At 60.9% G+C, this 110,421-nt stretch carries 114 protein-coding genes and 1 pseudogene (2 of these 115 only partly in view); 68 read left to right on the top strand and 47 right to left on the bottom strand.

Annotation, left to right across the window (positions count from 1 at the left end; all coding sequences use genetic code 11):
* The 6 genes in view from G3N59_RS01085 to G3N59_RS01060 are tightly spaced (each overlapping or abutting the next) and all read left to right on the top strand, a layout consistent with a single transcriptional unit that may run on beyond the window.
* Positions 1–1,258, top strand: partial view of a ParB/RepB/Spo0J family partition protein gene (locus tag G3N59_RS01085; protein ID WP_205980624.1) — the 3' portion only. 506 nt of this gene lie to the left of the window's left edge; 1,258 of the gene's 1,764 nt are visible here — the last part of the coding sequence; its start codon lies beyond the left edge, outside the window; its stop codon occupies positions 1,256–1,258.
* Positions 1,255–1,464: a hypothetical protein gene (locus G3N59_RS01080; protein WP_205980623.1), complete on the top strand. Its 210-nt coding sequence runs from the start codon at positions 1,255–1,257 to the stop codon at positions 1,462–1,464. The genes G3N59_RS01085 and G3N59_RS01080 overlap by 4 nt, the downstream gene beginning before the upstream one ends.
* The gene (locus G3N59_RS01075) at positions 1,461–1,871 is read left to right on the top strand and encodes a hypothetical protein (RefSeq protein ID WP_205980622.1); all 411 of its coding nucleotides are present in this window, start codon (positions 1,461–1,463) and stop codon (positions 1,869–1,871) included. The genes G3N59_RS01080 and G3N59_RS01075 overlap by 4 nt, the downstream gene beginning before the upstream one ends.
* Positions 1,868–2,137 carry a hypothetical protein gene (locus tag G3N59_RS01070; protein ID WP_205980621.1) on the top strand — a complete coding sequence of 90 codons (270 nt, stop codon included), beginning with the start codon at positions 1,868–1,870 and terminating at the stop codon, positions 2,135–2,137. Before G3N59_RS01075 ends, G3N59_RS01070 begins: the two co-directional genes overlap by 4 nt.
* Positions 2,134–3,189: a phage Gp37/Gp68 family protein gene (locus G3N59_RS01065; protein ID WP_205980620.1), complete on the top strand. Its 1,056-nt coding sequence runs from the start codon at positions 2,134–2,136 to the stop codon at positions 3,187–3,189. Before G3N59_RS01070 ends, G3N59_RS01065 begins: the two co-directional genes overlap by 4 nt.
* A complete protein-coding gene (locus G3N59_RS01060; protein ID WP_241023109.1) occupies positions 3,176–3,451 on the top strand; it encodes a hypothetical protein in 276 nt (91 codons plus the stop codon). Before G3N59_RS01065 ends, G3N59_RS01060 begins: the two co-directional genes overlap by 14 nt.
* 18 nt (positions 3,452–3,469) lie before the next feature.
* Here G3N59_RS01060 and G3N59_RS01055 read toward each other — a convergent pair whose 3' ends face one another.
* Positions 3,470–3,763 carry a hypothetical protein gene (locus tag G3N59_RS01055; RefSeq protein ID WP_205980619.1) on the bottom strand — a complete coding sequence of 98 codons (294 nt, stop codon included), beginning with the start codon at positions 3,761–3,763 and terminating at the stop codon, positions 3,470–3,472.
* Positions 3,764–3,819: 56 nt separating this feature from the next.
* On the opposite strand from G3N59_RS01055, the gene G3N59_RS01050 reads away from it, so the two are divergent.
* The 10 genes from G3N59_RS01050 (at position 3,820) to gabP (ending at position 11,540) form a co-directional block, all read left to right on the top strand.
* Positions 3,820–5,124, top strand: a complete 1,305-nt coding sequence (locus G3N59_RS01050) for a hypothetical protein (protein ID WP_205980618.1) — start codon at positions 3,820–3,822, stop codon at positions 5,122–5,124.
* Entirely contained in the window at positions 5,121–5,672 is a 552-nt protein-coding gene (locus G3N59_RS01045) for a hypothetical protein (protein WP_205980617.1), read from the top strand. Before G3N59_RS01050 ends, G3N59_RS01045 begins: the two co-directional genes overlap by 4 nt.
* Entirely contained in the window at positions 5,665–5,913 is a 249-nt protein-coding gene (locus G3N59_RS01040) for a hypothetical protein (RefSeq protein ID WP_205980616.1), read from the top strand. The genes G3N59_RS01045 and G3N59_RS01040 overlap by 8 nt, the downstream gene beginning before the upstream one ends.
* Positions 5,910–6,185, top strand: a complete 276-nt coding sequence (locus tag G3N59_RS01035; protein ID WP_205980615.1) for a hypothetical protein — start codon at positions 5,910–5,912, stop codon at positions 6,183–6,185. Before G3N59_RS01040 ends, G3N59_RS01035 begins: the two co-directional genes overlap by 4 nt.
* A complete protein-coding gene (locus G3N59_RS01030; protein WP_205980614.1) occupies positions 6,182–6,529 on the top strand; it encodes a DUF4031 domain-containing protein in 348 nt (115 codons plus the stop codon). The genes G3N59_RS01035 and G3N59_RS01030 overlap by 4 nt, the downstream gene beginning before the upstream one ends.
* Positions 6,530–6,569: 40 nt before the next feature.
* Positions 6,570–6,779, top strand: a complete 210-nt coding sequence (locus G3N59_RS01025; RefSeq protein WP_205980613.1) for an excisionase — start codon at positions 6,570–6,572, stop codon at positions 6,777–6,779.
* A complete protein-coding gene (locus tag G3N59_RS01020) occupies positions 6,769–7,887 on the top strand; it encodes a tyrosine-type recombinase/integrase (protein ID WP_205980612.1) in 1,119 nt (372 codons plus the stop codon). The genes G3N59_RS01025 and G3N59_RS01020 overlap by 11 nt, the downstream gene beginning before the upstream one ends.
* A gap of 223 nt (positions 7,888–8,110) precedes the next feature.
* Complete coding sequence (locus G3N59_RS01015; RefSeq protein WP_205980611.1) at positions 8,111–8,596, top strand: cupin domain-containing protein; 486 nt, start codon at positions 8,111–8,113, stop codon at positions 8,594–8,596.
* Positions 8,580–9,998 carry an FAD-binding oxidoreductase gene (locus G3N59_RS01010; protein ID WP_205980610.1) on the top strand — a complete coding sequence of 473 codons (1,419 nt, stop codon included), beginning with the start codon at positions 8,580–8,582 and terminating at the stop codon, positions 9,996–9,998. The genes G3N59_RS01015 and G3N59_RS01010 overlap by 17 nt, the downstream gene beginning before the upstream one ends.
* 123 nt (positions 9,999–10,121) lie before the next feature.
* Positions 10,122–11,540, top strand: coding sequence for a GABA permease (gene gabP / locus G3N59_RS01005; protein WP_205980609.1), 1,419 nt, complete (start codon positions 10,122–10,124; stop codon positions 11,538–11,540).
* Here gabP and G3N59_RS01000 read toward each other — a convergent pair.
* On the bottom strand, positions 11,510–12,421 hold the full coding sequence (locus G3N59_RS01000) for a LysR family transcriptional regulator (RefSeq protein WP_205980608.1): 912 nt from the start codon (positions 12,419–12,421) through the stop codon (positions 11,510–11,512). The genes gabP and G3N59_RS01000 overlap by 31 nt on opposite strands.
* A gap of 117 nt (positions 12,422–12,538) precedes the next feature.
* Positions 12,539–13,516: a LysR substrate-binding domain-containing protein gene (locus tag G3N59_RS00995; protein ID WP_205980607.1), complete on the bottom strand. Its 978-nt coding sequence runs from the start codon at positions 13,514–13,516 to the stop codon at positions 12,539–12,541.
* 165 nt (positions 13,517–13,681) lie between these two features.
* Between G3N59_RS00995 and G3N59_RS00990 the strand changes: the two genes are divergently transcribed.
* Positions 13,682–14,776 (top strand): porin, encoded by a 1,095-nt coding sequence (locus G3N59_RS00990; RefSeq protein ID WP_205980606.1) that lies wholly within the window; start codon positions 13,682–13,684, stop codon positions 14,774–14,776.
* 173 nt (positions 14,777–14,949) lie between these two features.
* Entirely contained in the window at positions 14,950–15,831 is an 882-nt protein-coding gene (locus G3N59_RS00985) for an MBL fold metallo-hydrolase (protein ID WP_205980605.1), read from the top strand.
* Positions 15,832–16,012: 181 nt separating this feature from the next.
* Here the strand turns inward: G3N59_RS00985 and G3N59_RS36860 are convergent, their stop codons facing one another.
* The gene (locus G3N59_RS36860; protein ID WP_241023107.1) at positions 16,013–16,213 is read right to left on the bottom strand and encodes a hypothetical protein; all 201 of its coding nucleotides are present in this window, start codon (positions 16,211–16,213) and stop codon (positions 16,013–16,015) included.
* Here G3N59_RS36860 and G3N59_RS00980 point away from each other — a divergent pair.
* Together G3N59_RS00980 and G3N59_RS00975 are read left to right on the top strand one after the other, a co-directional pair.
* Positions 16,212–18,161, top strand: coding sequence for a TonB-dependent siderophore receptor (locus G3N59_RS00980; protein WP_241023106.1), 1,950 nt, complete (start codon positions 16,212–16,214; stop codon positions 18,159–18,161). The genes G3N59_RS36860 and G3N59_RS00980 overlap by 2 nt on opposite strands.
* Before the next feature lie 157 nt (positions 18,162–18,318).
* On the top strand, positions 18,319–19,293 hold the full coding sequence (locus G3N59_RS00975; RefSeq protein ID WP_205980603.1) for a PDR/VanB family oxidoreductase: 975 nt from the start codon (positions 18,319–18,321) through the stop codon (positions 19,291–19,293).
* Here G3N59_RS00975 and G3N59_RS00970 read toward each other — a convergent pair.
* On the bottom strand, positions 19,238–20,254 hold the full coding sequence (locus tag G3N59_RS00970) for a LysR family transcriptional regulator (protein ID WP_205980602.1): 1,017 nt from the start codon (positions 20,252–20,254) through the stop codon (positions 19,238–19,240). The genes G3N59_RS00975 and G3N59_RS00970 overlap by 56 nt on opposite strands.
* Before the next feature lie 131 nt (positions 20,255–20,385).
* On the opposite strand from G3N59_RS00970, the gene G3N59_RS00965 reads away from it, so the two are divergent.
* Genes G3N59_RS00965 through G3N59_RS00955 form a run of 3 tightly spaced genes read left to right on the top strand, consistent with a single transcriptional unit; the run spans position 20,386 to position 22,600 of the window.
* Complete coding sequence (locus G3N59_RS00965; protein WP_205980601.1) at positions 20,386–21,663, top strand: aromatic ring-hydroxylating dioxygenase subunit alpha; 1,278 nt, start codon at positions 20,386–20,388, stop codon at positions 21,661–21,663.
* A complete protein-coding gene (locus tag G3N59_RS00960; RefSeq protein WP_205980600.1) occupies positions 21,660–22,160 on the top strand; it encodes an aromatic-ring-hydroxylating dioxygenase subunit beta in 501 nt (166 codons plus the stop codon). Before G3N59_RS00965 ends, G3N59_RS00960 begins: the two co-directional genes overlap by 4 nt.
* A 53-nt stretch (positions 22,161–22,213) precedes the next feature.
* Positions 22,214–22,600 (top strand): tautomerase family protein, encoded by a 387-nt coding sequence (locus G3N59_RS00955; RefSeq protein WP_205980599.1) that lies wholly within the window; start codon positions 22,214–22,216, stop codon positions 22,598–22,600.
* Here G3N59_RS00955 and G3N59_RS00950 read toward each other — a convergent pair.
* Complete coding sequence (locus G3N59_RS00950; protein ID WP_205980598.1) at positions 22,597–24,066, bottom strand: PAS domain-containing sensor histidine kinase; 1,470 nt, start codon at positions 24,064–24,066, stop codon at positions 22,597–22,599. The two genes, G3N59_RS00955 and G3N59_RS00950, sit on opposite strands and share 4 nt — an antisense overlap.
* A 326-nt stretch (positions 24,067–24,392) precedes the next feature.
* Here G3N59_RS00950 and G3N59_RS00945 point away from each other — a divergent pair, with 326 nt between their 5' ends.
* Genes G3N59_RS00945 through G3N59_RS00925 form a run of 5 tightly spaced genes read left to right on the top strand, consistent with a single transcriptional unit; the run spans position 24,393 to position 28,401 of the window.
* A complete protein-coding gene (locus G3N59_RS00945; RefSeq protein ID WP_241023138.1) occupies positions 24,393–25,508 on the top strand; it encodes an acyl-CoA dehydrogenase family protein in 1,116 nt (371 codons plus the stop codon).
* 54 nt (positions 25,509–25,562) lie between these two features.
* Positions 25,563–25,934 carry a hypothetical protein gene (locus G3N59_RS00940; protein ID WP_205980596.1) on the top strand — a complete coding sequence of 124 codons (372 nt, stop codon included), beginning with the start codon at positions 25,563–25,565 and terminating at the stop codon, positions 25,932–25,934.
* Positions 25,935–25,943: 9 nt separating this feature from the next.
* Positions 25,944–26,483 (top strand): nuclear transport factor 2 family protein, encoded by a 540-nt coding sequence (locus G3N59_RS00935; protein WP_205980595.1) that lies wholly within the window; start codon positions 25,944–25,946, stop codon positions 26,481–26,483.
* Positions 26,480–27,613, top strand: coding sequence for an amidase (locus tag G3N59_RS00930; RefSeq protein WP_205980594.1), 1,134 nt, complete (start codon positions 26,480–26,482; stop codon positions 27,611–27,613). The genes G3N59_RS00935 and G3N59_RS00930 overlap by 4 nt, the downstream gene beginning before the upstream one ends.
* A gap of 44 nt (positions 27,614–27,657) precedes the next feature.
* The gene (locus tag G3N59_RS00925; protein ID WP_205980593.1) at positions 27,658–28,401 is read left to right on the top strand and encodes an SDR family oxidoreductase; all 744 of its coding nucleotides are present in this window, start codon (positions 27,658–27,660) and stop codon (positions 28,399–28,401) included.
* Positions 28,402–28,453: 52 nt separating this feature from the next.
* Here G3N59_RS00925 and G3N59_RS00920 read toward each other — a convergent pair whose 3' ends face one another.
* Entirely contained in the window at positions 28,454–29,089 is a 636-nt protein-coding gene (locus tag G3N59_RS00920; protein ID WP_205980592.1) for a response regulator, read from the bottom strand.
* A gap of 274 nt (positions 29,090–29,363) precedes the next feature.
* Between G3N59_RS00920 and hpaC the strand changes: the two genes are divergently transcribed.
* Entirely contained in the window at positions 29,364–29,897 is a 534-nt protein-coding gene (gene hpaC / locus G3N59_RS00915) for a 4-hydroxyphenylacetate 3-monooxygenase, reductase component (protein ID WP_205980591.1), read from the top strand.
* Positions 29,898–29,951: 54 nt separating this feature from the next.
* Here hpaC and G3N59_RS00910 read toward each other — a convergent pair whose 3' ends face one another.
* Positions 29,952–30,959: a 3-hydroxybutyryl-CoA dehydrogenase gene (locus tag G3N59_RS00910; protein ID WP_205980590.1), complete on the bottom strand. Its 1,008-nt coding sequence runs from the start codon at positions 30,957–30,959 to the stop codon at positions 29,952–29,954.
* Positions 30,956–32,068 carry an NAD/NADP octopine/nopaline dehydrogenase family protein gene (locus G3N59_RS00905; protein WP_205980589.1) on the bottom strand — a complete coding sequence of 371 codons (1,113 nt, stop codon included), beginning with the start codon at positions 32,066–32,068 and terminating at the stop codon, positions 30,956–30,958. Before G3N59_RS00905 ends, G3N59_RS00910 begins: the two co-directional genes overlap by 4 nt.
* 239 nt (positions 32,069–32,307) lie before the next feature.
* On the opposite strand from G3N59_RS00905, the gene G3N59_RS00900 reads away from it, so the two are divergent.
* Together G3N59_RS00900 and G3N59_RS00895 are read left to right on the top strand one after the other, a co-directional pair.
* Positions 32,308–33,288 (top strand): AraC family transcriptional regulator, encoded by a 981-nt coding sequence (locus G3N59_RS00900; protein WP_205980588.1) that lies wholly within the window; start codon positions 32,308–32,310, stop codon positions 33,286–33,288.
* A complete protein-coding gene (locus tag G3N59_RS00895) occupies positions 33,285–34,325 on the top strand; it encodes a LysR family transcriptional regulator (RefSeq protein WP_205980587.1) in 1,041 nt (346 codons plus the stop codon). Before G3N59_RS00900 ends, G3N59_RS00895 begins: the two co-directional genes overlap by 4 nt.
* On the opposite strand, the gene G3N59_RS00890 is transcribed toward G3N59_RS00895, so the two are convergent.
* Positions 34,322–35,434: a porin gene (locus G3N59_RS00890; protein WP_205980586.1), complete on the bottom strand. Its 1,113-nt coding sequence runs from the start codon at positions 35,432–35,434 to the stop codon at positions 34,322–34,324. The genes G3N59_RS00895 and G3N59_RS00890 overlap by 4 nt on opposite strands.
* Before the next feature lie 352 nt (positions 35,435–35,786).
* Between G3N59_RS00890 and G3N59_RS00885 the strand changes: the two genes are divergently transcribed.
* Entirely contained in the window at positions 35,787–37,187 is a 1,401-nt protein-coding gene (locus tag G3N59_RS00885; RefSeq protein WP_205980585.1) for an MFS transporter, read from the top strand.
* Between the two features lie 91 nt (positions 37,188–37,278).
* Here the strand turns inward: G3N59_RS00885 and catA are convergent, their stop codons facing one another.
* Both catA and G3N59_RS00875 read right to left on the bottom strand, forming a co-directional pair.
* Positions 37,279–38,214, bottom strand: coding sequence for a catechol 1,2-dioxygenase (gene catA / locus G3N59_RS00880; protein ID WP_205980584.1), 936 nt, complete (start codon positions 38,212–38,214; stop codon positions 37,279–37,281).
* 202 nt (positions 38,215–38,416) lie between these two features.
* A complete protein-coding gene (locus tag G3N59_RS00875) occupies positions 38,417–38,995 on the bottom strand; it encodes a TetR/AcrR family transcriptional regulator (protein WP_205980583.1) in 579 nt (192 codons plus the stop codon).
* Positions 38,996–39,334: 339 nt separating this feature from the next.
* Here G3N59_RS00875 and G3N59_RS00870 point away from each other — a divergent pair, with 339 nt between their 5' ends.
* From G3N59_RS00870 to G3N59_RS00860, 3 genes are all read left to right on the top strand, one after another.
* Positions 39,335–41,320 (top strand): tyrosine-protein phosphatase, encoded by a 1,986-nt coding sequence (locus G3N59_RS00870; RefSeq protein ID WP_205980582.1) that lies wholly within the window; start codon positions 39,335–39,337, stop codon positions 41,318–41,320.
* Between the two features lie 106 nt (positions 41,321–41,426).
* Entirely contained in the window at positions 41,427–42,107 is a 681-nt protein-coding gene (locus tag G3N59_RS00865) for a VIT1/CCC1 transporter family protein (protein ID WP_205980581.1), read from the top strand.
* Positions 42,108–42,217: 110 nt separating this feature from the next.
* Positions 42,218–42,601, top strand: coding sequence for a hypothetical protein (locus tag G3N59_RS00860; RefSeq protein ID WP_205980580.1), 384 nt, complete (start codon positions 42,218–42,220; stop codon positions 42,599–42,601).
* Between the two features lie 42 nt (positions 42,602–42,643).
* Here the strand turns inward: G3N59_RS00860 and G3N59_RS00855 are convergent, their stop codons facing one another.
* From G3N59_RS00855 to G3N59_RS00840, 4 genes are all read right to left on the bottom strand, one after another.
* Entirely contained in the window at positions 42,644–43,360 is a 717-nt protein-coding gene (locus G3N59_RS00855) for a class I SAM-dependent methyltransferase (RefSeq protein ID WP_205980579.1), read from the bottom strand.
* Positions 43,361–43,431: 71 nt separating this feature from the next.
* Positions 43,432–43,728, bottom strand: a complete 297-nt coding sequence (locus G3N59_RS00850; RefSeq protein ID WP_205980578.1) for a 4Fe-4S dicluster domain-containing protein — start codon at positions 43,726–43,728, stop codon at positions 43,432–43,434.
* Entirely contained in the window at positions 43,725–44,042 is a 318-nt protein-coding gene (locus G3N59_RS00845; RefSeq protein WP_205980577.1) for a hypothetical protein, read from the bottom strand. Before G3N59_RS00845 ends, G3N59_RS00850 begins: the two co-directional genes overlap by 4 nt.
* Positions 44,043–44,054: 12 nt before the next feature.
* Complete coding sequence (locus tag G3N59_RS00840; protein ID WP_205980576.1) at positions 44,055–44,642, bottom strand: sigma-70 family RNA polymerase sigma factor; 588 nt, start codon at positions 44,640–44,642, stop codon at positions 44,055–44,057.
* Positions 44,643–44,871: 229 nt separating this feature from the next.
* Between G3N59_RS00840 and G3N59_RS00835 the strand changes: the two genes are divergently transcribed.
* Entirely contained in the window at positions 44,872–45,636 is a 765-nt protein-coding gene (locus tag G3N59_RS00835; protein ID WP_205980575.1) for an SDR family oxidoreductase, read from the top strand.
* 46 nt (positions 45,637–45,682) lie between these two features.
* On the opposite strand, the gene flhC is transcribed toward G3N59_RS00835, so the two are convergent.
* Both flhC and flhD read right to left on the bottom strand, forming a co-directional pair.
* Entirely contained in the window at positions 45,683–46,303 is a 621-nt protein-coding gene (gene flhC, locus G3N59_RS00830) for a flagellar transcriptional regulator FlhC (RefSeq protein WP_205981055.1), read from the bottom strand.
* A 25-nt stretch (positions 46,304–46,328) separates the two neighbouring features.
* On the bottom strand, positions 46,329–46,652 hold the full coding sequence (flhD, locus tag G3N59_RS00825) for a flagellar transcriptional regulator FlhD (protein WP_205980574.1): 324 nt from the start codon (positions 46,650–46,652) through the stop codon (positions 46,329–46,331).
* An 827-nt stretch (positions 46,653–47,479) separates the two neighbouring features.
* On the opposite strand from flhD, the gene G3N59_RS00820 reads away from it, so the two are divergent.
* Complete coding sequence (locus tag G3N59_RS00820) at positions 47,480–47,845, top strand: fucose-binding lectin II (protein WP_205980573.1); 366 nt, start codon at positions 47,480–47,482, stop codon at positions 47,843–47,845.
* A gap of 82 nt (positions 47,846–47,927) precedes the next feature.
* Here G3N59_RS00820 and G3N59_RS00815 read toward each other — a convergent pair whose 3' ends face one another.
* From G3N59_RS00815 to G3N59_RS00795, 5 genes are all read right to left on the bottom strand, one after another.
* Positions 47,928–49,376, bottom strand: a complete 1,449-nt coding sequence (locus G3N59_RS00815; RefSeq protein ID WP_205980572.1) for a DHA2 family efflux MFS transporter permease subunit — start codon at positions 49,374–49,376, stop codon at positions 47,928–47,930.
* 116 nt (positions 49,377–49,492) lie between these two features.
* Positions 49,493–49,771 (bottom strand): hypothetical protein, encoded by a 279-nt coding sequence (locus G3N59_RS00810; protein WP_321959727.1) that lies wholly within the window; start codon positions 49,769–49,771, stop codon positions 49,493–49,495.
* 58 nt (positions 49,772–49,829) lie between these two features.
* Positions 49,830–50,585 carry an ABC transporter ATP-binding protein gene (locus G3N59_RS00805; RefSeq protein ID WP_205980571.1) on the bottom strand — a complete coding sequence of 252 codons (756 nt, stop codon included), beginning with the start codon at positions 50,583–50,585 and terminating at the stop codon, positions 49,830–49,832.
* A complete protein-coding gene (locus tag G3N59_RS00800; RefSeq protein WP_205980570.1) occupies positions 50,582–51,439 on the bottom strand; it encodes an ABC transporter permease in 858 nt (285 codons plus the stop codon). The genes G3N59_RS00805 and G3N59_RS00800 overlap by 4 nt, the downstream gene beginning before the upstream one ends.
* 18 nt (positions 51,440–51,457) lie before the next feature.
* The gene (locus G3N59_RS00795) at positions 51,458–52,492 is read right to left on the bottom strand and encodes an aliphatic sulfonate ABC transporter substrate-binding protein (protein ID WP_205980569.1); all 1,035 of its coding nucleotides are present in this window, start codon (positions 52,490–52,492) and stop codon (positions 51,458–51,460) included.
* Positions 52,493–52,809: 317 nt separating this feature from the next.
* Between G3N59_RS00795 and G3N59_RS00790 the strand changes: the two genes are divergently transcribed.
* The 3 genes from G3N59_RS00790 to G3N59_RS00780 all read left to right on the top strand — a co-directional run bounded on the left by G3N59_RS00790 (position 52,810) and on the right by G3N59_RS00780 (position 57,005).
* Entirely contained in the window at positions 52,810–54,054 is a 1,245-nt protein-coding gene (locus G3N59_RS00790) for an acyl-CoA dehydrogenase family protein (RefSeq protein ID WP_205980568.1), read from the top strand.
* A 5-nt stretch (positions 54,055–54,059) separates the two neighbouring features.
* Entirely contained in the window at positions 54,060–55,472 is a 1,413-nt protein-coding gene (locus tag G3N59_RS00785) for an LLM class flavin-dependent oxidoreductase (protein WP_205980567.1), read from the top strand.
* 66 nt (positions 55,473–55,538) lie between these two features.
* Entirely contained in the window at positions 55,539–57,005 is a 1,467-nt protein-coding gene (locus G3N59_RS00780; protein ID WP_205980566.1) for an APC family permease, read from the top strand.
* A 4-nt stretch (positions 57,006–57,009) separates the two neighbouring features.
* Here G3N59_RS00780 and G3N59_RS00775 read toward each other — a convergent pair whose 3' ends face one another.
* Positions 57,010–58,008, bottom strand: a complete 999-nt coding sequence (locus G3N59_RS00775) for a fatty acid desaturase (RefSeq protein WP_205980565.1) — start codon at positions 58,006–58,008, stop codon at positions 57,010–57,012.
* Positions 58,009–58,055: 47 nt separating this feature from the next.
* On the opposite strand from G3N59_RS00775, the gene G3N59_RS00770 reads away from it, so the two are divergent.
* Positions 58,056–58,880 (top strand): PhnD/SsuA/transferrin family substrate-binding protein, encoded by an 825-nt coding sequence (locus tag G3N59_RS00770; protein WP_205980564.1) that lies wholly within the window; start codon positions 58,056–58,058, stop codon positions 58,878–58,880.
* A gap of 223 nt (positions 58,881–59,103) precedes the next feature.
* The gene (locus G3N59_RS00765) at positions 59,104–60,123 is read left to right on the top strand and encodes a sulfate ABC transporter substrate-binding protein (protein WP_205980563.1); all 1,020 of its coding nucleotides are present in this window, start codon (positions 59,104–59,106) and stop codon (positions 60,121–60,123) included.
* Positions 60,124–60,209: 86 nt separating this feature from the next.
* On the opposite strand, the gene G3N59_RS00760 is transcribed toward G3N59_RS00765, so the two are convergent.
* The gene (locus G3N59_RS00760; protein WP_205980562.1) at positions 60,210–61,439 is read right to left on the bottom strand and encodes an SfnB family sulfur acquisition oxidoreductase; all 1,230 of its coding nucleotides are present in this window, start codon (positions 61,437–61,439) and stop codon (positions 60,210–60,212) included.
* Positions 61,440–61,554: 115 nt separating this feature from the next.
* On the opposite strand from G3N59_RS00760, the gene G3N59_RS00755 reads away from it, so the two are divergent.
* The 3 genes from G3N59_RS00755 to G3N59_RS00745 all read left to right on the top strand — a co-directional run bounded on the left by G3N59_RS00755 (position 61,555) and on the right by G3N59_RS00745 (position 65,241).
* A complete protein-coding gene (locus G3N59_RS00755) occupies positions 61,555–62,985 on the top strand; it encodes a DHA2 family efflux MFS transporter permease subunit (RefSeq protein ID WP_346777833.1) in 1,431 nt (476 codons plus the stop codon).
* 266 nt (positions 62,986–63,251) lie between these two features.
* A complete protein-coding gene (locus tag G3N59_RS00750) occupies positions 63,252–63,947 on the top strand; it encodes a response regulator transcription factor (RefSeq protein WP_205980561.1) in 696 nt (231 codons plus the stop codon).
* Positions 63,937–65,241, top strand: coding sequence for a HAMP domain-containing sensor histidine kinase (locus G3N59_RS00745; protein WP_205980560.1), 1,305 nt, complete (start codon positions 63,937–63,939; stop codon positions 65,239–65,241). The genes G3N59_RS00750 and G3N59_RS00745 overlap by 11 nt, the downstream gene beginning before the upstream one ends.
* Before the next feature lie 18 nt (positions 65,242–65,259).
* On the opposite strand, the gene G3N59_RS00740 is transcribed toward G3N59_RS00745, so the two are convergent.
* Complete coding sequence (locus G3N59_RS00740; RefSeq protein ID WP_205980559.1) at positions 65,260–65,940, bottom strand: Fe2+-dependent dioxygenase; 681 nt, start codon at positions 65,938–65,940, stop codon at positions 65,260–65,262.
* Between the two features lie 44 nt (positions 65,941–65,984).
* Positions 65,985–68,441 carry a TonB-dependent siderophore receptor gene (locus G3N59_RS00735; RefSeq protein WP_205980558.1) on the bottom strand — a complete coding sequence of 819 codons (2,457 nt, stop codon included), beginning with the start codon at positions 68,439–68,441 and terminating at the stop codon, positions 65,985–65,987.
* Between the two features lie 193 nt (positions 68,442–68,634).
* Between G3N59_RS00735 and G3N59_RS00730 the strand changes: the two genes are divergently transcribed.
* Both G3N59_RS00730 and G3N59_RS00725 read left to right on the top strand, forming a co-directional pair.
* Positions 68,635–69,876, top strand: coding sequence for a cystathionine gamma-synthase family protein (locus tag G3N59_RS00730; protein ID WP_205980557.1), 1,242 nt, complete (start codon positions 68,635–68,637; stop codon positions 69,874–69,876).
* A gap of 243 nt (positions 69,877–70,119) precedes the next feature.
* Positions 70,120–70,554 (top strand): VOC family protein, encoded by a 435-nt coding sequence (locus tag G3N59_RS00725; protein ID WP_241023104.1) that lies wholly within the window; start codon positions 70,120–70,122, stop codon positions 70,552–70,554.
* A gap of 31 nt (positions 70,555–70,585) precedes the next feature.
* Here G3N59_RS00725 and G3N59_RS00720 read toward each other — a convergent pair whose 3' ends face one another.
* Positions 70,586–71,110: a helix-turn-helix domain-containing protein gene (locus tag G3N59_RS00720; RefSeq protein ID WP_346777832.1), complete on the bottom strand. Its 525-nt coding sequence runs from the start codon at positions 71,108–71,110 to the stop codon at positions 70,586–70,588.
* Between the two features lie 176 nt (positions 71,111–71,286).
* Here G3N59_RS00720 and G3N59_RS00715 point away from each other — a divergent pair, with 176 nt between their 5' ends.
* A complete protein-coding gene (locus G3N59_RS00715; protein WP_205980556.1) occupies positions 71,287–72,270 on the top strand; it encodes a sulfonate ABC transporter substrate-binding protein in 984 nt (327 codons plus the stop codon).
* Between the two features lie 66 nt (positions 72,271–72,336).
* On the opposite strand, the gene G3N59_RS00710 is transcribed toward G3N59_RS00715, so the two are convergent.
* Positions 72,337–73,131 (bottom strand): hypothetical protein, encoded by a 795-nt coding sequence (locus tag G3N59_RS00710; protein WP_205980555.1) that lies wholly within the window; start codon positions 73,129–73,131, stop codon positions 72,337–72,339.
* A gap of 29 nt (positions 73,132–73,160) precedes the next feature.
* The gene (locus tag G3N59_RS00705) at positions 73,161–74,198 is read right to left on the bottom strand and encodes a LacI family DNA-binding transcriptional regulator (RefSeq protein ID WP_205980554.1); all 1,038 of its coding nucleotides are present in this window, start codon (positions 74,196–74,198) and stop codon (positions 73,161–73,163) included.
* A gap of 192 nt (positions 74,199–74,390) precedes the next feature.
* Between G3N59_RS00705 and G3N59_RS00700 the strand changes: the two genes are divergently transcribed.
* The 8 genes from G3N59_RS00700 to G3N59_RS00665 all read left to right on the top strand — a co-directional run bounded on the left by G3N59_RS00700 (position 74,391) and on the right by G3N59_RS00665 (position 80,300).
* Positions 74,391–75,461: a sugar ABC transporter substrate-binding protein gene (locus G3N59_RS00700; RefSeq protein WP_205980553.1), complete on the top strand. Its 1,071-nt coding sequence runs from the start codon at positions 74,391–74,393 to the stop codon at positions 75,459–75,461.
* Positions 75,462–75,488: 27 nt separating this feature from the next.
* On the top strand, positions 75,489–76,487 hold the full coding sequence (locus tag G3N59_RS00695) for a fatty acid desaturase (RefSeq protein ID WP_205980552.1): 999 nt from the start codon (positions 75,489–75,491) through the stop codon (positions 76,485–76,487).
* 63 nt (positions 76,488–76,550) lie between these two features.
* Positions 76,551–76,874 carry a Rieske 2Fe-2S domain-containing protein gene (locus tag G3N59_RS00690; protein WP_205980551.1) on the top strand — a complete coding sequence of 108 codons (324 nt, stop codon included), beginning with the start codon at positions 76,551–76,553 and terminating at the stop codon, positions 76,872–76,874.
* Between the two features lie 215 nt (positions 76,875–77,089).
* Positions 77,090–77,551, top strand: coding sequence for a hypothetical protein (locus G3N59_RS00685; protein ID WP_205980550.1), 462 nt, complete (start codon positions 77,090–77,092; stop codon positions 77,549–77,551).
* A 147-nt stretch (positions 77,552–77,698) separates the two neighbouring features.
* On the top strand, positions 77,699–78,787 hold the full coding sequence (locus tag G3N59_RS00680; protein WP_205980549.1) for a catalase family peroxidase: 1,089 nt from the start codon (positions 77,699–77,701) through the stop codon (positions 78,785–78,787).
* Positions 78,784–79,311 carry a cytochrome b gene (locus G3N59_RS00675; RefSeq protein WP_205980548.1) on the top strand — a complete coding sequence of 176 codons (528 nt, stop codon included), beginning with the start codon at positions 78,784–78,786 and terminating at the stop codon, positions 79,309–79,311. Before G3N59_RS00680 ends, G3N59_RS00675 begins: the two co-directional genes overlap by 4 nt.
* 245 nt (positions 79,312–79,556) lie before the next feature.
* A complete protein-coding gene (locus G3N59_RS00670; RefSeq protein WP_205980547.1) occupies positions 79,557–79,886 on the top strand; it encodes a superinfection immunity protein in 330 nt (109 codons plus the stop codon).
* A 114-nt stretch (positions 79,887–80,000) separates the two neighbouring features.
* A complete protein-coding gene (locus tag G3N59_RS00665; protein WP_205980546.1) occupies positions 80,001–80,300 on the top strand; it encodes a hypothetical protein in 300 nt (99 codons plus the stop codon).
* 29 nt (positions 80,301–80,329) lie between these two features.
* On the opposite strand, the gene G3N59_RS00660 is transcribed toward G3N59_RS00665, so the two are convergent.
* On the bottom strand, positions 80,330–81,631 hold the full coding sequence (locus tag G3N59_RS00660; RefSeq protein WP_205980545.1) for an aspartate aminotransferase family protein: 1,302 nt from the start codon (positions 81,629–81,631) through the stop codon (positions 80,330–80,332).
* A gap of 126 nt (positions 81,632–81,757) precedes the next feature.
* Between G3N59_RS00660 and G3N59_RS00655 the strand changes: the two genes are divergently transcribed.
* The 3 genes from G3N59_RS00655 to G3N59_RS00645 all read left to right on the top strand — a co-directional run bounded on the left by G3N59_RS00655 (position 81,758) and on the right by G3N59_RS00645 (position 84,701).
* Positions 81,758–82,615: a LysR family transcriptional regulator gene (locus tag G3N59_RS00655; RefSeq protein ID WP_205980544.1), complete on the top strand. Its 858-nt coding sequence runs from the start codon at positions 81,758–81,760 to the stop codon at positions 82,613–82,615.
* A gap of 78 nt (positions 82,616–82,693) precedes the next feature.
* On the top strand, positions 82,694–83,509 hold the full coding sequence (locus G3N59_RS00650) for an AraC family transcriptional regulator (RefSeq protein WP_205980543.1): 816 nt from the start codon (positions 82,694–82,696) through the stop codon (positions 83,507–83,509).
* Between the two features lie 130 nt (positions 83,510–83,639).
* Entirely contained in the window at positions 83,640–84,701 is a 1,062-nt protein-coding gene (locus G3N59_RS00645) for a low specificity L-threonine aldolase (protein ID WP_205980542.1), read from the top strand.
* Between the two features lie 10 nt (positions 84,702–84,711).
* Here G3N59_RS00645 and G3N59_RS00640 read toward each other — a convergent pair whose 3' ends face one another.
* The 6 genes from G3N59_RS00640 to gcvA all read right to left on the bottom strand — a co-directional run bounded on the left by G3N59_RS00640 (position 84,712) and on the right by gcvA (position 90,730).
* Complete coding sequence (locus G3N59_RS00640) at positions 84,712–85,956, bottom strand: acyl-CoA dehydrogenase family protein (RefSeq protein ID WP_205980541.1); 1,245 nt, start codon at positions 85,954–85,956, stop codon at positions 84,712–84,714.
* 78 nt (positions 85,957–86,034) lie between these two features.
* Complete coding sequence (locus G3N59_RS00635; RefSeq protein ID WP_205980540.1) at positions 86,035–86,796, bottom strand: SDR family oxidoreductase; 762 nt, start codon at positions 86,794–86,796, stop codon at positions 86,035–86,037.
* A gap of 49 nt (positions 86,797–86,845) precedes the next feature.
* Positions 86,846–87,862, bottom strand: coding sequence for a phosphotransferase (locus G3N59_RS00630; protein ID WP_205980539.1), 1,017 nt, complete (start codon positions 87,860–87,862; stop codon positions 86,846–86,848).
* Between the two features lie 57 nt (positions 87,863–87,919).
* Positions 87,920–88,594: a histidine phosphatase family protein gene (locus G3N59_RS00625; RefSeq protein ID WP_205980538.1), complete on the bottom strand. Its 675-nt coding sequence runs from the start codon at positions 88,592–88,594 to the stop codon at positions 87,920–87,922.
* 136 nt (positions 88,595–88,730) lie between these two features.
* Positions 88,731–89,642 (bottom strand): LysR family transcriptional regulator, encoded by a 912-nt coding sequence (locus G3N59_RS00620; RefSeq protein WP_205980537.1) that lies wholly within the window; start codon positions 89,640–89,642, stop codon positions 88,731–88,733.
* A 116-nt stretch (positions 89,643–89,758) separates the two neighbouring features.
* Positions 89,759–90,730 carry a transcriptional regulator GcvA gene (gene gcvA / locus G3N59_RS00615; RefSeq protein WP_205980536.1) on the bottom strand — a complete coding sequence of 324 codons (972 nt, stop codon included), beginning with the start codon at positions 90,728–90,730 and terminating at the stop codon, positions 89,759–89,761.
* Positions 90,731–90,862: 132 nt separating this feature from the next.
* Here gcvA and G3N59_RS00610 point away from each other — a divergent pair, with 132 nt between their 5' ends.
* The 7 genes and pseudogenes from G3N59_RS00610 to G3N59_RS00580 all read left to right on the top strand — a co-directional run bounded on the left by G3N59_RS00610 (position 90,863) and on the right by G3N59_RS00580 (position 97,221).
* Positions 90,863–91,642: an SDR family NAD(P)-dependent oxidoreductase gene (locus G3N59_RS00610; protein ID WP_205980535.1), complete on the top strand. Its 780-nt coding sequence runs from the start codon at positions 90,863–90,865 to the stop codon at positions 91,640–91,642.
* A gap of 65 nt (positions 91,643–91,707) precedes the next feature.
* The gene (locus tag G3N59_RS00605; protein ID WP_205980534.1) at positions 91,708–92,052 is read left to right on the top strand and encodes a carboxymuconolactone decarboxylase family protein; all 345 of its coding nucleotides are present in this window, start codon (positions 91,708–91,710) and stop codon (positions 92,050–92,052) included.
* Between the two features lie 6 nt (positions 92,053–92,058).
* Positions 92,059–92,745: a cupin domain-containing protein gene (locus G3N59_RS00600; protein WP_205980533.1), complete on the top strand. Its 687-nt coding sequence runs from the start codon at positions 92,059–92,061 to the stop codon at positions 92,743–92,745.
* Positions 92,742–93,845 (top strand): FAD-dependent oxidoreductase, encoded by a 1,104-nt coding sequence (locus G3N59_RS00595; RefSeq protein WP_205980532.1) that lies wholly within the window; start codon positions 92,742–92,744, stop codon positions 93,843–93,845. Before G3N59_RS00600 ends, G3N59_RS00595 begins: the two co-directional genes overlap by 4 nt.
* Positions 93,842–94,324 (top strand): annotated as a pseudogene (locus tag G3N59_RS00590) (alcohol dehydrogenase catalytic domain-containing protein); the annotation flags it as partial. The gene G3N59_RS00595 and the pseudogene G3N59_RS00590, both read left to right, overlap by 4 nt.
* A gap of 219 nt (positions 94,325–94,543) precedes the next feature.
* Entirely contained in the window at positions 94,544–96,124 is a 1,581-nt protein-coding gene (locus G3N59_RS00585; RefSeq protein WP_205980530.1) for an AAA family ATPase, read from the top strand.
* Positions 96,125–96,171: 47 nt separating this feature from the next.
* The gene (locus G3N59_RS00580) at positions 96,172–97,221 is read left to right on the top strand and encodes a hypothetical protein (RefSeq protein ID WP_205980529.1); all 1,050 of its coding nucleotides are present in this window, start codon (positions 96,172–96,174) and stop codon (positions 97,219–97,221) included.
* 577 nt (positions 97,222–97,798) lie between these two features.
* On the opposite strand, the gene G3N59_RS00575 is transcribed toward G3N59_RS00580, so the two are convergent.
* Positions 97,799–98,089 (bottom strand): muconolactone Delta-isomerase family protein, encoded by a 291-nt coding sequence (locus G3N59_RS00575; RefSeq protein WP_205980528.1) that lies wholly within the window; start codon positions 98,087–98,089, stop codon positions 97,799–97,801.
* Positions 98,090–98,199: 110 nt separating this feature from the next.
* Between G3N59_RS00575 and G3N59_RS00570 the strand changes: the two genes are divergently transcribed.
* On the top strand, positions 98,200–99,165 hold the full coding sequence (locus tag G3N59_RS00570; RefSeq protein ID WP_205980527.1) for a helix-turn-helix domain-containing protein: 966 nt from the start codon (positions 98,200–98,202) through the stop codon (positions 99,163–99,165).
* Positions 99,166–99,185: 20 nt separating this feature from the next.
* Here the strand turns inward: G3N59_RS00570 and G3N59_RS00565 are convergent, their stop codons facing one another.
* The 5 genes from G3N59_RS00565 to G3N59_RS00545 all read right to left on the bottom strand — a co-directional run bounded on the left by G3N59_RS00565 (position 99,186) and on the right by G3N59_RS00545 (position 104,732).
* The gene (locus tag G3N59_RS00565) at positions 99,186–100,427 is read right to left on the bottom strand and encodes an alpha-hydroxy acid oxidase (RefSeq protein WP_205980526.1); all 1,242 of its coding nucleotides are present in this window, start codon (positions 100,425–100,427) and stop codon (positions 99,186–99,188) included.
* A 12-nt stretch (positions 100,428–100,439) separates the two neighbouring features.
* A complete protein-coding gene (locus G3N59_RS00560; RefSeq protein WP_205980525.1) occupies positions 100,440–101,363 on the bottom strand; it encodes an SMP-30/gluconolactonase/LRE family protein in 924 nt (307 codons plus the stop codon).
* A 72-nt stretch (positions 101,364–101,435) separates the two neighbouring features.
* Complete coding sequence (locus G3N59_RS00555; RefSeq protein WP_205980524.1) at positions 101,436–102,932, bottom strand: MFS transporter; 1,497 nt, start codon at positions 102,930–102,932, stop codon at positions 101,436–101,438.
* A 49-nt stretch (positions 102,933–102,981) separates the two neighbouring features.
* A complete protein-coding gene (locus G3N59_RS00550; RefSeq protein WP_205980523.1) occupies positions 102,982–103,683 on the bottom strand; it encodes an RraA family protein in 702 nt (233 codons plus the stop codon).
* Positions 103,680–104,732 (bottom strand): hydroxyacid dehydrogenase, encoded by a 1,053-nt coding sequence (locus tag G3N59_RS00545; RefSeq protein ID WP_205980522.1) that lies wholly within the window; start codon positions 104,730–104,732, stop codon positions 103,680–103,682. The genes G3N59_RS00550 and G3N59_RS00545 overlap by 4 nt, the downstream gene beginning before the upstream one ends.
* A 72-nt stretch (positions 104,733–104,804) precedes the next feature.
* On the opposite strand from G3N59_RS00545, the gene G3N59_RS00540 reads away from it, so the two are divergent.
* Positions 104,805–105,713: a LysR substrate-binding domain-containing protein gene (locus G3N59_RS00540; protein ID WP_205980521.1), complete on the top strand. Its 909-nt coding sequence runs from the start codon at positions 104,805–104,807 to the stop codon at positions 105,711–105,713.
* Between the two features lie 78 nt (positions 105,714–105,791).
* Here the strand turns inward: G3N59_RS00540 and G3N59_RS00535 are convergent, their stop codons facing one another.
* The 4 genes in view from G3N59_RS00535 to G3N59_RS00520 are tightly spaced (at most 37 nt apart) and all read right to left on the bottom strand, a layout consistent with a single transcriptional unit that may run on beyond the window.
* A complete protein-coding gene (locus tag G3N59_RS00535) occupies positions 105,792–107,516 on the bottom strand; it encodes a DUF2235 domain-containing protein (RefSeq protein ID WP_205980520.1) in 1,725 nt (574 codons plus the stop codon).
* Between the two features lie 25 nt (positions 107,517–107,541).
* Complete coding sequence (locus tag G3N59_RS00530) at positions 107,542–108,228, bottom strand: DUF3304 domain-containing protein (RefSeq protein ID WP_205980519.1); 687 nt, start codon at positions 108,226–108,228, stop codon at positions 107,542–107,544.
* Between the two features lie 37 nt (positions 108,229–108,265).
* A complete protein-coding gene (locus G3N59_RS00525; protein ID WP_205980518.1) occupies positions 108,266–109,192 on the bottom strand; it encodes a DUF4123 domain-containing protein in 927 nt (308 codons plus the stop codon).
* A gap of 13 nt (positions 109,193–109,205) precedes the next feature.
* Positions 109,206–110,421, bottom strand: partial view of a type VI secretion system Vgr family protein gene (locus G3N59_RS00520; RefSeq protein ID WP_205980517.1) — the 3' end only. It continues 1,292 nt past the right edge of the window; 1,216 of the gene's 2,508 nt are visible here — the last part of the coding sequence; the start codon falls outside the window, past its right edge; it ends in the stop codon at positions 109,206–109,208.

The raw sequence follows: 110,421 nt of genomic DNA, 5'->3' as shown, positions 1-110,421 counted from the left end.
GCTCGCACGCATGCCGATCGAGTTGCAGAAAAAGGCAGCGGAGGAAATTACGCAGCTCGACTGGAACGATGAGGTCATGTCGGCGCGGGAGGCCTCGCAGCATATTCAGGAAACGTACATGCTCCGGCTCGACCGGGCGCCATTCCAGACCTCCGATGAGGCGTTGGTGAAGGGCATCGGCGCGTGTGGTCCATGTCCGAAGCGCACCGGCAATCAAGAGGATCTCTTCGGCGATGTCGAGAGCAAAGACGTCTGCACCGATCCATCCTGCTACGCAAAGAAACGTGAGGCCGCAGCTGCCCAAAAACGTGCTGAAGCTGCTGCCACAGGACGTCAGGTGATTACCGGGAAGGAAGCGAAGCAGATTCAGCCGAATGAATATGGAGGCCTACAAGCTGGTTATGTGGACCTCGATGCGCGTTGCTATGACGACGCGAAACAGCGCACGTTTCGCCAGATCCTTGGCGCCAAAGGCGTGAAAACCGCAGCGCTGTTGGAAAGCCCCCACGACGGAAAGCTGCTCGATGTCATGCCGAAGGCTGATCTGAAAAAAGCACTCGCCGACAAGGGCATTCAGGCGCCCAGCGCCGGCACAGCAGATCCCGCGCAGTCGGCCGAATTGGCGAAGAAAAAAGCGGCCGACGCATACCGCGGCTCACTGTTCCATCAGATCCGCGAGAAGCATGTCGAAACCGGCCTTGACGACTTCGATCTCAAGATCGTCGCCGTTACGTTCTATCGACGCCTCTGGAATGAAAACCAGAAGCGCATCAGCAAGCTCTACGACTGGGGCAATACCGCGATCAGCGAGGCCGATTTCGCCAAGAAAGTCGACGAGTTCGAAAAAAGCGATCCGGTTGCGCTCGCGCGGCTGGTGATGGACATCGCGCTAATCGATGAGTCGGTTTCGCAGACCTTTAGCGGGGCGAAGCCCGAGCTGCTCGAAGCAACGGCGCGCGTGCGCGGCATCGATCCGGGCGCAGTGCGCAAACAGGTCGAATCGGACATGAAGCCGAAGCCCAAGGAAAAACCGGTACCGGCCACGAAGGCGCCCGCGCCGACCACGAAGCCGACGGCCAAGGCCGCGCCTGCGAAGACTCCAGCGGCGAAGAAAACACCGGCGGTGAAGAAGACCGCCGCGAAGCCGCGCGCGGCAGTCAGCACGCCCAAAGAGCAGGTCGACAAGGCGAAGCCAACATTCAAGCGTGACGCCAAATCGAATGAGCCGCTGCCGTTCCCAAAGACGGGGCGCCCATGAACGATGACCTGATCCGGCTCGCACGCGAAGCCGGGCTATCCGTCCAGCTCGACGCCGTGATCGGCTCGCAGCAGTACTCGAGTATCAGCGGCTCGTTCGACGCGCTCAAGCGCTTTGGGGATGCCTATTTCGAAGTCCGCGCACGCGAGATCCACGACGTATCTGCCTCGCGCGAAGCGGTTCAAGCAAACGGAGCAACAACATGAATCTACAAGGTAACCAAGCTCCCATAGACGGTAACCAGGGCACGACGCTCGACGTCAGCCCCACAGAGGTGGTTTGCAAAGTCGCCGGCATCACTATCTTCGGGGCCGCCGATGACGTGCGCGCGGCGTGTGCCGCGCTCGAAGCGCGCGCGTTGCCGACCTACCCCGATGAGTTGACGCCCGATCTACGGGAAGTACTTGGCTGGATGTGCTTCCAGTGCGCACACATAGCTAGGGCAATGCGTGCGGCCGGCGTCGAAATCGAGCACCGAGCCGAGGATGAGCAGGCTCACGTCATTCATTGGATGGTGAAGCTCGTTCTTCGGCACGGTGCGAACTGGCGAGCCGAGGGAGCGAAGCATATCGAAGCTTGGAAGCAGTCCGTTGAAGCGAAGGGGGCAGCGTGAACATCACCAGTGAAGCGAGATCTTTCCACCTTTGCCTCGACGTGCGCGGTGCGCTGACGAATTGGAGCTTGAAGGACTTCCGCGGCATGTTTAAGGACGACGATGGCCGAACGATGACGCCGCATGAAGCCAAGGCCGCGCTTCTCGAAGAGTTGTCGCAGGGCCACAACTTTATCCCGATGGGTGGCAAGTGCGACAACTTCGACCACAAGGAGCACGGCTGCATGGGCCACCCAGTCCCGAAGCGGAACGGTGAAACCGCATGAGCGAGAACAGCAAAATCGAATGGACGGATCATACGTTCAATCCGTGGGAGGGTTGTCAAAAGGTCGGACCAGGCTGCGATCACTGCTACGCCGAGGCACGCAATGCGCGCTTCAGCGGTGGCGCGGCGATCAACTGGGGACCAGGTGCGCCGCGCCGACGCACGTCGCACGCGAACTGGCGCAAGCCACTTCAGTGGAATGCAAAGCCCTTCTTCGAGTGCCCGGAATGCCATTGGCGTGGTCATGACGCTGCGAGCGTCAATGGTCTACCGACATGCCCAAATGTGCGATGCGCTTGTCTCAACCTTAGACGCACGCGACCGCGCGTTTTCTGCGCATCGCTCGCCGACGTATTCGATATCGATGTCGATCCGGCATGGCGCCGCGACCTGTTCGACCTTATCGAGCTAACGCCAAACCTCATTTGGCTCTTACTCACGAAGCGTATCGGCAACGCCTTCCGCGAGATCTCGCGCGCACGATCGCACGATTGGCTGATGGGGCGCGACAACGTATGGCTCGGCGCCACAGTCGTCAACCAGGTCGAAGCAGAACGCGACATTCCGAAGCTGCTTCAGGTCCCTGCTCAGGTGCGCTTCCTGAGCATGGAGCCTTTGCTAGGTCCCGTGCAGTTAGACCGCCTGCAGGTTTCCGATGAGGTCGAGCTGGACGTGCTAAGCGGGCAAACCGGATCGACAGCACAGCATGTGGTCTTCAAGCCAAAGACGGGCGACCGCATCGACTGGGTAATTGTCGGCGGCGAGAGCGGTGTCGACGCGCGCCCGATGAGCGCCCGATGGGTGCGCGGGCTGCGCAACCAATGTGAAAACGCGGGCGTGCCACTTCTTTTCAAACAATGGGGCGAGTGGTTACCAGGCGACACGGATGGCGAGAGCTACGCAGTTGCCGATGATGGCTCCGGCCGCGAATTTGGAGGTTCGATCCGTACGAGCCGCATCGGAGATCAAACGCAATTTCGTGTCGGCAAAAAGGTGGCCGGGCGTCTTCTTGACGGCCGCACATACGACGAATTTCCCAATGGGAGCCTATGAAATGGCCACAAGAGCGAAAACTACCCGGCAACGTGATGTCGCGTGCATCCGAATCGGATTCAACAGCTATTTGCTAGATGCAGACAAAGCTATGCAGGTGCTCAAACTCATGCGTGAGTCAGTCGAATGCGAGCGCGACTACGCGAATCGTAAGGTGCGCTATGTCGCTGGACAATCGCCGGACCTTGAGCTTTCCATGATTCAGCCCTCCGAAGTTGCGATGCCGCAAAACTCGCTTGCTCTCGAAGATCAACGCTGGTGAACAGCACGTGTCAGGCGTCTATCGACCATGGAATCGATCTGAGGCGGCGCGCACCTCTTCGGTAACTGGTCGACCGCATGCCTCGGCAACAGAAAGCGGATCGTGAAGGTACTCGAAGCCTTCAGCGACATCGTCACGAATGGTCTGCAAGTACTCTCGGTCCTCGTCGTGAATAGAGGGCAGCCCTTGAGCTTTACGAATGGCGTCGAAGGACTCAAATGCAGCGCTAGATTCCGCGCCTTTGAGCGCGACCTCCAGTGCTAACTCATGGCCAACGAGCGCAGCGATGTTTTTGTCATAGAACTTGTTCATACAAATTCTATCGGCAAAGCATCCCGAAACTTTAATCATTGAATGCGAGCGCAACGATGGATATGACTATCAAAAACGCCCCACAGCGCATTTACCTTGTTCTCGGCGACGGACTGCCCAGTGAGGCTATCGAGTTTTCGAGCCTCCATGAAGTGACTTGGTGCGCCGACAAGCAGAGCGCCGGTGACATCGAATACGTTCTGGCTCCCTCCGATGCGGTGAAAGCGCCGGAAGCTTGGGCGGTCGAATGGCCGAGCGGCCCGCAGGAAACGTGGCACAGCGTCTACATCAACGAGCGCGACGCACTAGATTGGGCGTCCAAACACGAGAACGCGAAAGTCACACCGCTCTACGCCGCTCCCGTCGCATCCGCTGCGGTAGCGTCGACAACGCCTATGGAGTTGCTGGGCGTCGAGGATGCGCTGAAGAATGAGTATGGCTTTTGGCGCACCTGCTCGGGCTGCCATGAGACAGAGGATGGCCATCCTGTCGGCCATTACCCGTTCAGCGCAATCTTGAAATGCGATTTGGGCTCAGGGTGCCGCGAATGCGGCGGCATCGGTGCGGTTTGGGATGACACCGACTATGAAGCGATGGCTGCCGCCGGCGACGCTGACGAAATTGCGCGCGAGCAGGCCGAAGAGGCGAAAACGCCAGTGGCATGGGTTCGCTATCGAAGCGATGGCGGCTTTGAAGGCCCGATCATGGACACCGACTCGCGTATGTGCGACACGCGCCGAAACTTTTGGACGCCGCTGTACGCCGCTACCGTCGCTCTGGGCGCTCCTGATGGATTGGCGCGCGTATTGGTCGAACGCTCGTACGACATGCGCGCGAAGGCAATAATCGCGTTCAACACTGCCGAGCAATCCGGCAAGGATCGCGACGATGCTCTAGATGCGGCGTGGCACGCGATGCTCAACGCCTCACCTACCGTGGGCGCAGATGTGGGAGCGCCGATCAACCTGGAAGGCCTGCGCAAAAAGTTGCTGACTCCGCGCAAGATTTTGCGCGACGACCAAGGCTTCCTGACGCACCCGGATTATCCGATTTGCGACGAAGGCACGCGCGCCGACACATTCCTTGAGGCGTTTGGCATCGAGACACGCTTTCGTGCGATGGAGAACGACCTCCCGGACCTGCATGAGCGCTGGTGCGACGGAGGCTTGGACAACTGCTCCGAATGGACGCCCACGGCACCCGAGGGCGATGGCTGGCTCCTGCTCGAAATCTACGACACGGAGGATGGCCCTTACGCACTGTTCGGACGTGACAAATACGAAGCCGAGAACGCTTTGAAGCGCCAGCGCATGCGAGACGATATCCAGCGACGCCAAGCCAGTGAGGGAGACGCGCAATGAGCAACGAAAACAAGCAGCCCGACGAGCGCGCGGCGTTCGTCAGATCCGTTCAGATGCTTGCGTTCCTGTGTCGCACTGAGCCGAAACGCCTTGACGATGAGACGTTGAAGGCGCTGGGCGAAGTTGAGGACCAACTGGTTGCGCTCGGACTGTCAGTGCGAAACGCGGACGGCGAGCTCAGCACCAGTGAAGGCCGTGCCATTTCCGTCCGCGCGGCAGAACCGCAAGCAGTGGCGCCATTAGGGTCGCCAGCGGAAGGCCACTGGGGCGAACCTGAAGTGCCCTCGGACGGACATTGGCTTGGGTCTGACGTCGATGATGGGCACGAGATCGAACAGGCAGAGGAGATGGTTCGTTTCTGCCCTGAGTGCGGAAGCCTCGGATTCGCGCCCGCGCCGCACCTTGATTGCTGCCCCGACGGCTCACACGCTCGGATGGTGCCGAAGCGCTTCGCCGAGATCTGCCGCGATACGTTCAAGATGGCGATTCATGGCGCGCCCACCGAGCTCATGAGCGACGCAGCGCGCGAAGGAGACGGCAATGTATAAGTGTGCATGCTGCGGCTCCGCGATGCCAAACATCCTAGCGGCTCCGACCGAATGGGAATGGTTCACTGGCTATTTACCGGAGAGAGTGGTGTTTTGCCCAGCGCACATTGGAACTCGGCTGCGCAATATCCTGAGAAAAATGGCGCTTGATCCCGAGACGCGCGCGAAATACCTGCATATCGGAGAAGCGCTAGACGCCGCCCGCAAAGCCGAGATCGAGCGCAGCGGAGGTGAAGCGTGACGAAACTTGGCTGCTCTTTCGAAGGCCCATCATTTGGCGCCAACTACCCGGATGGTACGTGCATTGATGGATACCTCTGGGATCTCGATAGCTGCGACGAGCCAGGCGGCCCGTTGCATTCCGGCGGCGACGTCCCTTGCCCGCACTGCAATACGCGCGAGTACGTCGTCGATTACCTCGACAAGCGCCCCACCGGAAACTCCCGCCAGCGCCGCGCCGCGATTCGCATGGTTATTGAACGCGTAAAGCGCCGATCAGGTGATTGGGCATGACCGTCTACGTCGACGATATGCGCGCGCCCTACGGCCGCATGGTGATGTGCCACATGATCGCGGACTCCGACGAGGAGCTTCATGCGATGGCCCATGCGATCGGCGTCGCGCGACGCTGGCACCAAAAGCCCGGCACCGCGCGCAGCCACTACGACATCGCACTAAGCAAGCGTGCGATCGCCGTGCGGCTCGGCGCCGTTGAGATCACGTGGCGCCAGACTGGCGCCATGACTGCGCGCAGACGCGTAGTTGGGCAGCTCGGTACGCCGGCGGAGGCGATCGTATGGCAACGCGAATTCGTAGCGGCGCGGCGCGCCATCGAGAAATCAGAAGCTTCGCAGTGAAACGAGGAAATGCCCGTGCTGGGCGATGGAGGTGAACATCATGAATGCGCAACTTGTCCCCGTCCGTCAATGGGCACTCGACGTTTTTGGCGAGCATGTCCCCCACCCCAATACGCTGCTCAACTGGATCAGGAACGGCAAGATCAATCCCGTTCCCAAGAAGATCGGACGTGCGTACTTCTGCCGTCCGGACGCCGTATACGTAGACCCGCGCGCAGAGCGCATTGAGAGGCTTGTGAATGGCCGCTAGAAGAAGAATCGCTGCCAGACGCAACTGGCCCGATAACCTCTATAAAAACACGAAGGGGTATTACTGGTTTCGCAATCCGGGCAACGGAAAGACCATCGGTCTCGGATATGATTTTCGCGAAGCCAGCTCCCAGGCGCGCACGGCTAACGCCGAGCTCGAACGCCGCAAGGGCCACGTCGACATTCTTCAAAAACTGGACATCGGCGTCGTATCGCTCGCGTCGTGGTGCGATACGTACTTTGAGACCAAGAAGGACGGTAACCGCAATACAGTGAACGCGCTGAAATCGCATATCAAGGCGATCAAGGAAGATCCTTTCTCGGCCCAGCCCATCGCGTCCATTACTCCCATGGAAGTGTCGACCTTCATCGACAAGACGGCGAAGGACCGCGGCGTGCCAACCGCGAAGCTGATTCGCGGAAAGCTGCTCGACATCTTCCGCAAAGCGATCGCGAAGGGGCTCGTGAAGCTTGGAGAGAACCCCGTCGAGCCGATCGAAAAGCCTGTGCATGAAGTCGCCCGCCAGCGCCTGACGCTAGATGATTTTTTGAAGATCCGATCGCTCGCAGAGAAGCAGCCTGAATATCGTTGGTTCGTAAACGCGATGAACCTTGCGCTCATCACCGGCCAGCGGCGCGAGGAAATCGCGAGCATGCGGTTCGAACAGATCAAGGACGGCTATCTCTGGGTCGAGCAGCAGAAGACCGGCGCGAAGCTCATGATTCCGCTAACGATCCATATGAAGGCGCTGGAGATGACGATTGATGACGTCATCAAGGCGTGCCGGGATAGCGTGGTGAGCCGCAGCCCAATTCACTACCTGAAGCGCAGCGCGAAACGCAAGCCTGGAGACGCGGTTTCGATGGCATCGCTGTCTTACGCCTTCAAGAAATTTCGCGATGAACTTGATCCCCAGATTCCCCTCGAAGAAGGCAAGACGCCGTCGACTTTTCACGAGATCCGCTCGCTGTCCGCGCGCCTTTATACGAAGCAGTATGACGAGCCGTTTTCTCAGGCGATTCTCGGTCACAAGTCGGCTTCGTCGACGGCACTTTATCGCGATTCGCGCGGACGCGAGTGGTCAGAAGTGAAGATCCACGCTGCCTGAAAATTTTGAATTGTTATTGGATCGCTATTGGATCAGCTACGTCAGATAAGGCTTTGCGGGGAATCCGATGTAACCACCGATTACAACCCTTCCCACTTATCAGAAAGATTAAATCCGTCGCGATTTCCCTAACCGGGACTTCCCTTAAGCTTCGATTTTTCTGACGTCTATAACGGTTAGATTACGTCAACAAGAATTAACGTAAGCTTAAGCACGTCGATATTTGATCGATGCGGCCGCTCCTTATAGTGAATCGACCTTTCACGACATCAGGCGTTCACAAGGAGACACCATGCCGGTCGCATTCATCACGCCCCTCAATCCCCTGCCCGGCCACGCGCCGCAAGTCAGCCCGACCGTGCCCGCAGCGCTGATCAGCGGCAACGGCGATACGCGTAGCTGGCCCGCATTTCACTCGGTCGACGGCGTGGTCAGCAGCGGTGTTTGGGAGTCGGAAGCATTTTGTAAGCGAAAGGCGCATCCCGACAGCATGGAGTTCTGCTTCATCCTCGAAGGCGCCGTCGCGCTCACCGACCAGCACGGCAACACCGCGTCGTTCGGACCCGGCGAGGCCTTTATCGTCGAGCCCGGTTTCGACGGCACCTGGGAATCGCTCACGCGCGTGCGCAAATACTTCGTGATCGCGAAATGCGCCGCAGCCGCCGTGCCTGCAGACCAGCCGAGGGCGCGCGATGAGCAAGTATGCTGACGCGAGTTTCTGGCTCGACACGCTGGACGAATCGGTGGAATCGCTTGAACCGCGCGCGAGCCTCGCGGGCGATATCGATGCCGATGTCGCCATCGTCGGCGCGGGCTATACGGGACTCTGGACCGCCTACTACCTGAAGCAGCACGCACCGGACCTGCGCGTCGTGATCGTCGAGGCAGAAACGGCGGGCTTCGGCGCTTCGGGGCGTAACGGCGGCTGGGTCGCGGGCTACATCTCGGGGCTCGAAAAATACGTCGCGCCCTTGCCGATGGCGCAGCGCCGAGCCTGCTGCAAGCTGCTGTTCGAGAACGTCGATGCGATTGCCGCTGCGCTCGCGCGCGAACAGATCGACGCCGATTTCCATAAGGGCGGCGTGGTCTACGCGGCGGCGCGTTTTCCCGAACAGGAAAAGCGCCAGCGCGCCGTGCTCGCGCAACTCTACGCGGCCGGCCATACCGAAGACGATTGCTACTGGCTGAGCAAGCGCGAACTCGATCGCACGGTGCAGTTGCGCGATGGTTTCGGCGGCGTATTCAAGCGCCATTGCGCGACCATCAATCCGGCGCGGATGGTGCGCGGTCTCGCGCGCGCCGTCGAACGGCTGGGCGTGCCGATCTTCGAGCAAAGCCGCGCGACGGCGATTCGCGCCGGCATCGTCGAAACAGCGCAGGGCCGCGTCAAGGCGCCCATCGTGATCCCCGCGCTGGAAGGCTATGCGTCGAGCGTGCCGGGCTTCGGCCGCTACGTGATTCCGGTGCAAAGCCTGATCGTCGCGACAGAACCCCTGAGCGACGCGCTCTGGGACGAAATCGGTCTGCACACGCGCCCCGCCTTCTGCGACGGCAGCAAGATGGTCAGCTATGGCCAGCGCACGCGCGACGGCCGCATGATCTTCGGCGCACGCGGCGGATATCGTTTCGGGAGTCGGCCACGCAGTACGTTTCGACTGGCCGATCCAGAATTCCGTCTGCGCGAAGCACTGCTCTACGATCTTTTCCCGATGCTCAAAGGCGTGCGCATCACGCACGGCTGGGGCGGCTCGCTCGGCATGGCGCGCGCCTTCGCGCCGCACGTAGTCTTCGACAAAGCGAGCGGTATCGGCATGGCCGGCGGTTATGGCGGCCAGGGCGTCGGGCCTTCGCATCTGTTCGCACGCACGCTGGCCGACCTCGTGCTGGGCCGCGAAACCGAACGCACCGCCATGCCCTGGGTATTCGCCGGCCAGGCGCCCAGCCGCGTGCTGCGCTCATGGGAACCGGAGCCGATCCGCTGGCTCACCTCGCGCGCCATCATGTCCACCTTCGAGTGGGAAGAGAATCTCTGCCGCATTGGCGCGGCAACGCAGTGGAAAAAAGCCTTTGCGATGAAGCTGAGCGATTCGATGTCGCTGCTCATGCGCTAACGCAGCTTATTGAAGATCGTCGTTGTTGCCTTATCCGCCCTAACCGGCATTCACCAAATCGTCAGTAGAACGATTGAATACGCAACGCACTACGCGATCAATCCATTTCATGGAGGAGCACACATGTCGATATCTCCCACGGCCGGCGCCCAGCCGCCGGCATCTCATTCGTCACTCACGCCCGGCTTCAAACAGCGGCACGTCACCATGATCTCGGTGGCCGGGGTGATCGGCGCGGGCCTTTTTGTGGCGTCGGGCCGTGCGATTGCAGCAGCCGGACCCGCCGCGATCATCGCCTATATTCTCGCGGGCCTGCTGGTCGTGCTCGTGATGCGCATGCTCGGCGAAATGGCCGTCGCCTCGCCCGACACGGGTTCGTTCTCCACCTACGCGGATCGCGCCATCGGTCACTGGGCGGGCTTCACGATCGGCTGGCTCTACTGGTGGTTCTGGGTGCTGGTCGTGCCGCTCGAAGCGATTGCGGCCGCAACCATCCTCAACACCTGGCTGCCCGCCGTGCATGTCTGGGTATTTGCGCTCGGCATCACGGCGCTGCTCACCGTCACGAATCTCTTTAGCGTGGGCAAGTACGGCGAATTCGAATTCTGGTTCGCCATGTTGAAGGTCGTGTCGATCGTGCTGTTTATCGGCTTTGGCGTAGCGGCGATACTCGGGCTGATCCCCGCCGCGCCCGTCAGCGGGGTTTCGCGGCTCGTGGAAGCACACGGCGGCTTCGCGCCGAACGGTGCTGGCGCAGTGGTCGGCGCATTGCTCACGACGATGTTCAGCTTTATCGGCGCGGAAGTCGTGACGATTGCCGCTTCCGAATCGAAAGACCCCGCACGGCAGATCTCTAAAGCGACGCGCTCGGTCATCTGGCGCATCTGCCTGTTTTATGTGGGTTCCGTTTTCGTGGTGATTTCGGTAGTGCCGTGGAACGATCCGCTGTTGCCGCTGCATGGCTCGTATCAGCGCACGCTCGAACTGATGCATGTCCCGCATGCGAAAGCCATTGTCGACGTGGTCGTGCTGGCCGCGGTGGCAAGTTGCCTGAATTCGGCGATCTATATTTCCTCGCGCATGTTGTTTTCGCTGAGCAAACGCGGCGACGCGCCGCAGCGTTTTCATCGCACATCGGGCGAAGGCGTGCCGCGCGCGGCGGTGATCGGCAGCACCATCATCGGCTTGCTGGTCACCGCGTCGAACTTCTTCGCGCCCAGCGAAGTCTTTACCTTCCTGCTTTCGGGATCGGGCGCGATCGCGCTGCTGGTTTATCTGGTGATCGCCGTATCGCAACTGCGCATGCGCGGCGTGCTCGCGAAAGACGGCGTGCGTATCGAATGCCGCATGTGGCTTTATCCGTACCTCACATGGGTGGTGATTCTGCTGATCGCCGCCGTGCTGGTCACGATGGTCGTACTGCCCGCGCATCGCTACGAAGTGGGATCGACGGCGGTACTGGCCGGCGCCATTGCGCTGCTGGGGATCATGCGCGCGCGCCGCGTGACGCCTCAGACGGCTTTGCGCAGTGCGGCCAGATAAGTCGCGAGAATCTGGTCGTCGGTACTGGTGGCGCGGCTCACGGCCACGTACTGGCTCACGAAGGTGAACTCACTGGGGAGCACACGGCGCATCATGCCCGTGCTCACCCATTGCTGCGCGTAATGCGTGGGCAGCAAGCCGATAAAGCAACCCGTGAGCAGCAAAAAAGCCACGCCCTCGCGATCGCTCACGGTAGCCGATGCCTGCTTGCTGCGGTAGATCGCCTGAATCCGTTCGGGCTGTGCGTAAGCGGGCACCGCGAAGTCGTGGCTCAGCACCGTAGCGGCATCGAGTTGTGCATCGGGAATCGAAAAAAGCGGATGCTCCGCGCCGCAATACAGGCCCGATTCTTCATCGTAAATGGGCTCGTAATTGAGGCCCGGCGTAGTGCGCCATTGCGGAATCATGCCGATGTCGAGTTCGGAAGTGAGCACGGCCTTTTCGATCTCGGTAGGCGGCATCATGCGGATATTGATCAACACGCCAGGCGCCGCCGTCTTGAGCGTGCGTAGCGAACCGACAATCTTCATGCGCTGCATGCTCACGAGATTATCGGTAATGCCAATGCGGATTTCGCCTTTCAGTTGCGTGTGAATGGCATTGATCTGCGTGCGAAAGGTATCGATGGAACCGAACAGCACCAGCATCTTTTCGTAGACCTGAGCGCCGGCATCGGTCACCGAAAATCCCGAACGTCCCCGGCGGCACAGACTGAAACCGAGCCGCGTTTCCAGATCGGCAATGGCGGTGCTGATTGCGGAGCGCGAGATGTTGAGTTCGACTTCAGCAGCGGTAAAGCCGCCTGATTCCACTACGACCTTGAATATACGCAGCAGCCGCAGATCGAAATCCGAAATCTGCCCTTCGAGATGTATCTTCACAACCGGCACGTCTGGCGCCCTCCTCAGGCAGATGCTTTTCAGTGAGGCTGCTGGGATTTTAGCGTCAGGTCTGAAAATCAGGCATAAAAACCTGAAATAAACACCCTGCTGCTGCAATCACCCATACCCGCTCACCCCCGCCACTTCAAAATCGATCTGCTTCATTGCCTCGATCACCGCGCCAACCGAGAACCCCGCCGGTTTGCAAAATGCCGCGCACACCGCTTCGGGAATCGTCGTGATCCGCAACGGCAAACGATGCACTTTCTCGCCGCGGCGATCGGCAAGCCGCCAGTTCTTGAACGACGTGATATAGAGGCACGGCAGCCGCTGCGCGATCAGCGCACTGGTTTCCTTCGAGAGCGTTTCGAGCATCACGCGCGGCGGCGCCACGCCTGCCTCCGCGAACTCCCGGTTGAGCGCATTACGAAACGCCGTGCCCGATGGCGGCGCGATCCATGGAAATTCCGCGGCATCCTGCCAGGTGACCGTCTTGCGCCGCATGAGCGGATGCTTCGGCCCGCAAACCACACTGATTTCATCGCGATACAGCGGCACGACTTCAAGCCCCGATGAAAGCACGGTGGCATTCTGGTGACACACGAGCACGTCCAGCTCCCGCCGCTCCACCTGTGTCAGCAAGCTCGTAAACGAGCCTTCCTGAACATTCAGACGAATCGAATGCCCATTCTCCACCAGCCTGCCAAGCGTGCCCGGCACGATCAGTTGCGCCATATTCGGCAGACAGCCCAGCGAAACCGGCCGACCAGTGCCCGTGCGCAATGCCTCCAGCGTCGGGCCAACGTTCTGCATTTCCGCCAGCACACGGCCGACGAATTCAAGCAGCGCCTCGCCATAGGCGGTTGGCGCAACGCGGCGCGTGGTCCGCTCGAATAGCGCGATGCCCAGCGCGCTTTCCAGCTCGCGCAGCCACTTCGACAACGCAGGTTGCGAAAGCGCTACGGCTTCCGACGTTCTGGCGAAGCTGCGCGTTTTATCCAGAATCCGCAGCGTTTCCAGATCGCGCAGGCGCAGCTTGCGCAAGGCCTGTTCGACGATCGCACCAGTAATCGCGCCGCTCGCGTGGACAAGCATCTCACCCTGTTCGAGGGGGTCTCTTGAAGTGGCTCGCATGGGAAAACACACTCATATGCTGTAGTTATCAATCAAGCTTAACCTTTCATCAATCGATACACAATCCTCCAGCATAGTACGCAGGCCGGCAAGCCGCGCAACAACACAATAAATACTGGAGACACCATGCCCTCGAAATTTGCGTGCGCCAGCGGCGCATTGCTTTGCGCTGGACTTTTACAAGCGGAGGTGGCGCAGGCGCAATCGAGTGTCACGCTATTTGGCATCGTCGATGTCGGGCTGACCTATAACAGCAACGGAGGCGGACATCGATCCTGGAGCGAATCGAATAACACCGGCATTCCGAGTCAATTCGGTTTGCTCGGCAAGGAGAATCTGGGCGGCGGAACCAGCGCCATTTTCAAGCTCGCCACCATCTTCAAACCCACCAACGGCGCGATCAACACAACTGGTTCGATGTTCAGCCAGGAAGCGTGGGTTGGGCTTTCCGACACCACGTATGGCACCGTCAAACTGGGGCGAATCCGCCAGTTCGCGACGAGCCTCGCGCCCTATGTCGCCGCTCACGGTTCGATCTTCGGTTTCCATCCCGGCAACTTCGACCAGATCGTTCAGTCCTTTTTCAATAACGCGATTTCGTATGAAAGTCCCACCTATCGCGGCCTGGATTTCGGCGCGATGTACAGCTTCGGTTCGACCGCAGCGCCTGTGACCAATACCGGTCGCGCTTATGGTTTCAGAATCGGCTATCGCAATGGCGGCTTTCAGGCGCAGAGCACGCTCAGCAATATCAATGGCATCACGATCAACCCGGCATCGATCGGCCTGCCTTATGCGTTCGGAAAGCCCGCTTCCGCCACGATCACCAACGGCATTGCACTCGATAATCTGCTCACCACGGCTTCGAACGTCAGCTATCAGATCGGCAAGGCAACGGTCTACGCCATTTACGCGTACACGAATATGCGCGCGTATCACCAGACCGAGCGACTGCAAACGGGCGAAGTGGACGTGACGTATCAAATCACGCCCGCGCTGCTGGCTGGCGCGGGCTATGACTATTCAGTCGGAATGGGCGGACGCTGGCATATCTATAACGCCGGTCTTCATTATTCGCTCTCGGCGAGAACCACATTGAACCTCGAAACGGCCATCGAAAACGTCACCGGTCAAGGTCAGCACGCGGCGCTGCTGTTCTTGCAGCCCTCATCGAATTCACACCAGATTACCGTCACCGCGAGCATCGTCCATTCGTTTTAACGATGTCTCGCACGCGCATCCTTTAGTTTTTCTTCTCCGAGTCAATCGTGAAATCATTCCGCTCCACTCCCAGGCGCATTGCACGCGCGAGTCTTTTTCTTTATCTGCTTGCCGGCATTGCGCCAATCTCCAGTCACGCCAGCGCAGCTCAAACTCAAACCGATACCGGCCCAATGACGTGGACGACACTCGGCACGGCCGCAGGCCCGTCGCTGTATGCAGAGCGCTCGCAGCCCGCGAATCTGTTGAGCGTCGATAAGCGTCATTGGCTGGTCGATTGCGGCGATGGCGCGCTCGAACGGCTCGCCGCCTTGCACCTGCGTGCCGCGGATGTCGATACGCTGTTCGTGACGCATCTGCACATGGATCATATCGGCGGCCTGCAGGCGCTGATTGGCCTGCGCTGGATGCAGAACGCGCAAAAGCCGCTGACCATTTACGGGCCGCCCGGCACCGACGCGGTCGTGCAAGGCTTATTGCAGTCGATGAAACCGGTGGCGCGCATCGAATTAGGACATTCGCATCAACGCTCGCCCGACGATCTGGTGCGTGTGATCACGATCGAAGGCGGCAGCGATCTGAATGTCGATGGCGTGCGCGTGCGCGCCGCGCAAAATTCGCATTTCGACGATGCGCCAGGCCATCACGCCGATAACGGCACGCAGTCGCTCGCGTATCGCTTCGACTACAACGGCGCCTCGATTGGCGTCACCGGCGATACCGGCCCGAGCGACGCCGTCGCGCAACTCGAACATGGCGCGGATCTGCTGGTGAGCGAGGTGATCGACGTGGACGGCGTAGTGGCCGACCTGGCCCGCGCCATGCCCAACATGAAAGGCCCGATGAAGGACGCGCTGATCGCCCATCTGCGCACCCAGCACCTTACGCCCGAAGCGGCCGGGCAACTGGCCAGCGCGGCGGGCGTGCACCGTCTGGTCTTCACGCACCTAGGCATCGTCGGACCTACCGACGCCAGCGCGGCCAGGCTCGTCAGCGAAGCGCACACGACCTTCGCCGGCGATATCTACGTCGCGCACGATCTCGACCAGTTCTGAGCAACGCCTGCCCCGCGCCTGCCGTGCCAGCGGCCGCAGGCGCGGCCTCCGCAGCGGAAAGCAAGCCGCCAGAAACGATTTGCGCCGATACAACACGCATTGCCGGTAGGGATTAACCCGTAGTACGATGCGCGACTCAATTAATAATGATTCGCATTACGCTTGGGGTTTCTTTGATGCGCTACCGCCCGATCCACGCCGCACTCCTACTCGCCTTCGCGGCGGCGCCCACGCTGGTTTTCGCGCAAGCCGCCGCTGCCGATGCAGCCAGCACCACGGCCGCCAGCGCCGCCAGCACGGCAACAACCAGCACGGACAGCGCCACCGAATTGCCCACCGTGAAGATCTCCGCCAGCAGCGCCCCCGCTGCGGCCTTCGACATGCCCAAGGCTGCGCAGGTCACGAAATCGTCGGTGCCGCTGAGCGAAACGCCGCAATCGATCAGCGTCGTCACGCGCGACCTGCTGGACGCGCAGCAGGTCCAGACGCTCAACGACGCGCTGCACGATGTACCCGGCGTGATCTCCGGCACCTATGGCCGGCGTGGCTGGGACGACTTCATCATTCGCGGCCAGACCGCGTCGGATTCGATCTATCTGGATGGTCTGCGCGCAGCCATCAACAACCGTTTCGCCGAAGAAACCTTCGGCCTGCAGCAGATCGAAGTGCTCAAAGGACCGGCCACGCTGCTTTCCGGCCTCGTGCTGCCCGGCGGCATGGTCAACATGGTCAGCAAGCGCCCGGTGGACTACACCTTCGCCGATGTCGATGCCACCGTCGGCAGTCACGGCTACTACCAGGGCAGCGTCGATATGGGCACGCCGCTCTCGGAAAACGGCAAGGCCGCGTTTCGCATCAACGCGCTCGCGATGAATTCCAACGATCAGACCAATTATGTCTGGTCGCGCAATCGCTATATCGCGCCGTCGCTCTCGCTCGATCTCGGTCCGCGCACGGAATTCACCATTCTCACGAGCTACCAGGAACGCAATTACATCCGCCAGCAAGGCCTGCCGTGGTCCGGCACGCTGCTCGCGAACAAGAACGGCAGCCTGTCGCGCGACACCTTCACCGGCGAGCCCGATCAACAGCCTTATTCGGGCCATGAAGCGCGCGTGGGTTATAGCTTCGCGCATCATTTCGATTCGGGCTGGACCGTGAACCAGAACTTCCGCTGGCAGCAATTCTCGCTGGGCGGCCAGCTTGTCGCCAATGGCAAGGTCGCCTCGAACGGTTATACGCTCAGCCGTACCGCCACCGATTCGCAATGGTCTGGCGACACCATCTCGCTCGACAATAACGCGCAGAAGACTTTCGATACCGCGCTCGGCCGCCACGAATTGACCTTCGGCATGGACTATATGCGCGGGCGCGAGGACGCGAATTCGACCACCTGCTCGGTGGGTTCGATCAATATGTACGACCCGGTCTACACCGGCACGATCACCTGCCCGTCCACGCCAAAAACGCATACGTATACGACGATTCGCGATCTCGGCTTCTATGCGCGCGACCAGATTGCGCTGGGCCAGCGCTGGCGCGTGCTCGCGGGCGTGCGATACGACAGTGCGTCGAGCGACGTGCTCAACGAACTCACCGGCACACGCAGCGGCAATCCGTCGAACGCCACCACCGGATCGGTTGCTTTGATGTACGAACTGTTTCCGGGCGTGCGTCCCTATGTGAGCTACGCGACTTCGTTCTATCCGAACAGCGGCGCGGACGTGAGCGGTACGGCATTCGATCCCGAAACCGGCAAGCAATGGGAAGCCGGCGTGAAATTCGACATCGAAAAAGGCCGCACGAGCGTGACCGTCGCAGCCTTCGATCTGCGCCGCCGCAACGTGCTGGAAGACGATCCGAACAACGACGGCTACAGCATTGCCGTGGGCGAAGAACATTCGCGCGGCTTCGAATTCAGCTTCAACACGGCGCCGACGAACCATCTGAGCATCACGGGCGGCTATGCCTATACCTCCGCCGTGATCGCCGACGATGGCGGCCAGACGCCTTCGACCGACGGCACGCGCATCAATAACGTGCCGCGCCACAGTTTCAATGTCTTCGCGCGCTACAAGCTGCCGGGCGAACTGTATCGCTGGGAAATCAACGGCGGCGTGCGCGGCCAGAGCAATCTCTATGCGTATGGCTACACGATTCCGGGCTTTGTCGTCAGCGATGTGGGCGTGGGTTATACCGCGCCGCGCTGGCACGCCGCGCTGCGTTTGAGCAATATTTTCAACAAGCATTACTACACGGGCGGCTTGAGCAACGCAGTAGCGCTGGGCGACGATCGCTCGTTGATGCTCACGCTGGGCTATCGCTATTGAGCGCGAGCAGCACGCGGACACTGCATAAGATATCAATCCGGCAAATGGATAATGCAAATTTTCATCAATTTGCCGGATTGATCAAGGGTCGATATCCTGCGGCGACACACTGCCCTCGTGGCATCCCCAGGAAATATCGCCTCCCAATGGTGTCCCCATGCAAGCCCATACGTTCAAAGTTCGCGTCGAAAATATCCGTGACGAAGCGCACGGCATTCGCTCGTTTCGCATCGCCCGCATGGACGGCCAGCCGTTCGGAAACTACGAACCTGGTGCGCACATCGACGTGACCGCGCCGTCCGGGATTACGCGTCAATATTCGCTGTGCAGCGATCCGGCAGTTGGCGATTTTCAGCTTTTCGCCGTCAAACGCGAGCCCGAATCGCGTGGCGGATCACGCTCGCTGCATGACGATGTGCGCGTAGGCTGCGAACTGCTGGTGGGTCAGCCGCGCAATCTCTTTCGCCTCGTGGGCGAAGCCCGTGCGCATGTGCTGATTGGCGCGGGCATCGGCATTACGCCTTTGCTTTCGATGGCCTACCGACTGGCCGCAAGCGGCGAGCCTTTCGTGCTGCACTATTTCGCGCGCAGCGAAGCACATGCGGCCTTCCTGCCCGTGCTTTCGCAGGAGCCGTTTGCATCGCATGTGCGCTTTCACTTTGGCATTGGCAGCGACGATCTGGACGCAACGCTGCACACCTGTCTCGCCGATATTCAAAGCGGCACGCACGTCTACACGTGCGGCCCCGCGCCGTTCATGGATGCCGTGATCAAGGCTGGCGAAGCCACGCCCGCCGTCGCCGAAGTGCATCTGGAGCGCTTCGGCGCCGATCCCGCCGCCGCTACCGATACCGGCGCGACGCTCGATGAATTCGAAGTCCGGATCGCCAGCAGCGGCCAGGTCGTGCGCGTGGGCAAAGACAGCACCATTGTCGACGCGCTCGCCGCGATCGGCATCGAAATCGATACGTCGTGCGGCGAAGGCGTGTGCGGCACCTGCATGGTCGATGTGGTCGAAGGCGATCCCGACCATCGCGACCATTGTCTGAGCAAGGCCGAACGCGCGAGCAACAAGGTTATTTGCTGCTGCGTTTCGCGCTCGCGCTCGCCTTTGCTAGTGCTGGACGTTTGACGGCAGTCTTTCTGGCGGCGCGCGGCGCAGCAGCCGCGCCCGCCGTGCCAGCAAAGCGCTGCATGATATTGACCAGCAGATCGCGCATCCACGCGATCCCTTCGTCCTCGTGAAAATGCTCGTGCCAGTGCATCGTCACCGCAGCAGATGGAATCTGCACTGGCAGTTCGAAAATCTCAAACCCGCCGCCACGCGCGAGTAGATCGGCGAGACGTCGCGGCAAAGTCGCGATCAGATCCGTTACGGCCAGCACGCCCGGTAACGCGACGAAGTGCGGGACTTCCAGGCCGATATTTCGCGCGACGCCCTTGGTGCGCAGCGCGTCGTCAATCGCGTGATGACTATGCTCGACCGAGCGGATCAGCACGTGCTCGCCTTCAACGAATTCCGCCAACGTGATCTTGTGGCGCCGGGCCATTTCCGGCCGCCGCCGACGCACGCACACATAGCCCTCTTCGAACAGCACCTGATGGCGCGTACGCGACGTCAGTTCCGGCAAATTGCCGATCGCGAAATCGAGCTTGCGCGAACGTAAAGCCTCTTCGATCTGCCCGACCGGCTGCGGCTCGATGCAGATCTTGACGCGCGGCGCGAGACGTTTCACTTCCTCGCAGATCGACGGCAAATAAGCCATTTCCCCCGCATCGGACAAAGACAGCCGGAAAGCGCGCGTGCTCACCTTCGGGTCAAATCGCTCTGCATACCTAAGCGCTTCGCGAACCGAATCGAGCGCCCTTTCGACGATTACCGCCAGTTCCTGTGAGATAGGCGTGGGCTGCATGCCGTGACGCGTTCGCACGAAGAGCGGATCGTCGAACAAGGCGCGCAGGCGCGCGAGCGAATAACTCATGGCGGGCTGCGAAAGCGCCAGGCGTTCGCCCGCTTTGGTCAGGCTCTGTTCTTCGACGATTGCGAGGAAAACACGCAGCAGGTTGAGGTCGACACCATCGAGCGTCTGCATAAGATATCCATCTGGTTTATGTGCGCCTTAATTTTAGATCAATTTGACGCATGAGAGCCACCGGACGACACTGCCTATACGCACTGGCCAAGCAGCCAGCGATTCATTCTCACCCCACCGTACCTCACATCATGAGCGAAACCTGGCAAAGCATCGACACGAGTGCGCTGCGCGGCCTTGCAGAAGCCGACCGCATTTCGCCGTCTCTCTATCACGATTCCAGCTTGTTCGAAGCGGAACTCGATCGCATCTTCTACAAGACGTGGATCTGGGTCGCGCACGAAAGCGAACTGCCGAATCCCGGCGACTTCCGCACCACGACTATCGGCCGCCAGCCGGTGATCGTCGTGCGCGACAAGACCGGCACCATCAACGTGCTGCAAAACCGCTGCCGCCATCGCGGCGCGACGGTCTGCGAAGAACATAAGGGCAACGCCAAGGGCTTCACCTGCCCGTACCATAGCTGGTCGTATGCGCTCGACGGCACGCTGCGCGCGCTGCCCTATGGCGACGGTTACGAAGGCGTGTGCGAGAAAGGCGATCTGCCGCTGGAAAAGCTGCGCGTAGGCGTTTATCAAGGGCTGATCTTCGCCAGCTTCAATGCCGATATCGAACCGCTCGAAGACTTCCTCGGCGGCGCGAAGCCGTGGATCGATCTGTTCATGAAGCAAGGCGCGGGTTATCCGGTCAAGGCCAATGGCGAACACAAGTTCCGCTTTAAAGGCAACTGGAAGATCCAGCTTGAAAACACCACCGATCTCTATCACTTCCCGGTCGTGCACAAGTCCTGGCTCAAATCGATCGACGAAGAAACCACTGCGGTCATCACGAGCTTCATGACCAGCGATCAGGCGTTCTGCCGCTCGCTCGGCAATGGTCATAGCCTTGCCGTGCTCGTGCCCGAACTGGTCGATCTCGATCAGGACGACGGCGCGCCGCTGCCCGAGCGTTTCGACTCACTCGCGGCGCAGCTTTCTGAAAAGCACACACCCGAAGAAGTGCGCCGCATCGTGCGCTCGCTCATGGGCGTGGGCTTCAATCTCAACCTGTTCCCGAATCTCGCGCTGTCCATGGCGTTCTTCCGCGTGTTACGGCCGATTTCCGCCGATGAAACGGAAATCCGTCACGTGGCGCTGGGCATGGATGGCGGCCCCGAAGAAGCCAATCGCGTGCGTCTGCGCATTCACGAACACTTCCAGGGTCCGTTCGGTTTCGGCAGCCCCGACGACGCAGAAGCCTGGGAGCGCGTGCAACGCGGCGCGCATGCGGGCCCGAACACGCCGATCCTCGTCAATCGCGGCCTGAATCGCGAAACCACCGCGCCGAATGGCGAAAAAACCGCCCACGCCACCGACGAGACCGGCATGCGCGAAGCTTATGCGCAGTGGCGCAAGATGATGGAGGCATGATGGACGATCGCAACAAGTTGATGTCGCAAGATACGTTTTCGCGCGCGGTGCGCCTGATCTGGCGCGAAGCCGAAATGCTCGATCGCCGCGAATATCACGAGTGGCTGCAGTTGTGGGACACCGAAGGCTTCTATGTCGTGCCGATCGATCCCACGACCACGGATTTCGCCGCCACGCTCAACTACGCCTACGACGACCACGACATGCGCGAGAAACGCGTGGAGCGCATGACGTCGGGCTACTCGGCTTCCGCATCGGATGCGGCGCGCACCGTGCGGACGGTCTCGCGCTTTACGCTGGCGAGCGACGAAGCGAATGTGGTCGAAGTGCAATCGGCGCAGATCATCGTGGCCTACAAGCGCTCGGTGCCGACGATTTTCGCCGCCGACCTCACGCATCGCATCCGCTTCGATGGCGATGAACCGCGTCTTCTGCAGAAGGTTATCCGGCTGATCGATTCGACCGACGCGCTGAACGCAATCGGCTTCCTTCTTTAAACCGCAAATGGCCCCGATATGTCTGCGGGGCCTTCTCACTGGCTGTCCATTTTATGCCCACGCTCGAAGTCTATATGCCTGCGGGCCATGCCGAGGCGCGCAAAGCCACGCTTATCGACACGCTTACGTACGCTACCGTGAATGCAATTGGCGCGCCGGCGGAATCAGTCCGTATTCTGCTCAGTGAGTTGCCCGCCAGCGATTACGGCATCGGCGGTCGCGCAGCCTCTGAAGACACGCCGCCCTCTCTGCCCGTTATCGTCGCCATACTGATCGCGGGTCGCACCGATGAACAGAAACGCGCACTCATTCAAGCGCTGTGCGAAACGAGCGCGCGTATTCTCGATACGCCTGTCGACGCCACGCGCGTGATGATCAAGGACATTCCGAATACGGATTTCGGCATTGGCGGCCAAACCGCAAAGTCGCTCGGGCGTTAGCTTGCGGCTGCCTCGTCGAGCGGCAACCAGAAGCGGCACTCGAGTCCGCCGCTTTGCACGGGGAAGGCGCGAATCACGCCGCCATGCCGCGTGATGATGCTTTTGCAAAGCGAAAGACCAATGCCATTGCCGGTTTCCTTCGCCGATGAAAATCCATCGAACAGGCGTTCGTGGCCTTCCGAAATACCCGGACCGTTATCGCGCACGAAAACCAGCGCCTGACCGTCATTCAGGCACGCGCCGATAGTCAATTGCTTTTGCGCGCATTCTGCCGAAGCCAGCGCATCAATGGCATTGAACGCCAGATTGAGTATCACCTGGCCGATCAGGACACGCTCGCATTCGATCATCAGCGGATCGTCGGATAGTTCGACATGAACAGAGACATTGGCCTCGCGCGCGCGCAACTGCACGAACCAGGCGGCTTCGGAAAGAATAGTCCTTAAATCCGTAATGGCAATGTTGGGATCGCGCCGCGCCACGTACTCACGCACGCTTTTGATAATCGTGGCGGCGTGCTCTGCCTGACGATCCGCGGCACGCAAACCCCAGACAATCGATTCGCCTGGCGCCGCCTGCGCAAGCCGTTGAATCGCGCCTTCCACAAAGTTTCTGATTGCCGCGACCGGTTGACTCAATTCATGCGCGATCGCCATCGCCATTTCGCCCATCGCGTTGTAACGCCCCGCGTATTCGAGCATGCGTGCTTCGGTGCGGCGCGCCTCTTCGGTTCGCACCACATCGGTGATGTCGCGAAAGTGAATCAGCACGCCACGCAAATCTTCTTCGAGATCGATACGCCGGCAGGTAATGCGCAACCAGCGCTCGCCATCGGCGCATTGGTAGCGGCCTGGGCTCGACGGTCCGTCTGCGGGCGCATTATCGAGTTGATTCAGCAGGCGCGCACTCTCTTCCGCGGCGGTGTAATCGACGATCGAACCTGCCGCATCGTTCAGCGACAAACCCAGCAAACGCCGGCCCGATTCGCTGATGTACTGGATTTCAGCGGCCTCGTTGAGCAGCGCAACGCCTTCGCCGAGGTCCTGCATGAATTCACGCAGGCGCGCCTCGTGCGCGCGCAATCTGCGCTTAATCGATTCTTCCGCGCTGATATCGCGGAACTGCACCATGACAACCGTGCGCGCCTCCAGCTTCACCGTGGTCGCAATCGCTTCGGAAAGCATGTCGTGCCCGGTCCTCGAGCGATAACACCACTCGTAGACCTGCGGGCCTTGCGTGGCCGACCGGTTCATTGCCGCAATAGCGAGTTCGCGATCGTATTTCGGTTCCGGCCGCGTCATGTCAACGGCCTTTAAAGGAATCAGTTCGTCCACGCTAAAGCCGAGTGCTTCGCATGCCGCGCGGTTTGCCCAGACGATGGCCTTGCTTTGTGCGTCGTGCAGCAGCACGCAAAGCGTCAATGCATCGAGCAAACGGTGGAAATCGGCTTCTGCCAGGGACGTCATATGCAAGGTTCTCTCGAATGGGTCTGATCGCGCCATTGAAAAGATAGCACCGGCCGCGCGACTCCGGTACCTGAAGATTTCTTTAGATGGCCACTGGATTTCCCCAGTTTTTCGAGTCTGCGCCCCAATTGCTGGTCAATTTTGTCGTTCCTAGACTGATCTACAAATCGGAACACATCGTCAACAACACGCCGCCCCCATTCAGGAGAAGCTTCATGCCCGCTACCGCGACCGCCATTTCGCCGCAGACCGGCCACATTCCGTCCGCTACGTCCGCTTCGTCCGCGCCTTCCGTTCTGCAAGACGCCACCAGCGAAGAGGCGGTCATGGATGCGCTCGTCGAAGTCATCGTGGCGCGTCGCGAGGAATTCGAACGGCTTTCCCACGTGCCCCGCGATGTCATCGACATGTTCAAGCAGGCCGGCATTTATCGCGCCTCCACGCCGAAGCGCTTCGGCGGCGATGCCCGCCCGCCTGCCGAATTTCTGCGCATGATCGAGCGCATTGCAACCGCGGATGGCTCGGCTGCGTGGGTCGCGAGTTTCGGTTCGGCAAATATCTATCTCGCCGCGCTGCCGCTGGAAACGCAGGCCAAAATCTACGCCACGGGCCCGGATCAGGCCTTTGGCGCAGGGCTGTTTCCGGTTCAGAAGGTTCAGGCTGCGCCGGGCGGCGGCTGGCGTGTGGAAGGCACGTGGAAGTTCGCAAGCGGCTGCAAGGGCGCGGACTGGCTGGGCGTGGGGATCGATACCGGCGCGGGCGACGGCGGTGCACCAGGTAAGCCGCGCACCGCTGTATTTCGTGCATCGGATATCGAAATCGTCGAGAACTGGAGCGTGGTGGGCATGCAGGGCACCGGCAGCCACGACCTGCGCCTGAAGGGCAAGGTGGTGTCCGACGACTGGACCTTTGTGCGCGGCGGCCCGTCTACCGTCGATGAACCACTTTATCGCTACCCCACCGTTGCCTACGCGGCACAGGTGCTCGCCGTGGTGAATCTTGGCATCGCGCGGGCCGCGCTCGACGTGGCGAACCAGATGTCGGGCGGCCGTCGCACGACCACAGGCGCGCCCCAACTCGCGGACCGCGCCTACTACCGCATCGAACTGGCGAAAGCCGAAGCGCAATTGCGCTCCGCTCGCGCCTTCTTCTACGAGGCAACCGAAAGCGTGTGGGCGTCGATTGCCGCCGGCAATAGCGCCACGCCCGATCAGGTCAGCCTGTTGCGCCTGGCAGCCACGCAGGTCGCACGCGAAGGCGCCGACGTGGTCATGCGCGCCTACCGTCTGGGCGGCACGATGGCGATCTACCGCTCGCATCCGCTGCAACGCCTCTTGCGCGACGCGATCGTCGTCACGCAGCATGCATTTCTCGCCGAAGGCAATTACGACGGCGCGGGCGCCGTATTCGTGGGCGTGCCGCCGATTCCCGGCTATCTGTAACGCGCGCTTTACTGGCCGCACTCATTCATTCGACTTTTAAAAGGCATTCATTCGATGACTCAAGCAAACACACTCCCTCTGCGCGTTCTCTTTTGCTGCGGCGTGACGCAGAACTTTTTCGATCTGCCGCGCGAACAGATTGGCACCGTATGGCAGGCATACGGCAAGATGCTTTCGGCCATCGACGCAATGGAAGGCGTGCAGGTGCTCGGCATCATGGACGACGACCGCCTCACCGTCGGTCAATCCGATGGCGCGCCGTGGACCTTTTACATCATGGCTGACGTGGTGGATTTCGACACCGTCACGGCCGTGTGCAATCTCTATCGCACGACGCCGGTTGGCGAATACAACCTCTGGCGCTACGGCAAGATCGAAGCGCGCGTGGGACGCCAGCTGGTCGTGCCGCCCGCAGCAAATGCGTGAGTTCGAGCGATGACCGATTCCGATGCCCGTATCGCAGCACTCGAAACACGGCTCGCTAATCTGGAAGCAGAACGCGCCGTGCGCGAAACGTTCACGCGCTATATGGCGCTGTGCGACGTGCCGGCCACCGTGCTGGACGGCGAATCGCTGGGCGCGCTCTTCACCGAAAACGCCGTCTGGGAAGGCATCGGCACGCATTACGCACAGACCTTCGGCCGTTCGGTGGGACGCGCGCAAATCGTCGCCCTGCTTTCGCGTTATTTGCCGCCCACGCCGCATTTCACGACCAATGTGCATTTCGTCACATCGGAAACGATTCACGTGAATGGCAAACAGGCAACAGGACGCTGGATCATGCTGCAAGCCTCCGGTTACGTGGATAGCCGTGCGGAATTGATCGGCGCGCGTCTTGTGGTTGACTTTACGCCTGCGGAAAACAGCCACGACTGGCTGATCAGCCACTTCCGCACCGAGCGCATGTTCGACGCGCCGTGGACAGTGACACCGCGCGCGGCCTTGCCATCGACAGATCAGGAACTTTCAGCATGAGTGCTTTGCTCGAATCATTTTCGCTCGGCGGCAACGGGGCAGACAGCCCGACGATCGTCATCAAGGATTCAATCGATATCAAGGGCTATCGCACCACGGCCGCAAGCCGTGCGCTCGCCGATGTCGCGCCTGCACCGTCGCATGCTTTGGTGGTCCAGAACCTGCTCGATCACGGCTGGAGAATCGTCGGCAAAGCCAATATGCACGAACTTGCGTTCGGCATGACTGGCATTAACGACTACACGGGCACGCCATTGAATCCGCAAGACGCCTCGCGCATTCCCGGCGGTTCGTCCAGCGGATCAGCGGCCGCCGTGGGTGCGGGTATTGCCGATGCCGCGATCGGCACCGATACGGGCGGCTCCATACGCGGGCCGGCAGCGTGTTGCGGCGTGATTGGCTTCAAGCCTACGTTTGGGCGTGTTTCTCGCAGCGGCGCAGCACCGGCCATCAGCACGCTCGATTGCGTTGGCCCTTTTGCGCGCGATATGCGCACGATTACGCTGGCGATGTCCGCTATTGGCGATCGCTTCGATCGCACTATCGCTGAAGGCAGTGCGGCTTCGGCACGCGTCGGCATTGTGCAAGCCGAAGCGCGCAAAGAGATATCGGACGCGGTCGACCTGGCAGTCCGCCAAGCCGACTTTACATCCGCGTTGCTCGAACTGCCCGGTCTTGCTCAGGCATTCGCAGCAGGCCTTGCCATTATCAATCGCGAAACTTATTCGGCATTCGGGCAACTTGTCGAAACAGGCCAGCTTCAAGCCGATCTCGAAGCACGTCTGCGCGCCGCGGCCAACACCACGGACGAAGATGTCGCGAATGCCGAACGCGTGCGAAAGCACTTTAACGACGATGTCGATCGCGCACTCGCGCAATTCGACGTCCTCGTTATGCCCACGCTACCCGACTTTCCCATCACGCTCGAACAGGCCCGCAACGGCACCTCGGTCATTGCGATGTCGTCGCTGATCCGGCCATTCAATCTGAGCGGACATCCCGCGCTCAGCCTGCCGGTTCCCGTGCACGGAACGGCGTTGAAGGCCGGGCTTCAGATTGTTGGCCGTCATGGCGCCGATGAACTCGTGTGCGCGGTAGCGTCGCGAATCGAAGCAGCACTGAATACGTAATCGTTGCACGCGCAACCACGCTCAATTTTTTGGAGTCTATTCGCATGACATCAAGAGTCGCTGTCATAACCGGCGCAGCGCGCGGACTGGGCGCCACGCTCGCCGCGAAATTCCATGCAGCTGGATATCGTGTTGCATTGGCCGATCTCGCGCTTGACGCCGCACACGACGTGGCGGTTTCGCTCAGCCCCGATGGCACGACGGCGTGTGCAATTGCGCTAGACGTCACCTCGAAAGCCGATTTCGAAGCCGCTTTGAGAGCCGTTGTAGCACGCTGGGGCCAGGTGGATGCGCTGATCAATAACGCCGGGGCATCCAAAGTCGTCCCGGTGATGGAAATCACCGGCGAGCAATTCGATCAGGCCATCAACGTCAATCTGAAAAGCGTGCTGTTTGGCTGCCAGGTATTTGGCCAGTATTTTGCCGATCGCGGTGAAGGACGCATCGTCAATATCGCTTCTCTTGCTGGACAGAATGGTGGCTCGGCTACTGGCGCCCATTACGCGGCGGCCAAAGGCGGCACGCTCACGTTGACGAAGGTGTTCGCGCGCGATCTGGCCGCCAAAGGCGTGACGGTCAATGCCATTTCGCCGGGCCCGCTCGATTTGCCGATCGTTCACGAAAGCGTGCCTGCGGACAAACTCGACAAGGTGATCGCAGGTATTCCGGTTGGGCGTCTGGGCAGCGCCGGATATATCGCCGATGCCGCAATACTGCTGGCCTCGGGCGAAGCCTGGTTCGCGAACGGCGCATGCTGGGACGTCAACGGCGGCCTCTATATGCGCTAATGCAGCGTCTTGCCAGCCGTTGCTGCGGCTGGCAAGCTGGCATGACTGGCATTCAGTTCTTCTCTGCGCCTTCGTCCGGGTTCCAGACCGCCACGACATCGCGCACCAGCATCGCAATCGATTCCGCACCAAGCTTTTCCTTGATACTGGCGCGATGCACATCGACCGTCTTCACGCTGATCGACAGATCGGCTGCAATACGTTTGCTGCCCTTGCCGTCGACCACGCCATGCAGCACTTCCTTTTCGCGGGCCGTCAATGATTCGATTCTCTTGCGCAGTTCTCTGCGCTTGAGTTCGACCGCGTGACGCTCGCCCGCCATCTTGAGCGCGCGCTGCACCTTGTCCAGCATCTGCTGCGAGTTATAGGGCTTTTCGACGAAATCGATCGCGCCGTTTTGCATCGCGCGCACCGACATGGGAATGTCGCCGTGACCGCTGACGAATATCACCGGCAGTGTCGCGCCCCGCTTGTTCAATTCCGCCTGAACATCGAAACCGCTACGCTCCGGCATGCGTACATCCAGAATCAGGCACGCGGCCTTGTTCACGTCGAATGCCGCCAGAAATTCGGTCGCGCTGCCAAAGCCTTCCGATTTGATACCCACCGAATCGAGCAGCCACGCCAGCGACGTACGCATGCCGCTATCATCGTCGACCACATAAACAAGCTGAGCAGGGCCCGTCATCTGCTCTCTCCAGAAAAGTGACTGCGGTTTGAAACGCGTGGCAAAAGGTGCGCCGCAATGAGCAATAGCGCCTTGCGCACTATCCTAGCCGGTCGAAATTATGGCGGGAAGTAGGAATAGCGCTTAGGTAAAGCCGCTCGTGCGCGCCGCGCCGCTCTAAAGAAATCTTTAGAACAGTGCGGACAAGCGCTTACTCAGGCACCATTCGCGCCGATACTTTTCAAAATTCCCGTGCCCTAATCTAGACGTATCGCCTACTCACGGAACCGACGTCATGACCCATGCCCAGCACACCACGCCCGCCGCAGCCGACGACGCGCGCGCCCATTTTCGTCAGGCCATGGCGCATCTGCCTGCGGCCGTGAATATCATCACGACCGATGGGCCGTTCGGCCGCTGCGGCATTACCGCCAGCGCCGTCTGCTCCGTGACCGATACGCCGCCCACGGTGCTGGTTTGCCTCAATCGCTCCAGCGCCATGCACGCGGCGTTCGAGGGCAACCGGCGCGTCTGCATCAACGTGTTGCCGGGCGAACACGAAGACCTCGCAAAGCATTTCGCGGGTATGACAAAGTTGCCGATGGAAGAGCGCTTCGCGCTGCCTGGCTGGGACGACGGAGAATCCGCCGTGCCGGTTCTGCGCGATGCGCTTGCAAGCATCGAAGGCCGTATCGTGGAGCTCAAGGAAGTCGGTTCGCATTCGGTGATGTTTGTCGAAGCCACGCATATTCGCGTGCGCAACGACGGCGACGGGCTGGTCTACTTCAGCCGCAATTTTCATCGGATTGCGCGTCCCGCGCTTGCGTGAAAGTCCATAGAAAAGCGCCCTTTCGGGCGCTTTGACAGGATGAGAATACGCTCGTCAGGCGGGTTGTCTCAACGCACCATCGAATGCTGGCGCGAGCCCCAGATGATCGAGCAAGGCGCCAAACGACTGCACTCGCTGACGCACATAGGCCGGCACATCGACATCGGCGTAATCGTAGAAGCCTTTTCGCGTACGCAGGCCATCGCGACCCTGTTCCATATTCTCGACGACAGCCTGCGCGGGCTCGAAGCGTGGCGCAATTTCACGCGCGAGATAGTGCGAGGCATAAAACAGAATATCGCAGCCGCCCCAGTCGATAAATTCAAGCAAGCCGAGTACGGCGAAACGCAAGCCGAAGCCAGTACGTATTGCCGTATCGATATCTTCGGCACTGGCCACGCCTTCTTCGACCATGCGCGCGGCTTCATTCATCGCGAGTGCCTGAATACGCGGCACGATATAGCCCGCCGACGGCGCGCAGACAATCGGCCGCTTGCCGATACGTGCGAGCAGATCGGTTGTCAGCGCAACGGCATCGGCGTCGGTAGTCTCGCTGCGGCTCACTTCAACGAGCGGAATCAGATGCGCGGGATTGAGCCAATGCGCGTTGATGATGCGCCCCGGCCGCGTGCTGAATGCCTGCAATTGCGTGACAAGAAAGGTCGAAGTCGTCGAAGCGATAACGGCCTGTACATCGACCGCCTCTTCCATCCATCGCAATGCCTGAGCCTTCACATCCAGCACTTCCGGCACGGCCTCGAATATCAGTTTCGCTTCGCGCAAGGCCGCCGCGCCCGATGCACGGTCCACGAAACCGATGCGCCCGAGCACGCACGCCGCCTGCTCCGCTGTCATACGGCCGAACGCCACGAGCGATTGCAATTGATCGCCAATCGATGTGCGCGCCTTGTCGACGAACGCTTCATGCTCGCCATCGGCTCGCGCCTTGAAATCGATGAGCGTGGCCTGCAGACCCGCAAACGCAACAGCCAATGCAATGCCTTGCCCCATGCGCCCCGCGCCCACGACATGCACGCAGTCGATATGCTGCGCCGCGTTCATGCGCGCACTCCGCTGTCGAGCAAGTTGCGCAATTGCGCCGGCGAATACTGCGCGAGATCGAACGCTTCGAGCGAACGACCCTGCGCATAGAGATCGCGCCCGCTCACCGCGCTCGCCAGTGCGAGCAGTCCCTGGGCAACAGGCGTCGGCACGCCTGCATAGCGCCCGCACGAAACGATGAACGAGAGGCCGAGGCGCGTGTCCTCCAGCATGTAACGATGCGTCTGCAAATCGATCTTTTCGCGCCAGTCGCCGCTATCGGTGAGCTTGCCGTGCGCGCCGCGGCCATACATCCAATCGTCGCCTTCGCTCGCGTAATGATCGGCCAGCGGGAAATGCGGCGCGCCGTATCCCAGTGCCTCGCGCACGGCCATACGTTCGGCGTCGAGCGCATTGGTCACCCGGCGAATAGACGGTTGCGTGCCCTCGTTATGAATATCCCAGCTTTCGAAATGTTCGAGCGGACCGGCGTTCATCAGAATCAGCGGCGGATGAATTACGGGGCCGGCATTCATCAATGCGGCAGACAAGGCATCTTCAATACGCTCGACCGAAGGATAGGCCGTTTCGAGGATTTCAAAGGCCCAATTCGCTGCATTGGCGGGGAAAATGCCCGTAGGCAGACGCGTGGCGTAAGCGCTGATCACCACCCGATTCGCACCATGCGTGCGCACGAGATACGGCAGCGTGCCGGTTTCGGCGATCGCCACGCGGCGCTGATTACCGGCTGCGGCGAGTGCATCGGCGAACACCATGCTGCCAAATGTGCCGGGAGGCAAATAGACGACCTGGCCATCTCTCAGCAATGGCGCGAGTTGCAGGGCAAGCGGTTCGTGCGTCGTAGCCGGCAGCGGAATCACAATGAGTTGCGCGCCTTCCAGTGCCTGCGCCAGATCGTCGATCACGCAAATCGCACCAGGCGTGCGCTGCGCCGCAAGCGGTACGCGCCGGGTTCCGCGCCAATCCTGCACCTCCAGTTCGCCAAGTGCCCGCAGTTTTTTTGCGGCGTCCTGATCGCGCCGCCACCAGGCCACTTCATGCCCTTTTTCAAGCATATCGATTGCCGCAGCATGGCATCCATGACCACCACCCAGAACGCAGACCTTCATTCCAGCTTCTCCTCAATTGCGCGTTACGCGCCTGTGTTACGTGAATCAGGCACGCGATCCCCATCGATAAACCATCGAATGCGTTTGCGTGCGCTCTGCAATGAAGTTACGCGCGGCGCCCTGCCGTGTCGCTTCAATTCGCGCAAGTTCTGTGAGAATCCGGCAAGCCCTGGTTGCGAACACTTTTTTTCTCGCCGATCATGGAACCCGCCCGCACGATGAATCGACGAGACCGGCTTATGACTCCCGCCCTATCCCGCACGCCCAGCAATCTGCTTCATGCCACCCACGCAAGCGCCGATGTCGAACGCACCGTCGCGCGGCTGCTCGGTCCCCACAGCATGCAGACGCGCGGGCGCGAGCCGATGAACGCCGAACTCTATGACGTCGCACTCGCGCACGGCGGTCTCGCCGAACTCAGCTATGGACGCGCGACGCGTATCGATTTCGCGGGCAATGCCGGGCAGTTTCTGTTTCGCCTCACGCTTGCGGGCGCGTGTGAATTGAGTTCGGGCCGCGAGCATGCAGCGGTCACGCGCGGCGCGATCAGCGTCTCTTCTCCCGCGCGTGCAAGCCGTATCGAAACGAGTCATGATTGCCGCAGCTTATTGCTGCGTATCGAGCGCGAGGCGCTCGAACGCAAGCTGGCCGAACTGCTGCAAGCCACGCCGCGCACGCCGCTGCGCTTTGCCATGAGTGTGGACGCCACGCATCGCGGCGCGGCAATCGTGCGCGACACGCTGGGCCATCTGCATCGAATGCACAGTCAGTGCGAGGGCGCGAGCGCTGCCACGCTATTCGGCAAGGATCTCACGCAGTGGCTGATGACGATGCTGCTCACACAGCTTCCGCACTCGTACAGCGACGCGATGACGCGCAGCGATACGCGTACGCCGCTGCCTGCCCATGTGCGCCGCGCACGCGATCATATCGATGCGCATCTGGATACGCCGCTCACGCTTGCCGTTCTCGCGCGCGTGGCGGGCGTCTCGCCGCGTACGCTGCAGAACGGCTTCGCGCAGTTCCTGGACATGTCACCGGCGGCCTATGTGCGCGAGCGGCGTCTTGAAGCGGTACACGCACGACTCACGCACGATCCGCAGGCGAACATCGCGCAGACCATGCTCGCTTGCGGCGTGCAAAGCTTCGGGCATTTCACGAAAGCCTATGTGCGCCGTTTCGGCCACGCGCCTTCGTCCACACGCGGGCGGATCGCATGAGTCATCCACTCAACGACACTACGCTGACAAACGGAAGCTCGCCCGCGCATCCCGCCGCGCTACGCGTGCAGGATCTCGACCTCAACCTGCTCAAGACGTTTCGCGCCGTCTATCAGGAGAAGCATGTGGGGCGTGCTGCGTTGAGCCTTGGCGTGACCCAGCCTTCGGTCAGTTACGGACTCGGGCGGCTGCGTCTGATGTTTCGCGACGCGCTGTTCGTGCGTACGGGCCTGGGCGTGGAGCCCACGCCGCGCGCGCGGCGTCTCGCGGCTTCAGTCGACAAGGCGCTCGCGATTCTTCAGGACGTGCTCGACGATGGCGCGAGCTTCACGCCCGAAACGACCCAGCGCGTGTTTCGCCTGCATATGAACGATTTCGCAGCAAGCGCCTGTCTGCCGACCTTATTGGGCGCATTGGACGCCCGCGCGCCGGGCGCTGTCGTGGAAACGCTGCACCTGGACGAGCAGCAACTCAATATCGCGTTGGAAGCGGGAAAGATCGATTTCGCCATCGGCCACTTCAATCAGGCATCCGAACATTTTCAACGTACGGAATTGCTGAGCGAGCGCTGTGTGCTGATTCTTTCCGAAGGCGCCCACCGAAGGCTCGGTCTCGGCGATGATTTCATCCTGGATGCAGGTGCGCCAGCCAGCTTGCGCCTGGTGGCGGTAATGTCGCATCCGCAATCCATGACTCTGCTCGAACGGCATGAATTGATGCCGCGCGTGCGCGCTTCGCTGCCCGATTTTCTCGTGCTGCCATCGCTACTGCAAGGCGCCGATTACGCGGCCATCGTGCCACGTACTATCGCATTGAGTTTCGCCGCGCAGCACGCCTGCGCGATCCACGAAATCGCCGACGCGCAGAGCTGGAGTGTCAACGCCTACTGGCACCGGCGCTTCGATGTCGATCCCGGACATCGCTGGCTGCGCGCGTTGCTGGTGGAGTTATTCGGCATCGGCGAACGCGAGCCGTTCGATGCGTGGCTCGCGTCGCCGTGCGTGGAGACCGGCGACGCCAGCGACCTCGACGACTAGAACGATACGAGCATGCCCGCCACCAGCGAACTCGCGGTGGCGCCCGCCTTCGCCACGGCTACGCCACCGCCACCCGCGCCGTTGATCGTGAACGAGGCGTGGCTGCCGTTGCGCACCATCGCCGCGCCGGTATACAGCACCGTGCGTTTCGAGAGCGGGTAATCGAGACGCAACGCATAGGAATCGGCATTGCCGTCGCTGTCACTGGTCTTGCGATAGTGGCCATAGCTCGCCAGCAGTTTGGCGCGCCCAAGCGGCACGGTAGCGTCGATTTCATAGACATCGTGATGCGGATAGGCACTCAGCGAATCGACCGCCGTTTGCACATCCGGCCCGCCACGGTGACGCAGATACAAGCCCGCCAGTTTGGCCCAGCCGAAGTCATACGATGCGCCTGCCACGAAATAATTGCCCTGCGCTGTAGGGCTTTCGCTAGTCAACGAAGCGGCCGTTACCGGGCTGAACTTCTGCTCCATCCATGCAACATCGAGCGAGAGCGGGCCGCGCGCATAGTTGATTCCCGCGCCATAGCTATCGCCAAGCGTCGCTGGCTGGCCGCTCGCACCATTCGCGCCACGCGCCGCAATGGCGCGCAACATGAAGCCGTTCCATGGCGCGGAAGTCAGGCGCATTGCGTTATGCACGCGCAGATACGCAGGCCCGACAAAGTTATTGGTCGCATTGCCCCATTCCAGACCCGCGCCATAACCAGGCAGAGCGTAAGTCACCAGTACGGTGTGCAGGATCGTATAGAGTTCGCCAAACTGCACGCCGCCGTATGGGCTCGTCAAACCCACCCACGCTTCGCGCCCGAACATCGCACCATTGTTCGAAAACGCGCCGTTCGCCGAACTAAAGCCATTCTCGAGTTTGAAGATCGCCGCGTAACCGCCACCCAGATCTTCGATCCCCTTCATGCCCCATTCGGTCGCGAACAGATTGCCTGTTCCCATTCGCATCACGTGATTAGGGCCAAAATTCGTATATTCGAGCGAGGTATCGATACGCCCATAAAGGGTCACGCTCGATTGCGCAAAAGCCAGGGCAGGAAAAAGAAGCGCAGCGCTGCACGCGGCGCGGGAGATGCGTTTGAGCGAGTGAGGTTTCATCTGTGTCTTTATCTAATGACCCGAATTCAGCATGGTTGTGTGGCCTTGCATTGATCTGCATTGCGCTGCGAGTCTATGAAGACCAAATTCTCCGGTCGATTAAACGCTCTCTATAACGCTTATAGACGGCATCTGCGCAGTGGCGCGAATCCCTTTGCCATCGGCACTTGCGCGCATTTCACTCAGGCGCGTATGGGTGTTTTCTTTAGTCCGATGGGGGCAACTCACTAAGCGCGAAGTAATTCTCCCCATTTGTCGCGGGATTTTGGCTGGCTACATTGCCTGCGTTTGCCTACACCGCTCGCGTGCGCAGTCGCACCGGACGCATTCCACATCCCCTTGGAGAATCCGTATGAACACTACTGCGGCCGCCGCCCGCCCCGGCCGACGCGACGCCTACGCCTGGTATGTCGTGATTGTCTGCATGCTCGCGTATGTGTTTTCGTTTATCGACCGCCAGGTCCTCGTGCTCATGATCGAGCCGATCAAACGCGATCTCGTGCTCAGCGATACGCAATTCAGCCTGCTCAGCGGCTTTGCGTTTTCGCTGTTCTACGCCTTCATGGGGCTGCCGATTGCATTTCTCGCCGACCGTTACGCGCGACCGCGTCTGATTTCCGTGGGGATAACGATCTGGAGTCTCGCGACTGCGGCATGCGGTGTCAGCCAGAACTTCCTGCAGATGTTCGTTTCGCGCATGGCAGTAGGTGTGGGCGAAGCCGCGCTTTCGCCGGCGGCTTATTCGATGTTGGCCGATTATTTTTCGAAAGAGAAATTGGGGCGCGCGATTGCGGTGTATTCGCTCGGTTCGTTTATTGGCGGCGGCGTGGCGTTTCTGGTCGGCGGCTATGTGATCGCGCTGCTCAAGCATGCTTCGGCATTCACCGTGCCGCTATTCGGACAGATTCATCCGTGGCAGATGACGTTTTTCATCGTCGGCTTGCCGGGGCTCGTGGTTGCGCTGCTGGTGCTGTTCACCGTGCGCGACCCGCAGCGCAAAGGACTCGCGCAGGACGGCAGCGGCCGCGCCGCACGCATGACGACCGCCGACGCCCTGCGTTTCGTGTTCCGCCATCGCGCCACGTTCGGCTGCCACTACTTTGGCTTTTCTTTCTACGCGATGACCCTGTTCTCGCTGATGAGCTGGACACCCGCTTTTTATATTCGCCACTTTGGCCTGAGCCCAGTGCAGGCCGGTTATACGCTCGGCACCGTGCTGCTGGTGGCGAATACTGCAGGCGTATTTTGCGGCGGCTGGTTCAATGACTGGCTGCTGCGACGCGGCTATCAGGACGCACCGATGCGCGCGAGTTGTATCGGCGCGGCCTGTATGCTGCTACCCGCCGCATTGTTCACGCAGGTGCCGGGACTGTATGGCTCCCTTGCAGTGCTCGTGGTGGCGATGTTCTTCGCGTCGTTTCCCATGCCAACTTCGACCGCTGCGATGCAAACGCTCGCGCCCAATCAACTGCGTGCGCAGATTTCCGCACTGTTTTTGCTGGTGCAGAATCTGCTGGCCTTGGGGTTGGGCACGACCATCGTTGCGCTGTTCACCGATAAGGTATTTGCTTCGCCGCTGGCCGTCGGCCATTCGGTGTCGATCGTCAATGCCTGCGCGGCTTCGTTGGCGGTCGTGCTGCTCGGCGTGGGATGCCGGTTCTATCGCGAATCGCTTGCAAGCGAGCAGATTGCGCACAATGGCACCACGGACCGCGCACTCGATACATCTAAACTCGGCGCGATGACAAACTGAACGCACTGCCCGGTAGCCATAGAAAAAGCCTGCCTCACGAATACTTCGTCAGGCAGGCTTTTTTTCGACTATCGGCGCAACGGAAATAGCTTTACGCCACGGCCTCAGCGCGCAAGCGGTTGACGATCTGATTGTCCGAGCCTTGCAGCAGCGGCGTTAGCGTAACGTCGAATTCGATGTGCGTGTACGCATCGTTCTTCAGACCCAGCGCGATCCCGCCCGTTTTCTCGACGACAGGCGGAATGAGTTCTTCGCGCGTGGCGTAGGCGAAGTCATCCCAGATCAGCGGATCGCCTTCGATATTGAATTGCGTGGTGAGCTTGCGGTGATCGCCGCTCGTGACAAAAAAATGCACGTGTGCCGGGCGATTACCGTGGCGGCCCAAACCATCGAGCAACTGCTGCGTGGCGCCATGCGGCGGGCAGCCGTAACCCACAGGCATGAGCGTGCGAAACTCGTACACGCCGTCTGCGCCGGTTTTCACCGAACCACGCAGATTGAAATCAGTTTGCTTACCCGTCGGGTCGAAGTGCGAATAGAACCCGTTGGAATTGGCGTGCCAGCATTCGACGACGGCATTGGCAATGGGTTTGCCGTCCGTACCCTTCACGGTTCCGCGAATGATTAGCGGGCCTGCATTCGCGTCTTCGTCGAAGTCGATCTTCGCCACGCCGTCGCGCACGGGCGCACCGGCCACATAGAGCGGGCCTTCGATCGTGCGCGGCGTGCCGCCGTTCAGACCGGCTGCCATATCCTGCGCATCCATACGAACGTCGAGGTATTTTTCCAGACCGAGCCCTGCTGCAAGCAGCGCCGCCTCGCCATCCTGGCCCAGTTTGTTCAGATAATTGACGCCAGCCCAGACTTCGTCGGGCGTAATGTCGAGATCGTCGATAGCCTTGAACAGATCGCCGAGCAAACGATGAATGATTTGCTGAAAACGTGCATTGCCGGCATTGCCGTTGAGATTCGCAGCGGCCTTCAGCAGATCCTGCACTTCTGGGGAATCGAATACTTTGACGCTCATGACGGGTGTCTCCTGGTTCGTATTGTGGGGAACAGCAGCGTGGATTTCAGAAGGGCAAATTAGCGATGACTGATTTATCTGTCAAATCAATCATATATTCCCATCGCCATCAATATTATGGATATCACAAACACCGAAACTCGGAACACCAATATTCTGCAATCCAAACTAATCAGGTCGAGCAACAACACGCTCGCCGCATTCATCCAGCCGACGCGAAACGCTTTGCTTCGCGCGCCTTTGTGAGTTCAGCGCGTTTGCGCGCCAGTGACTCCGGCACCGGCAATTGAGCCAGCAGCCAGTCGAGTGACGCCTTCAGCGCCGCCGGATCGAAATCGTCGCGCACGCTGCTCAGGCTGATACCAAAGAGGATATTGAAAAGCGCCAGCACTTCGGGATCACGCTCGCCTTCGGGCAATCCAAGCAGACGGCCATCGGCGCCCGCCAGCAGCGGCTGGATCTTTTCCTGCAAACGTGCATCGCCACGCGAAGCCATCCAGATTTCGAGCATCGCCACCGTCATTTCGGAAGGCGGCCGCTCGCCCAGGCTGCTCAGAATCAGATATAGCCGTTCTTTCGTGGTGAGCGACTGCATGGCGCTCATCATCGCCGCATCGTGATCGAGCGCCGACGCAATAAAGGCAGGAAACAAATCGTAGCGGCCCTGCGGAAATTGATAACGCAGCGCACCGCGCGTGCAATCGCACAACTCGCAGAGATATTCCTCGCTCCACGCGCTATAGCCTTCGCGGCCGATGATTTCCGCGGTGATCTGAAACATCCGCGCGCGGGTGCGAAGTGCTTTGGGACTTAGCGGTTTGGAGTCGGGAAATGCTTGATCGGACATATCGGTCTGGTCTGGTCCGTCTGGCAATCCAGAAACGGAAAGCCCGATTTTACTAGAGCGCCAGCCAAGGCGGCCCGGACCGGACATTTCGAGCCATCGCGCGGCGATGCCGGCCTCTCGATACACACCCATTCAAAAAATACAACTCTGTATTTTTTCATGAAACATACATATCCGTATGTTTCCATGGCGCCCGCCCATTCGCCGGGAAACGCCGTAGCGACAGCCTTTGGCGGGGCGCCGACTATTTCAAAAGAAAGGAAAAACAAGAATATGCAACCACGGAACGCCATTGCGTGCGCGGTGACCAGCCTGTGTCTGACGATCAATTACGCCCACGCCAGCGACGTCACCTATGCCATCGATACCCCGATCCTCTCGACGCTCGCGAACTTCCGCGACATCGCCGGCATCTCGACCTTGTACGGCGGGACCGGCTATAGCAACAGCGTCGCCAACGACGGTGTGATGCGCACGGGCGTGTTCTATCGTTCGAGCGCATTGTCGAGTCTGAGCGCGGCCGATGCCGCCACGCTCGAGGCACTCGGCATCACGAGCATCTACGACCTGCGCACCACCAGCGAAATCGCCGCCGCGCCGGATGCGAGCGTGGCCGGCGCGACGGACACCAACATCAACATCCTCGCGTCGACTACCGTGACCGCGACCAGCAGCGCCTACACCTCGGTCGCGGGCGCCGACGCCTACATGACGTCGATGTACGACAGCTTCGTGACCGACGCCAGCGAGCGCAGCGAGTTCGCGCAACTGCTGCTCGCACTCGCACACGGCGACAGCGCCGCGCTGATTCACTGCACCTCGGGCAAGGACCGCACGGGCTGGGCGGCCGTGCTGCTCGAAAGTATCGCGGGGGTTTCGTCGAGCCAGATCATGACCGATTATCTGGCCACCAATTCGTATTCGGCGGCCACCATCGAGGCTTATTACGAAGCGGCATTGACTTACTATTCGGCGCTTTACGGCTCAACCGTGGGCGAGCAGATGGCCGAGGCCATCAAGGAAATCTACAGCGTCAATTCAAGCTGGCTGACTTCCGCGCTGGCCGAAATCGTTTCCGAATATGGTTCGGTGACGAACTATCTGACTGAAGGCCTGGGTCTGTCGATGGCCGATATTTACGTGCTGCGCGCGAAAATGGTCTATTACAACTCGCTGCCCGGCCAGGCGTCGATGCGCGGCAATGCATCCGCTGGCGCAGCGCTCCTGCGGAATCTGCAGAACAGTTCGCTCTCCGGCAACTACACCGCTTTCAATTATTTCCTGCAATCGGCAATCGATGCGGGCACGCTCGATGGCATGGAAAACCGCATCGGCGGCCAGATTCACGCGGACGCGCTGGCGTACCTGATGAATCAGCCGCTCGCGGTGGAATCGGCCATTCGCGATTTCGGCTCGCTCTCGACCGATGGCAAGCCCGAGCATCCGGTCTGGGTTTCCGTCTGGAGCGATATTGCTACGGCCTCGGGCGCAACCGGCAGCGCGAATAGCAAATCCGAAGAAAGCGGCATTCTGATTGGCACGACCCAACGCGTCACGCCTCGCCTGACGCTCTACGCAGCGGTCGGTAGCGAAAACCAGCGTCCCGAGAGCGCAGGCGCGACCGCTTCGATGGACAGCGTGCAGATCGTCGGCGGTGCGCGATACGCACTGGGCGCCGTCAATAGCGGCACATTCGTGAGCGGCATGCTGATGGCCAGCGAAGGTACGTACGACTCCACGCGCGTGCTCGGCGACGGCCTGGGCACCGCGACCGGCGGCTCGCATCAATGGCTGTACAGCGCAACAGGCATGTTCGGCAAGCGCTTCCAGCTGAAGTCATTCACCATTACGCCGCAAATTGGTTTGCGCTATACGCAGGCGAAAATCAAGGGCTTCCAGGAAACGGGCAGCGAAGTCGCGCTCGATATGCAGGCCATCAAGCACGATCAATTGACGGCGCGCGCCATGGTCGATCTGGATATCAACGATCTTGCGCTCGGCAAATGGACATTTACGCCCGGCATGACGCTGGGCTTTGAAGAAGCACTGAATTCGCCGACGGTCACCAGCACGGGCACGGTGGAAGGCTATAGCATCAGCCAGATCGCCGCCTATGACACGCGTTATCTCGGCGTGGCGGCGCTCCGGCTGGCCGCGCGCAAAGGCCCGACCAGCGCAGAAATCCGCGTGTCCGGCACGGCCGGCCATCATGGCGCGGCGTCGCTCGCCGGATCGGCATCGCTGCGTTATATGTTCTAGGCGGGCGTAGCTAGCCGATCACTGCGCCGATGAGCGATTTGCAGCGAGCCATTTCAAACAATGGCGTATCTTCTGCAAGTCTCCATCGGCTCCCGCACGAGGCCCCATGAGTACCACCACGCCGTCACGCCAGCCGCTTCCCGACAAGCGCGAGCCCGTTCTCAATACGGTCGATCGCGTTACCGAGTTGTGCTTTGGGCTGTTTATGGCGTTGACGTTCGTGGGGGCCATCAAGGCCGTGACGGCAGGCGAAGACGCCGGGCGCAAACTCTTTTTTGCCGCGCTCGGATGCAATCTCGCCTGGGGTCTCGCCGACGCTGTGATGTTTCTGGTTCGCACGCTCGCCGATCGCGGTCAGCGCCTGAGTCTGGCGCTGACCGTGAAGCGCGAACAAGACCCGGCCGCCGCCGTCCAGGCATTGCGCAACGCTTTACCGCCGGCGCTCGAACCGCTCGTCGACGACAACGAACTCGAACTCATCCGCTCGCGCCTGGCCGCCGCCACTACGCTGCCGCCGCGCGCGCATTTCCAGCGCGACGATTTTATCGGCGCAATCGGCATCTTTCTGCTGGTGGTCATATCGACATTTCCGGTTGCGCTGCCCTTCCTCCTCGTGAGCGATCACGTGACCGCACTGGTCATCTCGCGCGTGCTCACGCTGGCCATGCTATTCGCCGCGGGCTTCGCGCTCGGTCGTTATACCGGTGCAGGCGCCTTGAAAGCCGGCTTTGCCATGACGCTGCTCGGCACCGTGCTGACTGCCGCCATCATTGCGCTGGGCGGTTAGTCCGATTCGCCATTTAAGGGTTTTCCATAGCCACCACCAGGGCAACAATGCCAATGGTTGAGCGGCCTCCGACGTGCTAGGCTTGCCCTCAAACCACTTCGGAGACTGCGATGCCGTTCATCTGCGAAAACGTTGAATGCCGTGCCGTGCTGGCTCGCGGTCAGGTCCGCTCAAAGCAGGAAGATGCGGGCTGGTGCTTCTACTGCCCGGATTGCCGCGCGAGGAATGCACTGCGCGATATCGGCATACCTGGCGGTCCTCACGAGTTTATCCAGCCGGAGAGATCGGGCCCTCCGCACAAGATCGTCGCCACCGCGCGGGCACTGGACGACGGCCGCTATGCGGCGCAATTGCGCGTTCAGCGGGCGCTCGCCACGAAAGGCACTTATGCGGTCGAAGAGAACTGGGATGAGCTTGGCATCTTCCTCAATGCACAGGAAGCCGTAGCGCACGCAAAAACTTTCGCGGCAAACGTATTGGCGCGCAAGGCCTGATCACCGGCATCCACGCTTTATCGGCTTCTTCGGTATAAGCACCTAAGCCACGACAACGGTGAATTCAACGCCGGATTCGAAATCCAGCGTCGTGGTCGAGAAGCGTGGATTGTCTTCGATGTATTGCTTGAACGGCTGAACCGCGTATTCGGCCGTGTACATATTGTCCGCCAGCACGATCGATCCGGGCCGCAACAGGCGCTCGATGCGCATGAACAGGCTCAGATAGGTATCGGCCCAGACGTCGATAAACACCATATCGAACGTGCCGTCCAGTCCTGCGACGGTCTGGAACACATCGCCCTCCCGCAGATCGACGTAATCCTCCAGGCCCGCCGCGCTCACGTGGGCGCGCAATTGCGCGCATTTGCGCGTATCGAGTTCGGTGGCGAGCACCACGCCACTGCCCAGGGTGCGCAACGCCTCGGCGAAATAAAGCGTGGAAACGCCGCAGGAACTGCCGAGTTCGAGAATGCGCGCGGGGCGGTTCGACAACACCATATTGCGCAACAGCCTGCCCGTTTCCGCCGATACCGCCAGCGAAAGCGGCGTGCCCTGCGAGGATTCGAAGTCTTCGCTCGATAGACCGAGCGCTTCGAGATACCGTCCACGCAGCCGGGGCGCGAGCGTTTCATATTCGTCCGCGATATTCAGGAAACCCTCGTTCGATCCCTGCAATTGCGCCTTGGCGCGCGCGATCACTTCGGCATGGCTCTGTGCGTGAAGCCGCTGCAGCAGAGTGGCAGTAGATGTTTCCATAAACGCTCCTTCTATTGATGAGTAGTATGCCTAATCATTCAGATGATTCATCTGCGTACGGAATGAGCACCTCAAGCCGTTCTGGCGAGCTTGATCGCGCGTTCGGGGCACGCCGTCACGCACAGTCCGCACGAGCGGCAGGCGTCTGCATTAGGCGTATAGGCAACCTTCATGCCGTGCACCCGCTGCTTGAGCCGATGAAGAAAATCGAGCTTGCGATAATCGTCCTCATCGATACGGCGTATTTCAAACACATTCTCCGGGCAGACTTCCACGCAATCGCCCTTGCCTTCGCAACGCTTCAGGTCCACCACGGGCGCGATCACGCCCGGTGCCTGCTTGCAGTCGCGCGTCAATGTCGCGCTCATGCTTCCTCCCCGCTGCGCCGCGCGCGTCCCGAACGCCATGCCGACTGGAAGTGCTCGCGCTCTTCCGGCGTCATCGCTTCCCATTTGCGCCAGTGACGGCGTTGCCGCCAGCCGCCGCCGTGTCCGCGAAATCCGCCGAACAGGATGCGGCTCAATACCAGCAGTCCCAGCGCGTGGGCAAAGTCAATCGTGCGCGCGCCGACAAAAAGCGCCGGAATCACCCAGTTCCACAACGACATCACAACCCAACCCAGCACGCCGATAGCGACGATCACAAACAAGGCCTTACCCGCACATCGGATTCGGAATTTCATCCATCGACTCCTTTAAATATCCAGTTCTTCATAAATGGTCTGCAGGCGCGTGCGCAAATGCAAAACCGCATAGCGTTTGCGCGCAAGCAGCGTATTGAGCGTGACGCCGCTTTGCGCCGCCATTTCCTTGAACGAGCGCCCCTCCAGTTCGTGGGCGATAAAGATTTCACGTTGATTCAGCGGCAATTCGTCGAGCGCGTCCTGCAAGGCTTTGAGCACCAGCGTGCGTGCATAGAGTGCTTCCGGCCCGGCATCGTGTGCAGGCAAAGCCAGGTCGAGCCGATATTCACTGCCCGCTTCGTCCTCTGATTCGGCTTGCGCCAGCTCCGCCAGCGGTTGCTCTTTCTTCTTGCGAAAGCGATCGACAATACGATTGCGCGCGGCGCGAAACAGCCATGCGCTCGCCTGCTCGATTGGCGCGGGCAGCCGGTAGGCCTGCACGAATTCATGGAAGACATCCTGCAGGATGTCCTCGGCATCGTCCGGGTCGCGAATGCGACGCCGGATGAAATTCACGAGCCTTGTACGCTCGCGCACCACAGTCGCGGTGATGTCGCTATCTCGGTCGGTCATCGGCTGCGAAGTGGGTGGCGGTTCCATGCTGCTGAAGACGAATCAGCGCAAAGAATATTGTGGCCGACGTGAAAATTTTTTTGCGTGTGCGTTGTGCGAGCACCTGGTCAGGCAGTGCCTCTCATCATTTCATTTTTGCAACGTTGGCTTGCAACCAATTCTATTTCGAAATACGCGGGACGTCGATATTCTCCTCTCATCGCAGCACGCAACACCCAACACACCCATCCACTGACTTGATGAAAGGAGCAACACCATGGCACGCAAACTCGACAACAAGATCGCACTCGTCACCGGCGCAACCAGCGGGATCGGCCTCGCCACTGCGCAACGTTTCGCCGCCGAAGGCGCGCACGTCTACCTCACGGGCCGTCGTCAGGCCGAACTCGATGCAGCCGTGAAGAGCATCCGCGAAGCGGGCGGCCAGGCGAGCGGCGTGCGCGTCGATTCCACGAAGCTCACGGAACTCGACGCGCTGTACGCACAGATCAAGGAAGAACAAGGACGTCTGGATGTGCTGTTCGCCAACGCAGGCGGCGGCTCGATGCTGCCTTTCGGCAGCATCACCGAAGAACATTACGATGACACCTTCGATCGCAATGTGAAGGGCGTGCTGTTCACGGTGCAAAAAGCGCTGCCGCTGCTGGCCGAAGGCGCTTCGGTAATCCTCACTGGATCGACGGCCGGCAGCGCGGGCACCGCTGCATTCAGCGTGTATTCGGCTTCGAAGGCCGCCGTGCGCGCCTTCGCCCGTAGCTGGATTCTGGACCTCAAGGACCGCCGCATCCGCGTGAATACGATCAGCCCCGGCGCGACACGCACGCCCGGTCTGCTCGACCTCGCCGGTGACGACGCGGCCCAGCGCCAGGGTCTCGCCGATTACCTGGCCGCGCAAATTCCGATGGGCCGTCTGGGCGAGCCCAACGAAATCGCCAGCGCCGCGCTGTTCCTCGCTTCGGACGATGCGAGCTTCGTGAACGGCATCGAACTGTTCGTCGATGGCGGCCAGCAGCAGATCTGATTCTGATTGCGCGCCCGTTGCAGGCAGTGCCAGGCGGCATAGACACTCACGCCGCCTGCACGGTCTCCTCGTTCACGGCTTCGATGGCGACGTCGTCCGCGACCTCCACGAAGGTCTGCACCACCGATGCCTCGACCACTGCCCGTGCTGCCGCCTTGCGCGTCTTGCCCGCACGCGACGGCGGCTGGCACGCGCCGCACACCACGCCCTTCTGCAGATCGTGCTTGTGCGCGACGAACTTGCCCGTACATCGGCAGCACGCAGTGAGTTGCAGCATCTCCGCTTCGAAGAAACGCACCAGCGTCCACGCGCGCGTCAAGTCGAGCACGGGTTCGGCATCGGTGCGTGTGCAATGCTCGAGATAGAGCCGATATCCCTTCGTGAGCGCATCGAGATGCGAGCAACTCGCCTCTTTCTTCAGAAACAGATAGGTATTGAAGAACAGCGAGGCGTGGATATTGGGCATCCACGGCATGTACCAATCGGCGGAAAACGGCAGCATGCCTTTTGGTGGCGAAACGCCGCGCACTTCGCGATAAAGCCGTATCAGGCGATCGCGCGACAGCGTGAGTTCGCTTTCGAGCACCTGCATGCGCGCGCCGAGTTCGATAAGCGCGACGGCGCGAAACACTTCCTGCGCGTCTTCGGTGACGCTCTTTCTGGCCACTGTATTCATGACGTTATGTGCGAGCCTAGACCAGGAGTTCGACGGGATGCCCAGCCATCAGAATGGCAGCGTGGGCCGATGCGATTTCGATGTGCTTCGAAGGCTGCGTGAGTGACGACAGCAGCATGTGATCGTTGAAGCGGAACGCGCACAACAGATGATCCGACGAAGCGAGCTTCACGACCTGAGACAGCGACAGGCCCGCCAGCACATCTGCCACTTCGCCGGCCAGTCCAAGCCGGAACATGCCGATTGCCCGATCCTCGCGCAACATACGCTGCGCCAGCATGAGGTAAGAGAGATTGACTTCGCGAATACTTTCCTGAATGTCGAGAGAGTTCATGTTCATTAGCCTCGATCGCTGAACTTCGACGCCTACGCTAAATGCATAACTCACTTCATCCGGCTATTCTGCGCTGATGCGGTCCGAATGAAGGCCGATAGATCAAACGCTGACTAGATGTTTGTTATTTGCAGATTAGTCCGCCGGACACTTTCTGGTCAATATTCATACGAATTGATTTAATCAATCGATCGCGCGAGACGGTCAACAGTCGTTATCGCAGAAGGCTCGCCCTCGGCACGGAATTCGCATCGCTTGCGGGGGAATCGGTAATTATTCAATGATCTTTAATGTTCTTTCATTCTTGCCGCTTTAAAGCCGGTCATAGATGCCGCGAAGATAGGACCTATGCATTTTCGATGCAAGGGTTTCCCGCTAGCGGAAAAATCGATTTAAAACGCTCTTTAGCATCTTCTATTCCTGAAACGAAAAAAAAGCTGCGCCACCATTCCTGAGGACTGCGCGAACGTGCGGGCCGACCGGGCACGACGTTCTATCGCATTCGCGGCACGCTGATCGAACACGGTCCGTTGCGGTGCGATCCGATCCATCGCGGACGAATGCAAGGAGGGAGACGCGGCCATGCAAATGCGCTTCGCGTCGCGCGAAAAGTCATTCGATAACGATTAAATCGACATATCGCATCAATTCAGATTTATTTCAAAACCCACTCAAATCGAATAAATATCCATTCCATATTATTTGATTGCCTGGAATTTTTTTCTATTTTTAATCGATACGATACTCACACCTACTCCAGTAGGTAGCGGGACGAAACACCATGCCTGATGCACTATTCCCGCTTAATGCATAGCTTGAGACAGGAGCGAAACATGTCTGACTTTCAACCGTTTTCCGATCGCAACGGCAATTTCCGCTTGCCGCCGAATACGAACTTCCGCGCGGTCTTTTTCGCCAATGCGGCTTTCCGCCAGGAAGTGAAACTCTATATCGGAGACAGTAAAGAGCCCGCATGGACGTATGCCGGCAACTCGAAGGACGAGGTACGCGGCACGATCCTGAATTCCGGCGAAGGCAACCTGCGCGTCGAAGTGTTCGCGAACGGCAAGAAGTCGGCCACCGATGGCCGTCTCGCGCCGCTGTCGAAACGCACGTGGTTCGGCATTCTCGCGTCCGAAGATGGCGTGGACACGGATTACAACGACTCGTGCGTAGTGCTGCAATGGCCTATCGGCTGAGTGAACGCATAAGATAAGTGCGTGCGGCCGGGGCCTGCTGGTTCTGGCCGCGCGCCGATCTCACGAGGCGCTCACGAGACATTCACATGCCCGAGATGCGGTCCTGCTGCGCCGGAGTTTGCTGCGGTGTACGCGTGCGCACGAACGCCGCCGCCAGTACGCAGCCGATCAATGCCGCAATCGCGCCCAGCAGGAACGCGAGGTGATAACCGCTATTGAGCGCGCTGACCGTATCGACGCCCGCCGCCGTCAATGCTTCCGTGCGCGCAGAAGCCAGGCTCGCCAGAATGGCCAGCCCCAACGCGCCGCCCATCATGAAAGACGTGTTGACTACACCGGACGCGAGGCCCGACTCTTCGGGCGCGACATCGCTCATTGCAGCCAGCAACACCGGATTGAACGCCACGCCCGCGCCCAGCCCCATCAGCACCATGCCGGGCACAATGCTCGACAGCAATGCGCCTTCGGCAGGCGCGCGCGCGAACACTAGCAAGCCCAACGCGGCAAGTAATAAACCCAGCGCGAGCGGCGCGCGAATGCCAAAGCGCATCACTAGCCGGGCCGAAAGCCCCAGCGAAAACACGGCCATGATGATATTGGCGGGCAAAAACGCCAGCCCCACCTGCATCGCGCTGTAATTCAGCAGGCGCTGCATGTAGAGCGCGGAGATAAAAAACCACGCGAACAATGCCGCCGCCCAGAGAACGCCCACGCCATTGGCCGTGGCCACGTTACGCAGCGCGAACATATGCAGCGGCATGAGCGGATGCGATACGCGCGACTCGATCACAAGAAACGCAATCAATAGCGCGACGGCCACACCCAGTTGCAGCAAGGTTTGCAGGGAGGTCCAGCCCGCTTCGTTGCCGTGCACAACCGCATAAACAGCCAGCATCAGCGAAGCCGTCACGGCTACGGCGCCCGCAACATCGAGCTTCGCGCGATCAGCCAGTGGTTTGCCTTTGGGCAGCAGCGCCACACAGCCCGCATAGACGGCCACGCCGATCGGCAAGTTGACGAGAAAGATCCAGTGCCAACTCAATGCGCTGGTCAGCAAGCCGCCCAGCAGCACGCCGACACTGCCGCCGCCACCGCCTACGAATCCATAAATGCCCATGGCCTTCGCGCGATCCTCCGGCGAAGTGAACAGGTTCATGATCAGCGAGAGCGATACCGCCGACACCACCGCGCCACCCAACCCCTGGACAGCTCGCGCAATGATCAGGATACCTTGCGAATTGGCCAGGCCGCACGCGGCCGAAGCGAGCGTGAATACCGTGATGCCCAGCAGAAATAAGCGTCGATGGCCGAACAGGTCACCCAGTCTGCCGCCTAACAGCAAAAAGCCGCCGAAGGTCAGCATATAGGCGTTGACGACCCACACCAGCGAGGTTTCCGTAAAGCGCAGATCCGCCCGTATGGACGGCAAGGCAACGTTCACGATGGTCGTGTCCAGCACGATCATCAGCACGCCAAGGCAGAGCACCATCAGCGCAACCCAGCGCTTTCGTTCGTCGATACCATGCGTCATATTCGATTCCCGACTGATCTGGCTTCAACAAGCCAAAGCCCACGAAAATGACGCTCATGATACGCCCGCCCAACGCGCCGGATAAACGCGCTGGGGAACGCCTGGCGGAAAACGGATTACATTTTTAGCGCGACTTTGCGCTTGCGCGATTCCGCCTTGCGGCATAGATCGGTCAATAGCCAGCGCGCAATCTGCTCGGGCCGGTTCTTGCCGTAGGGAGCAAACTTGATTTCGTTCTCGAAGTAGACGATGACGCTGCCCGTCATCACTCGATAAGAACCGGAATAACTGACGCCATCCAGTTCCACACGCAATGAGTGCGTGGTTTCATATTCTGCTGAAGCCAAGGTATTGCGTATTGCGAAAGTGTCAAAAGTATGACGATATCGTTTCACCTGGCATTCGGTCAATCAAATATGCGATTTGTTTCATATTTAGCTAGGTTGGCCGCCGTCACGCCATTACCGCGGCTTCCAGTCGCTCTAGCAATATCGCGCGCAACGGATGCGCGGCAAGGCTTTCGCGCTGCCGCGGGCGAGCCGCGCCAAGCTCGAATAGATGACTCGAAGGCCTTGTAGACGGGCCTTTGGCCGGTTCGAGCAACACGATGCGATCGGCCAGATAAAGCGCTTCGTCGATATCGTGGGTGACAACGAGCGCTGCCATGCGATGCGTCTCGACAATCGTAAGCAGCAATTGTTGTAAACGCATACGCGTCATGGCATCGACGGCGCTAAAGGGTTCGTCGAGCAGCAGCAGACGCGGTTGCGCAAACAGTCCGCGCGCAATCGCCACGCGCTGCGCCATGCCGCCCGAGAGATGTTTGGGCCAGCGCGCGGCATCGTCGGCGTTCAGGCCGACTTCGTCGAGGAGCGCCCGGGCATGCGCCAGTGCAGCGCCGCGCGCGCGTTCAGGAAACGTAATGTTGTCCGCCACGCGCAGCCACGGCAGCAGGCGCGGCTCCTGAAAAATCACGCCCGCAAGCGGCGACGGTCCGCGCTGCATCACACCGTCGAGCGCCACGCTGCCCGTATAGTCGCGGTCGAGCCCGGCCACGATACGCAGCAAGGTGCTCTTGCCGCAACCGCTCGGGCCCAGCAATGCCGTGATTTTTCCGGGCGCGAGCGTAAGCCGCACGTTATCGAGGATCGTGCGATTGCCATAACGCTTCGCGCGAATATCGGCATCGAGTAAAGCCGAATGAGTCATGCGCGCTCTCCTTCTATTGCGGTATCGCGCCAGGCCAGCACACGGGATTCGAGCGCGCGCATGGCGCTATCCGTGAGTTTGCCGAGCAGGCCCAATAAGATGATTGCGCCGAAAACGATGTCGGGCCGCCCGGTTTCGCGTCCGTCGCTGAGCAGATAGCCGAGGCCGCGCGTGGCGGCAATCAGTTCGGCGGCCACCACGAACATCCACGACACCGCGAGCGCCGTGCGCAAGCCCGTGAAAATCTGCGGCAAAGCGGCCGGCAACAGAATGCGCAGGAACAGGCGCGATGGCGCAAGCCGGTAAATCGCGCCCAGTTCGAGCAGTTTGCGATCCACATTGCGAATGCCCGACACCACGCTTAAATGCACGGGAAAAAACGCGCCAATTGCAACGAGAGTGATTTTCGGCGCTTCGTCGATGCCCATCCATAACAGCAGCACAGGCACCCACGCGAGCGAGGGAATGGCGCGTAAGGCCTGAAAACTGGGATCGAGCAGCGCGTCCAGACGTCGGCTCAAACCCATTGCTGCGCCCACCGCGACGGCCAGCGCCGCGCCGCAACCAAAACCGGCCGCCACGCGCGCGGTGCTGGCCGCGATATGGCGCAGCAAAGGGTCCGCGCCCAGTTGCCAGAGCGCTTCGGCAATCGACGATGGCGCGGGCACGAGGTTATCGGGCAGCACGCGCAGGCGCACCAGCGCTTCGATCACGAGCAGAAACGCCACGGGCAGCCATGTCCCGGCGATGCGCCAGCCACGTGATAGCGAACGCACGCTGTTTGCAGGCTGCGCTTCGGCCGCTATATCCAGCGCTGGCCGCAACGCACGCAATGCAGTTTCATCGGCTCCCATCGCCTCGCTCCTCTGCCTTTAGGGACGCTGCGCCGAAGCCAGCGCAGGTTGCGCCGCCTGCGTATCGATCAGCGATTCGATCACGCGGTTCAGATCCGTGCCGGGCTTCACGAGTTGTTCCTGCGCGAGAATGGGGGCGGCGGCTTCCAGTGCCTTGATCTGCGTTGCGCCCGGTTCCGGCTGACTGAAGTCATTGCGGCTCAATTGCAGCTTTGCTACCGCGAGCGACACCTTGGAGTCTTCCGCTACGATCTGCGCCGCTTCATCAGGATGCGCGCCGATCCATTCGCGCGCCCGTTCGTAGACCTTGAGCACGCGCGTGACCGCATCTGGATACTGTTTGAGGAAGTCTTCACGAACATTCAGGAATCCCCAGGTATTGAAGTCGACGTTGCGATACAGCAGACGCGCACCGTTGTCGATCTGCGCTGCGGCCATGTGCGGATCAAGTCCGGCCCACGCATCCACCTGCCCGTTGACGAGCGCCGTGCGGCCATCTGGGTGTTGAAGATTGACGATCTCCACGTCGTCTCGCGAAAGACCGGCGGTATGCAGCGCGCGCAGCGTGAAGAGATAGGGATCGGTGCCCTTGGTCGCTGCAATCTTCTTGACCTTGAGATCGGCGAGCGTCTTGATCGGCGAATCCTTGCGCACGACCAACGCCGTCCATTCAGGACGCGAGAAGATATAGACGGTCTTGATCGGATTGCCATTGGCCTTGGCCAGCACCGCCGCGAGCCCCGCCGTAGAACCGATATCGATTGCGCTGCTATTGAGGTATTCCAGCGCGCGATTACTGCCCAGGCTCAGCACCCAACGCACCTGTGTGTGGTCCGGTGCGAATGCCTGTTCGAGCCAGCCATTGCGTTTGATCACGAGGCTTTCCGGCGAGTAATAAGCGTAATCGAGCTTGATTTCCGCAGGCACAGCGCCGGCGGCCCATGCCGAAACCGCCGGCACGCTCAAAAGCGCCAGCGCCGCGAGTCTGCGCCAGCCGCGCAATGGCGCCGCAATACGATGCAATAGCGTCGGTTTGGTCGTTTGGTCCTGCATCTGTTTTCCCCTTTTTATGCGTGTCGTATTGGACGGCATGGCCGCGTAATCTCCGAGCTTAGAAAAATCCACACGGGAACAGAACCAAGATTCGCTCACATGGAAAGCAGAGAAAGCGATAACCAATGCGGTCAACGCAATTGGGGCCAACGCAAATCGATAACGCCCATATCGTTTCGAGAATCCGTTATTGGAACGCGACTGCGCGGCTTTCTATACTCGTCGCTCACACCATCGGCAAACTCATTCGCTATTCATGGGTTATTTATCGACGAACCCATGTCTCCATCGCCCAAGACCGCTCAGAGGAAGACAGCATGACTGCATCCAGACCCGACATCGCACGCTCCACGGGCACCGATTACGACACGCTCGCGGCCCGTTTCCGCCCGATTTTCGCCGACATCGCACGCGGCGCCGCCGAGCGCGACCGTGAACGCATCCTGCCGCACGAAGCCATTGCAGCACTCAAGGCAGCGGGCTTTGGTGCAGTGCGCATTCCTGTTCAATATGGCGGCGCAGGCGCGTCCATCCCGCAACTGTTCCGCCTGCTGATCGAACTGGCCGCCGCCGATTCGAATCTGCCACAAGCACTGCGCGCGCATTTCGCCTTTGTCGAAGACTGGTTGAACGCACCGGCCGATGCCGATCAGCGCCTCTGGTTCGACCGTTTCGTGAGCGGCCAGATCGTAGGCAGCGCATGGTCGGAAGTGGGCGATGTGGCCGTCGGGCAGACGAACACCAAGGTTTCCCAGCGCGATGGCCATTACTTTGTAAATGGTTCGAAGTACTACAGTACTGGCACGATCTACGCCGACTGGATCGACGTCTACGCCCAGCGCGCCGAAGACGGCAGCGACGTGATCGCCGCCGTGAGCACGCAGCAAGGCGGCGTCGTGCGCGAGGATGATTGGGACGGCTTCGGCCAGACGACCACGGGCAGCGGCACCACGCTGTTCAAGGACGCTACAGTCGAAGCGCGCAATATCATCGACTTCGAACGCCGCTTCAAATACCAGACCGCGTTCTATCAACTCTTTCACGTCGCCACGCTCGCGGGTATCGCCGAAGCCGTGAAGCGCGATGCCGCCACACTCGTGCGCAACCGCACGCGCGTCTATAGCCACGGCAACGCGCCGCACGTGAGCGAAGATGCGCAGATCCAGCAGGTGGTGGGCGAGATCGCCTCGTGGGCCTATGCCGCCGAGGCCGTCGCGCTGCAATCGGCCGAACCCGCGCAGCGCGCCTATGAGGCGCGTTTCGGCGGCGACGAAGCAGCCGAACGCGCAGCCAATGTGGATGCCGAAATCGCTTCGGCGCAAAGCCAGCTTGTGACGTCCGAACTCGCTTTGCGCGCGGCCACGCATCTGTTCGATGCGCTGGGCGCTTCGGCCATCAGCAAGCGGCTTCGCCTCGACCGCCACTGGCGCAACGCGCGTACGGTGTCGTCGCACAATCCGCTGGTTTATAAGGCCCGCATCGTGGGCGACTGGACCATCAATGGCACGGAACCGCCCTTCGTCTGGCAGATCGGCAACGGCCCTGGCCGTGGGAGCAAGTGAGCGCCATGAGCAAAAACATCCGTTTTAACGCCTTCGAAATGAATTGCGTGGGCCATCAGTCGCCCGGTTTGTGGCGCCACCCGCGCGATCGTTCGTGGCAGTACAAGGATCTGGAATACTGGACCGATCTCGCGAAGATTCTCGAACGCGGTATTTTCGACGCGATCTTTATCGCCGATGTGATCGGCTATTACGATGTCTATAAGGGCGGCAATTATCACGCGCTGCATCAGGCCGCTCAGATTCCCGTCAACGATCCGCTCCAGCTTGCTGCACCGCTGGCGCTGGCGACCGAGCATCTGGGTATCGGCATTACGGCGTCGACCAGCTTCGAGCATCCCTACACTTTCGCGCGCCGCCTTTCCACGGCCGATCATCACACCAAAGGACGACTCGCCTGGAACGTGGTGACGTCCTACCTGGAAAGCGGCGCGAAGAACGTGGGCCAGGGCGGTCTCGCCGATCACAACAACCGCTATGAAGTGGCGGCGGAGTATGTGGAAGTGCTCTACAAGCTCTTCGAAGGCAGTTGGGAAGATGGCGCAGTGGTACGCGATCGGGAAAAAGGCGTGTTCACGCATCCCGAGAAAGTCCACGAGATCGGCCACAAGGGAAAATACTTCGAAGTCCCTGGTTATCATCTTTGCGAACCTTCGCCTCAACGTACGCCCGTGTTGTTCCAGGCGGGCGCGTCAGGGCCGGGTAAAACCTTTGCCGCCCAGCACGCGGAATGTGTGTTCGTTGCCGCGCCCACGCAGACGCTGTTGCGCGACTACGTGGCCGAAGTGCGCCGGCAGGCCGAACTCGCGGGCCGCGACCCACGCAAGCTGCTGATCTATAACCTTGTCACGGTGATCGTCGACGAAACCGACGAAAAGGCTCAGGCGAAGTTCGAGGACTACCAGCGCCACGTCTCTTACGATGGCTCGCTCGTGTTCATGTCGGGCTGGACCGGCATCGACTTCGGCCAGTATCTGCCGACCGACACCGTGCGCCGCGTGCAAACCAATGCGATCGTTTCGGCCGTCGAACATCTGGCAGGCGGCGACAAGGCCTGGACCATCGAGGAACTGGCGCGCTGGGGCGGTGTAGGCGGCCTGGGCCCGGTATTCGTGGGTTCGCCCAGCACGGTCGCGGATATTCTCCAGCAATGGGTCGAGTTCACCGACGTCGATGGCTTCAATCTGGCCTACGCAATCGCGCACGAAACCTTCGAGGATGTGGTCGAGCATCTCGTGCCGGAATTGCAGCGTCGCGGTGTGTATGCGCGCGAGTATGCGCCCGGCACGCTGCGCGAAAAGCTCTTCGGCGACGGCGCCAAACTGCCGGACGATCACCCCGCCGCCCAGTACCGCGATATCGAACGCGTAAAGCGCGAGGCCGTCGCCCAGCACGCGGAAACCGCCGAAACGGCTTGATGAAATCAGTCCCGCGTCGCCCGGCGCGGGACCCCTCCTTTAGAAACACTTCCCGGGAATCACATCATGTCCGAACTCGCCGCTCAGGCGCGAGATGGCGGCGCTTTGCGGCGCGGCTATCTTTCGCTATCCGAATTAATTGCGCAATCGATTGGTCTTGTCGGCGCGGCCGGCGGTGCTGGCCTGCTGATTCCGGCCGTATTCGCCACGGCCGGTAACGGCACCTGGCTCGCCTATCTGCTTGCCACCATCGGCTTATTGTTTGCGTCGTGGAGCATTACGCAGTTCGCCAAACGCACGGCATCGCCGGGCGCGCTGTACACCTACGCGGCACGCGGACTCGGCCCGATCTGGGGCGTCGTCGCGGGCTGGTCGCTGCTGATTGCCTACGGTATCGGCGCGGCGGGCATTCTGCAAGGCACCGTCAACGAAGTCGTCGTGCTGTTCAAGGACATTGGCGTAGGCGTGGCGGGCACGGGACTGGTCGCGACCGTTACGATCACCGTAGCGGTGACGGTCGGCGCGTGGTTCATTACGTGGCGCGATATCCGTCTATCGACGCGCACGACGCTCTGGATCGAGATCAGCACCGTCGTACTCATTCTGTTTGTGATTGGCGCGGCGCTGTTTCTGCACCGCCGTTGGGTCGATCCGCAACAGATCACACTAGCCGCCGTGAAGCCAGATCAATTGCGTCTGGGCATGGTGCTGGCCTTTTTCAGCTTCACGGGTTTTGAAAGTGTGACGGCTTTGGGTGTGGAAGCACGCGAGCCGTTCCGGCTGATCCCGCGCGCGGTGATCGTCAGTATTCTGGGACCGGCCGCCTTGTTTCTCGTCGCGTCGTATGGGCTGGTTGCGCTGTTTCAAGGCTCGGCCACGCCGCTCGACCAGGCGAACGCACCGCTTTCCGCCGTCGCGCACGGTATCCATCTTGGCGCACTCGGCGTGCTGATCGACGCGGGCGTCGCATTGAGTTTCTTCGCCGCGTTCTTCTCGTCGATCAATGCGGCGGCGCGACTGCTCTACACTTTCGCGCGTCAAGGATTGCTGCATTCCGCCACCGGACGCGCTCACGCGGGCAATGCCACGCCGCACGTCGCCGTCACGCTGCTTGCGCTGCTTTCGCTCGTCGTGGGCGTGGTGTTTCAATGGCACGGCACGTCGCTATTCGACGCTTATGGTTATCTCAGCACGATTGCCACGTTCGGCTTTCTGCTGACTTATGTGATCGTCGCCGTTGCTGCGCCGGTGTTCCTGCACCGTCGTGGCGAACTCAAGCCGCAGCATATCGCGATCAGTGTGATTGCCGTGGTGCTGATTGGCATTCCGTTCGTCGGCAGCATCTATCCGGCCGCGCCGGGTGCGTATGCGGTCCTTCCCTATGTGTTTGCCGCGCTGCTGGCCGCCGGTTTCGCCTGGTTCATCGCGCTGCGAATCTTCGCACCGCATCGGCTGCACGATATCGAAGCCGAACTTGCAGACGAAGGTGCGCAACAAGAGGAGAAAACCGGTGCACTTGCATCGGCAGCCTGATTGATCAGGCTGGAATCTGCGCCTTGCCCTGAACGTCGTGCGTTTCGTTCGCCGCGTCGAATGGATGCACGACGGCATCGGTGGCGCGCCAGGCGTAGCGGCGCAACAGTTCGCCGTAGCCGCCGCGAATCACGAAATAGCCGCATTTTCTCGCATAGTCCTGCTGACGCAGGCGATAGACACGTCCAAGCAAGTACCACGGCAACGCGGGCAGATCGTGATGCACGAGATGGTAATTGTTGTTCAGGAACAGCAGGCGCATAACGTGCCCTGCTTCGTTGATGACGATACGCGCCTTGGGCTCGGGCGCCGCGCGATGCTCGTAGAGCGAGCGGATCGTCGCAAGTGAAAGCGCAGGCCACGTGACGGCCAGCAGGTAATACCACCAGGGAATTCCCGCCCAACGATCGAGCACGAACAGCAAGAAGCAAACGCTGAGCCCATGCGCGATCCACATCGGTATATAGCGTCGATCACCGTCGCGCAGCGCACGCCACGCAGCGGCAACGACGGCCGCAGCACTCATCGGCGGACCAACCAGCATGCGGCTCACAAAGCGCTTGCGTGCGTGCCACATTGCACGGCGCCAGCGCGGCCAGCTTTGCCACTGCTGCCCAGGCACATAATTGCTCTCTGGGTCGAGCCCGGGCAGCGTGAGCGCTTCGTCGCGATGATGTTCGAGATGAGTATCGCGATAGAGCGTATAGGGAAACCAGATTGCCAGCGGTGGATAACCCATCATCTTATTTAGCCATCCATATGATGTTGGATGACCATGCAGGAGTTCATGCTGCATCGACATATGCCACGCACACAGCAGGATGAAAATGGGTGTGGCTCCCGCGAGCGGCAGCGTGTGGTTTCGCACCAGCAACACCGTGGCGCTCCAGCCGCCATAGACAGCCGCGATCAACAGCCAGGTGGGCCATTCCGTGCGGGCAGTGAAACCCGCCTGCAGCGCGGCAACGTCCCGCGCGTGATCGGCATCGAAATATTCAGCCATGATTTCCCGCACGGGCAAAGTCGCCCGCAATTGCTTAAACTGTCGCGATGAGCCAATGGATCGCCGCCTTGCCGATGTACAACGTCACGCCGCAGCACGACGCGCTGTGGCGCGCGTTGCTGCGTGACACGCTCGATACTTTCGCTCGCGCGGGTGGCCCACGCGATGTGAATCTGCCCGCCGATATCCCCGACGACCTGCTCGCGTTCTGGCGTCGCCCGGATCTGCTGATTTCGCAGACTTGCGGTTTTCCGTATCGCCTGCTGGGCATCGCAGATACCGTGCATCTGCTCGCCACGCCGGTATTCGATGCAGAAGGCTGCGATGGCCCGCTTTATCGCAGCGTGTTCGTCGTATCGCGGCAAGCATGGGATCAGGGCGCACACTCGCTCGAATCCTGCCGCGGTCTGCGTGCGGCCTGCAACAGCGTGGATTCACATAGCGGCATGAACGCCTTGCGTCACGCCATTGCGCCGCTCGCTCATGCGGGCCGCTTCTTTTCTTCGGTTAAGTGGGTTGGCTCCCATCTGAACGCGTTGCGCGCGTTGAACGCGGGCGAAGCGGATGTGGCCGCCATAGATTGCGTGACACTGGCCTACGTGCGCGATGCACTGCCGGCATGGCTTCAAAACGTTTGCACGATTGGTATGAGCGCCGCCGCGCCCGGCCTGCCCCTCATCGCCTCGCGCAGCTTGCCGGAACAACAGGCTGCCTTGCTGCGCGATGCGCTCGACCATGCGTGCGCGGCTGACCCACCACGCGCACGAACACTGCGCCTGCGTGGCTTCATGCGTCTTGCGCCCGCCGATTACGCGCGTATCCAGCAGTTCGCCGATGAAGCCTGCACATTCAGCTACCCTAATCTGGTCTGATCGCCAAACCTTCGACGCAGTATAAAAACGCAGTGCACACCACGCCAATAACGATTCGGCACATCGATATAACCTGTGCCGGCACGAGCGGCTTTATCGCCAATTCGGGAAAGCAACGCAGCGATCGATATAAGGCGTACGCACGCCGTCGATAAAATGGTTCGTCCAGGCGGCACTGCCGCCATCACATCGACATCATCGAACAGATCACTCGGGGACCACCATGAATGGAATCGGGCGCGCCGTGCGCTTTATTGGCGCGAGCATCGTTGCAGGCACCGCATTCGCCGCACCGCTCGCGCATGCAGACGTTACGCTTCTCAATGTTTCATACGACGTCACGCGCGAACTCTATAAGGACATCAACGCGAGCTTTATCGCCGAGTACAAACAGAAGACCGGCGAAACCGTGTCAATCCGCCAGTCGCATGGTGCATCCAGCGCGCAGGCACTTTCTGTGCTGCAAGGTCTGCAGGCCGATGTCGTCACCATGAACCAGCCCAACGATATCGATCTGCTCGCCGAACGCGGCCAGCTCGTGCCCGCCGACTGGCGCACGCGCCTGCCCGATGCAAGCGCGCCGTACACCACCACGATGGTGTTTCTCGTGCGCAAGGGCAACCCGAAACACATCAAGGACTGGAGCGATCTGGTCAAGCCCGGTGTGCAGGTGGTGATCGCCAATCCGAAGACCTCGGGCAACGGTCGTTACGCCTATCTGGCCGCGTGGGGCTCTCGCAAGCTGCAAGGCGCAAGCGATGCACAGGCGCTCGATTTCGAGCGCGCGTTGCTCAAGAACGTGCCCGTGCTCGATGCAGGCGGACGCGGCGCGACGACGACCTTCACGCAGCGCGGCATCGGCGATGTGCTGGTCACCTTCGAAAACGAAGTCGGCTTGATTGAAACAGGCGATAACGCCAGGGACTTCGAAGCCGTTTATCCGTCGACGAGTCTGCTGGCCGAACCGCCCGTTGCCGTTGTCGACAAGGTGGTGGACAAGCGCGGCACGCGCAAGGAAGCGCAGGCCTACCTGACGTATCTGTACACGCCTGCCGCGCAGGAAATCATCGCGCAACATCATCTGCGTCCGCGCGATAAAACCGTGCTCGCTAAACACGCCGACGAATTCAAGCCGCTCAAGACATTCACGGTCGAACAGGTTTTCGGTAGCTGGCAAAAGGCTCAAGCCACGCATTTCGCCGATGGCGGCACATTCGACCAGATCTATTCCGATCGCAAGTAACGCCGTATTACTGGCAATCAAAAAGCGGGGCGAGCATTCGATTGCCCGTCCCGCTTTTTATGCAACGTGCCTGCCGCGAAACTTACTCAATTCCACGCGTGACGCGCGGGTTTCGTCCCGTTCAGATAATAGTTGCCGACGAGGTGATACTTCCAGCGCACAGGATCGTGCAGCGTATGCGTACGCGCGTTGCGCCAGTGACGGTCGAGATTGTGCGCAGCCAGTGTCGATTGCGTGCCCGCCAGCTCGAATAGCTTTTCACCGGCGAGCAGCGCGGCTTCGGTAGTGAGCACTTTGGCCTCGCCCACCGCTACCGATGCGCGCGCCACATCGTCTTCGCTGACCGTTTCCTGCGCAGCGATTTCATCGAGCAGCTTTGCCGATCGTTCGAGCAACGCTTCGGCCGCATGCAACTGAATATAAAGGCGGCCGATTTCGCGTACCGTTAAAGGATCGTCGCTCGCGCGCTCCACGCCGCTATCCACCCATGGGCGCGAACGTTCACGCACGAAAGCCAGCGTATCGTCGATTGCGCCTTTGGCAATGCCCGCGTCGATGGCAGCCTGAATGATCTGCGAAACCGGGCCGTTCAGCGTGGGCAGATCGGAGACGCGGTACGCAGGCAGCACATGCGAGGCACCCACGCGTACATTGTCCAGCGTGACCGTGCCGCTTGCCGTGGTGCGCTGGCCGAAACCGGACCAATCGTCGGTAATCGTCAGCCCTGGTGTGCCCTGCGGAATATAGGCCAGCCAGCCACGGCGCGTTTCGTCGAGCCCGAGCACCGGCACGTAATGCGCGAATAGAGCGCCCGTCGAATAGAACTTGGTGCCGTCCACCACGTAATCGTCGCCATCGCGGCGCACGCGCGTTTTCAGATCGAGTACGTTCTTGGTGCCCTTTTCGGAAAAACCATTACCGAATCGCTTGCCCGCCAGCACTTCGCCGAAGAAATAGCGCTTCTGTTCCTCCGTGCCCGTAAGCGCAATCACATCGACAAGACCGAAGTGATTTTGCGGCAATTGACCCAGCGAAGGATCGGCGGCGGAAATGAGTTTGATCACTTCCATCAGCGTGACGAATGAGGCGCCTGCGCCGCCATAAGCTTTCGGCACCGTAATCGCCCACAGCCCGGATTGCGAAAACCATTCAATTTCTTCGCGCGGCAAACGCCGTTCGCGATCGCGCTCGGCGGCGCCCTGGGCGAGACGCGCGGCGAGCTCGCGCGCGACGGCAATCGCCTCTTCGTCGGTGGCGATGACATGCACGCCTGCCTGCAACCCTGCGTGCTGGCCCTGCTCTCCGGTCTCTGCCATGATTTTCTCCGCGTCAATGAAGGTGCGGACAATCTAGCAACGAACCTCGCGCGCGCCAAACGAGCGATTGGCAGATCGATATTCCGTGGCGTGGCACGTTCGAGCGGTTATATTCGTGTTTCGACAGAAACCCAATAGCGAGAACCAGCAGGACATGACCGGCACGCCTACGCCCTCGCGCATCGACCCGCGCATCTGGAAAGTCGCGCTTGTCGTGTCGATAGGCTCGTTCATGGCGCAGATGGACGCGACGCTCGTGAACGTGTCGCTATCCACGATCGGCCGCACGCTCGATGCGCCCATCGCGCAAACGCAGTGGATCGTGAGCGGCTATCTGCTGGCGATGGCGCTGATGCTGCCGCTCAACGGCTGGCTGGTCGACCGCGTGGGCGCCAGGCGTCTCTATCTGTTCGGCTTCGCCACGTTCACGTTGGCATCCGCGCTTTGCGGATTGGCACACGACATCGCGATGCTCATAGGCGCGCGACTCTTTCAGGGGCTCGTCGCGGGCGTGCTCGCACCGATGGCGCAGATGATGATAGGACGTGTAGGCGGCAAGAACATGCAGCGCGTGATGGGCTATACGACGCTGCCCATTCTGCTCGGGCCGATCCTCGGGCCCGTGCTGGCTGGCGCGATACTCGCGCACGCATCGTGGCCGTGGCTCTTTTTTGTCAACGTGCCGATTGGCGCATTGGGTATTGCATTAGCCGCGCGGATGTTGCCGCGAGATACAGCCATTACGCAAGCGCGCCAATTCGACCACACAGGTTTTGCGCTGATTTCGCCGGGCCTCGTTGCGCTGGTGTATGGCTTGCAGAGTGCAACGGATTTCGAAGGCATTGCGTGTATCGCAGCGGGTATCGTCCTGCTTGCTGCCTTTGTCAAACATGCACTTAACAAAGGCGATTCCGCGCTGATCGACGTTCGCATTTTCTCGGTGCGCCTGTTCCGCGTCGCCGCCTTCACGCAATTCTTCGCTAACGGCATGTTGTTCGGTCGTCAGCTTGCTGTGCCGCTTTTTCTTATCGCCGGATGCGGGCTGTCTGCCGCGCAAGCAGGCTGGCTTGTCGCTGCGATTGGCATCGGCATGATGGGTTCGTTCGCAGTGCTTGGCGTGCTAACGGATAGATTCGGATGCCGCCCGGTTGCATCAGGCGGCGCGCTATTGGCGTTGATCGGCACGCTCGTATTCGTGTGGATGAGCATCCACGCGTACTCGCCGGTCTGGGCGGCGCTGAGCCTTTTCGTCACAGGTCTGGGGCAAGGCACCATCAGCGTACCCGCGATTGCGGCGGCTTATGCTTCGCTTCCCAAAGCACGCATGCCCGTAGCCAATACCGCGCTCAATATCGCTCAACGCATTGGCGGCCCCTTTGCAACGACGCTGGTTTCGATAGCGCTTTCGTCGGCTGCGAGCCACACGGCAACAGCATTACCGCATCATTTTCTGGCCGCTTTCTTGGCGCTGGCATTGCTCCATCTCTTGTGCTTCGTTTTCACGCTCTATCTGCCGATGCGCATCGTCCCCGCGCAACCGCGTTAGTCTAAAACTCACTCGCTGGCAAACAAGCTGGTTGCCGCGCGATCCTGGTAAGGATCGCGCGGCTAAAACAGTGCCCGAAAAAACTGGCAGTTAGTTGTAATATGCGGATAAAAATAAGCACCCGATCAATCCCCGCCCAGGTGCAAATTCATTAATCAGGATGCCTGCTTTAAAAGCAGGGCTATTCGACGCGATTGGCCATCGATATCGACTCAAAATGATAAAATCGCGCGTCGTACTTAATCACAGGTCTTTTCCGGTCAATCATGCGTATTCTTGCGATCGAAGACGATCCTGACATTCTCGGCAATATCGCCAGTTATCTCGGCGCGCGAAATTACATCGTCGATTGCGCAATGGACGGCATGCACGGCTACACGCTGGCTGCGCAGGGCGAATTCGACGTCATCATTCTCGATCTGGCCTTGCCGCGCCTCGACGGCTATGAGTTGTGCCGCCGTCTACGCGAAGATGCGGGCTGCGAAACGCCGCTCATCATGGTGACGGCGCGCGATACGCTCGACGACCGGCTCACCGGTTTTCACGCCGGCGCCGACGATTACCTCATCAAGCCATTCGCGCTCGCGGAACTGGGCGCGCGCGTCAAGGCGCTCATGCAGCGTCCGCGCAGCCGTTCGACCGCGCGTACCTTGCAGGTTGGCGATCTCGTGCTCGATATCGACACGCGCGAACTCACGCGCGCGGGCCAGCCGCTGCGCCTGCCGCCCGCGCCCATGACGCTGCTGAAAATGCTGATGAAAGCGAGTCCCGCCGTGGTTGCGCGCAGCAAGCTGGAAGAGTCGCTCTGGCTCGATTCGCCGCCCGATAGCGACAGTCTGCGCACGCATATTCATCAATTGCGTCAGGTGATCGACAAACCTTTTGCGCACGCGCTGCTGCATACGGTGCATGGCGTCGGCTATCAATTGCGCGCGCCCGACACTCCCGCCGATGACGCCTGAATTCGCCGCTCAAACGCCGCCGCGCGGCGGACGGCGCACGCTCGCGCGCGAATTCGTGCTCACCTATCTGGTGCTGGCCGTGCTGGTTGGCGGGCTGCTTTCGCTGGTATCGATGTGGACAGTCAACCGGCTCGAACGGCATCTTCAGCAGATCGACATGGGCATGGCGCTCGAACGCGTGCGCGGCGAGTTTCTCTCCGGCAAGGACGTAGGCCGTCCCGACCGCTTCTTTCACGGCGAACCCGGCGGCGACACGTTCCCGCGCTGGCTGCGTCAGGTCGAGCCCGGCTTCACTCGCCTCGAGCACAACGACCGCGACTGGCACGTCATGGCCGACGATCGCGACGGCGTGCGCTACATGCTGCTACGCGATTACACCGCGTTTGAAGAACGTCGCGCGCACTCGCACTGGGTAACGGTGTGCAGCGTGGGCGGCGGCCTGCTGGTGGCGTTTTTGCTGGGCGGCGCGCTCACGCGGCGCTTTCTGCGGCCGCTCACGCGACTCGCGGAACAGGTCGTCACGCGTCCCGAACTGCCGCCGCAAACGCGCCTGGCACAAGCTTATCCCGAGAATGAAATCGGCCGTCTCGCGGCGGCATTCGACATCACCTATAACCAGCTCGAAGCGGCATTGCAGCGCGAAAAACTCTTTACCGCCGATGTGAGCCACGAGTTGCGCACGCCGCTCACGGTGATATCGAGTTCATGTGAATTGCTGCTCGACGATCCTGCGCTGCCCGCTGCGAATCGCGCGAAACTGCAACGCATGCACGCGGCCTCGCGCGAGATTCATCAGCAGCTTGCGGCTTATTTGATGCTCTCGCGCGGCAACGCCGCAGCAGACGGCTTCGCGCAAAGCGATATCGCCACCGTCGTGAATGAAGAAGTCCTTCACTGGTCGCCACGTGCGACGCAAATCGGTTTACGCATGGAAAGCGCCATTGCGCCACAGAATGCGGCTGCGCAAGCGCCCTACTATCCGGCCGCGCTGCTGCGCATCGTGCTCTCCAATCTGATCCGCAATGCCTTGCAGCACGCCGCCAGCGGCACGTGCATCGCCCTACGTGCAAGCGCAACTACATTCGAAGTCGCCGACGATGGCCCAGGTATCGCTGATACCGTAAAACCCCGCGTTTTCTCACCTTTCGTGCGCGGCGGCGCGGCGAACAGCGACAACCTGGGCCTCGGCCTTTCGCTCGTGCAGCGCATCTGCGAACACCAGGGCTGGCGCGTGACGCTGGACACCGCACCGGGCCAGGGCACGCGCTTCCTGATCGATCTGTCGAAGCGCTGATGACGCAGCGATAAAACGTCAGCAGTCGGCCCACATGCGCAAAAGGTTGTGGTAGCAACCTGTGAGTTGAATCAGCGCATCGTCGCTGGCCTGCTGCTGCGTGAGGCGCTGGATCGCGACATCCATATCGAGTAGCAGCGAGCGCTGCGCATCTTCGCGCACCAGGCTTTCGACCCAGAAAAACGAGGCGATACGCTCGCCGCGCGTCACCGGCTCGACCTTGTGCACACTCGATCCCGGATACAGGATCATGTGCCCGGCGGGCAGCTTCACGCGCTGCTCGCCATAGGTATCGCGAATCACGAGTTCGCCGCCGTCGTAAGTCGACGGATCACTCAGAAACAGCGTGGCCGAAAGATCCGTGCGTACCCGTTCACGCGAAGCCCGAATACCGCGCACGGCATTGTCGATATGAAAACCGAACGCCTCGCCGCCCGTATAGCTATTGAATAGCGGCGGATAAATGCGCTTGGGCAGCGCAGCGGACATAAACACCGCATCCTTCGCGAGCCGGTCGATAATGTCATCGCCAATTTCGCGCGCGAGCGGGTCGTCGCCTGCCAGTTGCCGGTTCTGTTTGACACGCTGCGATTGCGCGCCCGCCGTGACCTTGCCGTCGACCCATTGCGCGGCGCGCAACCGTTCGACCAGCACGGCCGATTCCTGCGGGCTAAAGACGCCCGGTATTTCCACGATCATCGATTTATCCTTTCTATGCGCCTTGACGGGCTTCTACGCGGCCATCAGAAACGCACGTCCGCCGACAGCAGCACCGTACGGCCCGCACCCGGCACGCCATAAAGCTGGAAGCCGTCGAGCGAGGCGCCAATCGCCGAGTAATAGAACTTGTTGAACAGGTTCTGCACATTCAGGCTCAACGAGAGGTTCTTGCTGACCGTGTAGTGCGCCGCCAGCGAATGCAGCCAGAAAGCAGGCGCTTTTTCCGCGTCGTACACATAGGTCGGATGCGTGCCGCTCGCACCGCTCACCGTGCTGCTGTTATTGCTCTGGCCGCCCACGTATTCATTGTCGGTATAGCGGCGCGTGCCGACGTATTGCACGCCATAGCTCACGGAGAATTTCGGCGTCACTTCATAGGTGGTCCACATATTGAAGGTCGCATTGGGCACATTGGCCGGGCGCTGGCCTGCATTGGCGCCCTTGGTGATGCGCCCGCGCATCGCTGCAACCCCTGCAAATGCAGACCATTTATCGGTGATGTTGCCCGACACGCCCAGTTCGATGCCATCGACGCGCTTGGGCGGCAACGCACGCACCACGCTCGACGTCGTATCGCCGTAATCCCACGAATCGCTCAACTCCGTGCGAAAGAGCGCGCCGGTCAGCGAAAGACGGCGCTCCAGCAAGTCCCATTTCGAACCCACTTCCCAGGTCTGCGCGACGGCCGGTTTCAGGGTAGCGCTCGCGCTCGAGGTATCGCCGTAAATCACGTTATTGGTCGACGCGCCCACCGCCGAGGGCTGCGACGCGCGGCTATAGCTCGCGTAAATGCTGCCGAACGGCAACGGCTTGTACGTCACGCCGATACGCCCGCTAAACGCGCCGTCATTGCTGCGCGCCACGCTATGCGCATTGGCCGCGCCGCTCACCTGCTTCACCGAGAAGCGGTCGTAACGCGCCGCGCCTTCCAGAATCCACTTCGGCGTGAGCGTGACGGTATCGCGCACGTAGACCCCGCCGTCGCTGACCGCCGCGTAATCGCCGGTGGTGCCTTCCATCGTCGAGACGCCGCTCATGCTCGTGCCGTAGGCGTTGGTGAGATCCATCACCGGATTCGTCGATGGCGCCATCACGCTACGCGGCAGATCGCCATAACGTTCGTGATAGAACTCCGCGCCCACCACCAGATCGTGATGCACGCCGCCCGTGTCGAACGACGCGTTCACATTGGTTTCGTTCGCAACGATGTCGTAACGCTTCGACGTGCCGTAATTACTGCCGCGCAACACCGCCAGCGACGACAGATTCGGGTCGGCCGCATAGCCGCTGTACGACAGCACACCCGAAGCGCTCGTCACGAGCGAACCGGTGCCCACATAACCGTATGACGTGCCCGAAGTCGAATTGAAACGCGCGGGCGCGAGCACCGTCGTGCGATCGGTCTGCTCCCAGCGTGTGAAGTTGGAGATGCGCAGGTTGTCGCTGAATTCGTGCTCGATGCGGATGCTCGCGCGGTCCGTGGTCGAATGATCCTTGTAGAGATCGGGGTCGCCGTACCAGCCGTTGCTGGGCACGCCCGGCATGCGCTGGCCGCCCGTGCCGCGCTCGATCGGCACGCCGGTATCGGGCACGTTGTTGTCCTGCTGATGCAGATAATCGAGCGTCACCGTGGTAGGCGTGCCGAGCCCCATGGCGAGCGACCCCGCCACGCCCCAGCGGTCGTCGTGCACGATCGCGCGGCCGTCCACGTCCTGCGTGTGGCGCATGAGGTTCAGGCGCAGCGCCGAAGTCTCGCCGATCTGCTTGTCCAGATCGGCCGTCACGCGACGATAGCGGGCCGAGCCCAGCGTCGTCGAGAGATGATACGCATCGCCCAGATGCGCCTCTTTCGTGACCAGATTGACGCTGCCGCCCGGCGCGGCCACGCCCGATTCAATCGTGCCGGTGCCCTTGAAAACCTCGACGCGCTCGACATCGAAGGTATCCGAGCGATTCGCCAGACCGGCATCGCGCATCCCGTCGATGGTGATGCTCTGCTCGCCCGAGAAGCCGCGAATCGTGAACATATCGCCCCAGCCGAGATTGCCCTCGCCCGAAGTGAAGGTGATGCCCGGCACGTTCTTGAGGATGTCCTGCAGGCTCTGCGCCTGCTGCTCGTCCAGCACGCGTTTAGGCACGATGGCGACGCTCTGCGCCATGTCGAGAATGGGCGCGGTGAACAGATCGGACTGGACGAACTGCGTCTGATACGCCGACGATTTGCCGCTCACCACGACCGTGGGCAGCGTCTCGCCGGCCTTGGCGGGCGCGGCTTCAGCCGCTTTGGCCTTGGTTTTTGTGTCCGCGCTCGTTGTCTGCGCGACTTGCGCCGCTTGAGCGGTTTGTGTGGCTTGAGCGACTTGTGCGGTCTGGGCCGCCTGTGCGTGCGCCGACGGCACCGCCGCGCAGCCGAGCGTCGCGCCCAGCAGATTCACCAGCAGGCTGGACGGCCGGCCCCACGTTCCCCGATTCAACTGCATGTACTCACCTAATGCAAATAAGAATGATTGTGATTTGCAATGGTAAGCAAGGGCGTCTCAAGAAAATGTTAAGACGGGGTCAGGCTCCCAGCCGCGCCCAGGACTTCGCGACCCACCGGTTACAGGCGATAATCGCCGACAGGTTAGAGATTTCAATGCCGATTTGAATGCGGATTAGACAAGCGGAGAAAGGATGAGCAAGCAAGGCTTCACCACCAGCATCGTTCACGGCGACCGGATTTCGGGCAGCGAGCACGGCGGCGTGCGCCAGCCGATCCACACCTCGGTGCAATACGGTTTCGAACGCGTCGAGGATCTGATCGGCGTGTTTCAGGGCACGAAAAAAGGCGGCTTCAACTACGCGCGCCAGGGCACGCCCACCACGGCCGCGCTCGAGCGCAAGATCACGAGCCTGGAAGAAGGCGTCGGCACGATCTGCTTCGGCACCGGTATGGCTGCGATCACGGCCACCTTCCTCACGCTGCTGCGCGCGGGCGATCACATCGTCTCCAGCCGCTACGTGTTCGGCAACACCAACAGCCTGTTCGGCACGCTGCGCACGCTGGGCGTCGAAGTCACGACCGTCGACGCCTGCGATGTCGAGAACGTGAAGAGCGCCATCCGCCCGAACACGCGCATGATGTTCGTCGAAACCGTCGCCAACCCGGGCACGCAGATTCCCGACCTGCAAGGTATTGGCGCGGTGTGCCGCGAGCATGGCGTGGTGTATGTCGTCGACAACACCATCACCTCGCCCGCCCTGTTCAAGCCGAAGGCCGTGGGCGCGAGCCTCGTCATCAATTCGCTGACGAAGACGATCGCGGGTCATGGCGCGGCGCTGGGCGGCGCGGTCACCGACACGGGTCTGTTCGACTGGAGCGCGTATCCGAACATCGCCGACGACTATCGCCGCTCGGCTGCGAAGGACCAGGGTCTGCTGCAGATCCGCAAGAAGGGCTTGCGCGACATGGGTGCGGCGCTGTCTTCCGAACAGGCGCACACCATTGCGATGGGCGCGGAAACGCTGGCGCTGCGCGTGAAGCAGAGCAGCGACAATGCGCTCGCGCTCGCGCAGTTCCTCGAAGCGCATCCGGCGATCGGCAAGGTGTTTTATCCGGGCCTGAAGAGCCATCCGCAATACGAAGTCGCGCAGACGCTGTTCAAGGGCTCGTCGTGGCTGCTGTCGTTCGAGCTGCTCAACACGGAACGCATGGTCGACGTGGTCAACGCGCTGCAATTGCCGATCAAGGCCACCGGCCTGGGCGACACGCGCACGCTGATCATTCCCGTCGCGCCGACGATCTTCTTTGAAGCCGGCGCCGAAACGCGCAAGGCGATGGGGATTTCGGACGGCATGCTGCGTCTGTCCGTGGGCATCGAAGATATCGACGATCTGATCGCGGACTTCTCGCAGGCGCTCGCGCTTGCGGCTTAACGCCATGTAGTTTCCGGTCGGCCCGGTTTTCGCCGGGCCGACCTTCCCGCCCGCATCCCGCCAAACGCGAGCATCGACTTTCCTCAGCTTGCCTTTTCGTCGTAAAGACCCTTGTAGCAAGGGCTTTTCGTTGCGCCGCGCATGGAGCGGCAATGCGAGTATGCGAAGCCAGGCGCTTCTCTTATTCTGTTCTCACTGAATGGCGCAGCAATTGTGCCGCCGCCACAGCAAGCGAGACAGACCATGAAAGAAGCCACTCAAGATGTGATGCAAACCATGAAGCTCAATCATCTGAGCTTTCCCTCAGCCGATACCCAGGCCACGGCGGCTTTTTTCGAGCGCTATCTGGGCTTTACGATCGCCGGTAGCTGGGACAGTTCGTTTATCCTCAAGCGCCCGGGCTACGACGTCGTGATCGATCATGCAGGCGCGGATACGCCCGGCGCGGATACGCCCGCGTGGCCGAAGAATTTCCACCTTGGCTTTGAATTGCCCGATCTGGAAGCCGTAGAAACGCTCTATGCGCGATTCAAGGCCGAAGGCGTGCAGATGGAAACAGACGTGTTCAATAACGGACGCGGCTCGCGTTTCTTCTGCCGCGCACCTGGCGGCGTGATGTTCGAAATGAATACGCGGGTGGATGCGGCGCCGGAATATCAGGGGACTTTCGATCATTGAGGGCATTAATTTCGGGCGCGCGCTATCACCATCAGGATTCGCCTAGCACGCGCTGATTGCGATCATCGATGACTTCGTGCGTGGTGGCCGTCGCGCCCGGCCCAGGCACGAAGCGCACATCCTTGAAGCCCAGGCGGCGTTTATTCTTGCCTTGCACCTTGAGCGTTTCCACCGGATGCCCGTTGACGCGGTCAACCAGTTCGATGGGCGGTTTGCCGTTTTTCGCCAGCCAGCGGTCACCCCATTGCATTAGCGCGACCAGTACCGGATAGAGATCGTCGCCTTTTTCGGTCAGACGATAACCATCGGTATTCGCGCGCTCCGCCAGCGGATAACGCTCGATAATGTCGAGTTCGATCAAGCGCGCGAGACGGGCGGTAAGCACGTTGCGCGCAATCCCCAAACGGTTCTGGATTTCGTCGAACCGTGTCGTGCCCTGCGTGCACTCGCGCACGATGAGCAAACTCCACCACTCGCCCACTTCTTCCAGCGCGCGTGCGATCGAGCAGTTCATTCCTTCGAAGCTTTTCCGGTACATGGTCGCGTTATCGCTCATATCGTTTCGTCAAACAACTATACACCCAGAGAGCCGCCGCCCTATTTCTCTCCCACGAAATAAGTAGCAGAAATACTTCGAAGCGATTCGTTGACCGGCGCGCGAATCGCCGCGCATCATGCGCGTTCGCCGTGCATGCACGCATTCGAGCTACTTCATTTCCGGGCCACACTACGATGTCGAATTCCCCGCACGACCGCTCCAGCGCGAATGACACGCGCCGTCTACTTCTTAAAGCCGGCGCAGCCAGCGCTCTGGCGCTTTCTTTTGGCGGCCGCGCGGCGCGTGCGGACGACACGAAAGTGCTGCGCGTGGGCTATCAGAAGTACGGTAACTTTGTGGTGCTGAAAGCGCAGAAGGCGCTCGAAAAACGCCTAGCTTCATCGGGTTTCTCCGTGCAATGGCTGGAATTTCCCGGCGGCCCGCAATTGCTCGAAGGACTCAATGCCGGTGCCGTCGATGTGGGTGCCGTGGGCGAGACACCGCCGATTTTCGCGCAGGCCGGTGGCGTGGATTTCGTCTATATCGGCAGCGAACCGCCCGCGCCGCGCGGCGAAGCCATCGTCGTGCAGCAGGATTCGCCGATTCGCACCGTCGCCGATTTGCGCGGCAAACGCGTGGCGCTCAATCGCGGTTCGAACGTGCATTACCTGCTGGTCGAAGCGCTGAAAAAAGCCGGTCTGCGTTACGAAGATATTCAGCCGGTTTATCTCGCGCCCGCCGATGCGCGCGCCGCTTTCACGAGCCATAGCGTGGACGCATGGGCGATCTGGGACCCGTACTTCGCGGCCATCGAGCGTCAGGCCAATGCGCGCGCGATTGCCACCGGCGAAGGTCTGGTGCGCAATACGCAGTACTACCTCGCAGGCCGCAAGTTCGCGACTGCGCATGCGCCGGTTGTTCACGCGCTGCTCGACGAGATCGCGGCAGTGGACGCCTATGCACGCGACAATATCGCCAGTGTGGCCACGCAACTCTCGCCACTGGTTGGGCTCGATGCCGCCACGCTGGAAGTCGCGCTCAAACGCGCGAGCTTCGGCGTGCAGCCAGTCGATGCCGCCACCTTCGCCTATCAGCAACAGATCGCCGATACTTTCACCGACCTCAAACTGATCCCGAAGAAGCTAACCGTGGCGCAGGCGCGTTGGGATGCTGCCTGAGGGTAGTGGTAGCGGTGGCGATTGCATTGCGCTGGAATCCGGCTTTACGCCGTGGCAAGCGGAAAGCTAATTGCCGCTGCCTTGCCCTTTCAACCACCCCTGAATCGCCTTAAGCACATCCATTTCGATCCCCAGAAAGCCGTGCGGAGAATGACCGCCGCAACGGCCTGCGCCATTCGAATCGCCTTCATTCGAATTCACTTCGACATACGCATAATGACGATTCTGCGCGAGCCGTTTCGCGACATCGGGAGGCGACGATGGACATTGATCACCCGCATTCGCCACGACCAGCACGCGATTTTGCGTGCCATCGGTATCGAGATCGGCGATGGTGGCGTCGCCTTTGCGCGAGACCGTCACGGGTGAAGTCAGCACGAAGGCATCGGCGATTTTCGCGTCGCGCTTCATCGCATTGCCCACCGACACCGTGCCCGCGCTGGTGCCGACAAACGCCATCTTCGCCTCTGGAAAGCGCTCGCGCACCTTCGCCGCAATTGCCTGCGTATCGACGACCGAATCCTTGCCGTAGCGGAAATCATCGTCGACACCTTCCGTGTGATCGGACGGCGTATCCACCAGCACGACCGCCTCGCCGTCGTCGATCCAGTGCTGCGCCGAGCGGATCAGGAAATTACCCTTGAGCGTGGTGGCGCCGTTCGGCCCGAGATGCAATGCGCCTGGCGTGCCGCCGAACAACACAATCACCCATGCGGGCTTCTGCGCCGGCGTGGCGAAAAAAAGGCTTTGCGTCACGCCCGCGCGCGTGGGAATAGAAACGAAATCGCCATGATCGAGGGGGTTCGCGTGCGCGCCCGCCATCGTCAAAATCGCGGCCAATGCGAAGCAAAATCTTTTCATCGCAGCGTTCCTTTTTGATTGAGCATCGATTAAAACTGCGCCGGCAGATTCTCCTGCATGTAAATCGAAATCGGCGTTTGCAATGGCAAGCCGGAAGGCGTGCCGCGATTGTAGTGACCCAATATGACTTCGACCGCGCGCACGGCCTCCACAAACGGGCTTTGATCGAGCACCGCATCCATGACGCCCTCGATCAATAGCGCGCGGCTGACCGGCGTGAGTTCATGACCGATCAACACCGTTTCGTGCTCGCGCTTTTTCGCCTTGAGCGCACGCGCCACGCCTTCATCGCCAACGGAAATATTGTAGATGCCGCGTAAATCCGCATACTTTGCAATGGCGTCGCGCGTGAGGCGCTCGGTGGAGCGCGCGTCTTCGCGACTCTCGACTGTCGCCACCACTTCGCACGCGGGAAAACGACGGCGCAGCACGGAGCGAAACGCACCGTCGCGCTCCTCGTGGCCGAGATAGGTACGCAGACCCGCGATCACCACGATCTGGCCGCCCTCGCGGCCCACGAAACGCCCCATTAATTCGCCCGCAATACGCCCCGCACAACGATTGTCGATGCCCACGTAGGCAAGGCGGCCGCTATCGGGCAAATCGCTCGCGACCGTCACCACGGGCATCTTCTTCGCGACGCGCGAAACCGCATCGACCACAAGCGGATGTTCGTAAGCCACGACGATCATCGCATCGGCTTTTTGCGCGGCGCGTTCAATGACTTTCGCAAGCGACTGCGGTTCGAGATCATCGAAAAACGTCACGCTGCATAGCACGCGATATGTCTCGAATGACTTCTGCGCCAGTTCGAAACCTTGTTGCAGCGCCGCGTAATACGGCGACGCAGACGCCGGATTCTGCGTGACGATGGCGATGCGCAACCAGCGCACCGAAACCTCGTGCAGCGCACGGTCGATCTTGAGCGTGCGCGCCGCTTCCAGCACGCCCGCTTCCTTCGCGCGCGACACGCCGCCGCGCCCGTTCAGCACCCGCTCCACCGTTGCGTAACTCACGCCCGCCGCCTTCGCGACGTCCTCCATGGTGGGCTTTTTTCTCGCCGTCATGCGTACCTCGGGTTCGGAAGGAACTGAGGAAAAGTCCTCAACATTCCGTTTGAGAGCCAGAATTCCATCAACTACATTCTATTCGTCATTCGCCAGCATTCGAGCAGAGGGTTTTCACGAAAAAGCCGCAAGAAAAGTGGTCGTAGAAAACCTGGCAATGACGGCACACGACAATTCACAGGAGACAGCATCATGAAGAGGAACGGTTCAGTCCGCGCCCGGCGCGCGCTCGCGGCGTTCACGCGGGCCACCGCAATTACAGCGCTCAGCGCGCTCACGCTCGTCACCGCTTTCGGCGCAGGCAGCGCAATGGCCGAAGAACGCTTCGTGATGGTGAGCCACGGCTCGGATTCGAATGTCTGGTGGAACACCGTCAAGAACGGCATGCGCGACGCGAGCGAAGATTTCAACGTGCCGGTCGATTACCGCAATCCACCCACGGGCGATACCGGCGACATGGTGCGCATTCTCGAACAGGCGGCCGCGCGCAATTACGCGGGCGTCATCACGACGGTGCCGAACTTCGACATGATCCAGAAGGGTATAAGCGGCGTGAAAGCCAAACACATTCCGCTCATGACGATCAACGGCGGCCCCGCCGACGGCATGAAACTGGGCGCGATCCTGCATGTGGGCCAGCCCGAATACGAAGCGGGCAAGGCAGCAGGCGAACGCGCGAAAGCCGCGGGCATCCATACCTTCCTGTGCGTGAATCATGGCGCCGATATCCAGGCGCTGTGGGACCGCTGCAAGGGTTTCGCGGATGCCATCGGCGCGGATTACAAGAAGTCGACCATGGACAGCGGCGAAGATCCCACGATCATCCAGAGCAAGGTTGCCGCCTATCTGCGCTCGCATGCCGATACGCAGGCAATTCTCGCGCTCGGCCCCGATCAAGCGATGGGCGTACTGCGCGGCGTGGCGGACGCGGGCAAGACCGGCAAGATCTATGTGGCCACCTTCGATCTTTCACCCGACATTCTCAAAGCGATCCAGGCAGGCCATATTGCCTTCGCAATCGATCAGCAGCCTTATCTGCAGGGGTATTTGTCGGTGGCCGCCATGGCTATCGCCGTTCGCGACAAGACCAGCGATCCCACGCATATCGTCGCCGCGCTCAAGGCGGACAAAAAAGTGACGGCACGCCTCGATAAATACGGCCTCAAACCTGTTTATACCGGCTCGACCGTCAGTTCCGGGCCGAGCTTCGTCACGCGCGAGAACCTCGCCGTGGTCCAGCAATACGCAGGCTCGTACCGATAAATCTCTCTGCCGCGACGGAGTCAAGCAATGAATATCGACATGCAGTCCTGGTACCGGGTGGACATCGACCGCAAGGCGCTCAAGGACCTTTCCGCGCGCTCGGACGCGCCGGGGCTCGTGCAGGCAGGCGGCTTCTTCGCGCTCGTGATCGCGACAGGCGCGCTGGCGTGGTGGTCGCTGGGCACCGTATGGGCAATCCCGGCCTTCCTGCTGTATGGAACCGTGTTCGCCTTCAGCGAAGCCGCTGCCCACGAACTCGGGCACGGCACGGCCTTCAAGACGCGCTGGATCAATGAAGCGGTTTATTGGGTGATCTGCTTCATGTCGTGGCGCGAACAGGTTTATAGCCGCTGGCTGCATGCGAAACATCACACCTATACGCACTTGACTGCCGATCCTTATCAGGACCCCGAACTAGCGTTCAAACGCCCACTGAGTTATCTGAAGCTGGTGACGGATTTCGTGCGGATATCGCATGGCATCCAGTTTCTCGGCGCGATCGTGCTGCATAGCTTTGGCATCGTGACGAAGGGCGCGAAAGCCGTCGTGCCCGAAAGCGAGTATCGCCGCATGTGCAATAACTCGCGCGTGCTGCTGGCCTGCTACCTGGGCGTATTCGCGTGGGCACTGCTCGCGCATAGCTGGCTGCCGATTGTGTTCCTGTTCGTGGCGCGCGCGTATGGCACGTGGCTGCATGAGTTGTGCGCACTGACGCAGCACACGGGCCTCAAAGAGAACGTGCTCGATCATCGCGTGTCGAGCCGTACGGTGATGCTCAATCCTGTTGTGCGCTTTCTGTACTGGAACATGAATTACCACATCGAACATCACATGTTTCCGAGTGTGCCGTTTCATGCCTTACCGCAATTCCATGCAACGGTTGCCGCTCAGATGCCCGCGCCCTATCGCGGCCTGTGGCCTGCATGGCGCGAGATTCTGGCGATCTTCGCAAGGCAGCAGCGTGATCCCGAGTTCGTGGTCGTGCGCGAGTTGCCGCCGGGCCGTCATGGCGACGCGGTTGCGTGAATCTTTTGCATGAATCTTTTGCATGAATCTTTTGCGTGAATTCTCTTCTCTCCGGGAAATACCATGAACATTCTGCAATGGCATCACGTCTGCGCGACCAGCGACATCGACGAAGAAGACGTCATCGAATACGCGCACGACGGCAAACTCTATGCGATCTATCACACGCCCTCGGGCTTTTACGCAACGGCAGGCGTGTGCACGCACGAAACGGCACGGCTCGCGGATGGCTTCGTGTTCGGCGAAATCATCGAATGTCCCATGCATATGGGGCGTTTCGATATTCCGAGCGGCAAGGCGCAAGGCGCGCCGGTGTGCGTGAATCTCGCCACGCATCCGGTCAAGACGGAAGGCGGCAGCGTGATGATCGGCCTCGAAGTGGAGTAATGCCGATCATCGCCTGGTCACTCCATCCGGCAACTCCACCTGCCGGTGTTTGCCACTGATGCGTAAGTGGGCGATATGGGCTGCGGTCTGTATCGCTATTTTTTATCGGCCACGCCCCGGCATCACTCCCCCAGGGAAAACCCTCACTCCACCTCCCCGCTCCACGGTCGTTATCGAATCTATCCGTGTGATTCGCACACGCTGGGGAGCCGCCAATGAAAGTCCGTTCGATCATCGCCGCAGTCATCTGGGCCGCCGCGTGCGCGGGCGCCTCATCGTCTTTTGCAGGCACGTCGGCCACTTTATCCGACGATGACAGCACGACCGTGTTCTCGTCGGTCACGCTGAGCACGCTGCAGAACGTCGCCGGCAGCGCAACGATCGACGCGCCTTCGGCTTCCGTGGGCGCGGACGTGCTGCGCGGCGCGACCGGCAATATCGGCGTGAATCTCAGCGCGGGCGCACTCAATGCGCAGACGAATCAACTCGTCATTGCCACCACGTCGCAAGCGGAAATCGTTACGACGCAGAGCACGAATGCCGTCGTCAAGATGGCGGGCGGCAGTTCCATCGCGCAACTCGGTGCAGGCGCACTCGCGGGCGCGAGCGGCAATATCGGCATCAATATCGCGGCCGGTGCCGGCAATGCACAGTCCAATTCGTTGATCGTGCATTGAATCGCGCGCGCACGATTCAAATGCTTTCAATCCAGTAAGCAGAAACCCGCTTTAAAGCCTCCGCACGCGCACGCAACCCTTCGGGCAGAAATTCACTATCCTGCGGCTTAGTCCCCAGTAGTGCCTGTGCCCAACAACGAGGGTTCCATGTCCGATCGACCAGGTTCTGGCGGTTCCAATGGCTCTAACGGTTCTAACGGCTCCAATGCAGGCGCATTCGTCCTGATTGCCGTCGTCGTCGTGGTCCTCGTGGCCGCATTCGCCTACACCGGCGGCTGGCTCACGCCGGGGCGCATCACTCCGGCCAAGGTCGTCAACGGGCTCGCGCCGCCGGGCGGCCCCGCGCTCGGCTTCCGGCGCAATCACGCCAAAGGCATCTGTTTTACAGGCACTTTCGAAGCCAACGGTGCAGGCGCGGCGCTCTCCAAAGCGCCGATGCTCGCGGCCGGCTCGTACCCCGTCACCGGCCGCTTCAATCTGGCCACCGCCGATGCCAAAGCCGCCGACGCCACCGTGCGCGTGCGCGGCCTGAGCCTGCGCATCGTCGCGCCCGATGGCAGCGAATGGCGCACGGCGATGATCGACGCGCCGTTCTTCCCCGTCGCCACGCCGCAGGCTTTCTACGCGCTGCTGCAGGCCGCCGGCAACAAGACCGACCCGGACGCGATGAAAAACTTCATCGGCGCGCATCCCGAGTTCGCGGCCTTCGGCGCATGGGCCGGCAGCGCGCCGTGGACGGCTTCCTACGCGCAGGAGCGCTACAACAGCCTCAACAGTTTCGTGTTCACCAACGCGCAAGGCGAAGACCACGTCGTACGCTGGTCCTTCGTGCCCGCGCAGCAGCCCGAAACCGTCTCGCCCGATGCCCTCAAGCAACGCGGCGCCAACTTCCTCGACACCGATATCACCGAACGCGTGCACGCCGCGCCGCAACGCTGGACGCTGTCCGTCACCGTGGCCGATCCCGGCGATCCCACCGCCGATCCCAGCAAGGCCTGGCCCGCCGAGCGCCGCAAGGTGGAAGCGGGCACGCTCGTGGTCAGCGCGATCGAGCCCGAACCGGACGGCCCCTGCCGCGACCTGAACTTCGATCCCACGGTGCTGCCCGCCGGCATGCACGTATCCGACGATCCGTTCCCCGCCGCCCGCTCGGCCGCCTATTCGGTCTCGTTCAACCGCCGCACCGCGGAGGACAAGGATTATCCGCACACGCCCCCGGAAGGAGCGAAGCCATGAGCCCCATTCACGCGCGCTTTTCGCCGCTGCAACGCGCCCTTCACTGGATCATGGCGATCTGCATTCTGTCGATGCTGTTTATCGGCGTGGGCATGGTGTCGACCATCCGGCCCGATTACCTCACGCTGGTCTCGATCCATAAACCGCTCGGCATCGCCATCCTGATCCTGGCGCTGATCCGCCTGGTCACGCGTCTGATCAAAGGCGCGCCGCCGCTGCCCGCCGATATGCCGGAGCCGATGAAACTCGCCGCCAGGCTCTCGCATCTGGCGTTCTATGTGCTGATGATTGCGCTGCCGCTGATTGGCTGGGGCATGCTTTCGGCCGCCGATTACCCGGTCGTCGTCGCCGGCGTGCGGCTGCCCGCGATCCTGCCGCATAGCAATGAACTGCATTCGCTGCTGTGGAATGCGCATCGTTTTCTTGCGCTGTGCTTCTTTGCGCTGATCGTCGTACATCTGGCAGCGGCACTATTCCACGCGCTCGTGCGCCGCGACGGCGTATTTCAGGCGATGTGGCGCTAAAACACGTTCCAAACTCATTGCTTTAAGGGGCAGATTGAATGCATTCATTCACTGCCCTTTTTTATTTCGCGCGCCGCTCAACGTAATACGAACCTACAGCGCGATTGTTTTCCTGAGCGCAACTCTGATTTCGTTCTATTAGCATTGTCTTGCGATAGAAACGTCCTAAACTCACCTCCATCGCAATGGCGGCGCACTCAAGACAAGTGCTTCGCAGATTTGCAGCTTAATTCTGAGGTGAAGACATGTTCCAGGTTTTAGAAGGCGCCGCACTCATTGCCGCATTGAGCCTTTATCTGATTCCGTCGATTGAAGCCGATGCGCGCAATCACAGCGACGCACTGGCCATCACAGTGGTCAATATCCTGCTGGGATGGACGATTGTCGGCTGGTTCGCGGCCCGCGCCTGGGCGCATCGCGTCCACGATGAACGGCTGCTCTCGCGCGCCGCACGCAAATTCCGCAGCACTGCCGGGCGCGTCACTAGCCAGAAAATCGTCGAGCATGTGAAGCTGCGCGCGATTCAGGAATGCCGCAATAAAACGAATCGCCGCGTCGCCACGACTGTTTGCTGATGTGCTTCGGGCGGCCTTGCGCCGCCCGAATGACAACCCTGCTCGATAAAGATTTGAACCCAATACGAAGTTAAAAAAATGCAGTCCAATACACCGTTGTCGATGTACCCCCGCATGTCTTTCCGCTTTTTCAGTTTGTTCGCTTCGCTGTTCGCGACTGCCTCGGTTCTATCGGCCTGTGCTTCGGCGGGCGACGTAACCGCAACGGGCAAGGACACCTATATGGTGACGGCCTCCGCTTCGGGCGGACGTCTTGCCTGGGCGCGTGCGCACCGTCGTGCGCAGGCCGAAGCCACCGATTACTGCGAAACGCGCGGCATGCAAACGAGCTTTGCCGTCGAGCGTACCGATGGCGTCGAAGCGCTCGCCCAGCAGGATTCCGTGCTGCGCTTCGAATGCCATCCCAGGTTTTAAACCCGCCTTAAAACCGGTTTAAAGCGGATTTAAATCGATCGCTTGATCGCCTGATCCAGCAGCGACAGGCCCAGATCGATTTCCTCTTCGCTCACGGTCAGCGGCGGCGCAATGCGGAACACGCCGCCCATGCCCGGCAATTGCACGATGTTCATGCTCAGGCCGAGGTTCATGCACTCGCGCGTGATCTTCGCGCCGAGTCCATCGGCGGGCGCCTTGGTTCGCCGGTCCTTGACGACCTCCATGCCGAGCAGCAGACCGCGCCCACGCACATCGCCGATGCACTCGTAACGTTCCATCAGATCGAGCAGACCGTTGCGCAGCCGCTCGCCCATCACGTTCGCCCGCGCCACCAGCCCTTCGCGCTCGACCACGTCCAGCACGCGCAGCCCCACGGCGGCAGGCAGCGGATCGGACACGTGCGTCGTGTAGAACAGATAGCCGCGCTCGTGCGCGGTTTCTTCGATCTGCGCCGACGTCACCACGGCCGCCAGCGGCAGCCCCGCGCCCAGCGTCTTCGAGAGCGTGAGAATGTCGGGCGTCACGCCGTCGCGCTGGCAGGCGAACATCGTGCCCGTGCGGCCCACGCCGGTCTGCGCTTCGTCGAGAATCAGCAGCATGCCGCGCTCTTCGCACTTGCGTTTGAGCGCCGCCATATAGCCCGGCGGCAATTCGATGATGCCGCCCGAACTCAGGATCGGCTCGGCGATAAAGGCCGCGAGACTGCCACTCGACTGGCGATCGATCAGATCGAAGGCGTAATCGAGTTCGGCGAGATAGTCGTACTGGCCGTCGCGCTCGAAACGCGGCCGGTAGGTGAACGGCGCCGGAATCGCGAACGAACCCACCGACGCCGGCCCCACGCCCTTGCGCCCCGCGCTATAGGTCGCCGACGCCGCCGCGCCCGTCATGCCATGCCACGACTGCGCAAAGCCCACGATCTCGTACTTGCCGGTCACGAGCTTCGCCATGCGGATGGCGGCTTCGTTCGACTCCGCGCCCGTGCTCAGCAGCAGCGCGCGGTCGAGACCGTCGGGCGTGATATCGGCCAGCCGCGTCGCCAGATCGACCACGGGCCGCGAAAGCATGCCGCTGAACAGATGGTCGAGGCGGCCCGCGTACTCCTGGATCACCGAAACGATCTCGGGATGGCTGTGCCCCAGCACCGCGCTCATCTGGCCGGACGTGAAATCGAGGATCGGACGATCGTCGGCATCGTAGACGAAGCTGCCTTGCGCGCGCTCGATGATCATCGGCTCGAAGGTGCCGCCGTAGCGGATCAGGTGCTGCCTGGCGTTGTGCCAGAAGGTTGCATCGTCGTTGCGGGACACCGTGCTTCTCCTTGTGATCGGGCCGGAATGGCGTGATGTCTTGCAGTCTAGGTCGCGCCCAGCTTTTATAAAATCGAATAGTATTAATGGGAGCCAGAAACAGCGCTAATACCTCAGGACCCGCCCGTGAGCCGCATCCTCGAAATCGATCTGCTGCGTTCCTTCGCCGTGATTGCCGAAGTGCGTGCGCTCAGCCGCGCCGCCGAACGCGTCGGGCGCACGCAATCCGCACTGAGCCAGCAGATGAAACGGCTCGAATCGATCGTCGATCAACCGCTGTTCCAGCGCACCGGGCGCGGCGTGGTGCTCACGCATCCGGGCGAGCGGCTGCTGGTGCACGCGCAGCGCATGCTGCGGCTGCACGACGAAGCGCTGGCCGATCTCAGCGGCACGGGCCTCACGGGCAGCGTGCGCTTCGGTTGCCCCGACGATTACGCGGCCGTCTTCCTGCCTGCGCTGCTGCGCCAGTTTTCGAGCCAGCATCCGCATGCGTTGGTGGAAGTGGTCTGCGCGCCCACGCCCCGGCTCGTCGAGTTGCTGGACAAACGCGCGGTCGATCTGGCGATGGTCTCGCTGCCCGATGCCACGCCCGGCGAAGAGCTGATCCGCCGCGAGCAGCTGGTGTGGATCGGCTATCCCGGCCTCGATCCGGCGCACTTCGATCCCTTGCCGCTGGCCCTCTCCGATGCCGATACGCTCGACCACATCGCTGCCTGCGAGGCGCTGCAGCAAGCCGGACGCGCGTGGCGCATCGCCTGCGCGAGCAGCAGTCTTTCGGGGCTCACGGCGCTGGTGCGCGCGGGCCAGGCCTTCGCCGTGATGACGCAAACCGCCGTGCCGCCCGATCTCGCGATCCTCAACGGCGATCCCGCCCTGCCGCCTTTGCCGGCCGTGGGCATCACCGTGAAGTTCGGGCGCAAGCGGCCCTCGCATTTGACGGCTGCGTTCGCGGAGCACATTCGCGCGGTGCTGCCGGTGTTGTGAAGCGCTGCGGGCCGCCGCGCGCGAGCGGTATACTTCGCGCTATCCACGCCTTTGCGCCGCTTTATCGCGCCCCGATTCATGAGCGAATACGTCCATTACCAGCAGATATCCGAGGTGCCCGGCCTCGTGCTGAGTACGGCGCGTTTCGCCGAATTCAGTTTCGATCGCCATTTCCATCTGGATTTTCATGTGGGACTCGTGAGCGAAGGCATCCAGCGTCAGGGCAGCAAGGGCAAGACCGTTCTGCTCGGCCCCGGCTGCGTTGCGCTGATGCCACCCGGCGAGATTCACGATGGCATGGCGCAGGACGGCGGCCAGTACACGCTCAAGACGTTCCGGCTTTCGCAGGAACTGATCGCGAGCGTGGCCGAGGAAATCAGCGGCAAGCCGCGCGCGCCTGAACTCACCAGCGCCGTGCTCGAAGACACGCGGCTCGCCGCCCAACTGGTGCGCCTGCACGATTCGATGCAGCACGACGGCGGCGCGGGCAGTCTGGACGCGCAGACGCAATGGCTCACCCTGCTCGAAAACCTGCTGCGCCAGTCGCGCGCGATCGTGCCCGAGCGCGTGCCGGGCGCGCTGTCGCTGGCTCAGTGGAGTCGTGTGCGCGACTACTGCTTCAGCCGTCTCGCGGAAAAAATCACGCTGGAAGAACTCGCTGGCCTGTGCGGGCTCGGCCGCTTCCAGTTCCTCAAGCAGTTCAAGCTGAGCATCGGCATGACGCCGCACGCGTGGCTGCTGCGCCTGCGCCTCGAACGCGCCTGCGAATTGCTGCTGCAAGGCTCGCAGGCCATTGCCACGGTCGCGCAGGCCGTGGGCTTTTACGATCAGAGCCATTTCAATCGCGCGTTCCGCCAGGCCTATGGCGTCGCGCCCTCGCGCTTTCGCAGCTAGCTGGCGTTCGGCGTTCGAGCGCAGCGCTCGCGCGCGGCTACGTCAATTTTTTACAAGCGCCGTCACCCTCGCCCGGCATACGATGTCTGCATCCGGGGCCACATGCCCCTGCCGAGTTGAGGAAACGACCATGACGAGCAGTAACAGGGCGCTGTCCCTGGGTTTCACGAGCGACAACATCGCGGGCGCATCGCCCGAAGTGATCGAAGCGCTGGTGGCCGCCAGCACCGGGCAGGCCAACCCTTATGGCGCGGACCCCTACACGGCAAGCGTCGAGCGCCGCCTGTGCGAAATCTTCGAGCGCGAAGTCGACGTGCTGCTGGTGCCCACCGGCACGGCCGCCAACGCGCTATGCCTGAGCGCGATGTCGCCGCCCTGGGGCAACATCTACTGCCACGCATCGAGCCACATCAATAACGACGAATGCGGCGCGCCCGCGTTCTACACGAACGGCGCGAAGCTCGTGAGCGTCGACGGCCCCGCCGCGAAAATGGACCCGGCAAAGCTGCTGGAAGCCGCCAGCGCCAAGGTTGGCGACGTCCATTCGACGCAGCCCGCCTGCGCGAGCATCACCCAGGCCACCGAGGAAGGCAGCGTCTACACGCTCGCGGAAATCGAGGCGATCGGCGATGCCTGCAAGGCCGCGAATATCCGCCTGCATATGGACGGATCGCGCTTTGCCAATGCACTGGTTTCGCAGGACTGCTCGCCCGCGGAGATGACGTGGAAGGCCGGCGTGCACGCGCTTTCGCTGGGCGCGACCAAGAACGGCGTGCTCGCCGCCGAAGCCATCGTGCTGTTCGACCGCTCGCTCGCGAAGGAACTCGCGTTCCGCCGCAAGCGCGCCGGACATCTGTTTTCGAAGATGCGTTTTCTCGCCGCGCAGATCGACGCGTATCTGAGCGACCATCTGTGGCTGCGCAATGCGCGTCAGGCGAACGCCGCCGCGCAACGTCTCACGCAAGGTCTTGCGGCGCTGGAAGGCGTGGAGATTCTGGGCGCGCCCGCCGCGAACATCGTGTTTTGCCGCCTGCCCGCGCCCTTGATCGAAGCGCTGCTCAATGCAGGATTCCGCTTCTATCACGATCGCTGGGGCGCCAACGTCGTGCGCTTCGTGACGGCGTTCTCGACCACTTTCGAAGACGTCGATCACTTGCTGGAGCGGGCGCGGGCAGCTGCAAATCAAGCTTGAAAACGCGGGCTCAAACCGGCGGCGTCAGATAAGGACTCACGCTGCCCGCTTCGTGCGGGCGCGCCTGAATCTCCATGCGCGCGATGCTTTGCAGATGGACTTCATCCGGGCCATCGGCGAAGCGCAGCGCGCGGCCCCAGGTCCAGCTATCGGCCAGCGGCGTGTCCGGGCTCAGGCCCATCGCGCCGAACACCTGCATCGCACGCTCGCACACGGCGGTATGCACGGTCGGCACAAGCGCCTTGATCATCGAAATCTCCTTGCGCGCGCTCTTCGCGCCTACGGTATCGATCATCCACGCGGCCTTCAGCACGAGGAGCCGCGCCTGATCGATTTCGATGCGCGATTTCGCGATCCATTCCGCCACCGAGCCGTGTTCGTGCAAACGCTTGCCGAAGGCCGTGCGCGCCTGGGCGCGCTCGATCATCAGTTCGAGCGCCAGTTCCGCAGCGCCGATCGAGCGCATGCAGTGGTGAATACGTCCCGGCCCGAGCCGCGCCTGCGCGAGCGCAAAGCCGCTTCCTTCCGTACCAAGCAGATTCTCTTTCGGCACGCGCACGTTCTTGAACACGATTTCGCAATGGCCTTCGGGCGCCGTGTGATTGATCACCGTGATATTGCGCACGACCGTCACGCCCGGCGTGTCGCGCGGCACGAGAATCATGCTTTGCTGACTGTGGCTGGGCGCATCGGGATCGGTCTTGCCCATCACGATAAAGATTTCGCAATTCGGATGCGCAGCGTTGGTGATAAACCACTTGCGTCCGTCGATTACATAATCGTCGCCGTCGCGGCGAATGCGCGTGGTGATATTGGTTGCATCCGATGAAGCCACGGCCGGTTCCGTCATCGCAAACGCCGAGCGGATCTTGCCGTCCAGCAGCGGTTCGAGCCATTGCTTGCGCTGCGCGGGGGTAGCGAACATATGGAGCAATTCCATATTGCCCGTGTCCGGTGCGTTGCAATTAAACACTTCGGAGGCCCAGGGAATGCGGCCCATGATTTCCGCCAGCGGCGCGTAGTCGAGGTTGCTCAGCCGCGTGCCTGGTTCGTCGTCGTGCAGATGCGGCAGAAAGAGATTCCACAGGCCTTCCGAGCGCGCCTTGTCCTTGAGCGACTCCATAAACGATACGGGATACTGGCCCGCACTGACTTCGTCGTGCCATTGGCGAATGCGCGGCACGATATGCTTGTCCATGAATGCGCTCAATTGCGCGCGCAGCGCTTCGACTTTCGGGCTATACGCAAAGTCCATTCTGCTCTCCTGAATCGGTTTGAATCGGGTCGTGCCCGGTCGTGCTCAATCGTGCTCTAGCACGCTGAATAGCGGCGCTCAGATCGTCAGTCCGCCGTCGACGACGATGCACTCGCCGTTGGTATAGCTCGACGCGTCGGAGACCAGATACAGCACCGTGCCGGCCATTTCGCGCGGCTCGGCATGCCGTTGCAGCGGAATCTTGCCGATTGCGCTCGCGTACAGCTCCTGATCGGCGAACAGCGCGCCTGCGAAGCGCGTTTTCGTAAGGCCAGGCAGCAGCGCATTCACGCGGATACCCAACGGCCCGCACTCTTTCGCGAACGCACGCGTCATGTTCACCACGCCCGCTTTAGTGATCGAATACACGCCCTGGCGGTCGCCCGGTTGCAACGCATTGACGGACGCGGTATTGACGATCGCGCCGCCGCCGTTTTCGCGCATCAGCTTGCCGCCTTCCACCGACATAAAGAAATAGCCACGCAGATTGACTTCGACGGTCTTCTCGAACGAAGCGAGATCGGTATCCAGAATGTGGCCGAAATACGGATTCGCAGCAGCGTTATTGACGAGAATATCGAGCCGCCCGTGACGCTCGCGAATATGCCCGAAGATCGCGTGAATATCTTCGATACGGCCCACGTGGCAGGCGAATGCCTCGGCACTGCCACCGGCTTCGCGGATGCCGCGCGCCACCGCCTCGCAGTCGTCGATCTTGCGGCTCGACACGATCACATGTGCGCCCTGCTCCGCGAGCAGTTTGGCGATTTCTTCGCCAATGCCACGGCTTGCGCCCGTCACCAGCGCAATCTTCGATTTCAGATCAAATAGATTAGTCATCTTAAGTAACCTTTTTAAAGCCCGGAAAGTGGATAAACGTAAGGTGATTTCAGATCAGGTCGACGCCCATTTGCGCGAGCGCGCCCGCCATTTCGCCGACCTCGCGAGCCTTCGCGTTCGACGCATTGCCGCCAAGCGCGCGCTTTTTCACGCCTTGCGCAATCGACGCGAGACGGAAGAAGCTGAAGGCCAGATAAAAGTTCCAGTGCCCGATCGCGTCGATACCGCGCAGGCGGCAATATTGCGCGACCATCGCTTCTTCGCTGGGAATGCCCAGCGCAGCGCGGTCGAGACCCGCCAGCCCGGCGATATGCCCTTGACGCGGCAAGCGCAAACACATGCAGAAATACGCGAGATCCGCGAGTGGATTGCCAAGCGTGGACAATTCCCAGTCGAGCACCGCGCGCACACGCGGCTCGCCGCGATGGAAAATGAAATTGTCGATACGGAAATCGCCGTGCACCAGCGCAGGCTTGCCCGATTCCGCTGGGCAATTCGCAGGCAGCCACGCAATCAGCGCTTCCATGGCGTCGAGTTGCCCGGTTTGCGCGGCGCGATACTGAGTGGTCCACAAATCGATCTGACGCGCGAAATAATTGCCCGCACGGCCGTAGTCGGCAAGACCGGCGGCCTCGACATCGACGTTATGCAGCGCCGCCATCGTTTCGAGCAGCGCGTCGAAATACGCGCCACGCTTTTCGGCACTCGAATCGCGCAACGCCGGGTCCCAATGAATTTCGCCTTGCTCGAAACTCATGACATAAAACAGGCTGCCGATTACCTCGCGGTCTTTGCACAGGTGCAACGCTTTCGCGACTGGCACGGCAGTCTGTCCCAATGCCTCGATCACGCGAAATTCGCGGTCTACGGCATGAGCGGATTTCAATAAGGTGCCTGGCGGCTGCCGCCGCAAAACGTATTGGCCGCTTTGCGCGCTCAGTAAAAAGGTAGGATTGGACTGACCGCCGGCGAACTTCTCCAGCGTTATCGGCCCCTGAAAACCGGCCACGTGCGCCGCCAGATAGCGGCTCAGGACATCAACGTCAATTGGATCGGACATAGTCATGCTGCGAGAGTGTGAATGCGATTGCGCCCGTTCTTCTAGCCTGCTTTTTACCGGCTTCTAACCGTAAGTGACGAGCTTGCGCCGTTCGGCGCGTTCGAGATGCGGCAGCGCGTTGAAGCCAACCAGCGACATCGCGCTTTCATTGAAAACGTATTGCGAGACGCTGCTGTTGCGGATCTGCATATTGAGCGCAATAGCAGCCGATGCTGGCGCCTGAAGAATCTGCTGCGTGAACACCGCAATCGCGCCGCCCGAACTCACTGCCAGCACGCGTTTGCCGCCCATGCGCTGGATCGCTTCGCGAGCGCGCGCCACACGCGTCTGAAACTGCTGCCAGCTTTCCGGCAGCGGGCCCGGCAAACGGTCTTCGGACCAGAGTTGCAGCGCGTGCTTGAGCGCCTTATAGAAGTGCTTGATCGCGCCATCCGCAGGTGCGGGCGGCATGAGGCCGCTCGCCTCGAGGGCTTCGAACAGCGCGTGAAAGTTGTATTCGTTGAGATCGGCATCCTGCACGACATCGATCTTCGGTGCGCGCATGCCGGCGAGCAGCGCTTCGGCAGTTTGTTCGTGACGGCGCATCGTGCCGGTCACAATGCGGTCGAACTGCATGTCCGCCTGTGCGAAATATTCGCCGAGCCACGTCGACTGAATATGTCCCGAAGGCGACAGCGCGTCGTAATTCTGCGCGCCCAGCGACGCCTGCCCGTGCCGTACCAGATAGAGATCCGCCATGCCGTCCTCGCGTGAAGATGGCTAGTACGATATCGGGCCGCGTGGCATTCAGGAAGTTTATTCTATTTATATATCTCGATAACTAATGGTGATACCGGCTGGCGATACTGGGTGAGATTTATAGCGTGCCAGAACGCTATCCAAACGCCTGCAGATTCTGCGCTTGCATCAACTGGCCGATCTGCTCGCGCAACCAGCGATGCGCCGGATCGCCCGCCACGCTGCGATGCCAGTAACCATGCGATTCTAGCCCCGGCAAATCGAACGGCAGCTTGAGAATGCGCGCATCGTAACGTTGCAGCAGTTTGAGCGGCGCGGTCAGCACGAGATCCGTGCGCATGGCGATCAGCGGCGCGACCAGGTAGTGCTGCACGCGCGTGAGCACATTGCGGCGCTGGCCGAGTTTGTTGAGTTCCGTATCGACAAGACCGAGCCCCTGACGTCGGCTGGAAACGTGGATATGACCCAGCCTCAGATAATCGTCGAGCGTCAGTTTCTTTTTGCGGAACGGATGATCCTTGCGCAGCAGGCACGCGTAGTGATCGCCACCGAGCGGCGCCTGCTCCAGTTGCGGATCGTCGATCAGCGGCGCGTCGATGGCCAGATGCACTTCGCCGCTCGCCAGCGCCTCGGGCACTTCGCGGCGCGTCGTGAAATAGCTCTCGATGCGGATGCCGGGCGCGTGACGCTGCAGCACTTCTTCGAGCGCGGGCAACAGCATGGCCTCGGTCAGATCGTTCATGCTGAGCCGGAAAGTGCGCTGTGAAGTCGCCGGATCGAAACGCTCGCCCGCGTGCGTGCTGGAATCGAGCAATTGCAGCGCCTCGCGCACACGGCCGATGATGTTCTCCGAAACCGGCGTGGGCAGCATGCCGGCGGGCGTGCTCACGAACAGCGGATCGTCGAAGGTTTTACGCATGCGCGCGAGCGCATTGCTGACGGCCGGCTGCGTGATGAACAGCAGTTCCGCCGCGCGCGTGAGATTACGCGTGCGATAGACCGCTTCGAACACGATAAAGAGATTCAGGTCGATCCTGGACAGCGGCATGCGATTTCGTCCGTAACGTGAGCGCGGTTTGTCGGGATTACGCGAAGCGGCTTTTCATTTTACCCAGGCGGTCATGGCGCACGCTCGCCTGTTTCGCGCACAAACGTGTGACGTGTCTATCGGCTGCCGCCGCTTTTCGCCGAAGCCCGCTTTTCACTTCGCGGCTTGCGTGCCAGCGTTTCCTTGCGCGCTTCGCTCATCAACCAGTCGCGAAACGTCATTAGCCGCGGCAGGCTCGCGCATTCCGGCCGATACACCACGTAATACGCCAGTGCAGATCGATACGATATCGCCGGAAAGAGGCGCACCAGCCGCCCTGCCGCCAGGTCGTCACGCGCCATCACGCTACGCGCGAGTGCAATTCCCTGTCCGTCGATAGCCGCCTGCAGTACGGCCGCCGAATTGTTGATCTTCATCCCGCGTCGCGTTGCTGCGTCCGGGATGCCCGCGGCCTCGAACCACGCCTGCCATGTGGCAAAGCCCGCATGGCTATCCACCGAAAGGTCGTGAATCAGCGTTTCGCCCGCGAGTTCGCGCGGCGTGCGCCATTGACTGCTTTTGGCCAACGCCGGCGAGCAGACGGGATAGATTTCCTCGTCCATCAGCTTTTCCGCCGCGAGACCGGGCCAAGTGCCGGCACCATAACGCACGCCGATATCGATACCTTGCGCGGTGAAATCCATCAGCTTCAGGCTGGTATCGAGCCGCAGATCGGTCTCCGGACATTGCGCGTGAAAGCGCTCGATGCGCGGCAGCAGCCATTTCGCCGCGAAGGCAGGACTGACCGTTACCGTCAGCACGCCATTCGCCGCGCCTTCTTTCAACCGTTCCAGCCCCAGCGTCAAGCGATCGAAACCGGCGCGGATATCGGGCAAAGCGCGCTCCGCGACTTCCGTTGCCATCAGCCGGGCGCGGCCGCCCGTGCCGCGCACGAACAACGGCGCGCCCAGCCACTCCTCCAGGCTGCGCACGAGTTGCCCCACTGCTGCGGGCGTGACGTTGAGTTCCGCCGCCGCAGCAGAAAAGCTCTGGTGGCGCGCGCTGGCTTCGAAGGCGCGCAGTGCGTTGAGATAAACCGGAGTCGTCATATCTGAAAGATTTTCTATCAGCAAAGCACAGAATATCTGATTTGAGCGCGCCCTGCCGAGCGCCCAGAATGTATCCGTCACAGAGATCAAACCCTTCGTCTCTGTCTCTTGCGAACATTTCAGGAGTCGTTCATGAGTAACAGTTTTTCTAATAAGGTTGCGATCGTCACTGGCGGCGGTTCGGGTATCGGCAAGGAAGTCGCGCTGCGTCTGCTGCAGGCTGGCGCCAAGGTGGTGATCGGCGGGCGCGATGAAAGCAAACTCAAGCAGGCCACCGCGCAGGTCGACCCGAGCGGCGCGCACGTGCGCTATCTGGCCGGCGATATCGCGCTGCCCGCCACGGCAACCGCGCTGGTCGCGCTCGCCACCGAAGCATTCGGCGGCGTCGATATTCTCGTCAATAACGCGGGCATCTTCCGTCCCAAAGCGTTTCTGGACGTGACCGAAGCCGAATACGACGGCTTTCTCGACACGATCCTCAAGGGCAAATTCTTCATGGCGCAAGCGGCCGCAAAGGCCATGCAACTGCGCGGCGGCGGTGCGATCGTGCAGACCGGTTCGCTGTGGGCGCTGCAGGCGATTGGCGCGACGCCCTCGGCCGCTTATTCCGCCGCCAACGCGGGCGTGCATGCGCTCACGCGCAATCTGGCGATCGAGCTTGCGGCCTCGAATATCCGCATCAATACGGTCGCGCCGGGCGTGGTGGAAACGCCGGTCTACAACACCTTCATGAGCGACGCCGAAGTGAAGGCAACGCTGCCCGCTTTCAACGCGTTCCATCCGCTTGGACGCAACGGCCAACCCGCCGATATCGCCGATGCGATCCTGTTCCTCGCATCATCGCAGGCTTCGTGGATCACGGGCACGGTGCTGCCGGTGGATGGCGGCGTGATGGCCGGACGTCACGCCTGAATGCGCCGCACTCATTCGTCAAATCACTCGCGAAGTCACTCATCAACTCACTGGAATCGAACATCATGATGCAAGACTGGAACAGCTACCGCGACGCCCTGCTCGAACGTGTCGGCGACTACGCGAAGATCACGCCCGATGTCATGCGCGGCCTGATGACCATCGACGGCGCCGCCACGAAAACCGGCAAGCTCGAACCGAAAATGCACGAACTCATTGCGCTGGCCGTCGCCGTGACCACGCGTTGCGATGGCTGTATCGCCGTGCATACGAAAAAGGCCGTCGAACACGGCGCGACGCTGGAGGAAATCTCCGAAGCGCTGGGTGTAGCCATCGCGTTGAATGCGGGCGCGGCGCTCACGTATTCCGCGCGTGTGCTCGACGCCCACGCTGCGCTTCCGACCACCTGAGCGGCCATGCTCGTCAACGCCGAATTTTCGCGCCGCGCCGTGGTCGCGAGCGAATCCTTCGAATGGGTACGCTCGCCGCAAAACGGCGTCGAGCGTGTGATGCTCGACCGCGTCACTGGCGCGATCGGCCATGAAAAAGCACGCGCCACGAGTCTTGTGCGATACGCGCGAGACTCTCATTTCCCTCGCCATACACACGATGGCGGCGAGGAGATTCTCGTGCTTTCCGGCTGCTTTTCCGAAGACGACGCGCACTATCCGGCGGGCTGGTATCTGCGCAATCCGCCGGGTTCATCGCATCGGCCAGCCAGTCGGGAAGGCGCGCTTATCTTCGTCAAACTGGGGCAGATGATGCCTTCCGATCAGCGCAGCGTGCGTATCGACACCTATGCGCCCGATGCATGGAAACGCGAACAAGGCCGCGAGGTTTGTCCGCTTTTTGCCGATGAAGAAGAGCGCGTCATGCTCGCGCGACTTGCGCCCGGCGAGCGCGTATTGACCGATGCCGTTAAAGGTGCGGAGCTGCTGGTGCTCGACGGCGAAGTCATTGCGGAGCACACGCATTTGCTGCGCGGCGGCTGGCTACGACTGCCTGCCGGTACGCATCGCGATGTATTCGCCGGTGCGGGTGGCGCAATGATTTATCTGAAGACGGGCGCGTTTCGCGGCCTGCCAATAGAGGTTTCGTCATGAATGCGAGGATTGCCATCGTCGGTGGCGGTGTTGCGGGGCTTTACGCGGCAATGCAGTTGCAATCGCGCGGCATTGACGATTACATGCTGCTGGAAGCAGCAGACCACTTTGGCGGCCGAATCGAGACCGTATCCGCAGGGCCGAACGACGCGCGCTTCGATCTCGGCGCGACGTGGTTTTGGCCGGGCATTCAGCCGCAACTGGACCGGCTCGTGCGCGAACTGGGCATCGCGCGTTTCGCGCAACACGAGAGCGGCGACACGCTAATCGAGCGCGCTCCCGGCGCACCGCCGGTTCGCATGCGCGGTTACGCAAACGAACCCGTATCGATGCGACTTGCAGGCGGAATGTCCGCGCTCGTCGATACGATTCGCTCACGTCTGTCGATGCAATGCCTTCACCTCGATCAGCGCGTGACACACCTCAGTGTTGCTAAGCATTCCATCGAGATTCAGAGCATTAATGCGCAGGGAAACATGAGCACGCACAGCGTTGCCCATGTTTTGCTGGCATTGCCGCCGCGCCTGGCCTCAACCTCGATCGTATTCGATCCGCCCCTGCCGGAAGCCCTCGCGCAATCGTGGCGCGACACGCCCACGTGGATGGCACCGCATGCGAAGTATCTCGCGGTCTACCCACAAGCGTTCTGGCGCGAACGCGGCCTTTCCGGCGCGGCGCGCAGCGCGAGCGGCCCGCTTGCGGAAATCCACGACGCGTCTCCGTTGGAAGGCGCGGCAGCAGTGTTCGGCTTTATCGGCATTCCGGCCGATGGGCGCGCACGGATTGGCGAACCCGCGTTGCTCGCCGCGTGCCGCGCCCAACTCATACGGCTGTTCGGCGACGAAGCCCGCGATCCGCACTTCGAAACCATCAAGGACTGGACCGCGTCCCGCCTGAGCGCAACCGCCGCCGACCGCACCGCCACGCCGCATCACTGGCACGCACCGCAAAGCGAAGCTGTTGCGGGTAGCTGGCGCGGCCGCCTGGCGGGAATCGGCAGCGAGTGGTCGGCGCGCTACCCGGGCTACGTCGCCGGTGCTATCGACGCCGTAGACGCAGCCATTGAATCCATATCCCTATCGCGAGAGAGCCGATCATGAAAGCCACTTACCGTGCGATGCAGATTGCGCAGGCCGGCATTCTGGAACTCGTGGAACGCGTGACACCGATGCCCGGCGACGACGAAGTCCTTCTCGCCGTCGAAGCCTGCGGAATCTGCGGCGCCGATATCGCCGACATCGATCGCGCCAATCCCGCGCTGCAACCGCCACGCGTGCCAGGGCACGAAATCGTCGGCCGGATCGTTGCGCTGGGTGCTCGCGTGCCCGCGCTCTGGAAACCCGGTCAACGAGTGGGCGTAGGCCGTCTTGGCGGGCATTGCAATGCGTGTGCGCAATGTCGGCGCGGGCAATTCCAACTTTGCGAAAACCAGCCGTTTGTTGGCTCGACCTGTGATGGCGGTTACGCCGAGGCAATGGTTGTGCGCGCAACGGCACTCGTAGCGATTCCGCCAGAACTCGCCGCCGAAGAAGCCGCGCCCCTGCTATGCGCGGGTATCGCCACGTTCAATGCGCTGAGAAATTACGCCGGGAATGCTAACCCGGTGATCGGGCGCCGCTCCGACAGCTTGGTCGCAGCGCACAACGGCAACGCGGGCCTTGTGGGGCAAAAAAATCGACAGATTTATCCATTATGAATCACAGCGCGACGCAATCGCTGCACACATACTTCCGATTCTGTCGGATTCTTGCTAGTCTCTCGAGCATTGCAAGTCGTAGTTAATTGAATCGGGGATAGCATGAAAAGCTTGGGTTTGAAAAATATAAGAAGCTTTAAAAACTCTGGATTAATCGATTTAGCACCCATTACCTTGCTTTTGGGGCAAAATAGTTCAGGGAAAAGTACTTTTTTGCGAACATTCGCTCTTTTTAAGCAGGCGTTAGGCGTCCGGGCTAGAGAGCCATTTTTGTGGGTCGGGGAGCTCGTAGATTTTGGTGGATTCTCAGAGACCATATCAAAATTCGCAGACGAAAATTCGGTATCGGTGACAATTAAATTCGATACTTTTTTGGATGCGTTGCTTGAGACATCGCGAGCGGTATTTAATCGACAACTTCCGCAAGATTCTCGCATTACAGAGTTTACTGTTTCCATTACTGAATACGGCCCACGCAATAATGGGTGTCTTGAAAGTTTCGGCTATGATTTTCATTTTGATGGAAATGAAATTTCTTTCGAATTGAACGCTGACGGCACATTTGAACGTTTCGAGATCAATGGCCAAAGTGGTGTCGAGTTGGTGAAGGATTGGCTGGGTGTTCGCGAGTGGAATGGCCCAATCCCCACGTTCACACGTCTTGCAAGCAGCGAGTCTTTCGGATCTGGGGCGACAGCCGATCTAAAAAAACAGCGAAAGACCTATCTTGAAACTGTTATTGATTTTGTCGGGCAACGGATGGATGGCCGCTCACGCGAAGAGCGTCATCGTGACGTTGCATATCGTCTGCTTCGATCTTCTATTCACTCCCTCCTGGCAGTCGCACAGAGCGACGACATAGGCGACGCCACATGGCGGAGAGCTGCGGCAAATTGGAATGAAGATTCGGCTGAATTCAAAAAACTTAAAAATATCGTTATTGGAACGCGCTTCCCAGAGATTACAGCACACATTTTTGATTATTTTGAATCAGCTCTTGAAAATATAAAATATGTATCACCACTTCGTGCGAGCGCCGAGCGCTATTACAGGAAGCAGGGACTGGCTGTAAATGAATTGGACCCGACGGGAAAAAATTTCGCACTTTTTCTTGATAATATGTCAGCAGGCGAGCGGTATAGTTTTTCGAAATGGACTCGCGATTTTTTTGGAATTTCTATTCAAACGTCGTCCGAGCAGGGCGGACATTTGTCATTGTTGCTTCGATCCTCCGAGGATAATTCGAAAGAATTTAACATGGCAGACACGGGGTTTGGTTTTTCGCAAATGTTTCCGATTTTGGCGCAATTGTGGGCGATTCAAAATAAAAGAGTGGGGAGAAAAAATGGTGGACGCATTGCACCGGTGATTTTTGCCATTGAACAGCCCGAACTGCATCTCCATCCGAGGCTCCAAGCTCAGCTTGCCGACGTATTTGTATCTGCGATTGTCGCTGCAAGAGCGAAAAAAATTGATATTCGCGTCATCGTTGAAACGCATAGTGAATATCTTGTAAATCGTCTCGGGTCACTAATTGGTACCGGAAAAATAGCGTCGAAAGATGCTTCTGTATTGATTTTTGAAAAAAATAAATTTTCCTCGCCTACAGATATTCGTCACTCAGATTTTTCTGAAAAGGGTTTTTTGAGAAATTGGCCACACGGTTTTTTTGAACCGGTATAAAAATGATAATAGAATTAGACCAATCTTTAGCTGGAATCGGGGAGAATTTGACGGAGAACAGCGTAGTCTCGATTGCATTGGATAACATTGCCAATGCACATCGAGAAGGGGCGCACGTCATTTTTTCGGAGCGCAATGTGGCGGAGCACCTGCTGAGCATAGGTGAATCTCTTGGCGGCAGGACAAAGCAAACACTTAGAAATGTTATTAATCGCTACGCGCAATTGGCAGAGTTCGCTGAAACAGTAGAAGTGAAAATTTTCATTGGTTTGTTTGATAACATTCACGCTGTTATTGAGAATGGCAAGAGATTTATAAAAATCCCCGTTGCATGTGTGACATCTAGCTTGCTGCAGAAACCATATTTGCTTGTTGAAAATATTGATGATGCAAAATTTTATGGATTTTTGACAACAGAGCTTGCGAGTAAATTAAATTTTTCTGGACATCTTTCTTTTGAGGCTTATAACGGTGGTGGGAATACCACAGGGAATGTTTATGAACATTTGAAGAATTCGACAGATCGACTTTGCCTTTGCATTGTGGACAGTGATCGACGGTTTCCCACCTCCAAACCTGGTGAAACTGCTAACAAGGTGCTCGCAAGTGATAAAACGGATCCATCACCGCTGACGGAGTCGTTTGTGTTGCCCGTTTGCTCCGTTGAGAACCTGATACCTTGGAAGTGGCTAGAAGACGCTTATAGCCAAAGCGAAGACATGAAGAAGCGGCTTAAAATGTACGAATGTCACCACGTCGATGATGTTTGGCCATTCTTGCAGCTGAAAAAAGATATTCGATGTGCAGATCTTCGCGAGACACAGAAAGCTTTTAGTGTATTTTGGTCGGACAAGCTCAAATGCCGCGATGATGTTGCGAGGTGTGTGGCTGGTGGCGCGTGTACAAAGCGTGATGATTGCAGCACTACTTTCTTAGCTGCGGTTTCTGGTTCGCCACTAGGGGCGGTAATCCCGAAGCTCTCTGAACGAACGATAGGAGCGTGTGACGCGGTGCCGACGGTTAAGGCCGCGTGGCAATCGATCGCGCAGCTCGTCTCGGCATGGTCATGCGGCGGTCCGCAGTTGTCCGCGGGCTGAGGGCATATTTTTGGGAGCGGGATCGCCGACCAGGCACTGATGACTTACATCGTGCTAATCCTGGGCTATGGGTTCAATCAGCGTTTGCCGAACGGGCCGCAATCCCAAACTGACGGATGCCCTGCCGCTGCTTCTATTGCTGCATGCCGCAATAGAAGCAGCGGCGCAAACGCTCGTAATCGCCGTCCAGAATGTAAGTTTGACCTCGCCCTCAGCCGCGAAAGCCGAGTTTCCATACGGACTCGGCCATGTTTCGCCCTTCACAAATATCTGAAGTAATGGATATCAGGCGTCTCGATTCGAATTAGCTTGTTCGAGGTCGATAGCGCTCATGACCGCTTTAAGTGCAAGAGGAGACAAAGCAACACCACGCAGTCGAACGACAGAGATGGGTCACACCCAGCCAATCGCGCCCAGCAAATACCACAACTCTGACGCGCAAGCAGACCAGTCGCATGAACTGTGACTGCCTGCGCGCCAACCTATGGCGCCATCGCACGCAAATCAATAATTTTGAATGCACCGTTGCGCTTACTCTGACGCCCTACAGCTTCTCTCACACCCTACGCCGCCTGCGTCACTTCGGAATCAAACGTCCCAACGGCGCCAGCGGCCCCACCGGCGTCATCTCGAACGTCATGAAACCGCCCGCCGCCAGCGGCAGTTGCTGAACGGCCTCGCGCGCTTCCTCGACGCTTTGCGCGTTCATCAGGAAGAACACGCCCGGCCGATCCTGGCGAAACCAGAACTGCTCGATCTTGCCGTCCAGATATAGCTGCAACGTAGCCGGTACTTCCTTCGCCATGACTTCCGGCTGCTGTTCCGGCGAGGGCGGGTTGGTGATCGAGCCAATCGCAAAGACTTTCATGATTTTTCTCCGTCATTGATGGGTGTTGCGGCATGCAACGGGAAGAAATGTAGCTTTCGGGCCAACAAAGAGGTATCGTCGTAAATGACAACTTTGTGGTCATTTACGCCATGAGAATCTGTGTACTCGCGCTGGAAGGATTGTTCGATACGGGCCTTGCCGTCACGCTCGATGCGCTGCGCGCAGCCAACGGGCTTTCGGCGCGCGCGTTTGGCGGCACGCCGCGCTTCGATGTCACCGTGGTCGGCGTGCGCAAAAGGGTGCGTTCGGGCCACGGCTTGACGATTCCCGTACAGCCCATCACGCCCGCGCTCAAGCCCGACTGGGTCGTCGTCCCGGCGCTCAACGCCACCACGGCGGAGTTGCTGATTCCGGCCCTCGCCCGCGCCGATGTCGCCGACGCCAAGGCGCAGTTGCTGGCCTGGCGCGCCCAGGGCGCACGCATCGCCGCTTCGTGTATCGGCACGTTTTTGCTGGCCGAAGCCGGTCTGCTCGACGGTCGCGAAGCCACCAGCACCTGGTCGCTCGCGCCGCTGTTCCGGCAGCGCTATCCGCAGGTAAAACTCGACGAAACGCGCATGCTGATCGCCACCGATATCGGCGTGACGGCGGGCGCCGCCATGGGTCATCTCGATCTGGCGCTCTGGCTGATCCGCCAGGCGAGCCCCGAACTCGCGACGCTCGTTTCGCGTTATCTGCTCGCGGATATTCGCAGTTCGCAGGCGGCGTACATCATCCCGAATCATCTAGCGCAGGCCGACCCGCTGATCCAGCGTTTCGAGCAATGGTCGCGCAAGCAGTTGCGCAATGGCTTTTCGCTGCAGGATGCGGCGGATGCGCTCGCAACCAGCCCGCGTTCGTTACAGCGCCGCTGCCAGGAAGTGCTCGGTAAATCGCCGCTCGCGTACTTTCAGGATCTGCGCGTGGAGCACGCACAGACGCTGCTGCACGGTAGCGGTCTGGATATCGAAGCGATTGCGGCCGAAGTCGGTTACGCCGATGGCGCGACGCTGCGCACATTGCTACGCCAGCGTCTGGGGCGCGGCGTGCGCGAATTAAGGGCCGATCTTTTGTGAAGCTGCCGTGCCGTCGCGGCCTAGCGTAACGTGCGCGGCCGCAGATTCTCCACACCCAGCGCATCGAGCCGTGTCGCGCCAAGCAAGGCCATATTCCGGCGCATTTCCGCCGCGACGATCGCCAACGCATGCAGCACGCCCGCCTGCCCCGCCACTGCGCCCGCATAGTTGAACGGCCTGCCGATAAACACGGCGCGCGCGCCCAGCGCGATCGCCATCAGCACATCGCCACCGCGGCGAAAGCCACTGTCGATCATCACCGGGCACGCGGCGTCGACGGCATTCACCACCGCAGGCAAGGCACGCAACGGCGCAATCGAGCCGTCGAGTTGCCGCCCGCCATGATTCGAGACGATCAGGCCATCTGCGCCCAGTTCGCGTGCGCGACGCGCATCGTCGGGATCGAGAATGCCCTTCACGACGAGATTGCCGCGCCAGCGCCGTCGGATCAGCCGCAGATGTTCCCAGCTCAGATGATCGCGCGCGCCGAAGTCGCGCAGCACGCTCGACGAAAGTATCGGCGCGCCGCGCGTAGTGCGCGAATTTTCGAAGTGCGGCATGCCGTGGCGCCAGAGCGTGCGCAGCGCGGTGCCGAACAACCAGCGCGGATGCGTCAGCCCATCCCACGCCAGGCGCGGGCCGGGGCGCAGCGGCGTCGAAAATCCCGCGCGCAGATTGTTCTCGCGATTGCCGGAAACCGGCACGTCGGCGGTCAGCACGAGCGTGCCGAAGCCCGCCTGCGCCACGCGATCCACCAGCGCTTCAATCGTGTCGGCTTCGCCCGGCACGTACATCTGGAACCACGCCTGCGGATTGGCGGCAGCAATCTCCTCCATGCGGATCAGCGAAGAACCGCTCATGATCATCGGCACATTGGCGAGCGCGCTGGCCTGCGCCTGAATCAGATCGCCGCGATACGCCGAGAGCGCGCTGATACCCATCGGCGCGATGCCGAACGGCGCGGCGTAGAGATGGCCGAATAAGGTCGTATCGAGCGTGCGCCGCGAGGTATCGACCAGCACGCGCGGCACCCAGTCGTAGTCCTCGAAAGCGGCGCGATTGTCGCGCAGCGAGCGATCGGTTTCGCAACCGCCGCTCACGTAAGCGAAGATCGGGCGCGGTAGATGGCGGCGCGCCGCCGCTTCGAAATCGGCGAGCGACAGCACGCGCGCAAGACGCCGCGGAATGGACGGCGACGTGCCCGTGCGCGGCGCGGAATGATTCGCGAGCGGATAGTCGCTCAGGCTAAAGGCTGCCGTCATGGTGCGCTCGCTTTAAAGCAGACGAGGCAAGGCAATGCCGGGCTGCCCGACATCGGCGACCAGCACCTTGCCGCTTTTCGATTCGGTGATAAAGATCTGGCGGCGTTGCGGCCCGCCAAAGGCAAGATTCGTCACCGTCTCGCCCGCGCACGATTGCACGCGCGCAATGCACGCGCCGTTGGGCGCGAAGACGAACACATGTCCCAGCGAAGCATGCGCGACATAGAGATTGCCGGCTTCGTCCATCGCGAGGCCGTCGGGGCCGCTGGTGCCGAATAGCGTGCAGAAACGCCCTACTTTTGCCGTGCCGCCGCTATCGAGCAAGGGCACGCGCCAGACTGCGTTATCGCGTGTCATCGCCACGAACAGCACGCGGCCGGACGGATCGAGCACGAGACCGTTCGGGCTCACGCCATTCGAAATCAGACAGTCGAGGCGGCCGTCGGGGCGCAGACGATAAACGCGGCCCGATGGATCCTGCAAGCCGGTTTGGCCTTGATCGGTGAAATAGATATCGCCGTTCGCCGCAATCGCCAGATCGTTGCAGCCCTTGAACGATTCGCCGTTGCGCGAGGTCAGCAGCGGTTCTACGCGGCCGCTTTGCGCATCGAGCTGCAGGATGCCGTTGCGATAATCCGCGATCAGAATGCGGCCGTCCGGGTGAAACTTCAGGCCATTGGGCTCGCCGTCGTATTGCGCAACGAGCGTCCACTCGCCTTCGCGGTCGATGCGAAAAATGCGCCCGAAAGGAATATCGACGACATACAAACGGCCTTGCGCATCGAACGCCGGGCCTTCGAGAAAGCTGTCGACGCTCTGGCCTGACTTGTTGGCATTGGCCCAGGCGGAGCCGATGCCGGTCTGGCGAAAGCGCTCCGGCATCGAGGAGAAAACCCGCGTTTCAATCACGCGCGGCGGTTGATCGAGATAGAACATGTAGTGCCCTCAAGCGAGGCGAAGCGAACCTGAATTCGAGGCCTGAAAACAAGGCCTGAATTCAGGCTGTTATCAACCCGAAATCTGTTCGAGACTGAGACCCCGTGAACGCGGGCCGAAGAGTCCAATCGTCAGGACTACGACGAACATGGAACCGGCGATCAGCGCGAACACGCCCGGCACGCCCAGATGGCGCAGGAAAAAACCAATCATGAAACCCGACAGCATCGCGCTGATCCGGCTCGCCGAATACACAAGGCCGATCGCGCGTGCCCGCATGCGGGTCGGAAACAGTTCGGCCTGATACGTGCGGTACGAGAACGTCATGCAGTTGCCCGCCAGCGTCATCAGCAGACCCATGGCGACGAGCAGCATCGGCGCGCGCTGCTGCGCGAAGATCACGCCGAGCACCGCCATCGCCGCCGCGGCGCCGACAATCAGCCATTTACGCTCGACACGATCGGCGATCAGCATCGAGAGCAAAGGCCCAAGCGGGCTCGCAATCGCGATCAGGAACGAGTACCAGAGGCTGTGCGTGAGCGTGACGCCTTTTTCTGCCAGCAACGTGGGCACCCAGCTTGCGAAGCCGTAATAGCCAATCGACTGGAAGAAGTTGAACACCAGCAGCATGATCGTGCGACGGCGGTAACGTGCGCTCCAGGGGCTATCGTCGCTGGTAGCTGCGGGCGTTGACGATGACGTTGCGGGCGCAACATTCTCGATTTTTGCAGCAGGCAGCGGTTTGCCCGTTGCGCGCTCGATACGGCGCTCCAGGCGCGCGACAATCGCTTCGGCTTCCGCGGTGCGGCCGTGCTGGATCAGCCAGCGCGGGCTTTCCGGCAAACCCAGGCGGATCAGCCAGACGAACACCGCGCCCGAGCAGCCGATCCACACGACCCAGCGCCAGCCGTCCTGACCGAAGGGCGCGATCGGCACGAGTTGCCACGAGAGAAACGCGATGGTCGGAATCGAGGTGTACTGGATCGCCTGCACGAAAGCGAAGGCACGGCCGCGCAGACGCGCGGGCACGAACTCCGAGACATAGGCGTCGATGGTCACCAGTTCCGCGCCCACGCCGATGCCCGCGACCACGCGCCAGAACACCACCCAGCCCGGCTCGCTTTGCAGCGACATCATCACGGCGGCGAACGTGTAGCACAGCAGCGCGCCGACAAACACGCGCCGGCGGCCCATGCGGTCCGCGATAAACGCCACGCCAATCGTGCCGATAAAAAGCCCGAGAAACAGCGCCGCGACGAACGCCCCCAGACCGCCGAGATCGAATATCGAGGCCGTCGTCTTGCTGAAAATACCGGCCTTGACGAGCCCCGGGCCGATATAGGCCGTGAGGAACATGTCATAGATCTCGAACCAGCCGCCCAGCGCGAGCGCGCCGATCAAAAGCCACACGGGCGCGCTGGGCGGCAGCCGGTCGAGCCGCGCCGAAATCTGGCGCGCGTGGACCTCGGGCGCCAGTTGAGCCGCCTGCGCGGCGGCGCGGCGAACGTCGCCCGAATCGGACGATGCGCCCGATTCATGCGCGAGCGCGGCTGGGGTGCTCGATTGCATAGCCTTGTCTCCTGTTTTGTTTTTAAGGATGCCTTACCTGCAATCGCGCCTAAACCGGGCAGCCCTTCTTGCGCAGCAGCGCGTTGAAGCGCTCCGGGTCGGCCGTCCCCGATGCATTGGTCGCGCGGATCGTGTCTTCCTTGTCCGCATGCGCGCGCACCAGCGGCAGCAGCGTATCGAGCCGATCGACCGGCACGGCGATCACGCCATCGGCGTCGCCCAGGATCAGATCGCCGGGATTCACGATCATGCCCGCACAGGCGATCGGCACATTCACTTCGCCGGGGCCTTCCTTGCTCGGGCCGCGAAACGTATGGCCGCGCGCGTAGACGGGAATGCCGCCTTCGGCCCACTCGGCCAGATCGCGGATCGCGCCGTCGATCACAAAGCCGCCAATCTTCTTCGTGAGCGCCGAGGTGCGCATCAGCCCGCCGATCAGCGCCTGGGTCAGATCGCCGCCGCCATCGACGACGATCACATCGCCGGGCTGCGCCAGTTCGATCGCCTTGTGAATCATCATGTTGTCGCCGGGACGCACGCGCACTGTGATGGCCGGGCCGCACATCGTCAGCGAGATCGAATGGTGATAGGCGTTGAGCCCGTAGGCGCCGGTGCTGCGGCCCATGCAATCGCCCGCGTGCGCGACCGGCACGCTGCGGAACGCCTCGATCTGCGCCGCGCTCGGCAGTTGCGTGCGTTGGCCGACGAAGAAACCTGCGGGCCAGCCGGCCCGATCCTGGAGTGCGTTCATGCGATGACCTTTGAATCAGCGTGAGAAAGAGTGAGGGCGGCGGGGTTCACGCAGGCGGCGGCGTCGAGCGGCTCGCCGCGCAGATAGCGCAGACAGGTTTCGGCCGCCGATACCGCTACGGCGTCGAGCGCATCCGGCGTCGAGCCGCCCACGTGCGGCGTGAGCACCACATTGGGCAGCGCGGCGAGCGGATCGCCAGCGGGCAACGGCTCGTTGCGGAACGTATCGAGACCGGCGGCGGCGAGCTTGCCGCTGCGCAGCGCATCCACGAGCGCGCTTTCGTCGATGAGTTCGCCACGCGCCGTGTTGATGACGATCGCGCCATCGGGCAAACGCGCGATGGCCTGCGCATCGAGCAGATTGCGCGTGTGTGCGTTCACGGGGCAATGCAGGCTCAGCACATCGGCATGGGCGAGCAGATCGTTCAGCGAGCGTTCGAGCGTGACGAAGGGCTGCGCATCGGCCGGCTTCGCGACAGGGTCGAACGCGCGCACATTCATGCCGAGCGCGTGCGCAATCGCCGCGACGCGCTTGCCGATCTGCCCATAGCCGACCAGACCGAGCGTGCGGCCATGCAACTGACGGCCATCGCCCGTGCGGGTCCAGCGGCCCGCGCGCAGTTCGCTGTCGTAGAAGTTGAGCTTGCGCGCGGCGGCCAGCATCAAGCCGATCGCCAGTTCGGCGACCGAATGCGTGTTGGTGCCGGGCGTCGTGAACACGGGAATGCCGCGCTGCGTGGCGGCATCGACATCGATATTGGTCACGCCTACACCGTGTTTGCAGATCACACGCAGCGTCGGGCAGGCCGCGATGGCCGCGCCGGACAGATCGACGGTGCGCGAAATGACCGCGTCGATGGGCTGCGTCGCGAGAATGTGCGCGACCTGTGCGGCGTTCTGGGCGTCGTCGATATAGACGGTCTCGCACTGCGCGGCCGCCAGCACGCGCTGGCCAGCAGGCGCGAGGCGCGGCGCGGTGACGAGGATGCGAAAGGCCATGCTGGGTGTCTCCTTGTTGATCTCGATGGCGTGGTGCTTGCCTGTCGTCATTGTTGACACCACGACTCATAATGTCTATTTTCGTTTTTTCATCTTTCCATTCCTGTTAGCTATGGATTCGACATGGTCATGAACCTGCAGGTGCGCGATTTGATGTATTTCGCGAAGGTCGCGGAGCTGGGGCATCTGGGGCGGGCCGCGGAGGCCTTGCATGTGACGCAGCCGGCTTTGTCGAAATGTATCGACCGGCTTGAGGAGACTTACGGAGCGGCGCTGTTCGAGCGCAGCGGGCGCGGGATTCGTCTGACCGATGCGGGGCGGCTGTTGCAGGAACGCGTGCGGCTGGTCGAACGCACGCTCGATGAAACGCAGCGCGAGATTGCTTCGCTGGGCGCGGGGTTGTCGGGGCTGGTGAAAGTGGGTGCGGCCGCAACGATCGCCGAATTCATCATGCCGACGGCCTGCCGCGTGTTGCACGAGGAGGCGCCGGCTGTTGTGGTGGAGTTGCAGATCGGCATGAACGATGTGCTGCAGGAGGCGTTGCGCAAGCGGCTGCTGGATGTGGTCATTGGGCCGCTTGGGGCGCATGACGAGGCGTTAGTGCAGATTCCCATTCTCGCCGACGACGTGGTGGTGGCGGCGAGTGCTTCGCATCCGCTGGCCGGCAAAAAAGCGACGCTGGAAGCGATGGCCGCTTGCGGGTGGGTGCTGCCGGCGCAGTCGGTGGCGACCAGGCAGTGGCTCGAGGGCGTGTTTGCGGCTCATGGGCTGCCCGCGCCCAAGGCTGCGGTGATGACCAGTTCGATTGCGGCTGTGCCGAGGTTGATTGCCGAGACTGGGTTGTTGAGCTTTATTTCGCGGCGGAATCTGGAGGCCGGGCGGTTTACGCCTGCTTTGGTGGAACTGCCCAATCCCGCTACGACGATGACGCGGGAGTTTGGTGTCGTGCATCGGAATGATGGGTATCTTTCGGCAGCGGCGCAGCGGTTGGTGGAGATTGTGCGCGCGCAAAATGCCACGCGTCCTGCTTAAGACGAGACACCGCAACGCCCCGGCTGAAAGAGAAAGAACCAGCGCCCAAAGGCGCCAGTCCCATTTGCACCGCTGTCCTTATGCCGCCGATGTCGCGTCGGCCAGCGCAGCCTGCCCCGTCGCCGCCGGTTGGTTGCTGGCCAGTTGAGCATCCGCCGTTGCGCCCGTTTGCGACGACTTTGCCGGATCGAGCATCGCAGCTTGCGTCGCGGCCTGCTCGGCCTTGTCGCCCGCATAGGTCCAGTACAGAAACTTTTTGTCCCGCTTGCCCATGAAGTAGCGGCGGCTCGTTGTCCAGCGGCTCGCCTCAGCGAAGCTCACGTAGCTGTCCGCCATCTGGTTCTTGAAGCCTGCGATTGAGTCGTGCACGTAGAGGTCGAAGAAGCGGTCGAACTTCTGGCGCAGCGTCGGATCGAGGCCGCCGAGCCAGTTGCCGTTGACACGAGTCGCCGCATCAATCGCTTTCATCTGGTCGGAAATAGTCGACGTCAGGAAACCACCGGCCATGCGACGGATTTGATCCGTGTCATCGTTCCATTCCGCGTCCGTGATCGCCATGTAGTGATCGACGCCGCCGGGCGGCTTCAGACGACCGTCGTGCAAACGCCGGCTGCGGCTTGCACGCCATTGGTAATAGCGGTTCATGTGCCAGATGACGTGCGTTTCCAGGCGGGAACCGCCCGGTGCAGGACCGCTCGCCTGTTCGTTGCCCTGGGCCATATAGACATTCCAGAGGTCTTCCAGCTCGGGAGAAATCGCAAACAAAGCGCCGGCTGTCTCCATCACCTGTGCCGGGGGCTTAAGCGGCACACCGGCCTTCCATGCCTCGATATACAGGTTATTCAAGGGCACATTGGCCAGTTCGTTGGTGCGCCCTTCCTGGCTATTGCTCGTGTAGCCACCGCCGACATCGGAGTGCATGCCGGGGTAATACGTTTCCACACAATTCGACGGGACTGTTTGATCCTCGCGCACCGAATCGCTGGGAAATTTCTCGCGGCACTCGTGCGAAGCAACGAAGTGAACGCACTGACGTACGTAAGCGGGAATGCGCAGGTCGTTGGCCCATGCCGCGTGTCCGCCTTCATCGACGAAGCCATAGAGAGCCCCTCCCAACACCGGCCCAAGGCTCCATTCCAGGTTCGACTCGAGCTTGCTGCCGCCAAACCCGGTCGAAGCAACCGTGTCGAGAATCCCCAAGAAGTAAACCACGACCTCGGGGCGCGTTCCGTTCATGTTCTTCTGTCGCCACCACAGCTTATTTCCTTCTGCTTCGGCCAGATGTTCGGTCAGCATGCGCACGAAGGCCCGCGCTTCGGTTGCGCCGCGCGAGAAGCCGAACACCGAAATATTGATCTGGCTGACAGCCGGCATGTGAGTGCCGACGTGTTTGTTCAGTTCATTGAGCATCCAGCGAAGCCGCAATTCGCCTTTGCGCGCCGAAGCCATCCCGAGCGCCTTGTCCAGGCCGCCGCCCGAATCGCCGACCTTGGCGCACGGCGTGCCAACGCCCTCGATATAGCGGCGCACGGTTCGCGGCATGGCCCCGTCTTCGACGTGCGCAAACTGCCAGAGCTTCGCGATATTGCTGTACTGGACCGCGTCGGCCTTCGTCGAGCCGTTGCCGTCAGCCTGGAAGTTATTGCCCGTACCGTCAAAAAATGCCGAGAACCACACCGGCTTGGGACACACCTTGCAATTGTCTTTGTCCGACGAGTCCAGCGCCTCCCGCTGTTTATTGCGAGTCTGGCTGTCCCTCGGCGTCAGGTCGGTGATGCGTCGGATGATGGGCGCATTGCTCATTGTTTTACTCCGTGCGGATGCCCATTCAGTTCCAGTGAACGGGCTTCTTGCGCCCATAGAGCGGATTGGATATTTCCTTCAGGCACGCGCGCCCGCTCAGCTTGGGCTGCTCGTTGCGCCGGGCGATATCGACCTTTACCGGCTGACGGTCGATCACGAAATTCATGTCGCCTTCAACACGCCCGTCGGGAAAGAAGTGCAGCAGAATGCCGCTGGTCTTATCCTTGAGGGGCGGTTGCGTAATGGTGATCTCACCCTCGCACCAAGCCGTACCGGGTTCGGATTCCCGTTGGGTGTACGCGTCGTAGTTCTTGCTCGATGCGTACAGCTTCGCATCGACCACGCGCTGCCACCACACCTTCATCTTCAGCGGCGTTTTCCAGCGGAAGTCCCAGGCAAGACTGGGCTGACCGCCTGGCCCGCCTTCCCATTGCGTATAAGACTGCGGCGTGGCGCTCGCGCCGTTGGCACTCGCCGCATCGTCGAGGCTCTTCGCATTGAGCGGCAGCAGATAGACGCCGTAAATGTCGTAGTCGGTGTAGTTGTACGAACCCGCCGTAATGATGTCGATATTCGGATCGTCCCACTTGCTGTCGGCACTCGTGCCGAAGCTCTTCGGCTCGCCGCCGGTCGAACCGCGACTGCATGCCGAAGCAGCGAGCGCCATGGCCGTCAGTACCGTGAGGCAGGTGTATCGGGTAGTCAGTTTCATGGAATGTCGGCGGCGTCCCGTGGACGCCTGATTCGTTTTAATTTGCTGCTTCGGTCTGAATGCCGGGCTGCGTTTCGGCTTGCATGCGCGCCCATTCGCCGGGCGGCACGAGTGCGAGCGCCTGCGCGAAATCCAGCCCTTCATCGAGCGCGGCGATCATCGGCTGCACGGCAGGAAGTTCGTCGAAACGCGGTCCGTAAGTTAACGCCAGTTCGTACCAGGTGAGCAAAGACGCCGGGCTGTCCTCGCCATGCGCGCGGAACCGATCGAGCTGCTCGCACACGAAGTCGTACTGGTTTGCCAGCGGCACACGTTGCATCAACGAGGCGAACTCGCTACGCAGGCGTTCGAGCAACGTGTACGGATAGCAGGCGGCGAGCAGATCGTCCTCCTGCTGTTGCGACAATTGCAGCGGAAAGCGGGCGGCGGCGGCGAGTTCGCCAGCCTTGCACGCCGCCTTGATGCGCGCCACGCTCAGGTTCCGACGCGCGTCACGATAAATCCAGCCGTGCACACCGCGCGCGAGCCACGCAACATGATCCGCTGGCAAGATGTCGAGCCAGAACGGCAACACACGCGGATCGAAGAAACGCATCAGCATCGTGCGGTCCATCTGCTCGAGCTGCACATCAAGCATCGGCGTGAGATGCGCGGCCAGCGCCCCGAGCGTGAGCGGCGAAACGATCACGCTCGAAGCGTCCCAGACGATGCCGCCATCGTCTGCCTCATCCCCCTCATCCTCCAGCGGCAACTCGAACAGCAACGGCCCAACGGCCTGCGCGTCGAGATCGGCATTCGCCAGCAGCGACAGGGCTGCAAACGTCGGCCAGCGTTCCCGCTGCGCGACGTTCTGCGTTTGCAGCAACGCGCCATCGACGAGTACATAGGCGTGCAAGCCTTCCCCACCCGCGAGAACCGCATCGATGATCCGGCGCGCCGGACCGGTTTGAATCTCGAACGTCATGCGTGAACTCCCCTCAAGCCTTGGCTGCGAAAGGCGACGCCATCGAGGCCGCATTGACCATGCAAGGCGCGCAGGGCGTGCCCGGCAGCGCCTGTGCAGGAACGGGGAGGCTGTCAGGGCCGACGAAGCCGTGCGACGCGGCGTGCGTCGTGAATGCGCCGTTGGTGCCGTGGGTGATGCCGGCGCTATTCCAGCGCGTATAGCTGGTGCCGCCATTGATCAGGACTTCTTCTTTGGCGGTCAAGGTGATTCGGTTGGCGTCGACCTTCACGTCGAGCTTTGCCAGCACGTTGATGGTGTTCTTGAGCGCCTGAATGTCGATGTCCGCAGCGGCGGCGACCAGCTTGATGCCCTTCTCGAACGCGGCCACGCGCACCGCGTCGTGCGCGCTGACCAGCATGCTCTGGCCGGCTGCGATACTCGTGTGCTCGCCGCTCGTCAGCGCGATATGCCGGTCGCTGGCGAAGTGCGTCGAACCCGAGGTCGTCGTCTCGATACCCGCAGGGCTGGCCAGTGTCAGATGCGGTTGCGCGAACTCGGGAAATTCACCCTGTTGCGGATTGCCGCCGCTGCCGCGCAGCGCTTCGTTCTGCGTCTTCAGGGCATCGCGCACCGCATCCTGATCGCCGCTCTGCTGCGCCTTCACTTCATGTGCCGATCCCGACAAGGTTCCGTGCAGATCCTGCGCCTTCGCCAGGCGCGCGGTCGTCTCGCCCATATCGGTTGCGTGCGCTCGGGCTTCTGGGCGCGCTTCGCTGGTGATCAGCAAACCTTTAGCCGCGCGCACAGCGCCGTGCGCATCGGTGCGCAGTTCGAAGCCGCGGGCGCGCTGGTCGGTGCGCCCTTGCGTATCGTCGATGCGCACGTTGTGGCCAAGCGTCAGTTCGCTGGCGTCGGTGTCGCTGCGCAACTTCAGTTGCAACTGCTGCGCCGTATCGTCGAGCAGGATGTGATTGGAGCGACCGCCGGCCTGGTTGCCAGCATCGGCGGACAGTTCGCGGCTCCGCAGGCCTGTGAGCACGTGCTGATCCGGCAGCGCCCAAGGCGGCATGCGGTTGCCGTTGTACGTGGTGGCCGTCACGATCGGACGATCGGGATTACCGTCGAGGAACATCAGAACCGCTTCGCTGCCCACGCGAGGATGGGCCACCATGCCCTTCTCGCCGCCCGCCCAGCCGGAAGCCACGCGAATGCGCGCGCTCTGCTGCGTGGCGCGATCCCAATGAAAG

This window comes from Paraburkholderia sp. Ac-20340 (genome assembly GCF_017104965.1).
In the GTDB taxonomy this organism is placed as follows: domain Bacteria; phylum Pseudomonadota; class Gammaproteobacteria; order Burkholderiales; family Burkholderiaceae; genus Paraburkholderia.
The sequence above is the reverse complement of the archived record's forward strand: the minus strand, read 5'-3'. Positions and strand labels throughout refer to the sequence as shown.

What these genes read in the sequence shown, in the direction of transcription:
- G3N59_RS00970 (WP_205980602.1), bottom strand. Translation starts at nt 20,254, where the DNA reads ATGCAGACGCTCGATGGTGTCGACCTCAACCTGCTGCGTGTTTTCCTC.
- G3N59_RS00635 (WP_205980540.1), bottom strand. Translation starts at nt 86,796, where the DNA reads ATGACTAATCTATTTGATCTGAAATCGAAGATTGCGCTGGTGACGGGC.
- G3N59_RS00730 (WP_205980557.1), top strand. Translation starts at nt 68,635, where the DNA reads ATGAGCAAGCAAGGCTTCACCACCAGCATCGTTCACGGCGACCGGATT.
- G3N59_RS00930 (WP_205980594.1), top strand. Translation starts at nt 26,480, where the DNA reads ATGAGTGCTTTGCTCGAATCATTTTCGCTCGGCGGCAACGGGGCAGAC.
- G3N59_RS00775 (WP_205980565.1), bottom strand. Translation starts at nt 58,008, where the DNA reads ATGGCTGAATATTTCGATGCCGATCACGCGCGGGACGTTGCCGCGCTG.
- G3N59_RS00790 (WP_205980568.1), top strand. Translation starts at nt 52,810, where the DNA reads ATGACTGCATCCAGACCCGACATCGCACGCTCCACGGGCACCGATTAC.
- G3N59_RS00740 (WP_205980559.1), bottom strand. Translation starts at nt 65,940, where the DNA reads ATGATCGTGGAAATACCGGGCGTCTTTAGCCCGCAGGAATCGGCCGTG.
- G3N59_RS01060 (WP_241023109.1), top strand. Translation starts at nt 3,176, where the DNA reads ATGGGAGCCTATGAAATGGCCACAAGAGCGAAAACTACCCGGCAACGT.
- G3N59_RS00735 (WP_205980558.1), bottom strand. Translation starts at nt 68,441, where the DNA reads ATGCAGTTGAATCGGGGAACGTGGGGCCGGCCGTCCAGCCTGCTGGTG.
- G3N59_RS00960 (WP_205980600.1), top strand. Translation starts at nt 21,660, where the DNA reads ATGATGGACGATCGCAACAAGTTGATGTCGCAAGATACGTTTTCGCGC.
- G3N59_RS00885 (WP_205980585.1), top strand. Translation starts at nt 35,787, where the DNA reads ATGAACACTACTGCGGCCGCCGCCCGCCCCGGCCGACGCGACGCCTAC.
- G3N59_RS00815 (WP_205980572.1), bottom strand. Translation starts at nt 49,376, where the DNA reads ATGACGCATGGTATCGACGAACGAAAGCGCTGGGTTGCGCTGATGGTG.
- G3N59_RS00625 (WP_205980538.1), bottom strand. Translation starts at nt 88,594, where the DNA reads ATGGCGGATCTCTATCTGGTACGGCACGGGCAGGCGTCGCTGGGCGCG.
- G3N59_RS00860 (WP_205980580.1), top strand. Translation starts at nt 42,218, where the DNA reads ATGCCGTTCATCTGCGAAAACGTTGAATGCCGTGCCGTGCTGGCTCGC.
- G3N59_RS00835 (WP_205980575.1), top strand. Translation starts at nt 44,872, where the DNA reads ATGGCACGCAAACTCGACAACAAGATCGCACTCGTCACCGGCGCAACC.
- G3N59_RS00570 (WP_205980527.1), top strand. Translation starts at nt 98,200, where the DNA reads ATGAGAATCTGTGTACTCGCGCTGGAAGGATTGTTCGATACGGGCCTT.
- G3N59_RS00595 (WP_205980532.1), top strand. Translation starts at nt 92,742, where the DNA reads ATGAATGCGAGGATTGCCATCGTCGGTGGCGGTGTTGCGGGGCTTTAC.
- G3N59_RS00665 (WP_205980546.1), top strand. Translation starts at nt 80,001, where the DNA reads ATGTCTTTCCGCTTTTTCAGTTTGTTCGCTTCGCTGTTCGCGACTGCC.
- G3N59_RS01025 (WP_205980613.1), top strand. Translation starts at nt 6,570, where the DNA reads ATGAATGCGCAACTTGTCCCCGTCCGTCAATGGGCACTCGACGTTTTT.
- G3N59_RS00955 (WP_205980599.1), top strand. Translation starts at nt 22,214, where the DNA reads ATGCCCACGCTCGAAGTCTATATGCCTGCGGGCCATGCCGAGGCGCGC.
- G3N59_RS00845 (WP_205980577.1), bottom strand. Translation starts at nt 44,042, where the DNA reads ATGAAATTCCGAATCCGATGTGCGGGTAAGGCCTTGTTTGTGATCGTC.
- G3N59_RS00560 (WP_205980525.1), bottom strand. Translation starts at nt 101,363, where the DNA reads ATGTTCTATCTCGATCAACCGCCGCGCGTGATTGAAACGCGGGTTTTC.
- G3N59_RS00820 (WP_205980573.1), top strand. Translation starts at nt 47,480, where the DNA reads ATGTCTGACTTTCAACCGTTTTCCGATCGCAACGGCAATTTCCGCTTG.
- G3N59_RS00785 (WP_205980567.1), top strand. Translation starts at nt 54,060, where the DNA reads ATGAGCAAAAACATCCGTTTTAACGCCTTCGAAATGAATTGCGTGGGC.
- G3N59_RS00725 (WP_241023104.1), top strand. Translation starts at nt 70,120, where the DNA reads ATGAAAGAAGCCACTCAAGATGTGATGCAAACCATGAAGCTCAATCAT.
- G3N59_RS00630 (WP_205980539.1), bottom strand. Translation starts at nt 87,862, where the DNA reads ATGACTATGTCCGATCCAATTGACGTTGATGTCCTGAGCCGCTATCTG.
- G3N59_RS00855 (WP_205980579.1), bottom strand. Translation starts at nt 43,360, where the DNA reads ATGGAAACATCTACTGCCACTCTGCTGCAGCGGCTTCACGCACAGAGC.
- catA (WP_205980584.1), bottom strand. Translation starts at nt 38,214, where the DNA reads ATGAGCGTCAAAGTATTCGATTCCCCAGAAGTGCAGGATCTGCTGAAG.
- G3N59_RS00575 (WP_205980528.1), bottom strand. Translation starts at nt 98,089, where the DNA reads ATGAAAGTCTTTGCGATTGGCTCGATCACCAACCCGCCCTCGCCGGAA.
- G3N59_RS00900 (WP_205980588.1), top strand. Translation starts at nt 32,308, where the DNA reads ATGACTCCCGCCCTATCCCGCACGCCCAGCAATCTGCTTCATGCCACC.
- gcvA (WP_205980536.1), bottom strand. Translation starts at nt 90,730, where the DNA reads ATGACGACTCCGGTTTATCTCAACGCACTGCGCGCCTTCGAAGCCAGC.
- G3N59_RS00645 (WP_205980542.1), top strand. Translation starts at nt 83,640, where the DNA reads ATGACGAGCAGTAACAGGGCGCTGTCCCTGGGTTTCACGAGCGACAAC.
- G3N59_RS00780 (WP_205980566.1), top strand. Translation starts at nt 55,539, where the DNA reads ATGTCCGAACTCGCCGCTCAGGCGCGAGATGGCGGCGCTTTGCGGCGC.
- G3N59_RS00895 (WP_205980587.1), top strand. Translation starts at nt 33,285, where the DNA reads ATGAGTCATCCACTCAACGACACTACGCTGACAAACGGAAGCTCGCCC.
- G3N59_RS00850 (WP_205980578.1), bottom strand. Translation starts at nt 43,728, where the DNA reads ATGAGCGCGACATTGACGCGCGACTGCAAGCAGGCACCGGGCGTGATC.
- G3N59_RS00715 (WP_205980556.1), top strand. Translation starts at nt 71,287, where the DNA reads ATGTCGAATTCCCCGCACGACCGCTCCAGCGCGAATGACACGCGCCGT.
- G3N59_RS00920 (WP_205980592.1), bottom strand. Translation starts at nt 29,089, where the DNA reads ATGACGGGCCCTGCTCAGCTTGTTTATGTGGTCGACGATGATAGCGGC.
- G3N59_RS00980 (WP_241023106.1), top strand. Translation starts at nt 16,212, where the DNA reads ATGCCCAAGGCTGCGCAGGTCACGAAATCGTCGGTGCCGCTGAGCGAA.
- G3N59_RS00945 (WP_241023138.1), top strand. Translation starts at nt 24,393, where the DNA reads ATGGATGCGCTCGTCGAAGTCATCGTGGCGCGTCGCGAGGAATTCGAA.
- G3N59_RS00710 (WP_205980555.1), bottom strand. Translation starts at nt 73,131, where the DNA reads ATGAAAAGATTTTGCTTCGCATTGGCCGCGATTTTGACGATGGCGGGC.
- G3N59_RS00870 (WP_205980582.1), top strand. Translation starts at nt 39,335, where the DNA reads ATGCAACCACGGAACGCCATTGCGTGCGCGGTGACCAGCCTGTGTCTG.
- G3N59_RS00545 (WP_205980522.1), bottom strand. Translation starts at nt 104,732, where the DNA reads ATGACGACAGGCAAGCACCACGCCATCGAGATCAACAAGGAGACACCC.
- G3N59_RS01030 (WP_205980614.1), top strand. Translation starts at nt 6,182, where the DNA reads ATGACCGTCTACGTCGACGATATGCGCGCGCCCTACGGCCGCATGGTG.
- G3N59_RS00555 (WP_205980524.1), bottom strand. Translation starts at nt 102,932, where the DNA reads ATGCAATCGAGCACCCCAGCCGCGCTCGCGCATGAATCGGGCGCATCG.
- G3N59_RS01045 (WP_205980617.1), top strand. Translation starts at nt 5,121, where the DNA reads ATGAGCAACGAAAACAAGCAGCCCGACGAGCGCGCGGCGTTCGTCAGA.
- G3N59_RS01080 (WP_205980623.1), top strand. Translation starts at nt 1,255, where the DNA reads ATGAACGATGACCTGATCCGGCTCGCACGCGAAGCCGGGCTATCCGTC.
- G3N59_RS00745 (WP_205980560.1), top strand. Translation starts at nt 63,937, where the DNA reads ATGACGCCTGAATTCGCCGCTCAAACGCCGCCGCGCGGCGGACGGCGC.
- G3N59_RS00610 (WP_205980535.1), top strand. Translation starts at nt 90,863, where the DNA reads ATGAGTAACAGTTTTTCTAATAAGGTTGCGATCGTCACTGGCGGCGGT.
- G3N59_RS00620 (WP_205980537.1), bottom strand. Translation starts at nt 89,642, where the DNA reads ATGCCGCTGTCCAGGATCGACCTGAATCTCTTTATCGTGTTCGAAGCG.
- G3N59_RS00535 (WP_205980520.1), bottom strand. Translation starts at nt 107,516, where the DNA reads ATGAGCAATGCGCCCATCATCCGACGCATCACCGACCTGACGCCGAGG.
- G3N59_RS01010 (WP_205980610.1), top strand. Translation starts at nt 8,580, where the DNA reads ATGAGCAAGTATGCTGACGCGAGTTTCTGGCTCGACACGCTGGACGAA.
- G3N59_RS00750 (WP_205980561.1), top strand. Translation starts at nt 63,252, where the DNA reads ATGCGTATTCTTGCGATCGAAGACGATCCTGACATTCTCGGCAATATC.
- G3N59_RS00935 (WP_205980595.1), top strand. Translation starts at nt 25,944, where the DNA reads ATGACCGATTCCGATGCCCGTATCGCAGCACTCGAAACACGGCTCGCT.
- G3N59_RS00695 (WP_205980552.1), top strand. Translation starts at nt 75,489, where the DNA reads ATGAATATCGACATGCAGTCCTGGTACCGGGTGGACATCGACCGCAAG.
- G3N59_RS00530 (WP_205980519.1), bottom strand. Translation starts at nt 108,228, where the DNA reads ATGAAACTGACTACCCGATACACCTGCCTCACGGTACTGACGGCCATG.
- G3N59_RS00950 (WP_205980598.1), bottom strand. Translation starts at nt 24,066, where the DNA reads ATGACGTCCCTGGCAGAAGCCGATTTCCACCGTTTGCTCGATGCATTG.
- G3N59_RS00905 (WP_205980589.1), bottom strand. Translation starts at nt 32,068, where the DNA reads ATGAAGGTCTGCGTTCTGGGTGGTGGTCATGGATGCCATGCTGCGGCA.
- G3N59_RS00685 (WP_205980550.1), top strand. Translation starts at nt 77,090, where the DNA reads ATGAAAGTCCGTTCGATCATCGCCGCAGTCATCTGGGCCGCCGCGTGC.
- G3N59_RS00650 (WP_205980543.1), top strand. Translation starts at nt 82,694, where the DNA reads ATGAGCGAATACGTCCATTACCAGCAGATATCCGAGGTGCCCGGCCTC.
- G3N59_RS00690 (WP_205980551.1), top strand. Translation starts at nt 76,551, where the DNA reads ATGAACATTCTGCAATGGCATCACGTCTGCGCGACCAGCGACATCGAC.
- G3N59_RS00875 (WP_205980583.1), bottom strand. Translation starts at nt 38,995, where the DNA reads ATGTTTCAGATCACCGCGGAAATCATCGGCCGCGAAGGCTATAGCGCG.
- G3N59_RS00925 (WP_205980593.1), top strand. Translation starts at nt 27,658, where the DNA reads ATGACATCAAGAGTCGCTGTCATAACCGGCGCAGCGCGCGGACTGGGC.
- G3N59_RS00525 (WP_205980518.1), bottom strand. Translation starts at nt 109,192, where the DNA reads ATGACGTTCGAGATTCAAACCGGTCCGGCGCGCCGGATCATCGATGCG.
- G3N59_RS00890 (WP_205980586.1), bottom strand. Translation starts at nt 35,434, where the DNA reads ATGAAACCTCACTCGCTCAAACGCATCTCCCGCGCCGCGTGCAGCGCT.
- G3N59_RS36860 (WP_241023107.1), bottom strand. Translation starts at nt 16,213, where the DNA reads ATGTCGAAGGCCGCAGCGGGGGCGCTGCTGGCGGAGATCTTCACGGTG.
- G3N59_RS00700 (WP_205980553.1), top strand. Translation starts at nt 74,391, where the DNA reads ATGAAGAGGAACGGTTCAGTCCGCGCCCGGCGCGCGCTCGCGGCGTTC.
- G3N59_RS00975 (WP_205980603.1), top strand. Translation starts at nt 18,319, where the DNA reads ATGCAAGCCCATACGTTCAAAGTTCGCGTCGAAAATATCCGTGACGAA.
- G3N59_RS00840 (WP_205980576.1), bottom strand. Translation starts at nt 44,642, where the DNA reads ATGGAACCGCCACCCACTTCGCAGCCGATGACCGACCGAGATAGCGAC.
- flhD (WP_205980574.1), bottom strand. Translation starts at nt 46,652, where the DNA reads ATGAACATGAACTCTCTCGACATTCAGGAAAGTATTCGCGAAGTCAAT.
- G3N59_RS01040 (WP_205980616.1), top strand. Translation starts at nt 5,665, where the DNA reads ATGTATAAGTGTGCATGCTGCGGCTCCGCGATGCCAAACATCCTAGCG.
- G3N59_RS01065 (WP_205980620.1), top strand. Translation starts at nt 2,134, where the DNA reads ATGAGCGAGAACAGCAAAATCGAATGGACGGATCATACGTTCAATCCG.
- G3N59_RS00720 (WP_346777832.1), bottom strand. Translation starts at nt 71,110, where the DNA reads ATGAGCGATAACGCGACCATGTACCGGAAAAGCTTCGAAGGAATGAAC.
- G3N59_RS01020 (WP_205980612.1), top strand. Translation starts at nt 6,769, where the DNA reads ATGGCCGCTAGAAGAAGAATCGCTGCCAGACGCAACTGGCCCGATAAC.
- G3N59_RS00550 (WP_205980523.1), bottom strand. Translation starts at nt 103,683, where the DNA reads ATGAACGCACTCCAGGATCGGGCCGGCTGGCCCGCAGGTTTCTTCGTC.
- G3N59_RS00605 (WP_205980534.1), top strand. Translation starts at nt 91,708, where the DNA reads ATGATGCAAGACTGGAACAGCTACCGCGACGCCCTGCTCGAACGTGTC.
- G3N59_RS00995 (WP_205980607.1), bottom strand. Translation starts at nt 13,516, where the DNA reads ATGCTTGTCCACGCGAGCGGCGCGATTACTGGTGCGATCGTCGAACAG.
- G3N59_RS01050 (WP_205980618.1), top strand. Translation starts at nt 3,820, where the DNA reads ATGGATATGACTATCAAAAACGCCCCACAGCGCATTTACCTTGTTCTC.
- gabP (WP_205980609.1), top strand. Translation starts at nt 10,122, where the DNA reads ATGTCGATATCTCCCACGGCCGGCGCCCAGCCGCCGGCATCTCATTCG.
- G3N59_RS00705 (WP_205980554.1), bottom strand. Translation starts at nt 74,198, where the DNA reads ATGACGGCGAGAAAAAAGCCCACCATGGAGGACGTCGCGAAGGCGGCG.
- G3N59_RS00865 (WP_205980581.1), top strand. Translation starts at nt 41,427, where the DNA reads ATGAGTACCACCACGCCGTCACGCCAGCCGCTTCCCGACAAGCGCGAG.
- G3N59_RS00670 (WP_205980547.1), top strand. Translation starts at nt 79,557, where the DNA reads ATGTTCCAGGTTTTAGAAGGCGCCGCACTCATTGCCGCATTGAGCCTT.
- G3N59_RS00565 (WP_205980526.1), bottom strand. Translation starts at nt 100,427, where the DNA reads ATGACGGCAGCCTTTAGCCTGAGCGACTATCCGCTCGCGAATCATTCC.
- G3N59_RS00940 (WP_205980596.1), top strand. Translation starts at nt 25,563, where the DNA reads ATGACTCAAGCAAACACACTCCCTCTGCGCGTTCTCTTTTGCTGCGGC.
- G3N59_RS00910 (WP_205980590.1), bottom strand. Translation starts at nt 30,959, where the DNA reads ATGAACGCGGCGCAGCATATCGACTGCGTGCATGTCGTGGGCGCGGGG.
- G3N59_RS00770 (WP_205980564.1), top strand. Translation starts at nt 58,056, where the DNA reads ATGAGCCAATGGATCGCCGCCTTGCCGATGTACAACGTCACGCCGCAG.
- G3N59_RS00765 (WP_205980563.1), top strand. Translation starts at nt 59,104, where the DNA reads ATGAATGGAATCGGGCGCGCCGTGCGCTTTATTGGCGCGAGCATCGTT.
- G3N59_RS00540 (WP_205980521.1), top strand. Translation starts at nt 104,805, where the DNA reads ATGGTCATGAACCTGCAGGTGCGCGATTTGATGTATTTCGCGAAGGTC.
- G3N59_RS00965 (WP_205980601.1), top strand. Translation starts at nt 20,386, where the DNA reads ATGAGCGAAACCTGGCAAAGCATCGACACGAGTGCGCTGCGCGGCCTT.
- G3N59_RS00680 (WP_205980549.1), top strand. Translation starts at nt 77,699, where the DNA reads ATGTCCGATCGACCAGGTTCTGGCGGTTCCAATGGCTCTAACGGTTCT.
- G3N59_RS00675 (WP_205980548.1), top strand. Translation starts at nt 78,784, where the DNA reads ATGAGCCCCATTCACGCGCGCTTTTCGCCGCTGCAACGCGCCCTTCAC.
- G3N59_RS00800 (WP_205980570.1), bottom strand. Translation starts at nt 51,439, where the DNA reads ATGGGAGCCGATGAAACTGCATTGCGTGCGTTGCGGCCAGCGCTGGAT.
- G3N59_RS00640 (WP_205980541.1), bottom strand. Translation starts at nt 85,956, where the DNA reads ATGGACTTTGCGTATAGCCCGAAAGTCGAAGCGCTGCGCGCGCAATTG.
- G3N59_RS00585 (WP_205980530.1), top strand. Translation starts at nt 94,544, where the DNA reads ATGAAAAGCTTGGGTTTGAAAAATATAAGAAGCTTTAAAAACTCTGGA.
- G3N59_RS00600 (WP_205980533.1), top strand. Translation starts at nt 92,059, where the DNA reads ATGCTCGTCAACGCCGAATTTTCGCGCCGCGCCGTGGTCGCGAGCGAA.
- G3N59_RS00990 (WP_205980606.1), top strand. Translation starts at nt 13,682, where the DNA reads ATGCCCTCGAAATTTGCGTGCGCCAGCGGCGCATTGCTTTGCGCTGGA.
- hpaC (WP_205980591.1), top strand. Translation starts at nt 29,364, where the DNA reads ATGACCCATGCCCAGCACACCACGCCCGCCGCAGCCGACGACGCGCGC.
- G3N59_RS01055 (WP_205980619.1), bottom strand. Translation starts at nt 3,763, where the DNA reads ATGAACAAGTTCTATGACAAAAACATCGCTGCGCTCGTTGGCCATGAG.
- G3N59_RS00985 (WP_205980605.1), top strand. Translation starts at nt 14,950, where the DNA reads ATGACGTGGACGACACTCGGCACGGCCGCAGGCCCGTCGCTGTATGCA.
- G3N59_RS00760 (WP_205980562.1), bottom strand. Translation starts at nt 61,439, where the DNA reads ATGGCAGAGACCGGAGAGCAGGGCCAGCACGCAGGGTTGCAGGCAGGC.
- G3N59_RS00805 (WP_205980571.1), bottom strand. Translation starts at nt 50,585, where the DNA reads ATGACTCATTCGGCTTTACTCGATGCCGATATTCGCGCGAAGCGTTAT.
- G3N59_RS00795 (WP_205980569.1), bottom strand. Translation starts at nt 52,492, where the DNA reads ATGCAGGACCAAACGACCAAACCGACGCTATTGCATCGTATTGCGGCG.
- G3N59_RS01075 (WP_205980622.1), top strand. Translation starts at nt 1,461, where the DNA reads ATGAATCTACAAGGTAACCAAGCTCCCATAGACGGTAACCAGGGCACG.